Source organism: Arcobacter acticola (assembly GCF_013177675.1).
Classification (GTDB): domain Bacteria; phylum Campylobacterota; class Campylobacteria; order Campylobacterales; family Arcobacteraceae; genus Aliarcobacter; species Aliarcobacter acticola.
In genome coordinates, this window is sequence record NZ_CP042652.1 from 634012 (window position 1) to 749354 (window position 115343).

The following is a 115343-nucleotide window of genomic DNA, read 5'->3' on the forward strand; positions in this document are numbered from 1 at the left end:
GCTGGTTTTCTACCACGACCAATTTCATCAGATAAATTTTCTATTTGTTCTTCTTTGAATCTATCAAACCATCTATAAACTGTTCTTGTTGACTTATTGAATATTTTGCATATCTCTTTTACTGTTATACCTTCATTACTTAAAAGTATAGATTTAGCTCTTTGTCTTAATTGCAATGAACTACCATTTTTTACTATTTTTTCTAATTCTTTTACTGTTTTATTATTTAAATTACTTATATATCTCATATAGTATTATAGCTAAAACTAGCTTATAAAACAAGACATTAATTTTGATTAATTACTTACTTGAGATATCAATATTAAACTTGCAAATTGAACAAAGTGAATATAAGCTTCAAAATAAAGAAATAGAACTGATTATAAAAAAGATTCAATATGAAGCTGGTTCTTTAGATATTATTGATTTAAATAATGCAATTATTTCCAAAAATACTCAATTTAAAGAAAATATTTCTTTGAAAAATTCATTAAAAGATAAAGAATATGAATTATCAAAATATACAAATCTAAAATATCAAGAGATAGAAATAATAGATTTTAAAAATATTTCAAAAGAAGAATTTTTAGCAAACAACTTAGAATTGTCTCAAGAAAATTCAAAAATAAAAATGTTAGATACAAGTTATAAAAAACAAAAACTCAGTATTTACCAAAGCTTAGTTTATCTACTAGTTTAGGATATTCCCATAGCGATAATTTAGATGATAGCTCTGATTCTTATTCTGATACAAGCTCACTTGGTTTGACTTTATCTATGCCTTTATACGATTATAATAAATCAAATAAATTAGAAGAGTCTAAGCTTGAATATTTAAAACAAAAAATACAAGTGAATGATTTGAAACTCGAGTTATCTAATAGTTATGAACAAATATTAAATCAAATAGATACATATGAACAATATAACAAAACAATAAATGAAAACATAAAGATATATGATGATTTAATTTTAGTAAATAGTAGTTCAAATGAAGCGGGAATGACATCTGTGTATGATTTATATATTCTAAAAAATACAAAAATAATTAATGAATATGACTTAGTAATAAACAATATTAATATTAAATTACAATATTCACAACTATATTTTAAAATCAAAGGTTAGGGTTTATGGAAGATTCAAAATTAAAAGAAGAATTAGAAAGTTACAACAATAAAAGTTCTAAAAAGATTTATATTTGGGTAATTTTAATTTTATTGCTAGGAAGTTCTGCATATTATTTTTTTATTTTAAAAAATAGTACACAAACACAAACTTTTGAATATGTAACAAAGAAAATAACAAGGGGTGATTTATCAGTTGTTGTTAGTGCAACGGGAAATTTAAATCCTACAAATAGTGTAGATATTGGTATTGAAGTATCAGGAACAATAAAAGAAATTTATGTAGATTTTAATGATGAAGTTGAGATAGGTCAGGTTTTAGCAAAACTTGATACTACAAAATTACAATCAGAAGTTGATAGTTTAAGAGCATCTTTAACTATTGCAAAAGCAAATCAAAAAGAGAGTGAAGTAGGTCTTAGAAGTAAGAAATCAATTTATGATAGAACATTGAAAATGTATAAAAGTTCAAATGGTAAATATCCTTCAATTAATGAATTAGATGATACTAAATTTACATACGAAACAGCAATTTCCAATTTAGATGCAACAAAAGCAAAAGTTGAACAAGCTATTTATAACTTAAAAACTGCACAACAGAATCTAGATAAAGCAGTAGTTAAATCTTCAATAAAAGGAATAGTTTTAAATAAAGAAATCGAAGTTGGACAAACTGTAGCTGCAACAATGTCAACACCAACACTTTTCACTCTAGCAAAAGATTTAACATTAATGGATTTAATAGTTAGTATTGATGAAGCTGATGTTGCTGATATTAAAAAAGATTTGAATGTAACTTTTTCTGTAGATGCATATCCTAAAAAAGTTTTTAAAGGAAAAATAAAACAAGTAAGACTAAATCCTATTGCTGTAAATGGAGTAGTTACTTATGAAACAGTTGTTTTAGTAAATAATGAAGAATTACTTTTACGACCAGGAATGACAGCAAGTGCAAAAATAGTTACAAAAGAAAGTGTAGATAAATTAATTGTTCCAAATGGTGCTCTAAGATTTAAACCAAAAACTCAAAATAAAGAAAGAAAAAATACTATGAGTTTAGTAGAGCCTCCAAAACGTCCTCAAGGAGAAAATAAAGCTAAAGATTTATCAAAAAAAGATATGTCACCCATATTTATTTTAGAAAACAATGTAGTAAAAAGAGTTATGGTAAAAGTTTTAGATACGGATGGAAAATCAAGCACAGTTGAATCAAAAGATTTAAAAGTAGATGATGAAGTTATAATCTCACAAAAGAGTGATGATGCAAAATAGTAAAACTATTATTGAATTTAAAAATATAGTTAAAACTTATGGTGTAGGAGATGCAAAAACTTATGCCTTAGATAAAGTAAACTTTTCTATAAAGGAGGGTGAATTTGTGGCTATTATGGGTTCAAGTGGAAGTGGAAAATCTACTGCTATGAATATGATAGGATGCTTGGATAAACCCACTAGTGGTGAATATTTATTTAATGGAATTAACGTAGAAAAATTAAATAGAAACCAAATGGCACTTTTAAGAAGAAATTATTTAGGTTTTATTTTTCAAGGCTTTAATTTACTTGGAAGAACATCTGCCTTGGAAAATGTTGAACTACCTTTAGTATATAGAAAAATTCCTGCAAAAAAAAGAAAAGAACTAGCCTTAGAAGCTTTACTAACAGTTGGATTACAAAGTGTTTCTCATCATACTCCCTCTGAACTTTCAGGTGGACAGCAACAAAGAGTTGCAATAGCAAGAGCTATTGTGTCTAAGCCCTTGGTATTATTAGCAGATGAGCCAACTGGAAATCTTGATAGTATTAAAAGTTTGGAAATTATGAATTTATTAAAATCATTTAATAAAGAGTTAAATATCACTATTATTATGGTAACACATGAAGAAGAAATGGCAGCATTTGCCCATAGAATTATCTATTTTAGAGATGGACATATTGATGATAGTTTAAAAAAAGGATTTAAATAATGTTAACAAATGCTTTTTTAATTGCACTAAAAGAGATAAAAAGAAATATATTACGTTCAATCTTAACAATTTTAGGAATAGTAATAGGAGTAGCATCTGTAATTGCTATGGTAATGATTGGTGATGGAACTACTGCAAATGTAAAAGAAAATATTTCAAAATTAGGTACTAATATGTTAACTTTAAGAGTAGGACAGGAAAGACGTGGTCCTCCAAGAGAAGATAATAGTGCTAAAGCTTTTGAAGATGATGATATTGTTGCTATTAAAAATGAAATACAAAATGTAAAAGCAGTTGCCTCTGAAAATTCAAGTTCTATTAATATTGTATATGGAAATAAAAGTAATGCATCTTTTGTTATTGGTACAAATAATGACTATTTTATAATAAAAGATTGGGAGTTAAGTGATGGAAGAATATTTGATGAAAGTGAATTAAGTACTGGGAAATCATCTTGTATTTTAGGCTCAACAATTGTAAAACAACTTTTTGAAGATGAAAATCCAATTGGTGCTAATATCAGACTAAAAAGCTTTTCTTGTAATGTAATTGGTGTTTTAAAATCAAAAGGTGCATCAGCCTTTGGTAGAGATCAAGATGAGGTTGTAATTGTGCCATTAAAAATGTCACAAAGAAAGATTAAAGGAGATAAAGATATCTCTTCTATTTTAATATCAATTACCGAAGGTAAATATATAGAAAATGCAAAATCAGATATAACAGCACTTATGCAAGAAAGAAGAGCTATAAAAGTGGGGGAAAGTGATAATTTTTATATTCGAGATATGGAAGAAATATTATCAACAATGACATCAACCACAAAAATGTTAACTTATCTTTTAGGCTCAATTGCAGCAATTTCTTTACTTGTAGGAGGAATTGGTATTATGAATATAATGTTAGTTTCAGTAACTGAGAGAACTAGGGAAATAGGAACTAGACTTGCCATTGGAGCTATGGAAAATGAGGTATTATTACAGTTTTTAGTTGAAGCGATTGTTTTATCAACATTGGGTGGAATAATAGGTATCTTTTTAGGTTTAAGTATTGGTGTAGTTGTTGTAAATATGATGGATTTACCTTTTATCTTAAATGAACAGATTATATTAATTTCTTTTATATTTTCAACATTAATTGGAGTTTTCTTTGGATACTTTCCTGCTCAAAAAGCTGCAAAATTAAATCCTATTGATGCTCTAAGATATGAATAGTTTTATTTATGTATTAATAAGTTTAAATAAAAAAAGCCCAAGGATTAACCCTTGAGCTTTTAAAAATTGTTAGTATGTATATTTATAATAAAAAGGTTTAAAAAGATTAAGCCATAATCTCTTCGATAGTGATGTAATCCTACCCTTACCTGTTGTTTATTCTAATCTTATTTATCTTGAATTTCTAAATTTCTAAATTTTTCAATTAAAAATTTTATTTTTAAATCATGTGCCAGACTAAAGGCACTATTTCCTAAAAAATCTTCATGGTTTAGATTTGCACCATTTTCTATTAAATAATTGATACTGTTTAATTTATTATATAAAACTGCATATATCAAAGGAGTAGAGTTTATATCATCTATTTCATTTAAATTTAATCCACAATTTTTTAAACATTTTATTACTTTTACATTATCTTGATATACAGCATAATTCATGGCAGATAAATTAGGAGATACTTCTTTTGTATTTATATTAAGAGAAATTAGTTTTTTTATAATATCTGTTTTATTTTTATGTATAGCCCAAAATAAAGAGTTTCTACCTCTGTCATCTTTGATGTTAATATCTACAATACCAAGTGTGAAAATTTCAATTATAGTTTCCCATTGGTCTTTATGAATTAGTGTATTAAATATATTTTTAAAAAGATGCTGGTTTAGATTAGAGTTTATTAAATGATTATTTGACATTTTATTTCCTTGTATTGATAATCGTTATCATAATATAAGGAAACTTAATTATACTTGAATATTTAATTTTGATATAAATCATTGTTTATAAAAAAATTATCAAATATACTTCTTTTGAGTTTATATCAAAGGAAGTATATGTTTGGGTGGATTTTTAAAAATAAAGAAAAAAGCAAGGCTGTTCGACCTAGAACTTTTGTTTGTAAGCATTGTAAATATACTTGCGAAGGATGTGATACAAGATTTTGTTATTCTTGTTATTCAAATCCTGGAAATCCTTGTCCTAAGTGTGGAAAAACAAATCTACAAGAAAAAGAGTCTAAGCAGTAGATAAATGATAAATCTTATTTAAATACTTATTTGATAAGGTTTTGCTTGGAAGATTACTTTTCTTTTCAATTATATTTCTATTTTTACAAATATACTCTAATACTGAACACTCTTGTTTTTGAATCAAATTAAATAATACAAATTTCATTGAAGTAATTACTTCATTTTGTTGTTTTGCTGAGCTGTTCTCATTGTCAATATCAAATAACTTATCACTAGAACAATAAATATCTTCTGCAATTTTTTCAATATTTACACTTTGATTTTCTTTGTAATTTTTTTCTAATAAAAGCAATAAATTTTTTGCAATTTTATAGTTTGTAATGTGCTTACATTTTTTGTAAAACTTTATTGCATTATCTAATAAATGGCTTTCATTTCCTAGATTTTCTATTTTACTTATTTTGCCTGTTTTTAAAAACTCTTCTAACTCATTATTTGAAAAAGCATAATTTATTAAATCAAAGATTTTTCTTTTTTCATGTTTTGACCATTTATAATAAGTGGGAGAAGAGAAGCCAAAGAGTTCAATCATAAGTTTTTCACTAGTCATTACGCTTTCCTTCTAATTCCAATCTAAAAGTCTTTTTTGACCTTCTAGGGCTCTTATTTCAGTGACATCTTGAGACATTTCAATAACACCTTTGTAGTTTCTCTCGTCATCTCTTATTGCAAAATATCTTATATGAATAAATTTACCTTTAAATTCAATCCAAAACTCAGCAGTATCTTGACGTCCAGCTTTAAACTCTTCAAGAATTTTTAAAACTTGATCAACACTTTTTGGAGGATGACAAAATTTAACTTCACGTCCAATGATTCCTGCACTTCTTGGGAAAACTCTATCATCTCCACGATTATAAAAAACTACTTTGTCATTTTCATCAACATAAGTTATATCAACAGGAAGAAATTTAAATATAAAATTAACTTGTTCCATTGTTAAATAACCTTCATCAAAATGAGTTCTATCTTCTAGTGAAAAAGATAGTTTTCTTTTTTTAGTATCTAAACTTGGATGAACATATTCTTCTTGTGCTTTTGGTGGATATTGTGCCGGTGGTGTTGAAAACATCCATCCAATTTCACAATCACCCTCATACATCTCTTTCCAATCTTCTTCATTTAATAAATTCATTGCATTTGGCAAAAGTCTATTTTCTTCAACTAACATAAGTTGTGATAAGCTATTAAATACAACAATTAAATCATTTAAAATATTGTCTAAATCTTTTTCTTCAATTGCTTTTCTTACAACTTTTATTTCAGCTCTAATTTGATCATGAAAAGCCCACATTCCTTGACTAGGACTTGTCCAACCATATTTTTCTAAATATGGAAAAAGTTGATTTTCTTTTCTTGAAAAGTGTTTTTCAACTTGACTTATTTGATTAAAAAGATTAAAAAATAGTTGAAAATCTTCTTTAGCATCAACTTTAAATATCTCTTCAAAAAGTTGTTTTATTAATATGTTTTCTTCAATATAAACTCTTACTGGATGACCTTGAGGGAATCTTTCAATATTATTTATTAAGTTATCCATTTTGTATTTTCCTTTTTTGTTTGTAGGAAATATATCAAAATGGGAATTATTGACAATGATATTAATCAAGAATAAGCTATAAAATCATCAGTAATTCTTTACTTTTATTAAAAACTATAAATATATTGAGATAAAAATACTACTAAAACTAGTAATGAAAAGAATAAATAATGAAAAATTGTTTTAAATCTAGCATTTGCATCTAATTTTGTAAATAATAAAGGTACAAAATAAAAACCTATAACTAAAACAAGACCTAATAAAACTTTTATATGTAAAATTATTGAAGAATTATTAGCATATAGAAAGAACAATAGAAGCCCTGAGATAATCAAAATCAGATTATTGATTTTGATTATTCCTCTAGCTTTACTGCCCATTGCTTGCTGAATTTTATTTCCTTCTTCTTTTGGAAAAACAGATATGATTTTTAAAATCACAAATGTTCTAAAAAACACAGTTCCCATAAATAAAATAATGCAAACTATGTGTATTGCTTTTAAAAATTCATACATAAAATACCTCTATTTCTAAAAAGTGATTCTAAGACCAGTAAAATAATAACTCCCTACATTTGTACCAATTTCTTCATCAACCTCTTTATTAAAAATATTGTCAACACCTAAGTAATACTCGATATTTTTATTTATTTGATATTGAGCACCTAAATCAACCAATGTATAATCATTTGTTTGTTCAGTATTTGTTGAATTTGAGTATTGTTCTCCTATGTATCTAAGCATTAAATTTGTATTTAAATCATTAGTGATTTTATAATTTACACTAAATGAAGCAGAAATATCAGGTGTATAAGTTAACTCTTTTCCTGTACTTTCATCTTCAGTTTTTAAATATGTAGCATTTAATCCAAGGTCAATATCTTTATTTAAATCATAATCAAAAGATACTTCTGCTCCTTTTATATCAACTTGGTCAATATTTTCAGATGTATAATATTTTGTAGAAGAACTTGAATCATTGTATGAAACAAGATCAATTTTGTCTTTAACTTTATTGTTAAATATTGTAAATACAGATGAAAGATTTTCATATTTATTTGATAATGAAAGCTCAAATGTTTGAGATTGTTCAGGTTTTAAGTCATAAGATTCTGTTTTAATAGTATTAATAACCTCAGAACCATATCTTTTAGCTCCTTTATAATACATAGAAACAACATAAAGTTCAGCAATATCAGGAGTTCTATATCCTTGAGCATAATTTGCTCTAATACTTGTATCCTCTGCTATTTCTTTTACTAATCCTGCTTGAAGAGTAATTTTATTATCAGCATTTGAAATATTGTCATATCTTGTACCAACTATTGCATTTAGTGTATCAGAAATTTCTATTTCATCTTGTATAAATAAAGATTCATAATTTACAACTTTTGTAATAAATTCACTAGATGATGCATCTGGATTTATTGCTCCTGAATCTCTAGTCTCTTTTCTGTATTCAAGACCCGTTGTAATAATATTTGAATCATTTAAGATATAAGTTAAATCTGATTCTAAAGTATCAATAGTTACATTTGCACTAAATTTAGTATTTGTAGCACCATCAAAAGTTAAAGGATCAGTATAATTTCTTTTTTTGTAGTATGATCTATACACTTTTGTATTCATAGATAAATCATCATTTATAAGATATTTGAAATCACTTGAAATATCTATTCTTCTATTTTTATCTTCAGAATTTACAGGAGTATTTGTAATTAATCCTCCACTTGTTGCTGACGCATTTCCTAAGTATTGTCCTTCTCTATCTTCTGTAAAATAGCTTAAATCAAGACCTGCTGTAAAATTATCTGAAAAATCATATTCTAATCTTGTTCCTATAGTTTTAACAGTTGCTTCATCTTTATAAGTCACATCATAGTTTCCAGAAATATTATCTAAAGAATTTCCATTTAAATCTGCTCCAGAACTTGGATTAATAGCTTGTTGTGTATAAGATTTATTTACTTTATAAGGAGTTGTATCATCAATAGAAGTATTAATTTTATATCTAAGTTTATCAACGCTACCTCTATTTGTAAAGTTTACATTTTTATTTATAGCATCACCATCACCATTTGAGCCATATTTTAAATCTAATGTTGAAACATTTTTATCTATTTTTTTTGTGATAATATTAATTACACCACCAATAGCATCAGATCCATATAATGTCGACATTGAACCTTTAACTATTTCTATTCTTTCAATCATAGATGCTGTTATTCTAGTCATTTCGTATGGACTTTCAGTTTCACCTGATAATCTTTTACCATCAACTAAAATTAATGTACCATTTGCTCCCATACCTCTTAATGATATAGAAGCTTTTGAAGAAGCACTTGGATGTGGAAACCTCCCATATTGAGCATTTATCGAGGGTACTTTTTCTAAAATCTTATCTAAAGTTGAAGCACCTGTTTTTTGAATTTCTTCTTCTGTAATAACTATAACAGATGCACTAACTCCTTCTATATTTTTCTCAGTTTTTGTTGCAGTTGTTACCATTACTTCTTCTAAGTACCTACTTAAAATTAATGTCATAATTAGTTCCAAAGCCAGCTAATAAATTTTTAACATGTTTATGTAAATTATCAAATGATAAATAAGCTTCTAGTTTATGATAGTGATATTTCATATGTTTCCACAATATTTCTATTTTATTTAGTTCAGGTGAATATGGTGGTAAAAATAATAATTGTAGTCCAAGCTTCTCCCACTTTTCTATCTCTGCTTTAAAAAGCTTACTTGTGTGAATAGATGCATTATCAAGTATGACAACAGTAGTTTTTGTAATCTGATTTACAAAATCATTAAAGAAATCTATAACAACTTGTGTATCTACTTTTGTTATTGTAGTTTTCGAAAAGAGATGATTATTCTTTGTATTTAAAAACCCTAAAACATTTATTCTTTTTGCAAATCTATTTGATGGAATTTCTACTGGCTTACCTATTGGTGACCAATAATAAGGGATATTTGAATCAAGTGAAAAACCACTCTCATCAAAATAATATGTATCAATCCAATCTTTAGCAGACCAGCTTAAAACATTAAGTATTTGAGCTTTTTTGGAAGAATAATTCATCCACTTCTTCTCTTTAAATATAGTGTTTCTAGCTCTTTTAAAACTATATTGTATATTTTTTTAAATATCTTTTTAAGATTTGAGGTGATACTTTTTTAACTCTTTTTGACTCTTTATTAAGAGCTATACAAGTCTCTTTGATACTATTTGTTTCAATAAGTTTTTTTACTTTATCAATATCATTTTCATTTAGTGCTGGTTTTCTACCACGACCAATTTCATCAGATAAATTTTCTATTTGTTCTTCTTTGAATCTATCAAACCATCTATAAACTGTTCTTGTTGACTTATTGAATATTTTGCATATCTCTTTTACTGTTATACCTTCATTACTTAAAAGTATAGATTTAGCTCTTTGTCTTAATTGCAATGAATTACCATTTTTTACTATTTTTTCTAATTCTTTTACTGTTTTATTATTTAAATTACTTATATATCTCATATAGTATTATAGCTAAAACTAGCTTATAAAACAAGACATTAATTTTGATTAATTACTTAAAGAACTATTCGCAAAGCTATTTTGAACTAATGCTAGACTTGTAATCGCAGAAATTAAGACTAATTTTTTCATGTTTTGTTTTCCTTATTTGTAATATAAATTTGTATCGGGAATTTTCCCACCTATTGATTTTGGCTCACTATTTTTTAAAATATTAAAGAAAGATTCTAAATCATCTTTTGCTTCAATTGCATTTATGCTTTCAAATGAAATATGAGAAATAGAATCAGCTAAACCATTTTCTTCTAACATTGGAAGCTCTTTTACTATAAGTTTTGAAGCTTCAACAGGATTTTGTTTGTACCAATCAAGTGATTTTGAGTACTCTTGCAAAAATCTATTTATTAATATTTCTTTTCCTTTTGTATCTCCTATATAAGCTATTCCTGCTTGTGGTAATTTAGCTTTAGTTTGAAATAATTCTCCCCATTCTTTTTGTAAATCAACACTTCTATACAAATCAGGTGCAACTACACTTATTGGGAATGATTTAGTTTTTCTTAAAGCTATTGAAATAGCAGGTTCTGCTAAAAGTGCATGGTCAACTCTTCTTAAAATTAACATTTGCATAGCATCAATTGGACTTGATACATATCTAAAATTGAAATCTTTTTGAGGATCTAAACCATGCTTTTTTATTAGTTCTGTAAGTACAATATCAGGCATATCTGCTCTAAATGGAACAGCTATTTCTTTTCCTTTAAAATCTTTTAATGATTTTAAATTAGGGTCTCTACTTATCATTCCTAATATTCCCCAAATAGATACATTTAGAAGCTTAATATTTACACCTTTGTTATATAGATTTGCTGCAACATTTGTAGGAAGTGCTATAAAATTTATGTCTCCATTCAAAATCAAAGCTCTTAATTCATCTGGATTTTTCCAAAGAACAAACTCTATATTTATTCCCATATCTTTTAGGGATTTATTTTTTGCCATATGTATTATTGGATGTGATACACTTGCAAATGGCCCTGCTACTTTTATTGTCACTTGTTCTTTTACTTCACTTGAAAATAGTGAAATAGCCATAAATAAAACACTTAATATTTTTTTCATAAATATCCTTTCCTTTTTTTAATAATTTAGTTTTCTTAACCTGGTATTCCATCTGCTCTTTTATTAAGCAAATATGGGAAAAATATTTTCATATAAATAATAAATGGAATAGCCCATAAAATAGATGAACTAATATATGCCATCATTATAAACTCTTCATAATATGGAATAAAACTTCTAATAAAAGTTGATAAGATAATTAGAATAAATCCTATATTCAGCCAGATATTTGTAAAGAGTAGTCTTCCTGTATGAACAGTAGAAATTACAATCATAACCACATAAAAAACCATTCCAAAAACACCACTTGTTAGAAAATGTCTAAAATGATTTAAAGCAAAAATCTCATCATTTAAATAGTCAAATCCTAAAAAGCCATAACCTAAAGCCATTAAAATTAAAATACTCATTAAATAAATAATAAAAGGTTTAAATAAAATATTGTTATCTTTTAAAATAAAATCATTTAATATATTTAAAATAGAAGCAGCACTTGCAAGTGCAAGATAAGCTAAAATAGGGTTTTGAGGATAAAAAAATTCTGTTAATGTATAAAGAGTTACACAAAAAATAGCTAGATTATATCTAGGTGATCTTGCATAAAATGTTTCATCAATTCCTTCATGCTCTAACAACTCATTTATAGCTTCCATATTTACACGTCTAATTGCTAATAAAACAAGAACCATAAATAAACCAAGAGATAAAAGCATTGTAGAATGAGTATCAAATGAGATTAAATTACCAGCACTTGCAAAAAATAATACTTGAGCTAAAATTAAAGAAACAAGTGAAAATCCAAGTGATATATGTCTTTTTGTAACATCAGCAAAAAGAGGTTTTATAACAAGAGCTGTGATATAAACAAGTAGTGCAATATTTAAAAACCCAACTAAATAAATACCTAAGTAATCAATAAACCAAAATCCAACTCTTCCTGCAAGCCATAAAAGTGTAATAAATGCAAGTTTTTTCCCAACAACTGGAATAGTTCCTGGAAATAATTCAGGAGCTCCCGTTAGAAAAAAAGCCATAATTCCAGCACTTCCAATTCCAAATATCATTTCATACATATGCCAATTTAAAGTATCTTCCATAAAAGGAAGTGAAATATATCCAGCAAATGTAAGTGACCATAAAATAATAGAAATCACAATATACGGAGCTAAAAGTAAAAAGATAGGTCTAAATCCATATGCTAAATATGGAGGGAACTCTCCTTTTGGGTAATGGGTATAGTGATTTGTTGCGTATTGTTTTTTTATTTCTTCAATCATTTTAATTCCAATTCAAATGTATTTATAATCGTTTCATCACTTAAAAGTTTTGCAGTTTGCTCATAAACAAATTTATTATCTCTTTGTATTTTTGGTAAATCAAAACTAAATTTTTTGATGATATGTCCAACTGGTTCAGCTTTTAAAACAAGTATTTCATCACTTAATTTAATAGCTTCCATTAAATCGTGTGTAATAAAAAGTACACTTAATTGTTTTTCTTCTATTTGCTTTATAAGTAAAGTTTGTAACTCTTTTTTAAGTCCAATATCCAAAGCTGAAAAAGGTTCATCTAAAAATAGTAAAGAGGGATTTATTACAAGTGCTCTTGCAAAAGATACTCTTTGTTTCATTCCTCCACTTAAATCTTTTGGAAACTTATAGAAATCATCTTCTTCAAGACCAAATTTTAAAGCAATAGCTTTAGCTTCTTCTTCTCTTTTTTCTTTCTTTATACCTTTTGCTTTTAATCCTAAAGAAATATTATCAAGGACATTTTTCCATGGTAGTAGTCTTGCTTCTTGAAATGCAAAAGATGAGCTTGTAAAACTATTTTTTATTTTTCCAGTTTCAAGAGTCAAGAGTTTTGCACAAAGATGAAGTAATGTAGTTTTACCTCCACCACTTGGTCCCACTATTGAAGTAACTTTTCCTTTTTCTAGTGTAAAACTGATATCTTTTAAGATATCGCTAAAACCAAAAGAGTGTGAAACATTTTGTACTATTAATTGTTCTTTTTGACTTTTTATATTATTTATCTCCATGATTCAACCTCTCTTTTTATCGGTTCTAAGATAATATATTCAATTAAAAGTAGGATTGCTATCATGATTACCACAAGCGCAAGTGCGACTGGAGTATCAAGTTGACTTCGAGCAATTGCTAAAGCTGAACCAATTCCATCATTTGCTGATAATAACTCAGCCATTACTACAATTTTCCATGCCATTCCAAGAGCACCTATCCAAGCTGGAAAAATATAAGAAAAAATATGAGGAAAATATAAATCAAATAGTTTCATTTTAAAACTAAGATGAAAACTATCTGCCATCTCTTTTAAATCACCTTCAAGAGTTCTAGTTCCTTGTAAAGCTCCTATAAAAACAATTGGAAAAGATGCAACAATCACAGTAAAAATAACAGTCATATCTCCCATACCAAACCAAATCATGGCAAGAACTATCCAAGCAATTGGAGGCATACCCATAAGAATAGTAACAATTGGACGACTCATCATAGATGTTGTTACAAAAAGTCCAGAAAGTAAACCTAAGAAAGTTCCAAAAATCAAAGAAATAGAAAAACCAATTACAGCTCTTTTTGTAGTGATTAATATTTCATTTATCATTTTTTCATCTTTTAACATTTCAAAAAGAGTTAAGAAAGTCTCTTTAGGACTTGGTAATATAAGATTTCCATATATTTGATTTCCTAAATCCCAAAATGCAAGAAATAGAAGTATTGATGCAATAGCACCCCAACCACTCCATAAGTATGAAGGAAAGTCTTTAATGATTTTTATAAGAAAGTTCATTTTTATAATCCAAAATAATAAATTTTTGGAAGTATAATGAAAATGATAGTAATTATCATTGACTTAAGTCAACAATTCTTAAGAATGATTAAGATAATATTTTTTTATGTATAACCAGATATTAAAAAAAATAGAATTCTTTAGTTTATTAAATGCAGATGAAATAGAACAAATCAATAATTCTTGCCAAATAGTTACATTAAATAGAGATAACATACTCTTTTATGAGGGAGATTTAGCTAAATCATTTTATATTTTACTTGAAGGGAGCCTAAAATTATACAAAATAGGGAGTTCTGGAAATGAAATTATAATGCACCATTTTGTTCAACCCACATTACTTGCGGAAATGGCAACTTTTCAAAATGATTCTTTTCCTGCAACTGCTATAAGTACAAGTCAGGTAACAAAAATTGCCATTTTAGATAAAGAAATATTTATTTCACTATTACAAAGTAATGGAAATCTATCTTTTCATATTATAGGATCATTAATAAGTAAGATGAAATCATTAGAACAAACTATACATAAAAATTTGGTGTATGACGCTAGACAAAGAATTTGTGCATTACTAAAAGATAATCCAAAAATTTTAATAGACAAAAAACATTCTTTCGTTGCAAAGATATTAAATATGGCACCAGAAACACTTTCTCGTAATATAAGAAAACTAAGAGAAAAAGGCTATTTAGATAAAAATAACATAGTTATTAATGATTCTTTTGATGAATTATTGGAATAAAATTTGATTTCTTTGTATTAAAGACAAATAATAAATATTTGAAAAAAAGTGTACCTAAATAAATGTAAAACTATCCATTGTTACTTATGTAATGATAATAATTATCAATTTTATAAGAAATTAAGTTTTTCTTAGTTAATATCCCATTAATATTTTGTTAACAATGATTTACTTTGATTAACAAAATAAATAAAATTAGGTATTAAAGTGAAAGAGACAACAGAAACAAAAATTGAAAGTAAAGATATTTTTCTAAAAGAAAAAAGTATTGAAATCAAACATGATGGTCAATCTTATTTTCTAAAAATCACAAAAGCGAACAAATTAATACTTACAAAATAAACACAAAATTAACTAGCCAGCGATAGTAACGTTCTCCTACAAATAGCCAGCCAATATTTTTAAATTACAAGGAAACAAATTGAAATTAAAAATTGCAAAAACAGTTGCAGCATTAATGCTGGCTAATATATCAGTTCAGGCTGAAAATTCACAATCTACACACTTAGATGATGTAAATATTAAAACAACAACAGCATTTGATGCTCAAATAAAATCTATTTCTTCGCAAGAATTAGAAGATAAGCAAGCAAGTGATGTAAAAGATGTTTTAAAATCTATTCCAAGTGTAGATGTATCAGGTGATGCAAGATATGCACAAAAAATATATGTAAGAGGATTAGATGATAAATCTTCAAATATCACAGTTGATGGTGCTAAAGTAGGTGGTCAATTATTTCACCATTCAGGTGATCAAACTATTGATCCATCGTTATTGAAGATCACTTCTGTTGAACTAGGACCAAACTCTGCTTTAAGCGGTTCAGGAGTAATTAATGGTTCATTTGTTTATGAAACAAAAGATCCAAGTGATTTTTTAGAACCAAATGAAGTTTTTGGTGGAAAAGTTACTTTAGGTTATCAAAGTGGATATGAGAGAAAAACAGGTACAGTGGCTGTTTTTGGTAGAGTAAATGACAAAGTAGAGTTCGTAGGAATTGGTACAATTTCTGATGATGGAACATTACGAATAGGTGGTGGTGAAGAGTTTACTTCAAAAGAAAGTAGACTTGAAAGTGGTTTAGCAAAAATTGTTATAAAAGCAAATGATTACAATACAATCAAACTTTCATATAATAGATATGAAGATAGTGGAGATAGACAACTTTCAGGTGAAAAAGTAGGAACAGATAATGAAGAAGACTATAACTCAATAACAAGAGATACTTTTAATATAAATTATGAATATAAACCTGATAATGAACTTGTAAATGTAAAAGCAAATACTTATTACAATGAACAGTATTTAACAAGAGAAGCTACAAGTGAAGCAACTTATGAAGAACCTGAAAGAGAGTATAAAAATACAACACTAGGATATGACTTAAGAAATACATCTTTATTGGGAATACATAAAATCACTTATGGAACTGATTATACCCATGAAGAACAAGAAGTAAGTGCAGATGGGTACAGAGTTTATACAACAGGTGTAACAGAAGATTTAAATGTAAGTGGTGGTGAAATAGATAATAGAGGTTTATATATTGAAGATGAAATGCAATTAAATAAACTAACTTTAACTTTAGGTGCTAGATATGATTACCATGAATTAGGTGGAATCTATGATGGAACATTCAAAGAATTATCTCCTAAATTAAAAGCCAAATATCAACTTACAGATGAGTTAGCTTTAAAAACTGCATACGGTCATATCTTTAAAGGTCCAGCTTTAGGTGAAACCTTAATGTTAAGTAGTACAACAACTCAAGATGATGATGTGAGTGCTCAAATTGGAAATAACTTTGAGCTTGGATTTGATTATGATTTAACAAATACTTTAAATGCTGATTATTCAATTTTTGGATTTAATGTTTATAGATATGATGTTGACAATTATTCATATCCTACAAAAAACAATAGTCTATCAAGCGAAAGTGATGTTGTTATTTGGGGACTTGAAACAATGTTCTCTTATGAGAAAGATAAATTTGGTTTAAATGCAAGTCATAGTTATACTGATGGGAAAGAAAAAGATTTAGCATCAGGAACTACATATGATCCTAAAGCTGCACATATTCATTTATTTAAAATTGCTTTAAATTACCAATTATTAAATGAATTAAAAGGAAGTTATTCTACACAGTTCGTACCTGGGAATACATGGAATGAGTATTCATCAACATCAGGGGTAATAGAATATGAAAGAGGTGGATATGCTACTCATGATGTAGACTTTACATATAAACCAAATTCAATGAAAAATACAACATTTAACTTTGGTGTTGGAAATATTTTTGATAAAAAATATGTTAGTCATAATGGTTTCGGTGCACAAACTACAAGTACAAATAGAAACTATGATGTTGGAAGAAACGTAAAATTTCAACTATCTTATAGATTTTAAAAATAAAAAGAAGTGATATTAAATCACTTCTTTTTAATAATCACTATCGTTAATAAACCATTAAAATTCATTGGTTAAAATTTCAAAAATTAAAAAAGAGAGAAAATATGCATAAAAAGTTTTTGTTCAAAGTCCATCTTATTTTAGGATTAACAGCAGGATTTGTTTTGATGATAATTGGATTAACAGGTTCAATTTTATCTTTTGAAAAAGAGATAATACAATTTATAAATAAAGATAGTTACTTTGTAAAAAATGTAAATGAACCAAGGTTGTCAATAGAAGATATATTAAATGATTTTAATAAAAAAATCCCAGATGCTAAAATAAATGCTTTAACTTTTTCAAAAAATGAAAATTCTTCATTAGTTATAAACATTGCTTCAAAAGATAAAAAAGCTAGAAAAGGAATCAACTATTATATAAATCCTTATACAGCTGAGATTTTAGCAGATATAAAAGGTGAAGTTTTTTTTAAATTTATTGAAAATATTCATAGACGACTTGCCTTTGGTGATGTTGGTAAACAAATAGTAGGAGCAAGTGTTTTATCACTTTTATTACTTATGATTAGTGGAGTTTATATTTATTGGCCTAGAATAAAACATGCATTTTTCAAAAGTATTATTACTCCACCGATAAACTAAACTAATTATATGCTAAATTTAGCTATAATTTGAAATGGAAAAAATAAATAAATTAGAAAAAAATGATGCTAGAAAAGTAGATTCAAATACATTACAGTATCTCAGAGATAGAGCAATTAAATTAAGGGATAGTGGTATAAGTAATCTTGAAACAGCTGCAATATTAGGTTTGTCAAAAATTACAACATCAAGATGGTATAGCAAATATAAAAAAGATGGTCAAAAAGCACTTAAAGTTCAAAAAACTGGTCGTCCTAAAAAGTCTGGTAAGAGACTTAGCGATGAACAAGAGGAAAAAATCATCCGAATGCTTATAGATACAACCCCAGAACAATTAAAGTTTAAGTTTGCTTTGTGGACAAGAGAAGCTGTAAAACAGTTAATTCTAAGAGTAGTAGATATTGATATGCCAATATCAACAGTTGGAGATTATCTTGCAAAATGGCAATTTACTTCGAAAAAACCAATAAAAAGAGCTTATGAAAGAAAAGATAGTGCAACTAAAGCTTGGTTGGAAGAAACATATCCAAAAATCAAAAAAGAAGCAAAAATAAATAATGCTGATATTTGGTGGGCTGATGAGACTGCTTGTGTATCAATGCCATCAAATTTAAAAGGATATGCTCCAATAGGAAGTAAAATAAAACCTATTCTTACTCATACAGCTAAAAAGTTTAAAGTGAATATGATATCAGCCATTACAAATACAGGTAAATCAATGTTTGCATTGTATGATGATTCAATAGCTACAGATAATTTTATAGATTTTTTAGAAAAAGTAATAAAATCAAATGATAAAAAAGTATTTATGATAGTAGATAACCTAAGAGTACATCATGCTAAATTAGTAAAAGCTTGGGAAGAAAAGCATAAAGATAAAATCAAACTCTTTTATCTTCCACCATACTCCCCAGAATTTAATCCTGATGAATATTTGAATCAAGATTATAAGAGTAATGTACATAAAAATGGTCTGCCAAAAAATCAAAAAGAACTAAAAGAAAACACACAAAATTATATGGAGAATTTACAAAAAAATCCACAAAAAATAGCTAACTTTTTTCAACATCAAAGTGTTAAATATGCTAGCTAATGAAATTAGCTCTGTTTATTGGGGGAGTAATACTTTTAAATTTAAAAGTAAAGGAAGAGCTTTTTTATCTACAATGCACAGCACTATTGGTATATGGGTAATTCCTTTTTATTTAATCTCATGTTTAACAGGACTTTATTGGTCATATGATTGGTATAGCAATTCTTTACACTCTTTAACAGGTGTAGAAAAACAGAAAAAAATGCCACCTAAATTTGATGAAAATGCTGTTTTATCATATACAGATGTTCAAAAAGCTCTTGATTTATTTAATGAAAATGTAAAAGATTATGAGAAAATAAATATTAGGTTTACAGCAAAAAATGAAACTTATACTTTTTCATATTTGCCAACAAATCCAACTCATGATATGGCTATGAATAAAATAGAATTAGATATAAATACAAATGAAGTTATAAAACATGAAAAATTTGAAGATAAATCTATGGCAGAAAAACTTATGAAAAGTATTTTAGCTTTACATACAGGTGAGTATTTTGGTCTGTTTGGGAAAATCATAATGTTTACAACTTCTCTATTAATGTCACTATTTACAATAACAGGTCTTATGATGTATATAGGAAGAAAAAAGAAAAAACTTAAAGAAGCGGATAAAGCAGTAGTTTAAAACTACTCTTTATCTATATATCTTTTTTTAGCACTATCTTTGATTTTATCAACTTCAACTAAAATAAATCCATCAATACAATCACCAAAGTTTTTATCAATATTAAAAGATAAAAATTTAATACCACCATCTTCAGTGATTTCACTATATTGTTTATATAAAGTAGGAACTGTAACTCCGATATTTGATAGGGCAGATTTTAAAAACTTGAAATCTTTTTTCTTATCTTCTAAATCAAAAAGCTCTTTTATTTCACTTATATTATTTGAGTATTGATAAGGTGTTTTGCCCTCAACCAAATTTACTTCCTCTTTAAAATAATGACTATAATAAAATATCATCATATCTTTTGCAACCGTTGGAAACGAGGCACTCATAGAAACAGGTCCAAACATATATTTGATATTTGGATTACTTTTTAAATATGCACCAATACCAAACCATAAATAATCTAAAGCTCTAGTTCCCCAATATTTTGGTTGAACAAAACTTCTTCCAAGTTCTATAGAGCTTTTAAGATATGGAGTAAACTCTTCATTATATTTAAATAGATTATTTGAATAAAAACCTTTTACACCGATGTTTTTAAATATAAAATCAGAATTTCCAATTCTATAAGATCCAACAATTTCAAGGTCATTTTCATCCCATAAGATAATATGTTGGTAATAAATATCATATTTATCCGTATCTCTTTTTTTATTTACACCTTCACCAACTTTTCTAAAAGACAATTCTCTTAATCTTCCAAGCTCTTTTAAAACAATTGAATCTTCGACATAATCGTATAAATAAATTTTTTTACCATCTGAAGTTTGACCAATAAGTTTTGATTTTTTTAATTCATTTAATAAATCAATTCTGCTAACTGGATGAGCTATTGCACTTTGAGTTTCAAAGAATGATTTTTTGCCTTTTTTTAGACTATATAAATGTTTTTTATAAAGATTTAATAAAAACTTTTTATCAATTCCTTTTGGAGTTATATTTTCATTTGGAATAATTTGTCCAACTTTTATAGCAATTCTTTTTGATTTTTTATTAAACATTTCATGAGATAATAAAAGTGTTGAAAAGGTTTTATTAATTACTGAAATTGTATAAAAAGTTTTTGAGTTTTTTGCATCTAAAAAAATTGGCAAAATAGGAGCATTTGAATTTTGTGCAAAGTTTAAAAACCCTTTATTCCATGCAGGATCTTTGATACCTTTAGGAGTTGCACGACTTACTTCACCTGCTGGAAATAAAATAATAGCTTCTTCATTATTCAAAGCTTCATAGATTTTTTTTATATCATTTTTTGATTGTCTTAATTTATAATTATCAATTGGAATTAAAAGTGAGTTTAATGCTTCAAATCCTGCTAAAAAATCATTTGCTACAATTTTAACATCTTTTCGCACTTGAGAGATTAATCTTAATAAACAAAGTGCATCAAGTCCACCTAAAGGATGATTTGCAATGATTACCACTTTTCCACTCGTTGGGATATTTTGTAAATCACTACTTGAAACAGTATAATCAAAATCAAAATAATCTAATACAGCATCAACAAATTCAAAGCCTTTTAAATGTGCATTTTGTGTTAAAAATTGGTTTATTGAGTCTTCATGAACAATTTTTTTTGCAACTTTAAATAAAGATTTCTTTAAAAAGTTGTCTTTTTTATTTATATTTGGAAATTTCTTTTCTATCTCTTTTTGAATATCTATCATCTATACTCCTAATTTATAAAATTATATGAGCCTTTGATTACAGAATAGTGACAAAATATTTTTAAAAGCTATTTCAAAAACTTATGATAAAATCTATCTTATTTTAATAGGGGAGATTTTTTATGAATAAATCAGATATTACAAATTTAATCACCGTTTTAATCATGGCTTATGGTTATTCAAATGGAAATGAGACGGTTTTTATGGTTGGACTTTTTGCTCTTAGTGGTGCGGTTACAAATACACTTGCTATTCATATGCTTTTTGAAAAAGTGCCATTTCTTTATGGTTCAGGTGTAATTGAAAATAAATTTGATCAATTTAAACTTTCAATTCATAACTTACTAATGAATCAGTTTTTCACTCGTGAAAATCTAACAAGATTTTTCCAAGATGAGGTAAATAGTGCGAAAAAAACTATTGATTTTGAGAAAATTTTAAATAAAACAGATTTTTCACCTGCTTATGAATCTTTAAAAGAATCAGTAATGCAATCAAGCTTTGGTGGAATGTTAGGAATGTTTGGAGGAGAAGCAGCTTTAGAGCCTTTAAGAGAACCTTTTACAAAAAAACTTCAAGCTTCGATAATCTCAATTTCAAGTAGTGATGCATTTCAAGATGTTGTAAATGAAGCATTAAAATCAGAAGATTTAAGCGAAGATATTTACAATAAACTTAGCCTAATCGTAAATGCAAGACTAGAAGAATTAACACCTGCAATGGTTAAAGAAATAGTTCAAGATATGATAAAAGAACACTTAGGATGGCTTGTTATTTGGGGAGCTGTTTTTGGTGGACTAATTGGATTATTTAGTTCTTTAGTTATGAAATAAAAGAAAGATTTATTCTTTCTTTTATATTGGAATTATTTTAAAATAGTTTATGAATACTGTGGTATTTCATATGCATTTTGTTCTTTTCTAAAAGTTAATGCACTTTTCAAAGACTCAACTTCACTTTCTAAAAAAGTTTTTTCTTCTTGCAATTCTCTAATCATTTTTTTCAAAGTTTCAATTTCCATATGTAATATATCATTTCTTTTTGCTAAAAATAACTTCTCTCTTTTTAATTCTTCATTTTCTTCCATAGAGAGTTTATGTAGTAGTTCATAATTCATTTTTAATCCTTCTCAAGAAAAGTAATCTTTTATAAATCTGATTAATAATATATTGTATCATAATTTATAAAAGTTATTTTTTATTTGAAATCAATAACAAAACTTTTATATGTTAGAATACCGCAAAAAAGTTTTGAGGGTAAAATGGAAGGTATTGAAGTAGTAGTTTTATTAGATGTTGGTGGTTTAGAAGATAAAGAAAAGTTTGAAAAACATGTTAAAAAAGAAGGTTTTAAAGCTATTGAAGGTGAAGATTTTGTATATACAGCACACTCAACAACGACAACATTTTCTACTAAAGCTTATATTTTAGAAGTGTTTAGAAAAGGTCTTCAAAAAAATAGTTTTAATGATGCAAATTTAATTTTCTTATTAAATGAAACACCTTATCCTACTTATTATTATGATAAGAATACAAATGACTTTGAGCTAGTACAAGTAGAAAAATAGTGAAAAATATTTATGATTTTTTAAAGAATCTAAAAAATGAAAAAAGAGTAAAAGAGTGCCAACTTTTAATAGTAAATGATGATAGACAAGCTCAAATAGCTTCTGATATTGTGGCATATTTAGGTTTTAAATCTTTTGTTTTATCTGATTTTAGAGCAAATTTCGGAGATGATTTACTCTCTTTTTCTACAGAACTTCAAGATATTACAAAAGTTCTAAACTCTTATTATAACTACAAAAAACAAGACAAAATTTTGATTTCACCTATTAGAACTATTTCGTATGCACTTCCAAAAGAAAAGTGTTTTGATAGTTTTACTATAAATTTTGCTGATACTATTAAAATAGATGAATTTAAATCAAAACTTTACAACTGGGGATACTATTTTGTAGATATTGTTACAAGTGAAGGTGAAGTTTCTATTAGAGGAGATATTATAGATATCTGTCCTTTAGGAAGTGATTTAGGATTTAGGGTTTCACTTTTTGATGATGAAGTTGAGAGTATTAGAAAATTTGATATTGAAGATCAAAAATCACTAAAAGAAGAAATAGAAACTTTTTCTATTAACCCTGCATTTTTAGCACTTGATGAAGAATCAATGGGGGCTATTAATGAGCAAATAGAAACTGTTTCAAGTGATGCTTTTATCAAAGATATTCACTCTTTAGGTTTCTGGTATTTAAATGATTTAGGAGAATATTTACCTAATAATTTAAGTTCATTTATCACCCAAGAAGCTTTAGATGAAATCGAAGAAGTTTATGTTTTTGAAGAAAAAAGAATAAACAAAGATAAGTTTTTATTAACACCTCAAATATACAATAGTAAAACTTATCAAGAAATAGCACCTGCAAATGTAAAAGAGTTTATCTCTTTTCATAAAGAGAAAAAAATCACTATTATTTCAGGTACTGAAGCTAAGGTAAAAGCTTATGATTTAGATTTAAATGACAAAAATATTAAATATGTTTTTGATAACTATATTCTAAATTTACTTGGAAATGATGAAGTAATAATCTCTTTAAATAAAGAAGTTAAAAAAAGAAGAAAGAAAAAAGTAAAACTAGTTCTTGATGAACTTCAATTAAATGACTATGTAGTACACGAAAAACATGGAATTGGTCAATACAAAGGAATTGAACCTGTTACAGTTATGGGCGCAAAAAGAGACTTTGTAATAGTTATGTATGCAGGTGATGACAAGCTTTTAATTCCTGTTGAAAATATAGATTTAATTGATAGATACGTAGCTGATGGAAGTTCATATGCTGTTGTTGATAAGCTAGGTAAGGGAAGCTTTGCTAAGCTAAAAGAAAAAGTAAAAGATAGATTATTTGCCATTGCAAATGATATTATAAAATTAGCAGCAGCACGTGAACTTGTAAATGGTATCAAAATAAATACTGAGAAAAAACTACTTGAAGATTTTCCAAAAAGTGCTGGATTTGATTATACAAAAGATCAAAAAAGAAGTATTAAAGAGATTTTTGCAGATTTAAGTAGTGGAAGAGTAATGGACAGACTTCTTTCAGGAGATGTTGGATTTGGTAAAACTGAAGTTGCAATGAATGCAATGTTAGCAGTTGTTTTAGATGGTTTCCAAGCACTGTTTATTTGTCCAACTACACTTTTAGCTTCTCAACACTTCCATGGAATTCAAAAAAGATTCTCAGAATTTGGAATTAAAGTTGCTAAATTAGACGGAAAAACATCAGCTAAAGAAAAAACAAGTATTAAAAAAGCACTAGAAAATGGTGATATTCAAATAGTAATTGGAACTCACTCATTATTAAGTGTTAAAACAAAGGATTTGGCTTTAGTGATTATTGATGAAGAGCATAAATTCGGAGTTAAACAAAAAGAGAAATTAAAACAATTAAGAGAAGATGTTCATATTTTCTCAATGAGTGCTACACCAATTCCAAGAACTTTAAATCTAGCCTTATCAAAACTAAAAGGTATGAGTTCACTTCTTACCCCTCCAACAGAGAGATTAGGAGTTCGTACTTATGTAAAAGAGTTTAGTGATAAACTTATTAAAGAAGTTGTTTTAAGGGAAAAAAGAAGAGGTGGACAACTTTTCTATGTTCATAACAATATCGCTTCAATTGAAGCAAAAAAAGCAGATATAGAACAAATAGTTCCAGGAATAAAGATTCAAATAATTCACTCTCAAATAAAACCAGAATTAGCAGAAAAAATAATAGAAGATTTTGAAGAAAAAGAGTTTGATATATTACTTGCAACTTCAATAGTTGAATCAGGACTTCACCTACCAAATGCAAACTCAATTATTATTGATGGAGCAGATAGATTTGGAATTGCTGATTTACATCAACTTCGAGGGCGAGTAGGGCGAAGTAATAAAGAGGGATTCTGTTACTACGTGGTTGAAGATAAAAAACAAATTACAGATGATGCAGTAAAAAGACTTGTTGCTCTTGAATCTAATTCATATTTAGGAAGTGGAACAGCTTTAGCTCATCAAGATTTAGAAATCAGAGGTGGTGGAAATATCATCGGTGAAGCACAAAGTGGTCATATAAAACAAATAGGATATGGTTTATATCTTAAAATGCTAGAAGATGCACTTGCAAGTCTAAGTGGTGATGAAAAAGCACAGAAAAAAACAGTTGATATTAAACTAGCAATTTCAGCTTATATTTCAGATGATTATATCCATGAAGATAGAGTTAGACTTGAACTTTATAGAAGACTAAGTAAGGCTAGTGATATTCAAGAAGTATATAAAATAGAAGAAGAGATGGAAGATAGATTTGGTAAACCAGATATCTTTACAAAACAGTTTATCGAACTAATAATCATAAAAATACTTGCCCTTGATAAAGGTATTCAAACAATTAGTTCTTATGAAATGGCAATTACATTTACAAAAGCTGATGATACAAAAGAGACAATTAAATCTCCAAGCAAAGATGATGATGATATTATTGCTACGACTTTAAGGTATTTGAGGAAGTAAAATATAGGACAAAAAAAAAGAGAAAGCATATTGCAACTTTCTCTTTTTTAACTTAGGGTTACATGTCTAGAATAAATCATTAGGAGGGATATTTATTCTATGTTAAAATTCAAAAAAAGATTTCATAAAAAATAAACTTAGGAGATTTATTTTGAGAAATCTTTTAAAAAAGAGAATGAAAGCACACTTTCTCTTTTTCGTACTTAAGGAAGAGCATGAACGATTTAAAAATAATTGTTTGTATTTTGGGTTGCTCTATAATAAATTACTGCAAAATTTATTATGAAAGAATTATAATAAATCCAAGTGTGTAAAAAGGGGGTTTTTACATTAATATAAATTTTATTATCTAATTTTATTTTTTTATCTAAATTTAATCTCACAAACAACTTGAGCATGGTCACTATTTAGAAGTGAACCATTCTGATTTTTTTGTAAATGTTTATCCAACACTTCATAAGATGTTACTTCTGCTATATTATCTTTTGCTTTTTTATCAAATTTATTTGAAACAAAAATATAATCAAGTACATTTCCTTTTCCTGCAAAATAGCTTGTTGGTGTTCTTTTTACACCTTTAAATTCTGGATGAGGATTATAAACTTTTTTTTCATGAAGATGATAAGCATCTAAAAGTAAAAACCTATCATTTTTTCTTTTTTCTTCATGATATTTTCTATTTGTTAAAGCATCAATAGTTAAAGAAAATTCTTTATCATTTAAATCTGTTAATAAAACTGCTGGTCTTTTTGTTCTTTTAATATTTGAGTAGAGTGAACTAGCTTCGCAAAGCCTTTGTTTTAAAGAAACAGAATAATTCTCTTTTAAAGCTTTTGAAACTTTTTCTATCTTTTCATCCATTGAAGAATTTTCTGTGAAAATATATTCAAACTCATTATCTCTATTTGATTTTAAATGACAAACATAAACATCTAGTTCTTTTTCATCTTCTAAACAAATTGTAGCTTTAATAGGTTCCCTAGCAAATTTGAAAAAACCTTCATAATAGTGTTTTTTTAAAGCTAAAAAATCAATATCTACTTTTTTTAAGTTTTTAATAGGATATTTTGATGCAATTGCAACTGTTGTACTTATATAAATCTTATCATTATTTTTACTGATTCTTGCATTATCAACTGTTTTAAAATATTTAAACCCTAAGTCGCCTACTAACTCTTTTAATGCAAGTTTAGAAAAAACTTCTTGAAAACCAATAATATCGCAATTCATATTTGTGATTTGCTCTTTTATCCAAGTTGTTTTTTCTATCCATTGTAAAGGAGTAAATCTTTCTTTTTTTGTGTACCAAGAATAAGGAGGTTCAACAAATTGGTATAAATTAAAAGTGCCTATTCGTATTGTCATTTTCATTTTTGTATAAAAATACAATTCCTTCCATTATTTTTAGCTTCATATAGAGAATCATCTGCTTCTTTATATAAAGCATTAGTATCTAAAAGTTCAAACCCTATTCTTGATGCAATTCCTATTGAAATAGTTAAATGTTCTGAGACCTTACTTCTTTTGTGCTCAATATGAAGTGATTCTATTTCATTTTTTATATTATTTGCAAATTCAATGACTTTGTCTTTATCAAGTCTTGTAATAATACCAAACTCTTCACCACCTAGTCTAAATGCAAAATCACTACTTCTATTTGTATATTTTTTAAGAACATTTGCAACTTCTATGAGAGCTACATCTCCTGCTTGATGTCCATAATTATCATTATAGTCTTTGAAATAATCTACATCTATTATTAAAAAAGATAAATAGCTATTTTCTCTTTTTGCTCTGTTTATTTCTTTATCTATTTTTACATTAAAAAATCTTCTATTAAAAAGTTGTGTTAAATCATCTGTAATAGACAGATGTTCAATATGTTTTTTATCTGTAATATTTGTTCTAATTGCAGTAAATCCAACTATTTCATCATCTTTAATTACAGGCTTTATTATTGCAAGAACCCAATAGTCATTATTGTTTTTATCTTTGTTTTTAATTTCACCTTTCCATTCTTTTTTACTAAGTAATGTATCCCACATATCTTTATAAAATGAATCAAGAGTATCTGGATGTCTTATAAGACTATGGTTTTGTCCAATTAGTTCTTGTCTTGAATAAGCTGAAATTTTACAAAAAGCTTCACTTACATCTGTAATAATTCCTTCTTTATTTGTAGATGAAATTATAATATTTTCATTAACAATATCTACGTAGTCTTGTAATGTTCTTTTTGTAGCAATTTTATTCTCTAAAACACTATTTAAATTATTTGCAAGGGAAATAAATTCTTTAAAGGTTAAATTATCGGTATTAATTTTAATATCTTTTTTAGATGCTTTTTCAAAAGAAGAGGTCAAATTTTGAATATTTACTTTTATATATTTTGATAATTTTTTTGAAATTATATAAATAACAATTAAAATTAGAATAAAAATTGCCAATAAAGTTATAATTTCACTTTCTATACTTTTTTTAAAAATTGCTTCTTTTCTAGCTAATTCTATTTCAATTTCATCTAAATATGCACCTGTTCCTATAATCCAACCATATTTTTCATACTCTTTTACAAATGCTAGTTTGTCAAATTCTTTTATTGTATCTGGCTTTTTAAATTTGTAAAATAAAAAACCATCTGTTTTTAATGAATCAATTTGTTTTTGTAATAATTCTTTATCAGGATATTCTATTGCAGGTTCAAGTCTTTTTCTATCCCAAAGTAAAGCTTTTCCATCTAATGTATTTACAAAGATATAACCATCTTTACCTACAACATATGATGCAAGTAAATTTAATATGTTATTTCTATTTTCTTTTTCTATTTCTTTTATATCACTATTAGCTGGTAATTTTTTAGTTAGTTCTTCTAGCATATTATTATTTTGATCTACTAAATTATAAATAATTTGGATTTCTTTTATTAATTCATTTTTTTTGTATTGAATAAATTCTTTTTTTATATGTTGAATGTCTTTTTTATGGCTCATATATTGGAAAAAAATAGATACAAAGAACACTACTGTAGTACATATAAAAGCAATAGAAAAAATGAATTTATTAATAAATTTTGATAGTTTCATAGTTATTATTCTTAATATTATATTTTAAGTATATATTATATCAAAAGAAAAATAATTTCTTCTTTTTTACTTTGATTAAGTTTTCGTTAATATAAAATTTATAAATGGTTAAAATAATAATGTAACAATTTCAAATACCAAAATTAAAAAGGATTTAAAATGACAACAAGAAATAAAATGATATCAGGATTAGCGTTAAGTACACTTTTAGCAACAGGATTATTTGCAGGAAATGAGCAAATGAAAAGAGATGGAAATTCATCTTGTATGATGAAAAAAGGTTCTATGGATAAAGGTGGAAAGCATGGTGAAAGATCAGTAATAGGAATATTTAAAAGATTAAATTTAACTCCTGAACAAGATGCACAAATAGAAAAAATTGTACTTGAAAATAGAGCTAACATGGAAAGTTTTGATGATGCATTTACAAAAGATGGTTTTGATAAAGCTAAATATATTAAGATTATGAACGAAAAAAGAGATAATATGTTAAAATCTAATGCAGAAATATTAGAAAAATCTTATGCGATTTTAACACCAAAACAAAAAGAACAATTAAAAGTTTTAATGGATTTAAGAAAAGAAAAAATGGATAAAAAATTATAAGATTTTTTATAAATACCGTTAAAAGTAAATTGAAAATGATTAGGTTCCTTTCAAATAGGGACTATTTAAAAGGATAGATTTTGATAAAAATTGCAATGATAGAAGATGATTTAGAATTAGCAGATGTTCTAACACAATATTTAAAGCAGTTTAATATGGAAGTTACCAACTATGAAGAGCCATTTTTGGCTCTTTCATCTTTGAGAATAAATAAATACGATTTAATTATTTTAGATTTAACTCTTCCTGGAATGGATGGATTAGATGTTTGTAAAGCAATAGTAAAAGATTTTAATATTCCAATTATAATTTCAAGTGCGAGAAGTGACATAACAGATAAAGTAATAGCTTTGCAATTAGGAGCAGATGATTATTTACCAAAACCTTATGATCCAAGGGAATTAGAAATTAGAATTAAAACAATTTTACGAAGATTTAATCACTCAAATGTACAAGAAGAAACTAATAACAAAACTTTTATTTTAGATAGCGATAAAAGAGAAATTACAAAAAATGGAACTTATATTAAACTAACAGCAGGTGAATTTGAGGTATTATCTCTTTTTATTAAAAGAGAAGGTTTTATAATTTCAAGGGAAGATATATTTGAAAATTCAGATATATTAAATCAAGATTATGAAAGTACAGGTTCTTTAGCTGTTCTTATAAATAGAATAAGACATAAAATAGAAGATAACTCAAAAGAACCACAATATTTACATACAATAAGAGGGATGGGGTATAAATTTACACAATGAATAGACAATCAATATTTTTTACAATCACTGTAAGTTTTATAATATCAGTATTATTAGTAATAGCTAGTTTTGTAGTATTAGTTACACATGATTATAGAGCTAAAGAGGGACAACTTTTAGATAAATATATTCCTGTAATCAAAATGCTTGCAAGACAAGAAAGAGTTGGATTTGATGAAAACTTTTTAAAAAATCTTGAAGAAATAGAATATACACTTTTTTTGGATACTGGAAAAATAAATGCTATTACATATAATCCTAAAACGAAAGTATTAGTAGAAAAAAATCATCCCAAGTTTAATGATATTTTTAGAGTATTAAGTTTAGATAATACAAATTATATTTACATAAAAAAAAGAAATGACACCTTGTTAATTCGTGATAATAGTAGCTCAAATAGTAATTCTTTACTTTATATAACTTTAGTTTTTTCAATTTTATTAATTACAATTATTCTAGTTTATTTAATAACTCTTAGAAAACTAATACCTCTTAAAATACTAAAAGACAAAGTAAAAACCTTAGGTGATGAAAATTTTGATTTTGAGTGTTGTAATAGTAACTCAAAAGATGAAGTTTCTCTTCTAGGAATGGAGTTCAAAAAAACTGCTTTAAAATTAAAAAGCTTAAAAGAAGCTAGAAATATTTTTATAAGAAATATAATGCATGAACTTAAAACTCCTATTACAAAAGGTAAATTTTTAACGCAACTTGAACAAAATGAAGAAAATAATGAAAAATTAAAATCAGTTTTTTCAAGACTTGAATCTTTGATAAATGAATTTGCCTCAATAGAAGAATTGATTTCCTCTTCAAAAAATATAGAAAAAAAGATTTACTTCTTAGAAGATATTATTGATAATGCAAAAGATATTTTAATGATAGAAGATGAACATGTAATAGGAAAATTTGAAAATAAAAAACTTGAAATAAATTTCAAATTATTTTCAATTGCAATAAAAAATCTAATAGATAATGCTGTGAAATATTCGCCAAATAAAGAAGTAATCATAAAAAATGAAAATGAAAATATAATTTTTGAAAATCAAGGTGAAATTTTAGAAAATCCATTGGAAAGCTATTTTGAACCATTTTCTTCAAATGAAGATAAATCAAAAGATTCTTTTGGCTTAGGTTTATATATAGTTCATAATATTTTAAAAGCAAATGCTTATACTTTAGAATATGAACACATAGATGGTATAAATAGATTTATATGTAAAAAGGATGAAGTATCTACGATATAGCAATTATAGGAGCTGGAGCTAGTTCTTTAATGCTAGCTTCTAATCTTGATAAAAATAAATACAAAAATATTTGTCTTATTGATACAAATGCAAAATTAGCTCCTAAAATAAAAGTCTCAGGTGGAGCAAAATGTAATATTACAAATGAACTTGTAAGCTCTAAGAATTATTTAGGTGATAGGAATTTTGTAAAAGAGTTATTAGAAAAATTTTCAAAAGATGATTTATTAACCTTTTTAAATAAAAATGGCGTATTTCCTAAAATTAATCCAAAAATTGTAAAAGGAACATATTTTTGTAACTCTTCTCAAGATGTTATAGATATGTTTACAAAACTCACAACTCATATAAAAAAATATTTAAATACTACAGTTTTAGATGTGGAATTTAATAATCATTACAAAATAAAAACAGATACAAAACTAATAGAAGCAAAAAAACTTGTGGTGGCAAGTGGTGGATTATCATATGCAATGTTAGGAGCTTCATCAATTGCTTTTGATATTGCAAAAAAGTTTGGGCATACAATAGAAAAACTTGAACCTGCACTTGTAGGGTTTACAGTACAAAAAGAGCAGTTTTGGTTTAAAAACCTTTCAGGACTTTCAGCACCTGTTCATACTTTTGTAGAAGGAAAAACTTTCGAAGGCTCACTTTTATTTGCCCATAAAGGCTGTTCAGGTCCAGTTATTTTAACAACTTCTCTTTATTGGAAAAAAGGAAAAATTGCAATTGATTTTTTACCTAAGAAAAAATTAGAGAGTTTTTTAACAGGAAATAAAATTATTTCAACAGCGCTACCACTTCCAAAAAGATTTATGCAAGAATTTTTAGCTTCTGTTGAACTAGAAGATAAAAGTATCTCAAAATTAACAAATGAAGACAAAGAAAAATTAAAACGACTAAAATATTATGAATTTCCACCTGCTGGAAACTTTGGATATACAAAAGCAGAAGTTACCAAAGGTGGCGTAAATACAGATGAAATAGATCATAATAGTTTTGAAAGTTTAAAGCAAAAAGATTTATATTTTATTGGAGAATGTTTAGATATCACAGGTGAGTTAGGTGGGTTTAATTTTCAAATTGCCTTTAGTGAAGCCTTTGTTTGTGCTAAAGAGTTAAATAAATATAGACCTATCAAAGATGAATAAAAGTTTATTTTTATACAATTACAAAAAAATTAATAAAGAAGATTAATGAGAATTGCATTTATAGGTGATATTGTAGGTCGACCTGGACGAAAAATAATAAAAGAAAACTTAGTAAAAATAAAAAAAGAGTATGAAATAGATTATGTTATTGCAAATGGTGAAAATGCAAGTCATGGTTTTGGACTTACTACAACATCTTGCTCGGAGCTTTTAAAAGCTGGTATTGATATTATCACAGGTGGAAATCATAGTTTTGATAAGAAAAAAGATATGATGGTTTTACTTGAAACTGCAAATGTATTAAGACCTGATAATTATCCTGAAGGTTTAGTTGGATCTGGAATGAAAGTTTGTGATGTACAAACTGCTAATGGAATTGAAAAATTAGCTGTAATAAATCTTATGGGACAATTTGCAATGCCAACTGTTGAAAATCCTTTCAACTGGGCTAAAAAACTTGTATCAAAACTTCAAGAAGAAGAAATCAAAAATATTTTTATAGATTTTCATGGTGAAGCAACAAGTGAAAAAAGAATTATGTTAATGATGTTTAAAAATCAGGTAAGTGCCATTTGTGGAACACATACACATGTTGGAACTGATGATTTACAAATTTATGAAAATACAGCATATTTAACTGATATTGGACTTACAGGTTGTAGAGATAATGTAATAGGTATGGATAGTAAAATTCCAATTCAAAAAGCAACAACTGGAATTGGTGGACATTTTGAAGTTCCAAACTCTTGTAAATCAATCTTACAAATGATGGTAATAGATATAGAAGAAGGAAAAGCGCAAAGTGCATTTAAAATAAAAAAATATTGTAATAATCCAAAACTATTTATCTCAGAGGCTTTTGTTGAGTTAATATGAGTTTGATTTATATTAGTATATACAGTCATTCACAGTATATGGAATTAATAAAAATTACGATAAAATAATTGCACTATATGGTTATGAAATCTCTTTAAATAAAGTTTATTTATGATTTCATGGCAAAATTGTTGAATTTATGAAACGAAATCCAAAGGTCTAATTGATGATTATAATTCCACAAACAAAAGGTGGTGTAGGTAAATCTACAGTTGCGATGCAAGTTATAGCTCCATACTTATACAAAAAACATGGCAAAAAAATCACATATATCGAAATTGATGATGAAAATAATGATTCAAGATCATTTACAAGAACTGAAATAGTAAATAAAAGAATGCTAGGAACAAATAAATTATCAGAGCTTGATGAGTTAATTTTAATGGATGATAATCACGAAGTTATTGTTGATGTAGGTGGAAATAAAACTTCATCTTTAGTGCTTGAAGAGATAAAAAAAGTAGGTTCTTTTGGAAATATTAAGTGGATTATTCCCTTAGGTGATGGTGAACTTGATGGGAAAAATGCCATTAGTACTATGAAAAAGATTAGAAAAATCGAAAGAAATCCAGAAGAAAATATTATTTTTGCTTTAAATAGAGCAATTTCCATGGATGAAGATTATTATAATGAGCAGTTTATTAATTTTTTCGGACATAAGTATTTGGATTCCAATTCAGTTATTTGTGATTTTGCAAAAAATCCAAAATACTTCCCTGTAAAAAACGATAAAGTAATTACAATGAGTAGATATTTAGGCTCAACAGTTTGGGAAATGGCTTATAATAACACTGATTTTGGCGCAAAAGCTATTAAGGCAAAAGAGATGGGAGATATTGAAAGTGCAAGAAAATATCTCTTTTTTAGAAGAATACAAACAGAAGCAAAAGATTATGTATTAAATACATTAAATAAAATCTTTTGTGATTTAGATAGATGGATTGAAATTAAAAAATGAGTGATATGAGTTTTAAACAAGCTAAAGAGCTTGTTGAACGAATGGAATTTTCAGAAATTGCATTAAAAAGAGCTGTTGAAAATATAGAAAGCTCTACTCAAAATTTTGAAACAACACTAAAACATCAAGAGGATATTATAAATAAACTGCCATATGCAGATAAAAAACTTTCATATATGTCAATTGCAGTTGCTGTTAATATAGGTTTGATTGTAGGAATTTTAATAGGTAAATATCTTTTATAGAAATAAGAAAATAGGATTAATATAAAATGGGTAAACAAGAAAAAATTGTATCAATGTTTAATGATATTGCAGGGACTTATGATGTTGCAAATAGAGTTTTATCAATGGGAATTGATAAATCTTGGAGAAATAAAGCTTGTAATTTAGCTTTTAATTTTTATGGTAAAAAAGATATAGGAAAAATAGTAGATGTTGCTTGTGGAACGGGAGATATGATTCTGTTTTGGAAAAAAGTTGCAAATGAAAATAAAATCAATCTTCAAAACATAGTTGGAGTTGATCCAAGTGTTGGAATGATGGAAGTTGGTAAGAAAAAACTTCCAGAAGTAGAGTTCATTGAAGCAGGAGCTGCTGATATGCCTCTTGAAAGTGATAGTACTGATATTATTTCTATTTCATATGGTATTAGAAATGTAGTTCAAAGACAAGAAGCTTTTGATGAGTTTGCAAGAGTTCTAAAAAAAGATGGTTTAGTTGTAATCTCAGAGTTTACAAAAAATAAAAAAGAGAAATTATTAGATCATGTAACTGATTTTTATATGAATAAAGTTTTGCCAGTTTTAGGTGGAATGATTTCAAAAAATAAAGAAGCATATACTTATTTGCCAAACTCAATTGATGAATTTTTAACAACTGAAAATTTATGTAAAGAGCTTAAACTTGCAGGGCTTGAGCCAATTCATGTAAAAGCTTTTTCAATGAATATATCAACTTTAATCATAGCTAGAAAATTATAGTTTTTTAGCTCTTTTTTGAATCTTCTTCGTTGAAATGATATTTTTATTCAGTCACATACTTTAGTATGCTCTTTCATAAAAATATTATTTCGCCTTGAATCTTCTAAAAAATAGTCTAAAAACCTATCAATTTTCATTTTAAAGAAAGGCAAAAATGAATAATCCTATTTCGGTATCTACTTTAAATGTACAAATAAAATCACTTCTTGAAACAACGTTTATCCAAGTTTACGTGGAAGGTGAGATTTCTAATCTTACTTACCATAACTCAGGACATATATATTTTTCAATTAAAGATGAAAGCTCAACACTATCATGTGTTATGTTTAAAGGTAATACAAAATATCTAAAATTTCAGCTTGAAAATGGACAAAAAGTTGTAATCAATGGAAATATAACTGTATATGCTCCAAGGGGAAATTATCAACTTTTATGTAATAAAATTGAACCATCAGGGCAGGGTGCTTTAGCATTTGCTTTTGAACAATTAAAAAATAAACTTGAAGCAAAGGGTTATTTTGATGGTAATTACAAACAGCCACTTCCAAAATATCCTAAAAAAATAGTTCTTGTTACATCTGCAACAGGTGCTGCTATTGAAGATATGAAAAAAGTAGCAAATCATAGATGGCCTTTAGTTGAATTTATTTTAATTCCTACTTTAGTTCAAGGTGAGGGTGCTGCAAGTGATATTTCAAACTCTATTAAATTTGCTGATAGCTTAGCTTGTGATATTATGATTGTAGGTCGAGGTGGCGGAAGTATTGAGGATTTATGGGCATTTAATGAAGAAATTGTAGCAAATGCTATTTATGAAGCTAAAACACCTATTATTTCAGCTGTTGGACATGAAGTTGATTATTTGATTTCTGATTTTGTAGCTGATATTAGAGCTGCAACTCCTTCAAATGCAATTGAGATTGCTCTTCCTGATATAAATGAACATAGAATTTATTTAGATTCTTTAGTAAATGAATATAATAATAGATTAAAGAATATTTTATTTTCAAAAGAGCAAGAACTTTCAAATATGAAAAGATTGATGGAACAAAATTCTATTGATACTAAATTTAATTATATTCAAACAGAAATAAATCTTTTAAAATCATCATTTAAAACAGATTTATCACAAAAAATTTTATCTTCTTCAAATGAATTAAATTTATTACATAATACTTTTAAAAATTCTTATTCATCATTTTTAGTAAAAACTCAAAATCAAATAGATTTATTAAAAACAAATTTTGAATTAAATCATCCTGATAAAAAAGATAAAAAAGGTTTTGTTCAAATTTCTAAAGATAATAAAATAATTTCTTTAGAAGATTTAAACATTGGTGATGAAATTAAACTTCAAACGCCAAAGTACATTGGAACTTGTATTTTAAATAAAGTTGAAAAACAATCAGATTTAAGTTTACAGTAGGTAAAATAATAGCAAACAAGTTTAATCTCTTGTCTTAATAAAAAGGAATGTTTTATGGAAAATAATGATACTAAAGTAATAAATTATGCTAATACAAGTGAATTTATGACATTTGAATTGGGCGCTATGAAGTATGCAATTGAATTACCAAAAATTAGAGAAATATTAACATATCCAGATAATATAACTCCTTTACCAAATACAACAAAATGGGTTAAAGGTTTAATTAATCTTCGAGGTGAAGTTGTACCTATTTTAGATATTAGAATTAAGTTTAATACAGGTCCTGGAACTTATGATGAAAATACTTCTGTAATTGCAGTAATAACAGAAGATAAAAGAATGATAGGAATTATCGTTGATTTAGTTGATGATGTTCAAAGACTTGATACTACAATGTTAGCTCCAGTTTCTGAAATGGGATCTGCAATTCCAGCTAAATATTTAAAAGGCTATGTAAGACTTGATAATAATCAAATGCTAGTTGTTATGGATATTGAAAGAGTTGTTGCAAAAGAAGAATTAAGAGATTAAAAAAATTAAAATTAAGTGATTTTATGAGTATAGATAAAAATTTGTTAAAAAGATTAACCCTTTTATATGTTGAAGATGATGACATAATCAGAAATGAATTATCTCAACTATTAGCAAATTTTTTCTCCCAAGTTTTAGTTGCAAAAGATGGGAAAGAAGGTCTTCGAACCTTTTTAGAAAATCAAGATACAATAGATATAGTTTTGACAGATATAAATATGCCTTTATATAATGGTATAGAGATGGTTAAAAAAATAAGAAATATCGATAGTAAGATATCTGTTATATTTGCAACTGCTTATTCAGATAATGAATTTCTTCTAGATGCTATTAAACTTAGAGTTCAAGAATATATTATTAAACCAATTGATATTAGAAAATTATTATCTTTTTTAAATGATATTGCAAGTAATTTATATCAAGAATTTTTATTAAAACAACAACAATACGAATTAACTAAATATAAAGAGATTTTAGATTCAAATAATATTGTAATAAAAACTGACGCACGATTAAACATAACTTATGTAAATCAACTTTTTTGTGATATTTCAGGATATAGTGATAGTGAATTAATAGGTAAAGAATTCAAATCCTTAAAGTTTCCAGATGTTTCAAATGATATATATACAGATTTATATGCAAAAGTATTAAATAATAAACCTTGGCATGGAAATTTAAAAAATATTAAAAAAGATAAAACGCATTATACCTGTGATGCTCATGTTTTTCCTACATTAGGTGAAAATGGTGAAATGAATGGCGCTATTTCAATTCAAAAAGATATTACAAAAGAGTTAAATAAAAAAAGAGAAATTCAATTAGCTTTAATGCGAGATAAAAGTGATATATTTATTAGAAGTAAAGAGGGAAGCTTAGAACAAAATCAATTAATAAATGATTTGAGATTTAAATTACAAAATCTTCAAGTTGAATTAGAACAATCTGTAAGAAATGTAGATAAATATATGTATAGTAATGAGAAATACAGATTAGAAAACAAAAATCTAAAAACAGAAATAGGTTTATATAAAAAGAATAATAATTCTAGCACAGCACTTAAACTAAATAGAGAAAATAGTGATTTAAGAATAGAAAATAAAAAACTAAAAGAAAAATTATTACAAATAGAACTTGATGATGAAAAGAAATTATCTCAATTAAGAGTATATTCTGATGAAACAAGAAGTGAATTAGAAGATAAAATTAGTGAATTAACAGAGCAATTAGAATCATTACAAACAGATGATGTATTAAAACAAAAATTTGAATATTGGAAAGACAAAGCAAAAGCTGAAACGGCAAGAATTGAAAACCTTGAAAAACAAATAATTGCTTATGCTGATGGAGTTACTTTAAATAAAATTTTTGGATAATTTATAATTTTAAGCTCAAGGGTAAATCAAGAAAAACTTGATTTACTCTTTAATTGAAATAGAAATAATTTTAACATCTTCTAAAGGCTTATCACCTTGGTATTTATTTGTAGGAACACTCCTGACTTTCTCATTTTTATCAAAAATCAATTTTTCTAAAAGTGATATCCCTTATTAAAGGGCTTTATAGACTATAAAATTCATAAAAGTGTGTGTCCTATAGTCTAAAACCTGCTACAATTTTAGTATGAGTTTACATATTAGACAGAAGAAAAATAGTAGTGGAACAATCAGTATTCAGATTATCGATAGAGTTCATAGGAAATATAAGGTTATAGAAACTATTGCTTGTGTAAAAAATGATTTAGATTTACAAATTTATTTAGATGTTGCAAATAAACGTTTAGAAGAACTGCGTCAACAAATGTATCCTACTTTATTTGATGAAAATAAAAATGAAGAGTTAATATTCATAGAACTTGGAAATAATGATTTAATACCAATAGGTGATGAATTAATCTATGGAAAATTATTTGAACGATTGGGATGTTCTAGTGTAGATTTGGATTGTAAAAGACTTCAGATGTTTAAAAATCTTGTTGTATCAAGATTACTGTATCCTGGTAGTAAATTATATTTGATTGATTATCTTGAATATTTTAAAAAAGAGAGTGTAGATAAAAATGCTATCTATAGATTTTTAGATACACTTTATGAAGAGAATTTAAAACTACAAATTGAAAAATGTGTATTTGATCATACTTATGCAAAAATGAACCAAACTATTGCATTTACATTTTATGATGTTACAACCCTGTACTTTGAATCTGAGAGTGAAGACGATCTTAGACGTATTGGATTTAGTAAAGAGGGTAAATTAGCACGTCCTCAGATACAACTGGGATTGTTTACAACACTACAAGGATATCCATTAAGCTTTGAGGTTTATGAGGGTAATAAATATGAGGGACATACTTTAGTTGATGTACTTAAAAAGTTTCAAAATAAATTTCAATTAAAAAATAAACCTGTAGTTGTAGCTGATAGAGGAATGCTAAACAATAATAATCTAGTATATCTTGAAAATAATGGATATAAATATATCCTTGCAGCCAAAATAAAAAATATATCAAATGATTTAAAAGAGCAAATATCAAACTTGATATTTTTAAATGATGGAGTAACTCATACACTTAAATTTAATAAAGATATACCATATACTGATGAGAATGACAATAAACAATCCATAAATATCAATCAAAGGTTAGTTCTTTCATATTCAACGGCAAGAGCTAAGAAAGATAAACATAATAGAGATAAAGCACTTGAAAGATTAAAGAAAAAAATTGAATTCTCAAAATCTATCACAAAAAAAGATTTAAAACTATCATACTATGCTAAATATCTTAACATCGATGATCATAAATGTGATATCACTTTTAATATCAATAATCAAAAAGTTGATAATGATTCAAAATTAGATGGTATAAAAGGTTTTATTACAAATGATTTTACACTAACACCAAGTGAAATTATAGAACACTATAATAATCAATATGCAGTAGAACAAGCATTTAGAATATCAAAAACTGATCTTAAAATCAGACCCATATACCATAGGCTAGAAACCAGAATAAAGGCTCATATTCTTATTTCATTTGTATCATACTCAATTTATAAAGAGTTTGATTCAAAACTTAAAGAAAATAATATTAAATTTAAATTCTCACAAAAACTTTTAAGAGATATAATTAAACATATGTTTGCACTTAGAACAAATGGAAAATTAGTCTACTTGAAATTTGATGAAATTCAACAACAAGTTTATAATGCAATTAAAAATAGTTAAAAAGTGTGTGTCCATATGAGAAAGTCAGGAAATTAGTGAATTAACAGAGCAATTAGAATCATTACAAACAGATGATGTATTAAAACAAAAATTTGAATATTGGAAAGACAAAGCAAAAGCTGAAACGGCAAGAATTGAAAACCTTGAAAAACAAATAATTGCTTATGCTGATGGAGTTACTTTAAATAAAATTTTTGGATAATTTATAATTTTAAGCTCAAGGGTAAATCAAGAAAAACTTGATTTACTCTTTAATTGAAATAGAAATAATTTTAACATCTTCTAAAGGCTTATCACCTTGGTATTTATTTGTAGGAACACTTTCTATTTTCTTAACTACATCATATCCATCTTTTACATAACCAAAAATAGTATATCCACCATTTAAATGATAGGCAGGAACAGTTGTAATAAAAAATTGACTGCCATTAGTATTTGGACCTCTATTAGCCATTGCTAAGATACCTGCTTTGTCAAATACTGCATTTGGTGCAAATTCATCTTTGAATGGTTGACCCCAAATTGATTCTCCACCAGCTCCTGTTCCTGTTGGATCTCCAGCTTGAATCATAAAACTTCTAATAACTCTGTGAAAAGTAATGCCATTGTAATATCCATTTTTTGAATGAGTTACAAAGTTTTCAACAGCTTTTGGTGCTAAGTCAGTTCTTAATTCTAGAACAATATTTCCCTTTGTAGTTTCCATAGTAGCAATAGGATTAGATGCTTCTAAAAGTAACACAAATGAACAAAGGAAAAATAAAACTTTTTTCATATAAACCCTTTTTTTTGATAAATTTTTAAAATAGTATATTATATTAGCTTTAAAAAAAAATAAAAAGTAGATTTTTATTAGAATTTAAATATAAAGTGTTAAAATTCTGCAAAATTATTATAGAATGCACTATTTAAAAGAAGGAATAACATGGAAATGCCAAGTATCCCACAACCAACGTTTTATATATTCAAATGTGAGCAGGCTTCACCTCCTGGAATGCCAAAACCGTCATGTGTTAATGAAAATACAAGAGATTTATTTAATCATACAGCTCAAACTTTAATGAAGAGTGGTTTGATGGGTCCAGTTCAAGTTGTTAGGACTTCATGCCTTGGAAGATGTCAAATGGGTCCACTTATGCTAGTAGAGCCAGGACATTTTATGTATTCTCATTTATCTAAGGAAAAAATAGATAGAATTATAGAAGAACATATACTAGGTGGAAACCCAGTTGAGGAGTATTTAATACCTTCTCAATATTGGGGTGAAGCAGTTAATTTAGCGAAATAAAAGGGATTGAAATATGACATTTGATATGCTATATAGTAAAATTCATAGAGCAACTGTAACAGATGCGAATTTGAACTATGTTGGATCAATTACTATTGATGAAGATTTAATGAAAGCATCAACTTTAAGAGTTGGTCAAAAAGTTGATATCGTTAATATAAATAATGGAGAAAGATTTCAAACTTATGTAATTAAGGGAAAAGCTGGATCTAAAGAAATGTGCTTAAATGGAGCAGCCGCTAGAAAAGTTGCCATTGGTGATAAGATTATTGTTATTGCTTATGCTTCATATAGTGAAGCTGAACTTGAAAATTATAAACCAACTGTTGTTTTAGTTGATGAAAAGAATAATATTGATTTAATAACTCATGAACTTATAGGAAGTGATTATGTTTGATGGAATTGATTTAAAAAACTTAAATTTAAATGATATGATGAATCAGTTTCAAGATATGGCAAATAAATCAAAAGAAGACAATGCTTCAAGAATCTTCACTGCAAAAGCAGGTGGTGGAATGGTTGAAATATCAATAAATGGAAACTCAGAAGTTATTGATTTAAAACTTGATGATTCATTATTGGAAGATAAAGATTCATTACAAATTTTATTAATATCAGCAATGAATGATGTAATAAAACAAAGTGATGAAAATAAAAAAATGATGGCTATGAATATGATGAGTGGATTAGGTTCTTTTGGACAAAAATAACTCTATGCAAAATTTAGCAAAATCTTTTGAAGATTATTTATTTCATAATCTTCCTAAGTCTAAAACATTTCATCCTTATTTTGAGGATGCTTTAGCTCATATGTTAAAAGCAGGTGGAAAAAGATTTCGACCTATGCTTTTATTATCTGTAGTAAAATCAAATAAAAGCTTATTAATACCAAACACTTTATGTGTAGCTCTTGGTCTTGAATTCTTACATACTTACTCTTTAATCCATGATGATTTACCTGCTATGGATAATGCTGATTTAAGAAGAGGTTTTCAAACCTTACATAAAAAATATGATGAAGTAACAGCTATACTTGTAGGTGATGCTTTAAATACAGAAGCCTTCAATTTAGTAGCAAATGCTTCATTATCAAATGATATTAAAATTGATTTAATTAAATGTTTAAGTTCTAATGGTGGAATAGATGGCATGATAATTGGTCAAGCTATTGATTGTTTTTTTGAAAATCAAAAGTTAGAACTTAATCAATTAGAATTTTTACATATTCATAAAACAGCAAAATTAATTGCAGCTTCTTTAAAAATGGGAGCAATTATTTGTGAGTATGATTTACAAACACAAGAAAAACTATATAACTTTGGAATTGATTTAGGATTATTATTTCAAATTCAAGATGATATTATTGATGAAATTTGTAGTTCAGAAGAAGCTGGAAAAACAACTCAAAATGATGGAGCTAAAAATTCTTTTGTAAATTTATTGGGACTAGAAGGTGCTAAAAAAAGTGCAGATGAATTATCTTTAAAATGTATAAAAACACTTAATACCTTTGATTTTAATTTAAAAGAGTCTTTGGAAGAACTTTTATTAGAATATATCAATCGGCATAAATAGAAATATCAAACTCTTAGTCAAATTAACTCAAAGCTCTTGACAAATATTCAAAAATTTAATAAAATTTAGCACTTGGAAATTTAGAGTGCTAAATATCTAAGTTTTAATAGAAAATATTATAAATAATAAAAGGAAATACTATGAATTTTAGACCACTAGGTGAAAGAGTTCTTGTTAAAAGAACAGAAGTAGAAAATAAAACAGCAAGTGGAATTTATATTCCTGATAATGCAAAGGAAAAACCACATACAGCTGAAGTTGTAGCAATTGGAAATAAAGTAGAAGATATAAAAGTTGGTGATACAGTAGTATTTGAACAATTTAGAGGTACAGAATTTAAACTTGATGGTCAAGAATATCTGATTTTAAATATTGAAAACGTTATAGGAGTTATGTAATGGCAAAAGAAGTTTTATTTGGTGATAACGCAAGAAATAGATTATATGCAGGTGTTGAGAAGTTAGCAGATGCAGTAAAAGTTACAATGGGACCAAGAGGTAGAAACGTATTATTACAAAAATCTTTTGGAGCACCTACAATTACAAAAGATGGTGTTTCAGTTGCAAGAGAAATTGAATTAAAAGATACATTAGAAAATATGGGAGCACAACTTGTAAAAGAAGTAGCTTCAAGAACTGCTGATGAAGCAGGAGATGGAACAACGACTGCAACTATCTTAGCACACTCAATTTTCAAAGAGGGATTAAGAAACGTAACAGCAGGTGCAAATCCAATTATCTTAAAAAGAGGTATGGATAAAGCAACTGAAGCAATTTTAGCTGAACTTAAAAAAGCATCAAGAGTAGTTGCTAATAAAACTGAAATTGAGCAAGTAGCTACTATTTCTGCAAATTCAGATAAAGCAATTGGTTCTATGATTGCTGAAGCTATGGATAAAGTTGGAAAAGATGGTGTTATTACTGTTGAAGAAGCAAAAGGTATCTCTGATGAATTAGATGTTGTTGAAGGTATGCAGTTTGATAGAGGTTACTTATCTCCATATTTTGTAACAAATGCTGAAAAAATGATTGCAGAATTTAATAATCCATTCATTTTATTATATGACAAAAAAATCTCTTCTTTAAAAGAGATGTTACCAATTTTAGAATCAGTTAATCAAGCTGGAAGACCTTTAGTAATTATTGCTGAAGATGTTGATGGTGAAGCATTAGCTACTCTTGTAGTAAATAGATTAAGAGGTTCTTTAAATATTGCAGCTGTTAAAGCTCCAGGATTTGGTGATAGAAGAAAAGCTATGCTTGAAGATATCGCTGTATTAACAGGTGGAACAGTAATTTCAGAAGAAATGGGAATGAAACTTGAAACTGCTGAGTTCTCTTGTTTAGGAACTGCTACTAAATTAGTAATTGATAAAGATAATACTACTATTGTTGATGGAAATGGTGACAAAGAAAGAGTAAAAGCTAGAGTTGGTCAAATCAAAGCTGAAATTTCTAACACAACTTCTGAATATGATAAAGAAAAATTACAAGAAAGACTTGCAAAATTAAGTGGAGGAGTAGCTGTTATTAAAGTTGGAGCTGCATCTGAGACTGAAATGAAAGAGAAAAAAGACAGAGTTGATGATGCATTAAGTGCAACAAGAGCTGCTGTTGAAGAAGGTATTGTAATTGGTGGTGGAGCTGCATTAATTAGAGCTGCTGCTAAAGTTACATTAGTTCTTGAAGGTGATGAGGCAATTGGTGCTGCAATCATTTTTAGAGCAATTAAAGCACCTTTAAAACAAATTGCTACAAATGCTGGATATGATGCTGGTGTTGTTTCAAATGAAGTTGAAAAATCTGCTAATGAGAACTTAGGATTTAATGCTGCAACTGGTGAATATGTAGATATGTTTGAAGCTGGAATCGTAGATCCTGCAAAAGTTGAAAGAGTTGCAATGCAAAATGCTGTTTCAGTTGCATCTTTACTATTGACTACAGAAGCTACAGTAACTGATATAAAAGAAGACAAACCTTCAATGCCTGCAATGCCAGACATGGGTGGAATGGGCGGAATGCCAGGGATGATGTAATAAATAATCTTTGATTATTTTTAAAAGGTAAAGTTTTTAAACTTTACCTTTTTTTATGTCTAAATACTTTTGATACTATTATTAAATATTTTTATGTTAGAAGGCATAAAAAAAGGGTCTTTAGATTTCTCTAAAGACCCACTAAAATATTATTTTTCAAAACACTACTCGTGTTTATCTGAATTTACTCGAAAGTAAACTTACTTTTAAATTTAAATTGTAACAACCGTAAAAAGTGAAATCATCGTCATTCGTACCTCCACATTGTTTAGATAGTGTAATTATAACATCATTTTACATTAAAGTAAACTGAATTTTCTAAAAATTATTTTCTATTGGAAAAGATATAGTTAAAGTTGTTCCAATATTCTCTTTACTTTGAATATTTATTTTTCCTTTATGAATATCTACAATCTTCTTTAAAATGGACATTCCCAAACCCGTTCCGCCTGAATTTTTATTCCTACTTTTATCTGTTCTATAAAATTTTTCAAATATTTTAATTTGTTCATTTTTTTCTATTCCAATTCCAAAATCTTGAACAGAAATTTCAAAGAAATTACCTTTTTTATAACTTTTGACTATTATTTGAGAATTTTTATGACTAAATTGTATTGCATTTTTAAGTACATTTTTTAAAGCTATCTTTAAAAGGTTTGAATAACCTCTATATTCTATAGTATCTTCTAGTATAAAATTCATCTCTATCTGGTTTAATTTTGCAAAACTTTTTACTTCATTTATTGATTCATCAATAATTTCATCAAAATATATATCTTCTTGATTATCTATTAAAATATCTTTTTCATTTTTTGCTAAAAATAGTAAATCATTTATTGTTTTTTCAATTATGATTATTTCATTTAATGAACTACTCAGAACACTCTTATATTCTTCATTTGAACGCTCTCTTCTTAATGCAATCTCTATTTCACCTCTTATTATTGTCAAAGGAGTTTTTAGCTCATGAGATGCATCTGAGCTAAATTGGGAAATTTTCTCAAATGATAATTCTAATCTTTTTAATAAACTATTTACTTCTTCGACAAGTTGATTTATTTCATCTTTATTTTTATTGCTTTTTAGTCTTGCAGATAAGTCTTTTGCATTTATTTCTTTTAATTGTGATAATATATTTTCAATTGGTAAAAATGATTTATAGATTAAAAAATTACCACCAATTAAAGAAAAAATTAAAACAATTGGTAATATAAAACTAAGAATGTATAAAACATTTTCTAAAGTTGAAGTTAAAATATCTTTTGTTGTTACAATTTCTAGTATTACTACTTTTTCATTATGAAAATCTATTTTAATTCTACTTACTAAATAGTTGTTTTGTTCTTCAAAGGTAACTGTATTTTGTTCTAAGTTATTTAGATATTGATCACTATGTTCAATATTCTTTGGAAAGTTTGATGTTTGAATTAATTTTTCATGGGTATTGTTATCTAAGATTCTTATAAATAAAGGTTCAAATTTATACTCTTTTTCTGCATCTAAAATTATATCTGTTATAACTTTTTTTTCAAGTAAATCATCCGTTACATCAAGTATTATAACTTTCAAAGTTGCTTGAAGTTTATCTAATGTTGAAATTTCTAGGGCTTTATAAAGTGAGAAAGAAAAGATAGCTAGAATAATAATTTGAATTAAAAAGCTATAGATTAAGAGTTTCTTCTTTATTGATAATTTACTTGTCACTTATTTTAAATCCTATTCCTCTTATTGTTTTAATTAGTTTTTTATCAAATTTTTTATCAATTTTATTTCTTAATCTATAAATATATACATTTACAATATTACTAATATTTGAATCTTCAAATGATGATAATGCTGAATTAATCATGGTCTCACTCAGAACTCTATCTTTATTTTTAATCAAAAACTCAAGTAGGGTAAACTCTTTTGATGTAAGAACAATATTTTCATTAGCTCTTGAGGCTGTTTTATTTAATAAATCAAGTTCTAAGTCATCTATAGATAGTTTTAATAAAACAGAATTATTAGATCTTAATTGCACTCTAATACGAGCTAATAATTCAGCAAAAGAAAAAGGTTTTGCTAGATAATCATTTGCTCCAATATCTAAGCCTTTTATCTTATCTTCAATAGAATCTTTAGCAGTTAGCATAATAATAGGAGTTTGATTATTTGAATCTCTTAGGCTTTTACAAACTTCTATTCCATCCTTTACGGGAAGTTGAATATCTAATAAAATCAAATCATATTCATTTACACTTGCAAGATATAAACCCTCATCTCCATTTGTTGCACTATCAACAACATAACACTCTTCAACTAAGCCTTTTTTTAAAAAACTTACGATTTTTTCATCGTCTTCTATTATTAATATTTTCATAGAATTATTTTACACTTTTTGCTATTAATTTAAGTAAGCTTATTTCATTATCTGCTTTATATCTAAAATCCACACCCCAAGTTCCTAAACCTTTGTTTACATAGATTGCTGTTTGTCTTCTATAAAACAAACCTGCTAAAAATGGTTGTACAACTCTTACTAAATAGTGAAAAGGAAAAATTTGACCACCGTGTGTATGTCCGCATAAAAATAGATTTGCTTTCGAATTAAGAGCAATTTTGTAATCTTTTGGTTGATGGGAAATGAAAATAGAAGGAGAGTTTAAAAGATATTTTTCTATTTGTTTTTCTTCTCTTTTTATTTTAAAAAACTTTGAAAATCTATCACTAAGTCCTGCTAGATATATAATTTCATTTTTATAGATAAACTCTTTACAACTATTATCCATAAAAATAAAATTTGTTAACTCTTTTTTTAAATCCTCCAAACCATAAAACAGATCATGATTTCCACTTATATAATAAACTTCTTGTTTTAATCTATTTAATACTTGTAAATGCTCTTTTATAAACTTCACTTTTGTATCAATAATATCTCCTGTAATAACAGCAATATCAAACTCTAAATCATTACAAACATCTATTAACTCTTGCATTTGTACTAATGAGCTTTTTTTATGTATATGTAAATCACTTAAGTGAAGTATTTTAAGATTATGTAGTTTTTCATTTTCTACGAATATTTCTATTGATTTAGGTTTTGGAAGAGTCATTAGTGAAAAAACTTTTCTAATTCATTTTTTGATGAAATGTATTTAATATCATTTACCTGACCATTAAAAATAGAGTAAATTGTAGCTTTATTCTCTTTTTTTAAAAATTTAATACTATTATCATCATAAATTAAAAGAATAGTATATTTATAATCTCTTAAATGAGGAATTGTAAACATTCTTGTAATAATTGTTGAACTTGAAGTAATATTACTTATAAACACAGCATGTTTATCTTCTAAAAAATGTTCACTTTTTGACGATAAAAAATCATTTATCATCTCTAAAGTATCTTTTTGAAAAGTTACAATAATAGTGGAAATTCCACTATTAATTGTATGAATTTTGTCAAATTGATCTGTTAGTGAAAAATTGCTTATTTTATCGTTTATTTTTAAGTTACTAGCAAATATTATTGCTGGAAATAGTATTGATAATATAAGTTCTTTTATCATCTATTTTACTTATTTAATTGAATATTATAAGAGATGTCAATTTGATTTCTAACTGTTAAAAAGAACATTGTAGGTGGTTCTAAATTAAAATCTGTGAGATTAAAAGAGAATCCACCCTTTAGTAAAATAGCATCTTTATTATTTATTATTTCACCATTTGTTGTGATATTTTTAGTAATACCATTTAATGTTAAATCTCCATTTATATAATAGCCATTTTCATTTTTTACAATACTTGAGATATCAAAAGAGATATTTTTGTATTTTTGGAAATTCAATAATTCATACATATTTGAATCCCTATCTCTTTTTTGGCTAATTAGTGTGATAGTATCAAAATAAATTTTACCTCTTATTGATTCTACTTCTTTTTGTATTGTTAAAAAAGTATTTATCTCTTTTGTACTTGGGTTAATTTGGCTATCACCAAAAACCTCAGTATGAGCTATAATTTCACCTTTTTTAATATTAAGACTTGAAGCAATTGCTGCTAGGCTTAAACATAATATTATTAATATTTTAGACATATGTTATCTCCTTATTTTTTGGTAAATATTCCCTAGTCATTATTTTAATTAGTGCAATTAATAAAACAATAGGCACAAATAAAATTAGGTTTTCTAAAGCTACAAAAAGTCCAGCACCTGATGCTATCCATCCTATAAACACCATATAAAAGGTAATAGTTTTAAAATCCTTTTTACTAATTGTTTGCAATATCACTACATTGTAATATGAAATAACAAAAGGATAGATAAGAGATAAAATAAATCCCTCTCTTAAAAAATAAAATAGATATGAAAGAGCAAAAAGTGTGATTATAAATAATTCTTTTTGATTTCTTTCTATTTTAAAATATAAAGCACAAACAACACCAATGATATGAAATAGGGCGATTTCAAGTGTAAAACCATCTCTCCAAATTGAAACTGAAATATCTCTTGATAGTGATTCAAAAAGTGCTGAGTCTAAAAATACCCACAAAACCATCAAAAATAAAGAGTGTTTTGAATCAATTGACGTTTTACTCACAAAATTTTGTGGTAAAAATCTTGATGCTATTAATACTATAAGAGTTAAAGTAATAGCTATAAATCCTCTTTGAGATACATCATAGTTAAACAAAAATGTTCCAGTTACATAAGAGATACAAAGTGCAAATCCAAGCTCTACTAAAGATGTTTTTTTAATCTCATTTATAATAAGTGGAGCTAAACTTCCAACAGCAATTCCTAAAATAAATAAAGTTAAGAAGTTATAGTGTGGATATATAAAACTCATTAATAATTGAAGAGTTAAAAATATAGAAATTTTATTAGTATTCTCAATTTTTATATATGAAACCAATAAGGTACCAATAATTCCTCCAATAGGAAGTGGTGCAATTAAAAATATATTTGAAGAAAAATATTCAACAATTCCTGTTTGTGCAATTAGTAAATAAAAACATAATTCACAAGCTATAAAAAGTATTAAAATTAATCTTTGCATAAGATCTCCTTCTTAGATGGTTTTTGATAAAAAAAGATTAAATAAGCAAATACAAATGCTAAGTCAAATAGACAAATAGCAAGTGCTTCCATACCTAATTTTTCCGAAGCATAAAGGGCAAAAAACATAGAACTAGCAAAGACTCTTATTATAACTGTTAAATTTGTTAAAATGATTTGACTCGATGGATTCTTTAAAGCCATATAGTGAATAATCCCTGTCATACATACAAATGTAAAAACAATATATTCATAAACTCCACTAAATGTAAAGCCGACAATAGGATAAATAAAACTAGCAAGTAGTATTAAAAATATTCCTCCTAAGCCATCACTTAAAATTCCAGTAATATTATAAAGCTGCATTTTTGAGTAAGATTTTTTTATTTTTATAAAAGCAAATATAAAAACAAGAGCAAAACATCCAAAAACAGTTCTAAAAATCCACATAGTATGGCTTGGAATATTTATGATTCCTGCTTGTGTAAATCCTGAAATACTTAAAACTATGAATATTCCTAAAAGTGCAAATAGGTATGCATTTAAATAAATATCTTTTTGAAGCTCTTTTATACTATTTATAAACATAGCAATAACCATAAAAAATACAGCAATTCCCATAGCCACATGAGCATGAGCTACTATTAAATCATTTCTATGAAATATCCATCTAATTTGGGGAATGAAGATAATATTCCCTTCAATATCCACAAATAAAAAAGCAAGAATTGAAATTAATAAAGCCTTTTTTGCATGTGCTGAGATATTACTATCTTTGAACCATCTATAAAGTAATGGAATATATAAAAGCGATAGATATTGTAAAAACCATTCTTGATTGTAAGATAGTGGTCCAATAATAATTCTATGTAATACAGAGCCAAAATAAAAGATTGTAGGAATTATCCAAAAGATATTCCAAGAAGCTTTGAATTCACCAATATTCAGTAGTTTAATTATTAGATAATAAATTGGAATTAAAGCTAAACTCATTCCAAGAGTATTATCTCCATGGGGACCTGATACTGTACTTTCAACTTGTCCAATAATTGGATTCATTAAAATTAATAGTGCAACTGGAGCAATAACTACAACTCGTAAACAAACTTTTATCCATAAAGGAAGGATTTTATAAAGTCTAATAAACTTATATAAAGCAATAATATAAAAAATACCAGCAAAGGCTAATAAAAAATTTAATTCATAGGCAAAATCATAAAAAGCTAAACCTCTGCTTTTTCCAAGGAGTAAAGAAAGAACCATAAATACTAAAAAAATATACCAAAAAATAGTATACAAGTTTAAAAATCTAAGCCCTTCCTTATCAACTCCTACTTCTTTGTTTATTAGTAAAAATGGCAAATATGAAAGCATCAAAGGAATAAAACCATAAAGCATCAAACTTATATGAATAGATCTCATATTTATAGGATTTAAAGTTTGTGAATCTATACTAAAGCCTAAAAGATTTATAGAATATAGTATTCCAAAAAAAAGTCCTAATGTAAAAAATGCAATAGATATTTTAAAATGTCTATTTATAAAATTATCAAAGTTATATAAGTTTTCCATCTTTTACCTCATAAGTTATATCAGTTTTTAAAGCTAAGTTTTTATCATGTGTTGCTACTATTATTGTTGTTCCTTTTTTTGCTAAAGTAGAAAAAAGTTCAAATACATTCAAAGAGTTTTTAGAATCTAAATTTCCAGTTGGTTCATCTGCAAAGATTACTTTTGGATTGTTAATCATAGCCCTTGCAATTGCAACTCTTTGTCTTTGTCCTCCTGAAATTTCATTTGGATATTTATCTATTAAATTTTCAATTCCTAAAAGCCTTAATAATTCAAAAATTTCTTCTTTACTTGCTTTTTCATTTGCAAGATTTATGTTCTCTTTTACACTTAGATAATTTATTAGATAATGAAATTGGAAAATAAATCCAATATTTTCACGTCTAAAATTATCTATATTTTTTATGTTTTTATAATTAGTATCTTCATAAACTACCTCTCCACTACTAGGTTTAAGCAATGTTGATAAAACAGATAAAAGTGTAGATTTACCACTTCCACTCTCACCAATGATTGAAACAAATTGAGCTTTTTTTATCTCTAAATTAATATCTTTAAGAGCTAAATCTTTATTATAATAGTGACTTAGATTTGTTACTTTTATCATATTTTATTTCCTTGAATTAATTCAACTGGATCTGTTTTAGAAGCATTTAGTGCGGGAATTATTGAGCCTATTATTGCCATGAAAATTGATGCTACAAAAATATAAAATGCTAATTCATTTGAAATCTCACCATTTACATAACCTTGTAAAGATGAAGCATTTTTTATAAAATATAAAACTATATGTGAGATAATAAAAGCACTAATAAAACTAAAAACTCCTAATATAAAACTTTCAATCATAATTGAATATACGATTTTAGAAGTGCTAATTCCCAAAGCTCTTTTAATTCCAAATTCACTTTTTCTTTGGTTTATTGTAATACTCATTAAACTTGTAATGCCTAATAATCCCATACAAAAAGCAATCAGTGAAATAATATTTGATGAGGTTTTAATGATTTTAAATTGATTATAGTTATCTACGAAATTTTGAGTTGTTTTTGCATCAATTTGAGTATCTAGTTTTTTGATTTCTTTTATAACACTTTCAAGATTTGAATTTAAATTTGTATTTACCATAATCATTGAAGCTGATTTATTGAATATCTCTGCTGCATGTGTGATAGGCAAAACAACTCCACCATTTTCAAAACCAATTTCACTTTTGAAAACTCCTGATATTTTAAAACTTTTATTTGCTATTTGAATTTCATTTTTATTAGTTAGTTGCTCAAATATAGATTTCCCAACAATCACTTCATTTTGTTTAGGATAGTTTCCAAGTTCTAATTTGTAGTTTTTAAATCTATTTTGGCTTGCTCCATAAATTGCAACAATTGGAAGTTTTTCAACAGGACTTGCTCCCACAATTAAGGCTGATGATTCAATAACATCTGGGATTTTATTTATCTTTTGGATTAAATTTATATTTACATTTGAGAAAAAAGTATCTGATATATTTGATTGAGTGATAATAATATCTCCATCACTTTTTAGCATTGATGAGTACATACTAATTATTCCATTTGAAATAGAGCTAATTAAAAATATAGATATTATCGAAAAAATAAGGCTTAGATAAATAAGGATTGTTTTTAATTTATTGGCAAATAGTGCTTTTAGGGCAAATGGAATCAAAGATTATCCTTTATTTTTTGAAAGTTTAATCTTTGAATATGAATCTTTAATGAATTACATATGAACTTTTATTCATATTTACTTTAGATGTCTTTAAATTTTTCTCGTATAACTTTTATTTCTTCTATGTTTTCAAAAAATACATCAATAATTTTAGGGTCAAAATGCTCACCTTTTTCGCTATTAAATAGTTCAAATATCTTTTCATCTTCCCAAGCTTTTTTATAAACTCGATCACTTCCTAAAGCATCAAAAACATCTGCAACTGCAGTGATTCTGGCAAAATATGAATTTCTTCACCTCTTAAACCTTTTGGATATCCTTTTGCATTGTATTTTTCATGATGTTCTCTTGCAACAATTGCAGCTGCTTGTAAAATTGGTTTTGTTGAGTGTTTTAACATCTCATAACCTAGTTGTGCATGGGTCTTCATAATCTCAAATTCTTCAAAGGTATGTTTTCCTGGTTTATTTAAAATATTATCAGGAATACCAACTTTCCCAATATCATGCATCGGGCTTGCTAGTTTTAACATTTCAGCTGTTTGTTCATCTAATCCTAATTTTAAAGCAAGAAGTTTTGAATACTCAGCAACTCTTTTTACATGATTTCCTGTTTCTTTACTTCTTGTTTCTGCAATTTCACCCATGGTATAGATGATTTCTTTTTGGGTATTTATAATCTCATCGCTTAACGATTCAATTTTATTTATTCCATCTTTTATAGATCCAGACATATTTCTCATAGCATATGATATTTCACCAAGTTCATCAGCTCTATTGATTATAGATGTGTTTTCATACTCACCTTTTTTAATATTTCCGATATTATTTATAATAATTTTTGTATCTTCTTTTAATATTTTTCCAAACGTTATTGCTAAAATTACTGCTGAAATAATCATTAATAGACCTATATAAAATACTTCTAATGTAACTTGAATATCAATAACCTTATCATGGTTATATCTTCCAATAATTAGTAATATTGTTATAATTGGTGTGATTGTAAAAATTAAAAAAGTTTCTAAAATTCTTTGAGAAATTTTTTCATTAAAAATTGTAAAAACTTTATTTCTTGAAAGTTCTTTATATCTTTTTTCAAAAATTATATATTCAAGTTGAGCTAAGATTCCAGCTCCAAGTGTTAAATAACTTGAAAATATTCTAAAATGACTTGACATTGGAAAATCAGGATATAAAACAGAATGAAGAATAAAAGCTGAAATTCCAGCCATAATCCAAGAAATAATACTTAAAAAATAAGCTTGTCTGGGAATTGATAATTTTTTCTTTGACTCTTTAAAAAAGCTATATAAAAACTCTCTATATACTAGTTGTAAAAGAAAAACTATAAATAGATTTCTAAATAATTTATCATGCTGTAAACCATCAATAAAAGGACAAACATTAGTACAAAAAGTTTGTAAAAAAATAATAGAACAAAATGATAATAAATAAATCCAAATTCTTGTTTTAAAATCGAAGAGATCTTTAATATTTATATTGTTTTGCAAGGCTAAACTCCAAAGAAATAATTATATTTTATCTAGTTATTGTTCATTTTTTATTAATTAATTATTAAAAGTTTTAAAAATCTTAGATAGAATACTAAAAAATTAAAAAAAGTGAACATATGAAAAAAGAATTAATAAAAATAATAAAAGAAGCAGGTGAAATCTTAAAAGAGGGATATTACACAAAAAAAGATATAACTTTTAAAGCAAAAAAAGATTTAGTAACACAGTATGATGTAGCTGTTGAGAATTTTTTAAAAAAGAAATTTTCAAAAAAATTCAAAGATTTTAATCTAATAGCAGAAGAATCAGACAATGCAAATGTAGAGTTTAATAATTCAATAATAATAGATCCAATAGATGGAACAACAAACTTTGTAAATGGTGTTCCTCATACTGCTATTTCAGTTGGTGTTTATAAAAATAAAAAACCATATTTAGCAGTTGTTTATAATCCAATTTTAGATGAGTTATACACAGCAAAAATAGGTAAGGGTGCTTATTTAAATGGTAAAAAATTAAAAGTAAGTAATGAAAATGATTTTCAAAAATCACTTCTAGCTACTGGTTTTCCATATACTAGCAATACAAATGAAGATGATTTGAATGATGTTTTAAAAAAAATCAAGCTTATTTTACCTCTTTGTCAAGATTTAAGAAGATTAGGTGCGGCTTCACTTGACTTATGTTATATAGCAAAGGGAACTTTTGAAGGGTATTATGAAATGAATCTAAAAGCTTGGGATGTTAGTGCTGGAATTTTAATACTAACAGAAGCAGGTGGCGTGGTATCAAATATAAATGGAGATGAATATACACTATTTGAAGACAAGTATCTTGTAGCCTCAAATGGTAAAATTCATAAAAAGTTTATAAAAAATTTAAATAAATAAAATAACAAAAAATGTTAAAAGCAGTTATTTAGTAATTGTTAAATATAATATTTATACTTAAAAATTGAAAAAAAGGTATGTCATATGTGTGGAATTGTTGGTTATATTGGGAAAAATGATACTACGAAGATATTATTAGATGGATTAAAAGAGTTAGAGTACAGAGGTTATGATAGTGCTGGAATTGCTGTTTTAAAAAAAGATAAAATTGAAGTATTTAAAGCTTTAGGAAAATTAGTAAATCTTGAAGAAAAAGTAAATGAATTTGCATCTGGTGATTATGAATTAGGAATAGGTCATACAAGATGGGCAACTCATGGTAAACCAACAGAATTAAATGCACATCCACATTTAGGTGAGTATTCTTATGTTGTTCATAATGGAATTATTGAAAATTATAAAGAACTAAAAGAAGAATTAACTTTAAAAGGTCATAAATTTGTATCTCAAACAGATACGGAAGTTATTGTTCACCTATTTGAAAATTTTTATAATATTTCAAATGACACTACACAAGCTTTCAAAAGTACAATTTCAAGATTAGAAGGTGCCTTTTCAATTCTTTTAATCACAAAATCAGATCCTACAAAAGTATTTTTCTTTAAACATGGAAGCCCATTAATCGTTGCAAAGGGAAATGAAGAAAAAGAAGTTTTATTTGCTTCATCTGATGCCCCTTTAATTGGTTTAGCTTCTAGTGTTGTTTACTTAGAAGATGGAGTTGGTGGAATTGCTACTTCAGATAATATAGAGTTTTTTAATGATAATTATTCATGGTCAACACTTCCTTCTTCAAAACAATTTGCACAAAAAGATGGATTTAGATTCTTTATGGAAAAAGAAATTTATGAACAAAGTGTAGTTGTTAGTGATTGTATGCTTGGAAGAATAAAAGATAATGAAATCTTATTTGATGAGATTGATTCTTCAATTATGGATGGAATTAGAGAAATTAAAATATGTGCTTGTGGAACTTCATACCATGCAGGATTAACAGCTTCATATTTATTTGAAAGACTTTCAAAAGTTAAATGTAGTATTGAAGTTGCAAGTGAGTTTAGATATAAAGAACCTATTTTATCAAAAGACACTTTGTTTATCGTAATTTCTCAAAGTGGTGAAACAGCTGATACTTTAGAAGCATTAAAAATGGCAAAAGCAGCAGGTCTTAAAACTTTAGTGGTTTGTAATGTTGATAACTCTTCAATGACAAGAACAGCTGATTATACAATTTTAACACGTGCAGGAATTGAAAAAGGGGTTGCTTCTACAAAAGCATTTTCAACACAAACAGTAGTACTTTGGATGTTATCTTTATATTTTGCAAAAGTAAAAAATGTAATTTCATCTGAAGTTTTACAAAAAGAATTGCATACTTTAAGAGAAGTTCCAAAGTCACTTTGCATTAGCGATAAAATTCATGAAAAAACAAAAAGATTATCAAAAAGATATTTACATGGACATGGATTTTTCTTTATAGGAAGAGATGTATTTTTCCCACTTGCCCTTGAAGGTGCTTTAAAATTAAAAGAGATTTCATATTTACATGCAGAAGGTTATCCAGCAGGTGAAATGAAACATGGACCAATTGCTTTAGCAGATCCAGAATTATTTACAATTGCATTAATGCCACAAAATTTACTTTATGATAAAATTAAATCAAATGTAGAAGAGTTAAGTGCTCGAGATAGTACTATTTGTGCAATATCACCACTTGATTTTGATTTGGCAGATGATTTTATAAAAATAAATAAATGTGATCATTATATGTTAGAATTTTTTGAAATGCTAGTTGTTGTACAACTTTTCTCAATGGAAATTTCAGTAAGACTTGGAAATGATGTTGATATGCCAAGGAACCTTGCAAAATCAGTAACAGTTGAATAATGAAAAAATATCTTTCATATATATTATTAATATTATTAGGATATTTATTATATGTAAATGAAGATTCAAAATATATAGTTGCAGGTGTTGGAATCTTCATAATTGGCATGCATTTTATGGAAGACGGATTTAAGCTTTTTTCAGGAGGAATCCTAGAAAAGCTTATTTCTAAAAGTACCAATACTGTTTTTAAATCAGTTGGTCTAGGAATAACAGCCACTGCAATTCTTCAAAGTTCTTCTTTAATAGCTATCATCGTAATCTCTTTTTTATCAGCAAAAATCATCTCACTAGCAGGTGCTTTGGGTGTTGTTTTTGGATCAGCAGTTGGAACAACAGCAACTACTTGGATTGTTTCTACTTTAGGTGTTAAAATTAATATTGCTGCTTTTTCACTTCCTATGATTATATTTGGCGTAATTTTTAGGTTTTATAAACAAAAAAATCTTCAAGGAATTGGAAATATTTTATTAGGTTTAGGATTTGTTTTTCTTGGTATTGGATATATGAAAGATGGGTTTGAAGATCTAAAAAGTGGAATTGATTTAGCGCAATTTTCAGTAGATGGATATTTAGGAATTATTCTTTATGCTTTTATTGGAGCAATTGCTACTGTTATTATTCAATCAAGTAGTGCTACTTTAGCACTTACTATTACAGCACTTGCAACTGGACAAATTATATATTTAAATGCAATGGCAATAGCAGTTGGAGCAAATATAGGAACAGCAACAACAGCTGCTATGGGGGCGATGGTTTCAAATGCAAATAGTAAAAGAATGGCTGTTGGATTGTTTATATTCAAAGGTGTAACAGCTGTTATTACTTTGAGTTTTTTATATTTTATTGTTGATTTTGTTGATTATTTATCAGATGCATTTGGAATAGCACCTGATGATTGGGCTATGAAACTAGCAGTTTTTCATACATTTTTTAATCTAGCAGGTTTAATAATATTTTCATTTTTTATACCAAGATTAGTTATATTCCTGAAAAAGTTATTTGTTGAAGATGTTGAATCATATATTCAAAAACCAAAATATTTAGATTTAGCAGTTGCTGCTGTACCTTCAGTGGCTTTAGAAGCAACAAAAAAAGAAACTATTCACTTATATGATAATGCAAGTGAAGTTTTAAGTCATGCAATTATGCTTCATAGACATAGATATTTAGGTAAAAGTGATATTTCTTCAGTTGTAAAAGAATCAACAGATATTATTGAATTAAATATAGATGATTTTTATCAAACAAGAATCAAATCACTTTATAGTGATATTATTGATTATTCAACTATTTTTATTAATGGATTAGAAGCTGATAAAAAAAACTATTTATATGAATTAAGAACAGCTTGTAGAGATATTGCAGAAGCTGTAAAAAATACAAAAGAATTACAACAAAACATCTCAAGATATCTATTAAGTAATAATGATTACATTAAAAATGAATATAATTATATTAGAGAAGCTATTGCTAAAACCATTAATACAATTAATGAAATTAAAACCAGTAAAGATGAATTAGATGTTTTATCTAAAGCTGAGTTACTAAAAGAGTATTTAAAAAGTTTAGATGTTATAGCAACTGGTAGAATTGATATTTTGATTAGAGAAAAAAGAATAGATAAAAAAATGGCAACTACTTTATTAAATGATAGTTCACACGCTTACAATGTAATCAATAAGTTAATAAATGTAGCTAAAATATTGTGGATTGAAGATTTTACTATAAAAAAATTAGGAGAAGATTATGAAGCTGGAAAAAATCTATGAAAAAATTAAAAAATATTTAGAGTTAATTGAAGAAGAGGATATTGAAAAGAAAAAAGTTGATAAACTTAATGAAAAAATAGAAGACAAAATTTCTAAAATTAAAGAGAAAATAAAATCTTCTGATAATATTGAAGAAGAAAATAGATTAAGAGAAGAAATAGGAATTTTAAAAGAATTCAAAAAACAACTAAAAGAAAAAAAGTAGTAAAAAATTAAAATCTTATACTAGCTCTTAGATATTTTTTTCTTATTTTGCTGTTTTGTATTAATTGAATCTAATGAAAAAATTAATAATGCAATCCAAATAAGTGAAAATGTAATTAGTTTATCAAAATTTAACTCTTCATTGTAAATAAATATTGCTACAAAAAAAGAACAACTTGGACCTATATATTGGAAAAATCCTAAAGTTGATAATCTCATTCTAGTTGCTGCTCCATTAAATAAAAGTAAAGGGACAATTGTGATTAATCCTCCTAAACTTAACATTAAATCAATATTCATACTAGAATGTAAAAATGAAATTTTATTTGTAGAAATCAAATAATAAATTCCAATTAATGCAAAAGGCATTAAAATTAAAGTTTCAATAAATAAGCCAACAATAGAACCCACATTTATTTTTTTTCTAATCATTCCATAAAAAGCAAAACTTAAAGCAAGAGTTAGGGAAACCAAAGGAATAGTTCCCAATGTAAATATTTGATAAAGAACTGCAATAAAAGCAATAGAAATTGCAACATATTGATACTTTGTCATTCTCTCAGAAAAGAATAAATACCCTAAAAGCACACTTACTAATGGATTGATATAATATCCTAGTGAAGTTTCTATTATTTTATTATTTGCAACTGCCCAAATAAAAACTAACCAATTAATTGATATAAAAAAAGTAGAAATGGCTAAATATTTAATTTTTTTTGAATCTTTAATAATTGTTTTTAAAACATTAATTTGTTTTGTTATATATAATAGTGGAATAAGTAATAAAAATGACCAAAAAATTCTATGTATTAAAACCTCTATTGGCTCAACACTAGCCACTTGTTTAAAGTAAATAGGAGCAATTGCACCCCAAATAAAAAATGCTAATATTGCATAAATTTGTCCTAATTTTTCGTTATTCAATATAAAGTCCTATAATTTATAATATATTTAAAAAAAGATATTAGCTAAGAATTAAATTTAAATCTAGAATAAAATTGCCTATTATAAAAATTAATTATTTATTAAAAAAACAAGATAAAAAAAGTAAATAACAGCAATATTTAGTTAATATAACACACTTTTTGTCTTTAATGGCAAAATGAATTCTTTAAATTTTTATTTTAACTTTCTTAACAAACTATAGAAAACAAAAAAATGGAAAACAAAAGATGGAAAACAACTCAAGATTATTCTTGTGGAAAACAAAGGATGGAAAACAAAATGGAAAAACAAACACAATATTTATTTACAAGTGAAGTAGTAAGCCCAGGACACCCTGATAAGTGTGCTGATATTATTGCAGATTCAATAGTTGACAGATTAATTATTGCAGATAAAAACAGCAGAGTTGCATCTGAAGTTTTTGTAGCAGGGAAACATGTTGTAATTGGTGGAGAAGTTAAATCAACTTGTCAATTATCAAATGAAGACTATGAGAAAATAGTAAAAGATGCCTTATCAAAAATAGGTTATGATGGAAAATCAGCTTTTACAAAAGAACAATGCCTACACCCAGATGATATAAAAGTTCAAGTATTATTAAATCAACAATCTCCTGATATTTCTCAGGGAGTTGATCAATCAACTGGAGATATAGGTGCAGGTGATCAAGGAATTATGTTCGGTTTTGCTTCAAGCGAAACAGCAGATTTAATGCCAGCTGCTATTACTTATGCTAGAATGTTATGTGATAAAGTGTATAATTACGCATTGAATCATAACCAAAAACTAGGAGTTGATATTAAAACTCAAGTTACTGTTGATTATGGAACAAAAGAGAATTTTGAGAATTGTAAACCTCAAAAAATTCACACTATTGTAGTTAGTGCACCTTCTGTTGAAGGTATGGGAATAGGTGAAGTGCGAGAATTAATTCAAGGTTTAATTGATGATTCAGGACTACCAACTTCTATGTATGATAAAAAAAGTACAATTATTCATATTAACCCAACAGGAAGATATGTTTCTCACTCATCATTACATGATAGTGGATTAACAGGAAGAAAATTAATCGTTGATTCATTTGGTGGATATTCACCAATTGGTGGTGGAGCTCAAAGTTCTAAAGACTATACAAAAGTAGATAGATCTGGATTATATGCAGCTCGTTGGATTGCAAAACATATAGTAGCAGCTGGACTTGCTAAAAAAGCAACAGTTCAAATTTCTTATGCAATTGGTGTAGCAAGACCTACATCTGTATCTGTAGATACTATGGGAACTTATACAAAATTTGATGATGATAAATTATCTGATTTTGTAATGAACACTTTCCCATTAACTCCAAGATGGATTACAGAGAAATTTAAATTAGATAGTCCAAGCGAAAAAACATTTTTGTATGCAGATGTAGCAGCTAGAGGTCAAGTTGGTCAAAGTGACTATCCGTGGGAAAAACTTGACGAATTAGAAAAATTTGATAATATTTAAATATAGATTAAAGGATTAAAATGGATTTAAGAAACCTATTTAGCAAAATATCTTTTGATAGTAATTCAAAAGAACAACCAACAAAAAAAGATGCACCAAGTCACTGGGTAAAATGTCCAGAATGTAATGCATTAATGTTTTTTAAAGAGGTAGAAAATCAAGATAATATTTGTCCAAAATGTAATTTTCATATGAGAATTGGGGCAAAAAGAAGAATTGAAATTTTAACCGATAAAGATAGCTTTGTTGAATTTGATGTAGAGTTAAAACCAAATGACCCTTTAAAATTTGTTGATAAAACTTCTTATAAAAAAAGAGTAGAAGAAGCACTTAAAACAACAGGAAGAACATCTTCTGTTGTAAGTGGAGAAGCTACGATAAATCAAATTCCAGTTCAAATGGTAGTATTTGATTTCTCATTTATGGGAGGAAGTTTAGGTTCTGTTGAAGGTGAAAAAATTGTAAGAGCTGTAAATCGAGCTATTGAAAAGCATCAAGGTCTTATAATCGTTTCAGCTTCAGGAGGTGCAAGGATGCAAGAGTCTACATTTGCTTTAATGCAAATGGCTAAAACATCAGCTGCACTTAAAAGATTAGATCATGCAAAACTACCATATATTTCAATTTTAACAGATCCTACTATGGGAGGAGTTTCTGCTTCTTTTGCATTTTTAGGTGATATTATTATGGCAGAGCCAGGTGCATTAATTGGATTTGCAGGTCAAAGAGTTATTAAGCAAACTATTGGAGCTGATTTACCAGCAGGATTCCAAAGAGCTGAATTTCTACTTGAAAAAGGTTCTATTGATATGGTTGTTAATAGAGCTGCAATGAAACAAACATTAACAGATTTATTAAGTATGTTTCAAAAAGAAAAAATTTCTTAATATTGATGTTAAGTAATTTTGAAAAAGCTTTGGGTTTTAAACTCGAAGCTTTTAACTATCTATATGTTTTATGTGATTATGAAACACTTCTTAAAAAAAATATATCTTTAGAAAAATTTGTGAATTTATGTAAAAAAAATGATGTAAAAGTTATTCAATACAGGGATAAAGTTTCTTCTTTAGAAGAGCAAAAAATAAACTTATTATATTTAAAATCAGAATTAAATATTCCAATAATAATAAATGATAAAATAGAATTAATTGAATATGCAGATGGTTTACATTTAGGTCAAGAAGATTTTTTGAAAATTCATAAAGATAAAAAATTAGCAATAAAATTAATTAGATTAAAAATAAAAGATAAACTTCTTGGACTTTCAACACACAATGAATTGGAAATTTTAGAAGCTAATGAATTGGCTTTAGATATGATTGGCTTAGGTGCTTATAAAAATACAAGTACGAAAAATGTATCTACAATTTTAGGTTCTAAAATTTCATATTTAGCAAAAATCTCAAAACATCCAGTTTGCGCAATTGGTGGAGTTCAAATAAAAGATAATATTGAAAATATTAGATTTAATGTTGTAGGGAATGCTTTTTATAATGAGTAAAATAAATATCTATTCAATAATAAAACCATCAAAAGATGAATTTGATGTTTTAATAAAAGAGTTTATTAAAATGTCTTCGAAATATGCAAAAGTAGAAGTTTTTTATATTTTTAATAAAAATATAGCAAAAGCACAAACAATAGGTGAAAAAGAATCACAACAAGCATATAGTGATACTTATGAACCTTTATTAAAAGGTTATAATATTGCCCTTGATGTATTAGGAAAAAAGCTTGATACTTATGCTTTTTCATCATTGATTGATAATAAAAATGAAGTTAATTTCTTCATTGGTGGTGCATTTGGATTTCAAAGAGAGTTTTTAAATAAATGTGATAATGTTATATCACTTAGTGATTTAACAATGGCTCATAAAGTTGCTAATGTAGTTTTATGTGAACAAATATTTAGAGCACTTTGCATTCAAAATAATCATCCATATCATAAGTAATTTATTATATTTTTTGTATAATGAAAATATAAATAAAAGTTAGTTAAAAAAAAGGAAAGAAAATGGGTTTTAAGAAATATGTTATTTTCTCAATAATTTTAATTATTGTAGTGTTTGGCTATGTGCATAGTCTAGAATTAGGTGATTATAATATTACAATACTTACTTATTCTCTTAGTTTGCCTGTGGCTGTTTGGATAGCTCTACCTCTAGCATTACTAGCTCTTGCTACTTACGTACACCTATTATTTTATGGGACATGTAGTTTCTTTAATTCAAGAGGGATTAATAAAGATCATGAAACAATGATTAATTTTATTAAATCTAATTTATTAGAAAAACCAGCTACAAGTAAATTTAAAACAAAAGATTTTAAAAATTTATATTCAATTCTTTCTCAATTAAAATTCAATGTGACTGACGATAGATTTACATCATCAGATGAAGAATTAAATAAAATTGTTGGTAATATTCAAGATATTAGAGATGGAAAATTTGTAAATGACAAATCATTTAAAATAAATGAAACTACACCTTTAGCAAATTTAAATATGTTAAATAAAGTAAATGAGCAAATTGATTTTGCAGTTGATGTTCTAAAAAAACCTGAAAACTTCTCTTCAAATGTAGTAAGACAATCTTTTGAAAATGTATTAAAAGAAAAAAGTATGACTACTGTTAAAAAGCTTTATAAAAACATAAAATTAGATAAAGAATTAGCAACAAAACTTTTTGAAAAAGATGCTGCTAATAATGAATTTGGATTTACACCTGATGAAATAATAAAAATTGTAAAAGATTTAGATTATAAAAAAGATGATTATTTAGCACTTGCAAAAAATTATGAAACAATTTTACAACCAGACCAAATAATTTCATTATTTGAAAAATTATCAGCTGAGTTAGAAGAAGCAACAGCTGCTTATTTACATGTTTTATGTGAGTATGAAATGATTGATAAAGTAAGAGAAATAATTTCTGCAACACCTGATAATGAATATACAGCATTTAAAGCTCTTTTAGATTTAAAAGAAGCTGGTAAATATTATAACTTAGAAGCGATATCTTATAAATAATGAATAAAAAACTTGACTTTAGCCGACCCCTTATGGTGTTGGCTCCCCTTGCTGGATATACTGATTTACCTTTTAGATCAGTGGTTAAAAAATTTGGCGCAGATTTAACTATTTCTGAGATGATTTCATCAAATGCATTAGTTTACAAATCTGCTCGAACACTTAAAATGATAGAAAAATCTCCAAGCGAAGATCCATATTTTGTACAAATAGCTGGAAATAGTGTTGAGTTAGTTCGTGATGCTGTTTTACTTTTAAATGAAGTTGAAGGTATTGATGGAATTGATTTAAACTGTGGATGTCCTGCGCCTAAAGTATTTAATCATGGAAGTGGATCAAACCTTTTAGGTGATTTAAAAAAATTAGAAGAGATTCTTTCAACTGTAAAAAAATACTCTAAAAAACAATATACATCAGCAAAAGTTAGAATTGGTGTAAATGATAAAATTCCAGTTGATATTGGAAAAGCTGTTGAAGCTTGCGGTGTGGATTTTGTATCAGTTCATGGAAGAACACGAGCTGGAAAATATAAAGCTCCTGTTGACTATGATGCCATTAAAGCTATGAAAGAAGCTATTTCGATTCCTGTTATTGCAAATGGTGATATTAAAGATTATGATAAAGCTAAAGAAGTATTAAAATATACCAATGCAGATGGAGTTATGATAGGTCGTGGAGCTATTGGAAAACCATGGGTATTTTATCAATTAAAACACGGAGTTGATAATATTTCAGAGGAAATGAAAAAAGAGATAATTTTAGAACATTTTGACGCAATGTTGAAATTTCATGGTCCCCATGGTGCTATAATGTTTAGAAAATTATTACACTCTTACTCAAAAGGTTATACAGGAGCTAACGAATTTAGGGATATTGTAAACAAAATCTCTGATATTGATGTTATGCGAGATATAATAGACAACTTTTTTTAAGCTTTTTTAATATGATTCAAAAGTTATTTGGATAAAATATTACACTTTATAAAATAAAGAAATTATAAACGATTTTTTAATAAGGGAAATATTTGTCTAAATATTATTTTGAATTAACTCTCAAACCAGAAAATGACTATGAACTTTTTTTAGATTTAATTGATTCTTTAACTACGGATGCACTTGAAGAAGATAACGGTGCTATAATTATTCGAAGTGAAGATGAACTTGGTGATTTAAAATTTGGAATAGAAGAATTTGCTAAAACACTTTCTATTAACTGTAAAATTACTTATGAAAAAAAAGAAAATATTGATTGGATAAAACAGTATCAAGAATCTGTTAAATCTGTAGAAATTGGAAATTTTTTTATAAGACCATCTTGGGAAGAAAAAAAAGAAGGAAAAATTGATATTATAATTAATCCAGCTTTATCTTTTGGTTCAGGTCATCATGAAACTACATCATCTTGTGTTGAAGCTATTGATGAATATGTAAAAGAAAAGCAAACAGTTTTAGATGTGGGAACAGGAAGTGGAATTTTAGCAATTGCAGCTTCCAAAAAAGGTTGTGTTGTTGATATTTGTGATACAGATGAAGTTTGTGTTGTGGATACAAAATCAAATTTCCAATTAAATGGTGTGACATTTAACGACTCATGGATTGGTTCAACAAATAAAGTAACAAAAAAATATGATGTAGTAATTGCAAACATTGTTGCAGATGTTTTAGTTATGATTGCTAGTGATTTAAAAAAATGTATGAATGATAATGGATTATTAATAATCTCAGGAATTTTAGATAAACATATCAATAGAGTATTAAATAAATTTAAAGATTTAGAAGAGGTAAAACTTATTCATAAAAATGAATGGGTAACTGTGATATTTAAAAAAAATAAGGAGTCTTAGTTATGGCTAAAAAACAAAATAATAACAACTTTAACAAAAATAATAGCAATAACAACAGTAATGGGAATAACAATAACAATAATGGAAACAATAATTTTTTCAATAATAATCCATTAATGATTTTTGTAATTTTTTCAATTGTTACTATTTTTGCATTTAAAGCAATTTTTCCAGAAGATCAAATGGGAAGTGCAACAAATTCAAATATGCAAGCTTATGGGCAAACTCAAAACAAAACAATTGCATATTCAGATTTAAAAAAATTAATTAGTTCTGGAAAAATAGAATATGTAGGAATTGGAAATACTCAAATTAGAGCTGTTTCTAAAATGGGATCAGGTCAAGCAACAACATATACTGCAAGACGTGTAATTCCTGATGAAACATTAATAAGTGCTTTAGAAGAAAATGGTATCAATTATGGTGGAATTAATGAAGAAAATATCTTAGCTGATATTTTATTTGGTTGGGTTTTACCTATTTTTATTTTCTTTGCTATTTGGATGTTTATTGCAAAAAGAATGCAAAAATCTATGGGTGGAGGTTCAGGTGGAATCTTAGGAATTGGTTCATCTAAAAAGATGATAAATTCTGAGAAACCAAATGTAACTTTTGATGATATGGCTGGAAATAAAGAAGCTAAAGAAGAAGTTCAAGAAATAGTTGACTTCCTAAAATCACCTGATAGATATGTAAGACTTGGAGCTCAAATTCCAAAAGGTGTTCTTTTAGTAGGACCTCCAGGTACAGGTAAAACTTTACTTGCAAAAGCAGTTGCTGGTGAAGCAAATGTTGAGTTCTTATCTGTTTCAGGTTCTGCATTTATTGAAATGTTTGTTGGAGTTGGAGCTTCTAGGGTTAGAGATTTATTTGAACAAGCTAAAAAAGTTGCACCTGCTATTATCTTTATAGATGAAATTGATGCAATTGGTAAAAGTAGAGCAAGTGGTGGTCCAATGGGTGGAAATGATGAGAGAGAACAAACATTAAATCAGTTACTTGCAGAAATGGATGGATTTTCAACTGAACATGCACCTGTTATTGTACTAGCTGCAACTAATAGACCTGAAGTTCTAGATCCAGCACTTTTAAGACCAGGAAGATTTGATAGACAAGTTTTAGTTGATAAACCAGATTTCGAAGGTAGAGTTGAAATCTTAAATGTTCATATTAAAGAAGTAAAATTAGGCAAAAATGTTGATTTAAGAGAAATCGCAAAAATGACAGCAGGACTTGCTGGAGCTGATTTAGCAAATATCATTAATGAAGCGGCACTTCTTGCAGGGCGAGCTTCAAAAGATCAAGTAGATCCAAGTGATTTTAAAGAAGCTGTTGAAAGACAAATTGCTGGTTTAGAGAAAAAATCTAAAAGAATTTCTCCAAAAGAAAGAAAAATTGTAGCTTACCATGAATCTGGACATGCTTTAATTGCTGAAATCACAAAAGGTGCTAATAAAGTAAATAAAGTATCAATAGTTCCAAGAGGATTAGCAGCTTTAGGATATACATTAAATACTCCAGAAGAAAACAAATACTTAATGCAAAAACATGAGTTAATAGCTGAAGTTGATGTATTACTAGGTGGTCGTGCTGCTGAAGAAGTATTTATTGGTGAAATTAGTACAGGTGCTGGAAATGACCTTGAAAGAGCAACTGGAATTATCAAATCTATGGCTACTGTTTATGGTATGAGTGATATTGCTGGACTTATGGTTTTAGAAAAAAGATCTAATCAATTTCTTGGTGGTCAAACACAAAAAGACTTCTCAGATGCAATGGCTAAAGATTTAGATGATCATACTAAAAAACTTTTAAATGAAAGATATGAAATAGTTCTTCAAGAATTAAGAGATAATAGTGCTGCTATTGAGCAAATGACTGCTGAACTATTAGATATTGAAGTAATTTCAGGTGAAAGAGTTAGAGAAATTATCAAAGAAAATGGTGGAACTGTTTTTGAAGATGGTGACTTACATACTGATGCAATAGTGAGTGACGATAAAGTTAAAACAAAAACTGAAGAAACTCAAGAGCCAAAAATAGAAACACAAGAAGAAAAAAAAGACAATGAATAAGAGAAAATAGAAATATTTTCTCTTGGAAAAAAACAAAACTCTTGACAAATCCCCCTAAATTAATTATACTTGTGACAATTCAAAAATAACAAGGAGAGATATATGAAAATATTTAATATTTCAAATAACCATTTCATCAAAAGTGTTAACTCTCTTCTGCTTCTTTCTTTTTCTCTCTAATAATAAATTTCTTATTATTACAATTTATAATAAATAATCAAAATTCTGTTTTTCTTTTTTTCATATAAAAAAAGATATAATAATTAACATTTTAAAAGGTTTACACAATGGATAAAAATAAAATTATAGTATTTGATACAACATTAAGAGATGGTGAGCAAAGCCCTGGCTGTTCAATGAACACTGAAGAAAAAATAAAAATTGCATTACAATTAGAAAAATTAGGTGTTGATGTAATTGAAGCTGGATTTGCAGCAGCTAGTCCTGGTGATTTTGATGCGGTTAGCCGAATTGCTGAAATGGTTAAAAACTCAAGCATTTGTTCTTTAAGTAGAGCAATTGATAACGATATTAAACAATCAGGTTTAGCAGTATCAAAAGCACCCAAACACAGAATCCATACATTTATTGCAACATCGCCAATTCATATGAAATATAAATTAAAAATGTCGCCAGATGAAGTAATTAAAAGAGCAATTCATGCGGTTGAATATGCAAGAACATTTGTGGATGATGTTGAGTTTTCATTGGAAGATGCAGGAAGATCTGAAATTCCATTTATGAAAGAAGTTATGGATGCAGTTATAAATGCAGGTGCAAGAACTATTAACTTACCAGATACTGTAGGATATAGATTACCAAATGAATTAGGTGCAATGGTTAAAGAATTAAGTGCATATGCAGGAGATCGTGCAATTATTTCTGTTCATAATCATAATGATTTAGGATTAGCAACAGCTAATACTTTAGCTGCTGTTTTAAATGGCGCTAGACAAATTGAAGTTACAATCAATGGATTAGGGGAGAGAGCTGGAAATTCAGCTTTAGAAGAGGCTGTTATGGCTATTAAAACTCGAAAAGATGCATTTGGAGATTTATATACAACTATTAATACTCCTGAAATTTATGCAACTTCAAGATTAGTTGCAACTGTAACTGGTGTTGAACCACAACAAAATAAATCAATTGTTGGTAAAAATGCATTCTCTCACGAAAGTGGAATTCACCAAGATGGTGTTTTAAAACATCAAGAAACATATGAAATCATGAAACCTGAAGATGTAGGTGTATTTAAAGAATCAACTTTAATTTTAGGAAAACACTCAGGTCGTGCAGCATTTAGAGATAAAATTGTTCATATGGGATTTGATAAAGTTAGTGATGAAGAATTAAATGCTGCTTTTGAAAGATTTAAAGTTTTAGCTGATAAGAAAAAAGATGTAACTGATGATGATATCAGAATGTTAATAACTGATGAGTCATTAAATCAAGATAAAACTTATGAATTAGTTGGATTACAAATATCTGATTGTACAGCTGGAGTTCCAACAGCAGCAGTTGCTATTAAATTCAAAGATCAAATTATGAAAGATGCAGCTATTGGTGATGGAACGATGGATGCAATTTTTAAAACTATAGATAGATTAACGGGTTATAATGGAGAGTTAAAAGATTATAAAGTAACTTCTGTAACAGAAGGTAAAGATGCCTTAGCAAAAGTTACTACAAGAGTTTCTTTTGATGAAACAAGTCCAGCATTTGTAGGACATGGATTAAGTATCGATACAATGCTTGCAACTGCAAAAGCATATTTAGGTGCATTAAACTCATACCTTTCTCAAAAAGAAAGATTATCTAAAAATAGTGAACACCAAATTTAGTAGAAGTGTAAAGTAGTTTAACTACTTTGCATTTATTAACTATAGTTAAGTTTATTATATCACTCTCATAAAATTTGTATATTATCTCTAATATATAAAATATTTCGATACTACAATAATTTTTTCTATCTTAGTTTCAGTGAGAAATTTGAATAAAAATACTAAAATAATGTTTAAATCAGCTAAAAAATTAGTGAAGAATTTATATTTAACTTACATTTTAATAAACATAAAAAAAACATAGGAGAGACATTGCTTACAATTGGATATAAAGAAAATTTTGATAAATTTAACAGATATTTGAAAGGTGGTAGACTTAGATGATGCAGTTTAACTTTTTTTTAAAACTTTTAAGGGAATCATTTCGAGATTTATTACCAATTATCATTGTAATACTTTTTTTCCAATTAGCAATTATTCAAAGTGTACCAGAAGGTTGGGTTGGAACAGCTATTGGTTTAGGAATTGTAGGTGTTGGTTTAGCTATATTTTTACAAGGTCTTGAAATTGGTGTATTTCCTGTAGGTGAAGGATTAGCAAGAGATTTTGCAAAATCTGGTTGGACCTTATGGATTTTAGTATTTGGATTTTTAATAGGATTTGGTACAACTATTGCAGAACCTGCACTTGCAGTAATAGCTGATAAAGCAGCTTCTATTTCAAGTGGAAGAATTGATTCTACAATATTAAGATATGTGGTTGCAGGTTCTGTTGGATTTGCAATTTTTCTTGGTGTATTTAGAATCATAAAAGGTCATCCAATTCATTATTATATAATAGTTGGATATCTATTAGTGGTTTCGGTTACTTTTTTTGCACCACCTGAAATAATTGGTTTATCATATGACTTAGGAGGTGTTACAACTTCCACTGTTACTGTTCCTTTAGTTGCAGCTCTTGGAATTGGACTAGCTTCAAATATAAAAGGAAGAAATCCTGTAATTGATGGATTTGGACTTATTGCTTTTGCTTCATTAACTCCAATGATTTTTGTTCAAATTTATGGAATTGCAGTTTATAATTTAGTTGATGCGGTTAGCGTTGCTGATGTAATAGTTGATGCAACAGTTTCTGTTCCAACAGCTGTTTCTATTTCAAGTGTAATAAGTGGATTAACATCTGTAGTTAAAGATGTATTGCCAATTTTAGTAATTATTCTATTTTTTCAATATGCAGTTTTAAAAAAGCCTATTCAAAATATTAAAACAGTATTTTTAGGATTTATTTTAGTAATCATTGGATTGTATGCATTTATTTTAGGTCTTGAAATGGGATTGTTTTCACTTGGTGAAACAATGGCTTATCAACTTACTAAGTCTGACTCTGTATTAATGATTTATATCTTTGCTTTTGCAATTGGATTTTCAACTACTATGGCAGAACCTGCTCTTATGGCAATTGCTAAAAAAGCAAAAGAGATTAGTGATGGGAAAATAAATGACTTTGCTTTAAGACTTTTTGTTGCACTTGGTGTGGCTATTGGTATTGCATTAGGAGCTTTTAGAATAGTTGATGGTGGACATATTCATTATTATATAATTGTGGGATATTTAGTTGTAATAATTTTAACTTTTATAGCTCCTAAATATATTATTCCAATTGCTTATGATAGTGGAGGAGTTACTACTTCAACTGTTACTGTTCCTTTAGTTGCTGCATTGGGAATTGGTCTTGCTACAAATATTGAAGGAAGAGATCCTTTAATTGATGGATTTGGACTTATTGCTTTTGCTTCATTATTTCCCATGATTACTGTTATGCTTTATGGTATTTTAATTGAAAAATTTGAAGTTAAATCAAATACTCAAATTGAGGAAGAAGAATTATTACATGATAAATTAGTTGATGCTGATAATATGGACTTAGCAACAGTTAATATTGATGGTTCAAACGTAAGACACTCTTTATCTTTAGAATTTTCTGCTGTTGTTATTATTGTTCCAGCTGATAAAAAACTAGATGCTATTCAAGCAGCTCATAGAGCTGGCGCTTCAGGTGTAACTGTATTAAATGCAGATGGAATTGGACTTGAAGAAATGGCAAATTTCTATAGAACTTCTTTTGAAGCAAATGATGTAGTTTTATTATTTTTATTACCAAAATATTTGGTAAATGAGGTTTTAAAATCAGTTATTCATTCACTTCATATTACAACAACGGGAAAAGGTGTTGCTTTTGCTTTCCCTTTATCTCATATGAAAGGTATATCTTTAACAAAAGAAGATATATTTAAAGAAAGAGCTTATCAAGTTAATTTAAATAAAAATAATCCAATTGAATGTGTTGGTGATGAAATAGAGGATGATTTTGAAAACAGTTCACAATCTACAACAGATACAAAATAGTATTGATACAGGAGAGCCTGTATTAGTTTATTTTTCAGGAGAAAATTGTTCTGTTTGTAAGGTTTTAAAACCTAAAATAGAAGAAGTTAGTAAAAACTTTCCAAAATTTCAACTTTTTGAAGTAAAAACTGATTTAGATAAAGAAATAACAAGCAATTTTACTGTATTTTCTATTCCAACCACTTTGATTTTCTTTGATAAAAAAGAGTTCAAAAGATATGGAAGAAACATGAGTGTTGCTTTATTTATTGAAGAGTTAAAAAGACCATATAACTTGATGTGTGAGGAATAATGAAAAGAGCTTTATTTATTTTCTTAATAATCTTTATAGTGATGCAGTTTATTAGACCAGATAGAACTAATATAGCAGTTGAAAAAAGTATGGAAATTCAAACTCCAGTAGAAGTTAGACAAATTTTTCAATCTGCATGTTATGATTGCCATTCAAACGAAACAAGATGGCCTTGGTATTCAGAAATTTCTCCATTTGCATGGGTTATTTCAAACCATGTAACTCAAGGTCGAAAGGCTTTAAATTTTTCTATTTGGGAAAATTATAGTGAAGAAGAGAAAAAAGAGCATTTAAAAGATATTTACAGAACAGTTTATGCAGCAATGCCACTTCCAAGTTATATATTTGCCCATGAAGAAGCAAATTTAACAAAAGAGCAAAGAAGTACAGTTAGAGATTGGACGGGAGTTAGAGCTAAGTGAGAGAAGAAGTAGCAGAACTTTTAGCTAATAAGAAAGATTTATTAACAATTACATATTTTAAACTTCAAAAATTGTTTGAAAAAAAGTATGGCAAAAATACAGTAGTTCTTATGGAAATAGGAACTTTTTTTGAAGTTTATGAAGTAAATAATGATGAAGATAAAATCGGAAAAGCAAAAGAAATAGCAGAACTTTTAAATATTCAATTAACAAGAAAAAATAAATCAATTTTAGAAAATTCAAAAGAAAATCCTATTATGGCAGGTGTTCCTGCTATTTCACTTGAAAAACATCTTGCACGAATAATCTCAGAGCAAAAATATACAGTTGTTTTAATCAAACAAAAGGGAATTCCCCCAAATGTTACAAGATATTTAGACACAGTTGTAAGTCCTGGGACTAACTTTGATTTTGTACTTGACCAAGATGAAAATAATATAACTTCACTTTTAATTGATCAAATAAGAGGAATTTATTTAGTTGGTTATAGTGCTATTGATGTTACAACGGGAAAATGTTATTACAATGAAGTTCATGGAACCAGTGAAGATAAGTTTTTTGCACTTGATGAAGTATTTAATTATATGAATATGCACAAAACCAATGAAATAATTGTTAGTTTTGCAGATAAAAATATAAATCAAAAAGAGGTTCTTGATTATTTAGAACTCTCTTTAAAAACTTTTCATATAGGACATTTTAGACCAAAAATATCTTATCAAAATGAATTATTTAAAAATGTATTTAATATAGAATCTCTTTTAACTTCAATTGAACATCTTGATATGGAAAGGGTTCCTCTTAGTACTGAATCACTTGCAGTATTAATTGATTTTGTAATTGGTCATGATTCAAATATTATTCAAAAATTATCACATCCTCAAAAACTTGATGTTAGTAGATACATTTATCTTGGGAACAATGCATTAGAGCAATTAAATGTAATAGAAACAACCCATAATCCAAGTTTAATTAAACTAATAAACAACACTTCAACAGCAATGGGAAAAAGACTTTTAAAAGAGAGACTTTCTCATCCTGTAAAAGATAGTAAAGAGATTTTAAGACGACTTGCTCTTTCAAAAGAGTTATATGATTATCACGCTCCAATAGAAAATGAGTTGGCAAATATATATGATATTGAAAGATTAACAAGAAGAATAAAGCTAAATAGACTTCATCCTTTTGAGCTAAATTATTTATACGATTCATTACTTAGTATTAAAGAAGTTGTAACTTTTATGGAAAACTATAAGTTTATAACACCACCTTGTTCTAGTGCTGATTTAAGCTTATTTATACAATCTATTGATTCTACTTTTGATTTAAGTGTAAGTGGTAAATATATGCTAAAAGATGTTGAAGTAAATATGATAAGTGAAGGAATAAATACTCAAATTGATGAGTTAAATACTCAAAATGATATTTTATACTCAAAACTTGAACTTTTACGAAATCATATTTTATCTTATGTTAAATCTGATGATGTAAATTATGTTGGAATAAATAGACTTGATAAAGAAGGTTTTTTTCTAACTTTAACAAAAAATAGATTCAATCTTATTAAACAAGAGATCATGACCTCACATTTGATTGTAGATGATGAGTTATATTTATTTAAAGATTTTACAATTAAAATTCAAACAAACTCTGTTAAGATTTTTTGTAAATTAACAGAAGATATCTCAGATAAATATGTTCACAACTTGCGAAAAATAATAGAATTAAATAAACTAGTATTCAAAGAAAAAATTGCTGAATTTGAAAAGAAATTTGCTATTTTACTTGAAGAATTAGTTCAATTTATTGCAGAAGTGGATTTAACAGTTTCAAATATAAAAACAGCTAAAAAATACAATTATTCATGCCCAAAAATTGTAAAAACAAAAGAGAATGAAAACTTTATTGAATTAATAGATTTGAGACATCCTATTATTGAAGCAAATGAAGAGCAGGGTATTTATGTACCAAATGATATTATTTTGGGTGAATTATCATTGGCTTCTAAAGAATATAAAGATAATGTGATTATAAAAAATTCAAACCCTATAAATATGAATAATAACAAAATGCATGGTGTTTTGCTTTATGGTATTAACTCTTCAGGAAAATCATCACTTATGAAAGCTATTGGAATTGCAGTTATTATGGCACAAGCAGGATTTTATGTACCTTGCAAATCTATGAGATTTTCTATTTTTGATGCAGTTTATACTAGAATTTCAGGAGCTGATAATATAGCAAAAGGATTATCATCTTTTGCTGTTGAGATGTTAGAACTTAAAAATATATTTAATAGAGCTAGTAAAAATTCACTTATTTTAGGGGATGAAATCTCACATAGTACTGAAACTATGAGTGGTTTAAGTATAGTTGCAAGTTCTATTTTAAAGCTTTCAAAACTTGAAGCAATTTTTGTTTTTGCAACTCATCTTCATCAACTTCCAGAGATTGAAGAGATACAAAAACTAAAAAATATTATAGCACTTCATTTATCTGTTATGTACAAAGATGAAGAAGACAAACTTATTTTTGATAGAAAACTTGCCTTTGGAAGCGGCTCTTCTATGTATGGACTTGAATATGCAAAATCACTTCATATGGATAAAGAGTTTTTATCTGTTGCAAATGAAATTAGGAAAAAATTAACAGATGATTACTCTTCAATTGAAAGATTAACTCAAAGAAAAACTTCAAAATATAATAACAGCGTATTTGCTTCATCTTGTGTGATTTGTGGTAGAGCATGTGATGATGTTCATCATATAAAAGAACAGGCACGTGCTAATAAAGATGGCTTTATAGGTCATATAAATGCGAATCATAAATACAATTTAGTGCCACTTTGTAAAGAACATCATAAAATGGTTCATGATGGAAGCATAAATGTAAACGGGTTTATTTCAACTTCAAAAGGTTTGGAGTTACATTATACTATGGTTGAGAAGTAATTATAGTGAAGTCACATTAGGAAGTTTTGAAGCCATATAAACTCCAATACATCCTATAATTGCAAGTAATAAAATTATCCCATTAAGTCCTATTATTGAACTTAAAACTCCAATAAAACCTGTAAATAGTAAAACAAAGCCAATAATGCTATTTGAAACAGCTACATAATCTGTTCTTTTGTTTCCACCAGCTAAATCTATTAAATAAGTCTTTCTTCCTATTCTAATACCTTGATAACCAATTGTTAAAGCAAAATAGATTAGAGGCATTATCCAAATAGTAGAAAAAATATTTTCATAAAATGTATCTAAAAAATATACTAGAAATCCTAAAATAGATGTAATAGTAGCTCCTCTTATCATAGCTTTTTTACTTGATTTATCTGATAATTTTCCCCAAATAATTGATGAAAAGAAATCTGCACATCCACCTGCTAGTATAAAAAGACCAAGTAAGTAGTTACTTGAATTTGATTGTTGTTGAGCAAGAATTACAAAAAATGGAGCAGATAAAACTGAACATAAAAAAAGTGCTCTTGATATTACAAAGTTTCTGAAGTCTTTATCGGTTTTTAAAAGAGAGATTTTCTTAAGAGCAACACTAATAGCATTTCCTCCACCATCTGTTTCTCCTTCAAACTCTTTAATTCTTGAATAAACTAATCCTGCAATTATCCAGAAAATACCTGCTGTAAAAAGTATTACTCCAAAATTCTGAGGTGAAAAAGGTTTTTCTCCAACTAATAGAAAATAAATTCCAAGTCCAATAATTAAAAGACCTGCTAAGCTTCCAGAATAACCGCTTAATGTTCCACGTCTAGTCTTTGGAATTGTTTTACCAAGAACATCCTTTTCAGCAACAGAACTAAGCCCTCTTGCTAAAGAAAAAAGTATAATTAAAGTAATGATTGCAATTCCTGCATTTAATCCTTGCATATTCCAAGCAACTATTCCAATACCTATCATTGAAAAAGCTTGTAAAAAAGCACCAATACTCCATACATATTTTCTTATTGGCATTTTTCTAACATAAGCAGCAATTAAAAGTTGAGGTAATAAAGAGCCTGATTCTCTAATGGGAACTAAAAAACTTATTAAAAATAAAGGAACTGAAAGTGACTCCATAATCCAAGGTATAATTACTTTTGTATTAGCAACAGAGTCTGCAAGTTTATTAAAAAAATAGCTGATAATTGTTAAAAAAAAGTTCCCAGGAACTACTTTGCAGGCATTTTCATCTATTGCTTTACAAACCCTTGCATCTTCTTCATTCATTATCTTTGCATAAGCAGATTCTGTTTTTTGTTTAATTTTTTCTTTCATTATCTTTAATACTTTTTGTTTTAAGAATATTTCTAGCCATTAACAAAATAAAAAATAGGGCAATAGAAATATTTATATAAAAGCCTTGCATATTACCATCTTGAAAAAAGGTATATGCTAAGGCTGTAAAAATTATGGAGATAATAAGACACATTAAAGAGCCTTAAAGCCTTCTTCTAAGTCAAGTGTGCCTTCATAAAATGCTTTTCCTACGATAACACCTGCAATGTTTCCATTTGCTTTACAGTTAATGATGTCATTTATATCTTTTACGCCACCAGATGCAATTGTATCAATTCCTGAAGCTAGTGCTATTGATTCTGTGAATTCAACATTTACTCCGCAAAGCATTCCGTCTTTTGAGATATCTGTACAAATAATAGCTTGAACTCCTGCATTTGCAAACTCTTGTGCTAAATCAGTTGCTTTCATAGTTGAAACTTCAGCCCAACCTTCAACAGCAACCATTCCATTCATAGCATCAATTCCAACAGCGATTGGATACTTTGCAGCCATATCTTTTACGAATTGTGGGTTTTTCACAGCAATTGAACCAAGAATTAATCTGTCAACACCTAATTCAACATACATTTTGATAGTTTCTTCATCTCTAATTCCACCACCTAATTCTATTTTTAAATTACAGTTTTCTCTGATTTTCTTGATTTGTTCTAAGTTCGCAGGTTTACCTTCAAATGCTCCATTTAAATCAACAATATGTACCCATTTAGAACCTAACTCTTCAAATCTCTTAGCAACCATCCAAGGTTCATCTGAATAGATTTTTGCACTATCCATAAGTCCTTTACTAAGTCTTACTGCTTTCCCATCTTTTAAATCAATAGCTGGTAATATATCCATCGGTTATTTCTCTCCTTTAATTATTCAAACTAGACTTTTTAGAGTCTCTTCTATATTGTTATATTTAAATTTAAAACCTAAATCTTGAAGTCTTTTAGGTATTGCATCTTGTCCATCTGTTAAAACTTTTGCACCTTCACTAAATATAAGTTTAAGTACAAATTCTGGAACAGGAAAGATAGTTGGTCTTCTTAATGCTTTTCCTAAAGCTCTTGTAAAAAATAAATTTGTAGTTGGTTTTGGTGCGGTTAAATTAAATGTATCTTGAAGATTATTCTCAATAACATATTTATAAGCATTTAGTAAGTCTTCAATATGAATATATGAAAATGCTTGATTTCCACTACCAATTATTCCCCCAAGTCCAAATCTAAATGGTGTAATCATCTTTGAAAATGCTCCACCATCTTTCCCTAAAACTATTCCAAATCTAAAAATTGAAACTTTTACATTTTTAGATTTTGCTTTTAATGCCTCTTTTTCCCAATCTTGACAAAGGTTTGATAAGAAATCATTTGCGTAATTTCCTTTTTCATCGTAGGTTTCTCTGTTATCATAAATTCCAACAGCCGAAGTTGAGATTAAAAGTTTATTTTTGTCTTCTATTTTATTTAAAGCATCTACTATTTTTTTAGTAGTATCGATTCTACTTGTATACAATAATTCTTTATAAGCAGGTGTCCATCTATTTATTATGTTTGCACCAGCTAGATTTATAATAACATCACTTGAATTAATAATTTCATCTAATTTTTCTTGATTATTTAAAACTTCTCTTGCAATTGGAATTATTTTATATCCCAAGTTAGAGAAGTATTTATTTAATCTTGTCCCTACAAAACCACTAGCTCCTGTTATTGCAATAGTTCTCATAAGATATCCTTTATTATTTTAAATTTATAAAATTCTTTAAAATTCTAAGGCCATTATCATGAGATTTCTCAGGATGTGGTTGAAGCCCATAAATATTATCTTTGTTTACAGCGCTTACAAAATCATATCCATAAGTAGTCGTTCCTATGATATTTTTTTCACTTGTAACTGCGTGATAAGAATGCACAAAATATAAATAAGGATCTTTTAATCCCTCAAATAAAGGATTCTCTTTATTTTTTATTGTATTCCATCCCATGTGTGGAATTTTAAAGTCTTCATGCATTTTTGATTTATCAAATTTAATAACATGTCCATCAATTAATCCTAAGCCATCTGAATGACCAAACTCTTGAGAACTTTCGAATAATAGTTGCATTCCAAGACAAATACCAATCATTGGTTTACCTGTTTTTGCAAACTCATAAACAGCTTCATTCATACCTGTTTGAATTAGGTGCTCCATTGCATCTTTATATGCACCAACACCTGGTAATATTACTCTATTGAATTTTTTTAAATCTTCAGGATTTTTAACAATTGTTGCATCTGCGTCTATTAATTTACAAGCATTGTAAACACTTGCCAAGTTTCCCATATTGTAATCAATAATTCCAATCACGATGTTCCTTTAATTTGTTTTCCTAAGAGATGGAAAACCTTATAGTTCGCAATTGTACTAAAGTTTTGCATCAGCTAGGGTTAAAGAAAACAAAATCTGATTGTTTTTTTTCTCAAGAGCCTTTTTGGCTTCTTTAATTGTAGCACCTGTTGTGATTAAATCATCACATAGAATTGTCATTTGATTAGAAATATTTGTACATTTAAAGCGTCGAGGATTTTTTTGTCTAAATTCTAGGTCTTTTCCCGCATATTTTACAATATTACTAGCTTTTAAAGTGTTATATCTAGGTGTTATAAATTTTGATTCTAAATGCTTTGCTAAAATAGCAGTATGGGAAAAATCATGTCTTACATGATCATCAATTGGAACAGCTATTACTTGATTTGTAAAAGTAAATTTTTGTGCAAATTTTGCAAAAGATAGTTTTGCTAGAATATTAAAAACTTTATCTCCATGAAAATAGTATTTTGAAGAGATTAAATCTTCGAGTTCTGATAGGGAATAAAAAGAGTAGTTGAAAAATCCATCTTCTATTTCTCTTTTGTGAAAAGAGGGGATTAATAGATTATTTTGACAATCTTTGCAGATTATTTGGAATGATAGGTTTTTGCAGGTTATACATAACATATAAAATAATATCATAAATTATATATATTTCTTAGTAGTGATGCTTCTTTCTTTTCTTTTTAGTAAAGAAAAGAAACAAAAGATGTTAATCCTGCTTGCAGGTAAAAGCGTTCGCAAGGATTCAAAATAGCTAAAAAATGTATCTAAATTCTAAAATTTGAAAACTTGACTTCGTACCTCAGTCTTCAAACAGTTCAAATTTTTTTACGAATTTAGATAGATTTTTCTTTACGCTATTTTGAAAATGCTCACATTTTAAGAACACTAGTATAGTTTTGAAAATAGAGTTTTAGATTTTGAGTGAAGTTCAAGGAAAAGAAAGAATTTAAAGCGCAGCGTACTATAAGTACGTGAGCATTTAAATTATTGATTTGACGTAGAAATTCGCCAAAAGATGAAATTATATTTTTAAAACTGCCATAAATGCTTCTTGTGGTACATTCACCTTTCCTATGGCTTTCATTCTTTTTTTACCTGCTTTTTGTTTTTCTAGTAGTTTTCTTTTTCTTGTAATATCTCCACCATAACATTTTGCAGTTACATTTTTACCTGTTGATTTTACAGTTTCTCTAGCAATTACATTATTTCCAATACTTGCTTGAATTGCTACTTCAAAAAGTTGTCTTGGAATTAACTCTTTTAAAGCTTTGATAAATTCTCTTCCTTTTGAAAGAGCTTTATTTTCAGGAACAATAATAGAAAGAGCATCTACAACTTCTCCTGCAACTTTAATATCTAGTTTTTGTAAAACACCTGGTCTAAATCCAACTGGTTCATAATCAAATGATGCGTAACCTTTTGTTGTTGATTTTAATTTATCATAAAAGTCCATTACGATTTCATTCATAGGGATATCATAATCTAGTAAAACTCTTTTACCTATATAATCCATTTTATTTTGAATAGCTCTTTTATCATTAAGAAGTTTTATAACATTTCCTAAAAATTCATCAGGTACTAAAATAGTAGCTTTTACATAAGGTTCAAAAATTGTATCTATATAGTTTGGTGCTGGCATTTCACTTGGATTTTGAATCGAAATTTTTGTACCATCTGTTTTTAAGATTTCATAAATTACTGTTGGAGCAGTTGCAATCAAATCTAAATCAAATTCTCTTTCAAGTCTTTCTTTAATTACTTCCATATGAAGCATTCCTAAGAATCCTGTTCTAAATCCACTTCCTAAAGCTGCTGAACTTTCAGGTTCAAAAGATATTGAAGAATCATTTAATTGAAGCTTATTTAAAGCATCTCTTAAATCTTCAAATTTATCTGTTTCAATTGGATAGATTCCTGCAAATACAAATGGTTTTGCAGGTTCAAATCCATCAATTGCTTCGGGTGTTGGGTTTTTTGCATCAGTCATTGTATCACCAACTGCAATACTATTTGTTGTTTTAAGACCTAAAACAACAATTCCAATTTCACCTGTTTCTATAACATTTGTTTTTGTTGGTTTTCTTGGGTGTGGATACATTAAACTAAGAACCTGATGCTCTTCTTTTGTATTCATCATTCTTAGCATTTGACCTTTTTTAATACTTCCATCATAAACTCTAACAAGCGCTAGTGCACCCAAGTAGTTATCAAACCAAGAGTCATAAATTAAAGCTTTTGTAGGAGCATCAGTATCTCCAACAGGAGGTGGAACTCTATCCACAATTGCATCAATTAAATCTTTTACTCCAACACCTGTTTTTGCACTAATTAAATTGCTTTCAGTACAATCAATTCCAATAGCTTCTTCAACTTCTTCTAAAACTCTATCTGGATCAGCACTTGGAAGGTCAATTTTATTTACAACTGGAAGAATTTCTAAATCATTTTCCATAGCAATATATACATTTGCAATAGTTTGTGCTTCAACACCTTGTGTAGCATCAATAATTAAAAGTGCACCATCAGATGATGCAAGTGAACGGCTTACTTCATAAGAAAAATCAACGTGTCCTGGAGTGTCAATTAAATTTAATATATAATCTTGACCATCTTTTACATAGTTCAATCTTACACTTTGAGCTTTGATAGTAATACCACGCTCTTTTTCGATATCCATTGTATCCATCATTTGTGCACTTAAATCTCTATCAGCTACAGCTCCACACTCTTGAATAATTCTATCTGCTAATGTTGATTTTCCATGGTCAATATGGGCAATAATACTAAAATTTCTAATATTTTTTTGCAAGGTTTTTCCTATTGTTTTTTATTCTTATATTTATAATATCGCGAGTATATCTAAAGTTTAGTAAGTTTTTAGTTAAATTAGGTAAAAGTATTTTTAAGCAGAAAAAAAGATTTAGGACTAATCCTAAATCTTCTAAATATTATTTATTTACTAAAGCAGTAACTCTTCTATTAAGAGCTTTACCTTCTGCTGTATCATTAGAAGCGATAGGTTGAGATTCCCCATATCCTCTTGATGTTAATCTAGATGAATTCACATCTAGTTTTTTTAATTCATTTACAACAGCAATTGCTCTTCTGTCAGACAAAGTTTGATTATAAGCATCAGTTCCTTTAGAGTCTGTATGTGCTTCTATCACTGCAGTTAAAGATTTATTTTCTTTTAATATTTTTGCAAATGTTTCAATATTTTTCATATATTGGTCTTTTATTTGAACTGAATCATTATCAAAATTGATGTTCAAATTTACAACTTCAAAACAACCATCTTTGTTTACTTTTACACCAGTTGAAGTATTTGGACATTTATCAAATTCATTTAAAACACCATCTTTATCATCATCCATTGGTTCTGCTTTTATAGGTTCTGGCATCACTTCTTCTTGTACAACTGGCTCATTAACAACTGGAACAGTAGCTGCTATTGTTTCAGTATATTTCTTACCAAGAGGTAAAGCTAATCCAAAAGTATATATTAAGCTATTTTGATTGTTTTTCAATGCAAGTAAATGTCTAACATCTCCTTTTAAAGCTATACCGTAATAAGGAATATCATATCTTAAACCAACCCCATAATTAAGAAGAACAGAGTCTTCATGGTCTCCTAACTCTTGGCTAACATCTTGATACCCAGCTCCAGCTAGTCCATATGCTGATAATTTTTCAGTTAAAGCAAATTTTTTTACAGCATTTAAAAATGCTCTGTTTACATTTGTATTACCATCTGTAGCATCATATTCAAGACTATCGCTTCTCATATATGCTATTTCAACTTGATCGATGAAAGAATCATCAATATTTTTTCCTAATGCAATTCCTGCATTAAGATAGTTGTTATTGTCTAATCCAGCCTTACTATCTGTTAATATTCCAGATACAAAAGGTGTAACTTCATAACCATAAAGATTGCTAGGATTACTTGCAGAGAAAAGTGATACAGAACATAACAACGATGTAAGTAAAATTTTTTTCATTATATTTCCTTTTCTAATAATTTAAAACATTATAACTTATTTTTTTTTATTTGAGTTGAAAAGATATAATTTTTAGTAAAAAAAAAGGGTCAAGATACAATCTTGACCCTTTTAAGAAGAAAATTTAAGAAATTATTTTCTGTTTAATACAGCATTAACTCTTCTGTTTTCTGCTCTACCTTCAACTGTGTCATTAGAAGCAACAGGTTTAGTTTCACCATAACCAACTGCTTTAATTTTTGCTGGGTCTACTTTAAGTGCTTTTAAAGCTTCAATTGTAGAAGCAGCTCTTTTTTCTGATAATTTTTGGTTGTATGCATTTGAACCAACAGAATCTGTGTGTGCTTCAATAGTAGCACTTAATTTTGGATTTTGTCTTAACATACTTGCAAATTCAGCAATTTTTGGATTATAACCATTTTTAATAACTGCAGAGTTAGTATCAAAATTGATATCTAAGTTTACTAAAGTCATACATCCAACAGAGTCAACTTTTGCACCAGCCATTGTATTTGGACATTGGTCTAATTCATCAATAACACCATCTTTATCTGAATCTTTTGGAGCTGGTTTTGGTTTTGGAGCAACAGGAGCAACTACAGGAGCAACTACAGGAGCTGGTTTAGAAACTTCACCAAATGGAATAGCAAAACCTAAGTTATATAATAATGTACTATCACCATGGTCTGTTTCAATTAAATGTCTAACGTCTGCTTTTAAAGCAAATTGGTCAGCAATTTTATATTTAATTCCAGCACCATAATTTCCAAATGGACTATCTTCATTACCATTAGCTTCGTCATCAAAAACTTCAACACCAACCCCAGCTAATGCATATAAAGATATAGCAGAATTTAAATCATATTCTTTTACTAAGTTAGTGAAAACTCTAGTAATACCAGTATCATTTGCTGGTAAACCTGAGTATTCAACATCTTCTACTGATCTTAAGAAACCTAATTCTACTTGATCAATCATTGAATCTTGAAGATTGAAACCTAAAGCTAAACCAGCATTTACATAATTTCTATCTATACCATGATTACCTTCAGCTAAAGCTCCTCCAACTAATGGAGTAATTTCGTATTTGTAATCACTATTTGCAGCTAACATCATAGTTGCACAAGCTATTGTTGACAATAATATTTTTTTCATGTTTCTTCCTTTATTTAAATAATTCCGAGAATTATACCATATTTATTTTATTTTAACTTTAAGCTATGAAGATTGAGTTCACAGACTCATTATTATGAATTCTTCTTATTGCTTCACCAATCATAGTTGATGCAGTTAAAATAGTTATCTTTTTAGCACTTTTTTGTGTAGGAATTGTGTCTGAGATTACAAGCTCGTCTAATTCACCTTTTTCTATTCTTTCATAAGCAGGTCCTGAAAGTACTCCATGTGTACAACATGCCATTACAGAGTTTGCACCTTTTTTCTTTAAAACTTCAGCTGCTTTTACTATAGTTCCAGCAGTATCAATCATATCATCTACTAGAATTACATCTTTACCTTTTACATCACCAATAATATTCATAACTTCTGACATATTAGCTTTTTCTCTTTTTTTATCAACAATAATTAAATCATAACCTAACTTATCAGCATAAGATCTAGCTCGTGCTACTCCTCCAATATCTGGACTTGCAATAATAGGGTTTTTTAAATTTTTTGATTTTATATAGTTTGCAAATAAAATAGAACCGAATAAATTATCAGCAGGAATATTGAAAAAACCTTGAATTTGAGCAGCATGTAAATCTACTGTTACAACTCTTGAAATACCAGCTGTTTCTAAAATATCAGCAACTAGTTTTGCAGTTATGGGAACTCTAGGAGCTGCTTTTCTATCTTGTCTTGCATATCCATAGTATGGAATAACAGCTGAAATAGATTTGGCACTTGATCGTTTTAGTGCATCTACCATTATTAATAATTCCATTAAATTATCGTTTGTTGGCGCACATGTTGGTTGGATAATAAATACATCTAATCCTCTCACACTTTCTGTGATTTGAACAGAGATTTCTCCATCACTAAATTTATTAAGCGTTGCACCTGATACTCTCATACCTAAATATTCCGCTACTTTTGTTGCAAATTCAGGATTAGCTGAACCACTAAAAAGCTTAAATGTTGACATAAAAATTCCTTGGTTTTGATTATTGCTTGCATTTTATCTAAAGTGTACTTAATGAACATTAAGTTAATTGATTATTAAGTTAATATTTTATAATATAATAATGATTATCATAAATATTAAATAATATAAAAATAAATATTTTGTATATAATATATACAGATTGGTACTTTATTCTTATTTTTATAATTGTTATAATTTGGATGTTCTTCTAACTGAATAGATATCTAGTGCGAATTTATCTATTCATATAATTTTTATATTACAAGGAAAAAAAATGAAAAACCTTTTAAAAGGTAACAAAGTTAGCTTAGTAGCTTGCGGATTATTATTAACTTCTTCTTTTGCTTTTGGTGCAAATACTATTGATTCTGCATTTAAAGAAGGTAAAGTTTCAGGTTCTTTAACAGCTTATGGTATTTCACATGATGGAAAAGGTGGAGAAGTAGATACAAATTCAGGTTATGGTACAGTTAATTTATCTTATGAAACAGCTTCATTTATGGGTTTAAGCGCGAAAGCTGGATTTGAAGCTGGTCATGCTATGGCTGATGGAACATTAGATAATGATGCTCTAATGACTGAAGCTTATGTTAAATATGTAAATGATATGTTTTCTTTAACAGCTGGTAGACAAGCTATTGATTTAGAATGGTTAGGAGATTACAATGAAGCTGTTGTTGCAGCAATTACAGCTGTTCCTGATACTACAATTGTTTTAGGTTATACAAATCAACAAGCTGCAGCTGATGAAGATGAAATTGGTGATTTTACTGAACTTACTGAAGATGGTGCATATGTTTTAGATATTAAATATACAGGTTTTGAAGGTATTGAATTTAATCCTTATGCATATTCAGCTCCAGATGCAGTGGATTTCTATGGTTTAAAAACTACATTTACTGCTGATATGTTTGGAGCAGTTGCACATTATGCTACAAGTAGTGTAGATGAAGTTACAGGTGCTAAAGATGGTTCAATTGGTCATGTTGAATTAAACACTACAATTGCTGGTATTTCTGCTGCTGTTGGATATATCAAAACTGATAAAGATGGTGGGATAGGACTTATGGATACATATGGTGATAATATTACACCATTTGATAATGGTGAAGATAATTATGCAACTGATGCTAAAACTGTTTACGGTTCTTTAGGTTATACAGTTGCTGGAGTTGATTTAGGTGTATTATATGGTGAAACTGATTTTGATGTAAATTCTGAATCAAGTGAATTAAACTTAACAGCAGGATATTCAATAACTGATTCTTTATCTTTAGGATTATTATTTGTTAATTATGATTTAGATGCTTCTTCTGATTCAGATTATAAAGAGTATTCGGCTACCGTAGCTTACACATTCTAACAAAACTTATAATTTAGGAGATTAACTCCTAAATTATAAAACTAAATAAATTTATTTAGTACTTTCTATCCAAGCACTTCCAACCACTTTTTGACCATCATAAAATACAGCTAATTGACCAGCCGCAACTCCAAATGCAGGTTCTTTTAGAGTTATATAAGCTTTTTCATTTTCAATTTTTACATGACATGGTGTTGAAGTTGATCTATATCTTAGTTTTACAGTACAATTAAAATCAATATCATCAATAAACATATTTAAATTGATTCCAATTACTTCATTTACTTCTAATGCTTCTTTTTCCCCAACAACAATAGTATTGTCTTTTGGATTTAATTTTGTAACAAAGTGAGGCTCATGAGCTCCATGAACTGTAAATCCTCTTCTTTTTCCTATTGTATAGTGTGCATAACCTTTATGCTCTCCTACAATATTTCCTTCTTCATCAAGAACACGTCCTGGCATATCTATATTTGAATGTCTTTTTATAACATCAGTATAAACAGTTTCGACAAAACATATTTCTTGTGATTCATTTTTTTCTGTAATTCTTTTGTAAGCAGAATCAAGTTCAGCTCCAAGTCTAACAATATCCTCTTTTTTATAAGTACTAAGTGGAAACATCATAAAAGGAAGGGCTTCTTTATCAACTTGTGATAAGAAGTAGCTTTGATCTTTTGTTTTATCATCAGCTTCATAGAAAAATTTACCATCAGTTTTTGCATAGTGTCCTGTTGCTAAATAGTTACATCCATTATCTTGAGCAAATTTTAACATAGCTCCAAATTTTATTTGTTTGTTACATTTTACACATGGATTAGGAGTTGTGCCTTCTAAGTATGATTCAACAAAGTAGTCATAAATTTCTGCTGTAAATTTATCTGCTAAATCTAGAATGTGATATTTGATATTTAAGAATTTAGCTACATCTTCTATGTGACCTAAATTTTTTTCGTGATAACCATCTGTTCTATTATGAAGTTTTAGATAAACGCCTTCAACTTCATATCCTTCTTTTTGTAGCATATAAGCAGTTACTGATGAATCAATTCCACCGCTCATTCCTACCATTACTTTTTTATCCATTATTACATCCTTTTTAAAGGAATAATCACTGACTCTCTACTTGCCCAATTTTTATGTGGAATAATTAAATTTTCTGCATTTATTTTTTATTATCAAAAAATATTATATTTATATCCAAGGTTTTAGGCGCATCTTGAAAGGATCGCTTTCTTCCGTATCTAACTTCTAATCTCTTCATATTTTTTAAAACTTATTAGGAAGAGATTAGTATATAGCGTGATTATATCATTTAAAATACTTTTTCTTCTATAAGTAAGGCTTATTTTAAGTAAATTAAAATGGTATTTCTAATTATAATTACTTATAAATCCCCCACCTAGACAATAAACACCATCGTATAAAACAAGACTTTGTCCCAAAGTCACAGCTCTTTGAGGCTTGTCAAATTCAACTAAAACTCTATGCTCATTTGCTTCTATTATGGTGCAAGCTTGCTTTTGCTGTCGATAACGTACTTGGGCCATTAATTTGTCACCAACCTTAGGTGCTTCATCTAATACCCAGTGCATATGAGTAGCTTCAACCTTTTGACTCATAAGTAATGGGTGATTTGTATCTTGAACAACTGTTAATGTATTATCTTCCATATTTTTTTTTGCTGAAAACCATGGCTTATGAGTACGATTAGCTGATTCAGTCTCTTTTATTCCACCAAGACCAATACCTTTTCTTTGACCTAAGGTATAACAAATAAGACCTTTGTGTTTTCCTAATACTTTTCCATTTTCATCAATAATATCACCTGGAATTGCTTTTAAATGTTGTGTAATAAAATCATCAAATCTTTGGTTACCTATAAAACAAATTCCTGTACTATCTTTTTTATCACTAACTGGAAGATTGTGCTCTCTTGCTATTTCTCTAACTTCTTTTTTAGTTAAATCTCCAAGAGGAAACATAGCATGAGATAGTTGTTCACTTGATAGTGCGTGTAAAAAATAACTTTGATCTTTTGAATTGTCTTTTGGAGTGTCAAGTACATAATGATCTTTATAAAAAGCTATTTTGGCATAATGACCAGTTGCAATCATATCTGCACCCATTTTCTTTGCTTCATTCAAAAATACATTAAATTTGATTTCACGATTACATAAAATATCTGGATTTGGAGTAAGACCTTTTTTTAAACCTTCTAAAAATACATCAAATACTTTTGTTCTGTATTCTTCAACAAAGTCTTTACCAATTACCTCTATTCCTATAAGTTCACCAACTTTTTTAGCATCTTCAAACTCTATACGGTTAGGACATTGGCTACCTTTTATTCCATACTCCCAATTTCGCATGAATAAGCCTACTACATCATAGCCTTGTTGTTTTAATAAAAGTGCAGTAACAGATGAATCAACTCCACCTGACATTCCAACAACTACTTTTTTTTTCATTTATTTATCCTTTTCATCTCTATTAAAGGAATAATCACTGATTCTCTATTTGCCCAATCTTTATGAGGAACTATTAGGTCCTTCGTATTTATTTTTTTATTATTAAAAAATATGATATCTATATCTAGAGTTCTAGGCGCATCTTGAAAGGATCGCTTTCTTCCAAATCTTTTTTCTAACCTCTGCATATTTTTTAAAAATTCATTAGGGGCTAGATTAGTTTTAAGTGCGATTATACCATTTAAAAAATCACTTTGTTCTAAAAAACCAAAAGGGGGATTTTGTAATAATGGTGAAGTCATAAGTAAAGTAAATCTTGAATCTTTTTTTAAACATAAGATTAATTTATCAAATATTTTTTTTGTATTTCCAATATTTCCCCCAATTCCTATTGTTACAGAATATTTCTTATTTGAAGTGCTATTGAATTTTTTAGGATAATTAGAAGTATAAAAAAGTGTTAGATTTTGTGTTAATTTTTTTTTCAAATTTTTCTCTTTTTTAGTAAAAAATAAAACTTGATTTTTTACTCAAGTTCTATTTTTCTATATTTTTTCATTTAAAGTATTACAGCTTTTCCATCTTGCATAACAACTGTATCTTCAATTCTAACACCAAATTCATTTGGTAAATAAATACCTGGTTCTATTGTAAATACCATATTATCTTCAATAATTACATCAGATTTTGAATTGATATTTGGAAATTCATGAATATCAAGACCAACACCATGACCAGTGCTGTGAATAAAATATTTTCCAAAACCAGCTTTTTCTATAACATCTCTAGTTAATTTATCAATTTCAGAAGCTTTCATTCCAACTCTTGCTTTTTCAATAGCATTTAATTGAGCTTTTAAAACAATATCATAGATTTTTTGATGTTTATCATTTTTGAATTTTTGCTCTCTTTTAAAAGAGAATTTTTCAAAATCAACAGCACTTGTACAAGTTCTATCTGAACAATATCTTTTATATTTTATTCCAGCATCCACAAGTAATAAATCATTTAATTTTAATTTTTTAGATGTTGGAAGAGCATGAGGTTTAGCTGCATTTTCATTAATTGCAATAATAGGTTCAAAAGAGATATCTAATTTACCTGTATGAGTCATTTTTTCAAAAGCTTTAAAATATAAAAATTCTTCACTTTGATTAAATCCATTTTTTCTAATAAACTTTGCTAACTCTTTAAATCCTTCTCTACCTTTGATTGCTGCTTTTTTTAGTAGAACTATTTCTTTATCACTTTTGATAATTCTTTTTAATTTAGAAAAATTTGCTTTTGGAATAAATTGTGTTTTTAGATTTTCACTTATATTTGTATATGCAGCATATGTAAAATCATTTGGATCAAACATTAGTTTTTTTATTTTATTCTTTTTTAAAATCTCTTTTGCCGTATCTATTAGATTTGAAGATTCTATAATTTCGCATTTTTTTGCATACTCTTTTGCTTCAGTTGTATATCTAGCATCTGTTATAAAATATTTTTCATCACTTAAATTTAAATATATTACGTTATCACAAGAAAATTTGCACTCGTAATATATTGCATTTTCATCTCTAAGTATAAAGTTTTTCATTAAAAGCCTTCGATTTGGTATTGTTTAACATAAATTTAATTATAATCTTACCTAAAATTTATAAAAGGAATATAATATGAAAATTGCCGTAATTCAAGGGCCAAACTTAAATATGCTAGGAATAAGAGAACAACACATTTACGGTCCTATGAGTCTTGATCAAATTCACGAACAACTAAAAGGTGCAGCTTCACAAAATGGTGTAGAAGTAGAGTTTTTTCAATCAAATCTAGAAGGTGAAATTGTAGATAGAATTCAAGAATGTTTAGGAACTGTTGATGGAATTATGATTAATCCAGCTGCTTATTCACACACATCAATCGCAATTAAAGATGCATTAAGTGCAGTTGCAATGCCAGTTGTTGAAGTTCATATTTCAAATATTTATAAAAGAGAAGAATTTAGACAAAAATCAATTACTGCTGGGGCTTCAACAGGTGTGATTTCAGGATTTGGACCATTTGGTTATCATATGGGATTAATTGCATTAATGCAAATTGTTTCTGAAATTAAAGCTGTTACTAACGCTCAACAAACTGCAGAGTAATTAACTTACTTTATGAAAATAATAAGCGCAGATTGGCTTGTGATTTGTGATGAAAATAATAGTATCATTCAAAATGGTGCTGTTGTTTTTACTGATAAAATTCAAGAAGTAGATACACTTAATAATATAGAAAAAAAATATCCAAATATTGAAATAGAAAAACTAGCAAAAAATTCAGTTTTAATGCCAGGTCTAATAAACTCTCATATTCATTTAGAATTTTCTGGAAACACCACAACTTTAAAATATGGAAATTTTTATTCATGGCTAAATTCTGTTATAAAACATAGAGAAGATTTAATATCTAAAGCAAATACTAAATTAATATTATCAAAACTAAGTAAGATGAAAAGAACAGGAACTACAACTATTGGAGCTATTTCTTCTTATTCATTTGATTTAGATGCTTGTGTAAAATCTCCTTTAAATAAAGTATTTTTTTGTGAAGTTATTGGAACCAAAGGTGATATGATTGATACTTTATTTGCTGATTTCAAAGATAGATTAAATATTGCAAAAAAATATAAATCTGCAAATTTTATACCAGCTATTGCTATTCATTCACCATATTCAGTACATCCTTTTTTAGTAAGAGAAACTTTAAAATTAGCAAGGGAAGAAAACCTTCCTGTTACTTCACATTTTTTAGAATCACGTGAAGAGTTTGAATGGCTTCACAAAGATGAAGGAGCTTTTGTTGAATTTTTTAAGAATTTTTTAGGACAAGAACAATCAGTAACAAAACCTATGGAGTTTTTAAATCTTTTTTCAAATATTAAAAATTTATCATTTACTCATTGTGTTGAAGCTAGTTCTGATGATTTTGAGAAAATTAAATCATTGGGTGCTAGTGTTAATCACTGTGTTACTTCAAATAGACTTTTAAATAATACAAAATTAGATTTAGAAAAACTAAAAGATATTCCTTTTACTATAGGAACAGATGGCCTTAGTTCAAATAACTCTTTATCTATGTTTGATGAGTTAAGAAATGTTTTAATGACTCATTATGATAAAAATATTTTAGAGTTTTCAAATGTTTTATTAAAAGCAGCAACTATTAATGGAAGTAGGGCATTAGGATTAAATAAAGGCTCATTAGCTGAAGGATTAGATGCTGATATCATAGCACTTACTTTACCTGATGAGATAGAAGAGAAAGAAGATTTAGCAATGCAAATTATTTTGCATACTAAATTTGTAGATAAAACAATAATAGGAGGAGAGTTTGTTTAATTTTTTTAGAATACTATTTTCACCTGTAATAGCAATTTTAGATTTTATAACTAAATATTTTAAAACAATAGTTTTTTTAACAATTATGTATTTTATTTTGGTTGATACAAATGAAGGTTTAACAGATACAAATAGTTTTGCTAATTTACAAAAAATAGAGTTAAGTGGTCCAATAATGGATGTTAGTAAAACATTAGAAGATATTGAAAAAGCTAAACTTGATAAAAACATAAAAGGTATTATGCTAGTTGTAAATTCTCCAGGAGGTGCAGTTGCTCCTTCTGTTGAATTAGCATATGCTATTAAAGAACTAAAAGAAATTAAGCCAGTTGTTGTATATGCAAGTGGAGTGATTGCTAGTGGCTCTTATTATGCTTCTATTTGGGCAAATAAGATTATTGCAAACCCTGGAAGTATGGTGGGATCAATTGGTGTTATTATGCAAGGTGTTAATGCTGAAGAGTTAATGAGTAAAATAGGAGTATCAACACAAACTGTAAAAGCTGGAAAATTCAAAGAATCAGGAACACCAACTAGAAAATGGACTGATTTTGAAGAGAAGCAACTTCAAAGTGTAATTGATGATACATATAATATGTTTATTCAAGACGTTGCTTTTGCTAGAAACCTTGACATTAAAAATCATACACAATTTGCTGATGCAAAAATATTTACATCAAAACAAGCAAAAGAGGTTGGTTTAGTAGATGAGGTTGCAACAATATCTTTTGCACAAAATGAATTAGCTATTTTATCAAAAGTTGAGAATCCTATTTGGAAAAAAGAGGATAAGTTTGATAAATTTATGGATAGATTAGTTAGTGAAACAATTTCAAATGTTAGTATGAGTTTTGTTACTGGATTAAAAGCATATTAATATTAAATAAGAAATATAAGAATACAGTATATAAAAAAAGGGAGAAGATAAAATCTTCTCCCTTTTTTATTTGAAATAATTTTATGAAATTATTTCTCAAGTCCTGAAACGATTTTATAAGTATCATTAGCAATAACATACTCTTCATTTGTAGGAATAACAAAGATTCTAGCAGTTGAACTATTTGTAGCAATATCTCTTGGCTTACCTGATCTTTTGTTATTTTTAGTTGGATCTATATTTAATCCCATACCATCAAGACCAGCACAAACAATTTCTCTAATTAATGATGAATTCTCACCAATCCCACCTGTGAAACATAATGCATCAACGCCATCAAGTGCAGCAACATAAGCTCCAACATATTTTTTGATGTTATACGCAACCATTTCAACAGCTAGTCTACATCTGTCATCACCATCTTGCATTCCTTGTAAAACTTCTCTTAAATCAGATGATTTTCCAGAAATTCCTAAGATACCAGATTTTTTATTCATAACATCAAGAGTTTGATCAATAGTCATTCCTTCTTGAGTCATCATATAAGAAATAGCTCCCGCTCCAACATCTCCGGCTCTAGTCCCCATCATTAAACCTTGAACAGGAGTTAGTCCCATAGAGGTATCAATACATTTACCATTTAGAACAGCAGATACTGATGAACCATTTCCTAAGTGACAAACAATAATTCTAGTATTGTGTTTTTTATCTAACATTCCTCTTGCTTCATTTGAAACAAAGAAGTGTGAAGTTCCGTGGAATCCATATTTTCTAATACCATGTTTAGTATATTGATCATAAGGTAATGCATACATATAAGCATAATCAGGCATTGTTTGGTGGAATGCAGTATCAAATACAGCTACATTTGGTTTACCTGGCATTAAATCTTGACAAATTTCCATTCCCATAATATTTGCAGGGTTATGTAAAGGTGCTAATGGAATAAGTTTTTTCATAGTTTCAATAACTTTAGGAGTTACCATAACAGAAGATGCAAATTCTTCTCCACCATGAACAGCTCTATGTCCAACTGCATCAATATTATCAATAGAGTTGATTACTTTACCTTCTCCCTCAACTAATGTTTTTAATACTAATTCAATTGCTTCTTTATGCGTAGGCATCGAAACATCTAAAGTTAATTTCTTACCATCAGTAAATTCATGTTTTAAAACACCATCAATTCCGATTCTTTCACAAAGACCTGTAGCTAAAACCTCTTTTGAAACTGGGTTCATTAATTGATACTTTAAAGATGAGCTTCCTGCGTTTAAAATAAATACTAACATATATTACTTCCTTTTTTGAATTTAATTATTTGATTTGAGTTGCTGTAATTGCAACTAAGTTTGCGATATCTTCTACTGAACAACCTCTTGATAAGTCATTAACAGGTTGATTTAATCCTTGAACGATTGGTCCATGAGCTTCTGCTCCTGCGAATCTTTGAACTAATTTATATCCAATATTTCCAGATTGTAAATCAGGGAATACTAAAATATTCGCATGCCCCGCTACTTTTGAACCTGGTGCTTTTTTAGCTCCAATAGCTTCAACAATTGCAGCATCTGCTTGTAATTCTCCATCAAATGAGAAATCTACATTTCTTTCATCTAATATTTCACATGCATATTGAACTTTATCAACTAATGGATGTTTTGCACTTCCTTTTGTAGAAAATGATAACATTGCAACTCTTGGCTCAAGTCCAACTACACTTGCAGCAGTTGCAGCTGTTGCGCATGCAATATCTGCTAATTGCTCAGCATTTGGTTCAGGAATTACAGCACAATCTGCAAATAAAATTAATCCATTGTCTCCAAATTTACCATCAGCTGTTTCCATAATAAATGTAGAAGAAACAGTATTAATACCAGGAGCAGTTTTAATAACATGGATAGCAGCTTTTAAAACATCAGCTGTTGGTGAGTTAGAACCTGCAACTAAACCGTCTGCATCTCCTAGTCTTACCATCATACAACCAAAAAATCTAGGTTCAGTAGTCATAATTTCTGTAGCTTCTTCTCTTGATAGATTTTTAGTTTTTCTAAGTTCTACTAACTCATCAATGTATTTATCTATATTATCAAAATTCTTAGGATCAACAATTGTTGCTCCTTCGATATTTGCACCACACTTAGCAGCATCCGCTTTAATAGTTTCAACATTACCGATTAAAATAACTTTTGCAGTTTTTTCTTCTAATACTTGTTGTGTAGCTTTTAAAACTCTTTCATCTTCTGGCTCTGGAAGAACAATTGTTCTTAGTTGTAATTTGGCTTTTACTTTGATATTTTCAATTAAACCCATGTGAGTTATCCTTTCTACTTTTGAAGTTTTTGTAGAAATATTATAAAAGAGAAACATAGCAATAAAATAGCAATTTTTCAAAAATAGTACATTAAAAAAAGAAAAAAGAGTGAAATATTAAAATATAGTATAAAAGATGATAAGTCAACGTGGCTGTTTAGTTTTAAAGTAGTTCAATTGATAGATAATGTACAAAAATAGTACATCATCCACAATTTTTTAATTATTTTCTAATTTGTAACAAATTACTTGGTTTTTGTTAAAGCATAAGTATCTTTAGCAATAACTAATTCTTCATTTGTTGGAATAACATAGATTTTAGTTCTAGAAGATTTTTTACTTATTTCTCTATTACCTTTTTCTCTAATTTTATTTTTATCAGCATCTAATTCTATTCCCATGAATTCAAGTCCATTACAAACTTTTTCTCTAATTAAATCAGAATTTTCTCCAATTCCTGCTGTAAAACAAATAGCATCAACTCCACCCATTAATCCAGCATATGAACATAAATATTTTTTAATTCTATTGCATAACATTTCAATAGTTATTTTAGATCTAATATCTCCATCTTTTGAAGCTTTGATTACTTCTCTTAAATCAGAACTAATTCCAGAAACTCCTAAAATTCCAGATTTTTTATTTAAATAATCTAGAATTTGATTTGAAGTTAGATTTTTTTTCTCCATTAAATAAGGAATTACACCTGCATCTATATCTCCAGCTCTTGTTCCCATAATTAGGCCTTCAAGTGGAGTTAATCCCATTGAAGTACTTATTGATTTTCCATCTCGTACAGCACAAACTGATGATCCATTTCCTAAGTGACAAACAATAATTTTTGAATCTTTTTTATTTAAAATCTTAACCATTTCATTTGATACATAATAATGAGAAGTTCCATGGAATCCATATTTTCTTAAATGATGTTCTGTATAATCTGCATAAGGAACTGCATATAAGAAGTTTTCTTTTGGCATAGTTTGATGAAATGCCGTATCAAATACAGCTACATTTGGAATTTTTGGCATTAATTCTTGGCAGATTTTTATTCCCATGATATTAGCAGGATTATGTAATGGTGCAAGAGGAATTAATTGCTCAATTTTTTCAATAACATCAGGAGTAACTATTGTAGATTCTTTGAAAAATTCTCCACCATGAACAATTCTATGTCCAATTGCTTGAATTTCTTTTATTGAATCAATTACTTTTGTTTCATCATTTGTTAAAATTCTTAAAACTAGTTCAATAGCTTCTTTATGTGTTGGAATTGGAAGTTCAAAAGTTAATTTCTTATTTTCTCCAACTTCATGTTTTAATATACCATCAATTCCTATTCTTTCTACTAATCCACTAGCTTTTAGTTCAGCTGTTTTAGCATTGATAAGTTGATATTTTAGTGAAGATGAACCTGCATTTAATACAAATACTAACATTAATTTTCCTTTGTAATTGTTGATATAAATTTTAACTAATATTATAGTTAATCTTAAATCTAAATTTCCTTTGAAAATTGATAGATAAATTCAATTTTAAGTTCAATCTCTAATTTGTAACAGTTTCCTTTTTATTAGTAAAAAATCTTATGACTTCAGATGAAGCTTTATTTTAATTTATTTTCACTTTTGGTAAGTTTTTTAATTTCAAAAAAATCATAGAAGTCATAATTGCATCATTATAAGCATCATGTTTTCCTAAACTTGGTATTTTAAGTTCATTCATTATAGTGTTAAATCTTAGATCAATATTTCCTTGAGGGATTCTTTCAATTTTATAATCATAGTAAATAGCTGAAACTTCTAATGCTTTATTTGGAAGTTTTATTCCTAATATAGGTTTTAGATATTTATTTATCATTGCAATATCAAACTCTAAAAAATATCCAACAAGTGTTCTACTTCCAATAAATTCTAAGAATTCTTTTATAACTTTATTTATATCTTCCGCATCTTGTAAATCACATTCTCTGATATGATGCACTTTAATTGCTTCAACTTGTAATTTTGTTTTTGGTTTTATAAATTTAACAAATTTTTTACTAGCAACTATCGTATTATTTTTTATTATAACTGCACCAATTGAAATTATGTCATCTTTTTTTGGATCTAACCCTGTTGTTTCACAATCAAAACAAACATATTCTTCATTATTTGGTTCATCAAATAGATATAAATATTTTTTGTCTTTTAAATTTCTCTTATTAAAATAGTTTTTTATATTTCTAAACATAATTTAACTTAAAGTGGAATTCTAATTTCTTCTTTAATTTACTCACTATTTTAAAAGAATCTTTTAATAAATCTTTTTCCATTGTATTTAAATTATCAGGATTTATATAATTATCAATAGCGATTTTTTTATCAAGTTTATCTAGATTTGATTTTAATTTTAAATTTGTTAAAAAATTAAATGCCATCGTTAATTCTTTTGCAAGTTCTGGATCTAGTACATTTATTTCAGTTAACTTTGCTATTCTTTTTGCTGTACTTGTATTTAATAATTTATGCTCTAAACTTAATGATCTTATTCCTTGAACTATAATAAAAATACCACCTTTTTTAATATCTATTTCATTTTTCTTTTTTTCATCTTTACTATTAAAAATAAAACCATCAAAAAAACCTAAAGGGACATTAAAACTACTAATTACTTTTGCAAAATGAGCATTAAATGTTTGAGAATTTCCAGCAACTTTAAATAAATATTCTTTTAATTTTATAACTAAATCTATACTTCCCGAAACACAAACAGCATCATAAAAAATGGCGATATTCATAAAATTATCACCACTTGGTTCATTTACCCATTGATAAATCAGATTTTTAAAATCTGATTCTTTTCTACACCAATAAGGATTTGAAACCATAATATTACCTTCACATCTAGGAAAGCCAAAATCTACTAAGGTTTCTGTAAAGTCATGTGTGAACTTTTGTAAGTCTTCATTACTAATTGTGCAATCATCTTCTATTATCAAAGCATTGTCTTGATCAGTTTTTAGAATTTGTTCGCCTCTTCCCTCACTTCCCATTACAATTAAACATGATTTTGTATATAATTCTTCAGGTGCTAATAATTTATATAACTTATCTAAAAGTCTTTTATTTAATTGATTAACTAATCTAGCAATAAATTCTATTTTTACACCTTTTGCATTTAATGATCTAATAATTTTTATAAATGACAAGGATGCTTCTTTTAGTTCTTCAACAGTTTCTGCTTTTTGAATTTTATTTGAAACAGAAAAAGTATTAGTTGCGAAAAATGATGATAATGAGATTTGATCTAAAATACCAACAATAGTATCTTTATCATTTTTGACTACAACTCTTTTTAGACCATGTTTTGCCATGATTAATTGAGCATTAAATAAAAAATCATCTTCATTTACATAAATTAAGCCCTTTGTAGCAATTTTTATAACTTTATCATCAAAATCCATTCTATTTAAAATTACTTTTTGTCTAAAATCAGAATCTGTAATAATGAACATTTCATTATTGTTATCTTTTAAAAGAATTGTAGGAACTTTTTCTTTTTTTATAATAGTTGCAGCTTCATAAATTGATTTATTTTCATCTATGATTACAGCTTTATGAATAGTTGCATCTTTTACTTTGGCAATCATAATATTTGCCATTTCTTTATTCTTCTCATGGTGAATATTGTTATTTAATTTTTCAGATATAGACTGAAAGAAATAAGTTTCTAAGTCAATATTTTCATGTAATGTTTTTATAAAAATACTTCTTGGAAGACTGTAACAAATAGTTTCTTCTGTTGTAATAAATGTATTTTTAGAATAATTTTCTATTAAAGAAATAGAGTCAAAGATTTCATTTTTCGAATAAATTGATAAAACTTCTTCTTCTTGCTTTTCTTGAACAAGTCCTTTTAAAATAAAAAAAAGAGATTCTGGATTTTTTCCTTGTTTTTGGATTATTTCATTTTCTTTAAAATAAACTATATCCATATTCTCTGCAAAAGTATCAAGTTGAGTAGCACTTAAACTTTCAAAAGGATGAATAGATGACAAAAATGCTTTTTGTTCTAATAGACTCATAGTTACTCTTTATATTGGTATTCTAAATTATATTTAATATTAAGTTAATTAATTATTATTAAATATAATTTATATAATAAAAAAAGATATATTATAATTTATCAAAGGATGAAATCCTTTGATAAGTTTGACTAATGGTCAACAGCTCCTGCTGCACCAATACCAGTATTTGCTCTAATATTTTGAGCTCTAAATAATTGTCTTTCTTTTGCAGCTCTTTCTGAATTATCTAGTTTTGAGAAAAACCAAATTGAAACAAATGCAACAGTTACAGAGAATATAGCAGGGTGAGCATAAGGGAAAATTGCTTTTTCATTTCCTAAAATCTGAACCCATACATTTGGTCCTAAGATTACTAATGTAACAGCCGTAATTAATCCCATAAATCCACCAATAAATGCACCTTTTGTTGTTAATCCACTCCAGTAAATAGAAAGGAATAAAATAGGGAAGTTTGCACTTGCAGCAATACCAAATGCAAGCCCAACCATATATGCAATATTTTGTGATTCAAATGCAATTCCTAAAGTAACACCAATGATACCTACTAAAATAACAGTAATTTTTGAAATTTTAACAATTTTTTCATCACTTGCATCTGGATTAATAACATTTGCATAAATATCATGTGATATTGCAGATGCACCAGCTAGTGTTAATCCTGAAACAACTGCCAAAATAGTAGCAAAAGCAACTGCTGAAATAAATCCTAAGAATGCATTCCCACCTAACATATGTGATAAGTGAACAGAAGCCATGTTACTTCCTCCAAATAATGCACCACCATCCATATAAGCCTTAGCTTGATCAAAATATTGAGCACCTTCAGCAGAATTTAAAAATGCAATTGCACCAAATCCAACTACAGTAATAATTACCCAAAAATATGCAACAAATCCAGTTGCATAAACAACTGATTTTCTAGCTTCTTTCGCATTACCAACAGTAAAGAATCTCATTAAAACATGAGGAAGACCAGCAGTTCCAAGCATTAAAGCCATTCCTAAAGATATTGCTGAAATAGGGTCTGTAATAAATCCACCTGGACTTAAAATTGATTCTCCTGATTTATGATTTTCAACAGCTTTAGCAGCTAAAGACTCAAATGAGAAATCAAAATGATATAAAACCATAATAGCCATAAATGAAACACCTGAAAGTAATAAACAAGCTTTAATTATTTGTACCCAAGTAGTTGCAAGCATACCACCAAAAGTAACATAAATAATCATTAAGGCACCAACCATGAATACAGCATATTCATACTCCATACCAAATAAAACTTGAATTAATTTTCCAGCTCCAACCATTTGAGCAATTAGATATAAAATTACAACTGATATAGAACCAAATGCAGCTAAAGTTCTAATCTCTTTTTGTCCTAATCTATATGCAGCAATATCGGCAAATGTAAATTTACCCAAGTTTCTTAATTTTTCTGCCATAAAGAATAAAATAATTGGCCATCCTACTAAAAATGAAACGGCGTAGATAACTCCATCGTAACCTTTCATATAAATAAGACCAGAAACTCCTAAGAAAGCAGCAGCTGACATATAATCTCCAGCGATTGCTAAACCATTTTGAAAACCAGTTATTCCTCCACCTGCTGTATAAAAATCACTTGCAGATTTCGTTTTTTTAGCAGCCCAAAAAGTAATACCTAAAGTCCCAGCAATAAAAATGAAAAACATAATAATCGCAGGTATATTAAGATCTCTTTTTACAGCTTCAAATGTTGCATCACCAGCAGCATATGCGCTTAGCGCAAAAATTGTAATTAGTGCTAATATTTTTAACATTACATCATATCCTTTACATCTTTTTTAATTTCATTAGTTAAATTCTCAAATTCACCATTTGCTTTATTTACATAAATTAAAGTTGTAATAAAACTAATAACTAAAATTGCTAATGCAATAGGAAATGCAATTGTTGTTACGCCATCACCAATTTTTGCAGCCAATAATTCTTTGTTAAATGCAATAACTAAAATATACGCATAAAACATAACCAATACGAAAATACCTAGTTTAATTCCTAGACTATTTCTTTTTGAAACTAACTCTTTATACTTTGGATTAGATTCAATTTTTTCTACTAATTCTTCGTTCATTGTGCTTCCTTTTTTTAATTTGATATAAAAAATTTATAAGATTTTATATCATTTCTCATATAAGCTTTTCTAATACTAAAATGGTAGCATTTAAATAGCAAATGGAAAAAAGTAACTGATTATACATTCAATATTTAAGAAATGTGATTTTTTTTAAAGGTATTATGTATAATTTATGTAGATAATTGTAGATTTGTAACATAAAGTATAATTATAAATTATTAATTTTAATAAATAAAGTTAAGAAATATTTAAGAAATAATGTTTGATAGCTAAAAAGCCATCAAACATGTATAAAAAAGTAATGAATTATTATTCAGATGTTACTAAAGTGAAAGTTCACTTTAGTAAAATTCCTAGTGATCAACTGCTCCATCAGCACCGATACCAGTTTCAGCTCTAACATTTTGAGCTTCATAAGCTTCAATTTCATTTTGAGCTTGAGCTGATTTATCAGTAATTGAGAAGAACCAGATTCCAATAAATGCTGCAGATACAGAGAATAATGCAGGGTGTTTATATGGGAAAATAGCTTCTGCATTTCCTAAGATTTCTACCCAGATAGTAGGACTTAAAATTACAAGAACTACTGCAGTGATAAGACCAATAAATCCACCAATAAATGCACCTCTAGTTGTTAATTTTTTCCAGTAAATTGAAAGGAATAAAATTGGGAAGTTAGCAGATGCAGCAATAGCAAATGCAAGACCAACCATGAATGCAATATTTTGTTTTTCAAAAGCAATACCTAAAATAACTCCAACAACACCAATAATGATAACTGATCTTTTTGAAACTTTAATTTCATCTTCTTCACTAGCTTTACCTTTTCTCAACACGATTGCATAAATATCATGAGATATTGCAGAAGCACCTGCTAGTGTTAATCCAGAAACAACCGCTAAAATAGTAGCAAATGCAACAGCTGAAATAAATCCTAAGAAAATATCTCCACCAACAACATGTGATAAGTGAATCGCAGCCATGTTTCCACCACCGATTAATTTACCATCTGTATAGTATTGAGCACCTTCTGGTGAATTTAAGAATACAATAGCTCCTAAACCAATAACAGCAATAATTAAGTAGAAGTAACCAATAAATCCAGTTGCATAAACAACAGATTTTCTTGCTTCCTTAGCATTACCAACTGTAAAGAATCTCATTAAGATATGTGGTAAACCAGCAGTTCCTAACATTAAAGCCATACCTAATGAAATAGCAGAAATAGGATCTGTAATAAATCCACCTGGAGCCATAATAGCTTGACCTTTACTATGAGTTGCTACAGCTTGAGTTGCTAAATCTGTAAAAGAGAAGTTAAAGTGTGCTAAAACCATCATACCCATGAAAGTAACACCTGAAAGTAATAATACAGCTTTGATAATTTGTACCCAAGTAGTTGCAAGCATACCACCAAAAGTAACATAAATAACCATCATAGCTCCAACTAAGATAACAGCGTATTCATAATCCATACCAAATAAGATTTGAATTAATTTTCCAGCTCCAACCATTTGAGCAATTAAATATAATGTTACAACAGATAAAGAACCAAATGCAGCTAAAATCCTAATTTTAGTTTGATCTAATCTATATGCAGCAATATCTGTAAATGTAAATTTACCTAAGTTTCTTAATTTTTCAGCCATTAAGAATAAAATTACAGGCCAACCAACAAGGAATCCAACAGCATAAATTAAACCATCATATCCACTTAAATAAATCATTCCAGAAATACCTAAGAACGATGCTGCTGACATATAGTCTCCAGCAATAGCCATACCATTTTGGAATCCTGTGATTCCTCCACCTGCTGTATAAAAATCTGAAGCAGATTTTGTTTTACTTGCAGCCCATTTTGTAATACCTAAAGTTCCAGCAATAAAAATGAAAAACATTATAATTGCAGGAATATTTAAATCTCTTTTACCTGAGAATGTTGCATCTCCAGCAGCAAATAAACCAAGTGCAATTAAAGATAATATTGTAATTATTTTAAACATTATATAGCATCCTTTACATCTTCTTTAATTTGATTTGTTAAATCTTCAAATTCACTATTTGCTCTTCTTACATAAATTAATGTTGTAATAAAGCTAATAACAATAATCGCTGCTCCAATTGGGAATGCTACAGTCATTACCCCATCACCTAATTTTGTTGCCAAAAGATCTTTGTTAAATGCAATAACTAAAATGTATGCATAAAACATTGCTAAAACAAAAATTGATAGTTTTAAAGAAAATGAACTTCTTTTTGAAACCAATTCTTGATACTTTGGATTAGATTTAATTTTTTGTACTAAATCATTATTCATGTTTGCCTCCTAAAATAATTGTAATAAAAAATACATTGGAATGTTAAGCCACGAGAGTTGCAATAACATAGCATTTTTTAAACATCGGAAAGCATTGTAATAGAATTATACTTACGAGTGAATTTAGGAGGTTTAATTCATTATAAAAGAGAAAAAATTATTATTTTTTGTAACAATTTGAGTTTGATTAATTTGTATAAAATGTAGTTTTTGCAGGAGTTACATCTTTCAATTTTAAAAATATCATTGAAGTCATTATTGCATCATTTAGTGCATCATGCTTACCAAGTGCCGGTATATTGAGATTTTTTAGAATAGTATCAAATTTTAAATCTATAAATTCATAATCACTTGATCTTTTTCTAGTTTTATAATACATTGATGAAACTTCAATTGTTTCATTTGGTAACTTAATACCAATAAATTTTTTTGTATATTTTGAAATAATCGCTACATCGAATTTAATATAGTATCCAACGATAGGTCTTGAGCCAATAAAATCTAATAATTGATAAATAGCATCTTGTGGGTCCAATCCATTTTCCAAATCAATTGGTCTTATTTGATGAATTTTTATTGATTCTTCTGCAATATGTTTTGAAGGTTTTACAAATACATAAAAAGTTTTTCGCATTAAGATTTTATTACCTTTTATATGAACAGCACCTATTGATAAGATTTCATCTTTTCTTGGATTTAATCCACTTGTTTCACAATCTAAGCATATATATTCATCTACTGTTGGTTCATGAAATAAAAAATCATATTTTTTATCTTTTAATTTTTTTCTATTCCAGTTTTTAAAGAAAGTTTCAAACATTATGAAATCTTATCTATTCTAAATGTATAATTAATGAATTTTTTAAATTCAATAACAATTTTAAAAGAATCTTTTAATAAGTCTCTTTCTATCTTTCCTAAAGTGTGAGTATCTATCTCGTTATTTACTTCTTTATTATCTTGTATATCATCAAGTTGAGCTTTTAATCTAAGCGTATTTACTACATCAAAAGCTTCAAGCAATTCAGCAGCTTTACTTCTTTCTAAAATCTTTTTTTCTTCTAATATTTTTATTCTTTTTACTGTAGTTGTTTCTCTTATTTTTTCTCTTAGTGCTAAAGATCTAATTCCTTGAACTATAGGAAAAACAGCAGCTTTTTTTATATCTATATTATGAGATTTTGTCATAAAATTAGCAATAGTATTTGGTGTATCAAATGTTAATGTAGCTTTTGCAAAATATGCCATAAATACATCTTTATCATGAAGTTTATTAAATAAGTCATCTTTTAAATTTATTAATAAATCCTTATCTCCTGCAACTGCGAAAGAATCGAAGAATATTGCTAAATCCATATAGTTTTGCATATCAGGTGCTTCAATCCATCTTTTAGTTTCGTTTTTATATTCACTTACAGTTTTACACCAAAACGGATTTGAAACCATAATATTACCTTCACAAGGAGGATATCCAAAATCAATTAGATGTTTTGTAATCTCATTCATATAAGGTCTATATTGTTCTACATCTATTCCATCTTTTACTACAAGGGCGTTATCTTGGTCAGTTTTTATTATTTGCTCATTTCTACCTTCACTTCCCATTACTATTAAACAAGCGCCTTTTTGTAATTCTACTGGTAAAACTAAGTTATAAAGTTTTTGATAGACTTTTATATTTAATTGACCAATTAAGTTTGAAATATGATTTACTTTTACACCTTTTGCTTGAAGGCTTTTTATTATATTTAATAAATCTTTACTTGCAAATCTTAAATCAGCTATATTTTTAGCTTTTTTTATTTTTGAATCTACTACATATGTATGATTCGCAAAATGTGAAAGAATATTGATTTGTTCTAAGATACCAATCATTTCACCTCTTGAATTAGTTACTCCAATTCTTTTAATATTTTTTTTAATTAAAAGAGTTAATGCTTCAAACAAATAATCATCATTATGTACAGTAAGAAGTGGAAATATAGCAATATCTTTAACCGGAATGCTAAGATCTCTACCTTCTAAAAGTACTTTAATTTTTAGAAGTGAATCTGTAATAATTCCATATTGGCCATTTTCTTTTTTAACTATAATTGTAGAAGTTTTAAATTCCATTGATTGTTCAATTGCATCCAATAATTTAGTATTTTCATCAACTATACAAGCATCGTGAATTAAAGTATCATCCACTTTTGCTATCATATAAGATGATAGTTCAGAGGTATATTCCTTATCTTTTAATGTTTGAATTTTATTAACTAAGTCTTTTAAAAAATAGTCTTTAAATTGTTGGTTTTGTTCAATTAATTTTAAAAAAGTATCTTTTTCTAATTCATAACAAATTAACTCTTCATGTACTTTAAAAGTATTATTGCATTTTCCATATATTAAAGAATTTGAATCAAATGAGTCTTCATGATGATAATCCATAACTACCATATTATCAGCAGAATACTCATAAACAGCACCTTTTATAATTATAAAAAAATGATCTGAAATCTTTTCAGGACTGATTAAAATGGAGTTTTTAGGATAGTATGCTATATCCATATGTTTAATACATTTGTCCATTTGAGCTGGAGTTAAAACTTGAAAAGGATGGATATTTGAAAGAAAAGCAGCTTGATCTTGAAGACTCATTTATTTTCCTTAGCTTCTTTGATAGTATTTTTTTATATTAAAACTTTTAACATAAAAAAATACTAAAAAGTATACCCGAAGGTATACTTTGTTAGTTTGTTTTTTTAGTGATCTACTGCTTCACCAGCACCAGAAGGAATTCTAATGTTCTCAACTAACTCTTGAATATGTTCAGGAGGCGGAGGAGTCATTCTAGATACAACGAATGCAACTATTAGGTGTAATAATGTACCAATAGTTCCTATACCAGTTGGATCAATTCCAAATAAGTAATCTTCTTTGCTTCCACCTAAGAATACAAAGTATACAATGTATCCAAATGTAAAGAATAGACCAACAAGGATACCTGCAATTGCACCTTCTTTGTTCATTCTTTTATCAAATACCCCAAGGATAATTGTAGGGAAGAACGCTGCTGCTGCAAGACCGAATGCAAAAGCAACAACTTGTGCAACGAAACCTGGAGGGTTGATTCCTAAGTAACCAGCAATTGCAATAGCAACTACAGCTGATACTCTTGCCCACATTAACTCAGTTTTTTCGTTTAATGTAGATTTTCCAGTTTTTTTATCTTTAAATATAACTTGACCCATTAAATCGTGTGAAATAGCTGAAGCAATTACAAGTAATAATCCAGCTGCTGTTGATAATGCTGCTGCAAGACCACCGGCTGCAATAAATGCAATAACCCAGTTAGGTAAGTTAGCAATTTCAGGATTCGCAAGAACCATGATATCTACGTCAACATAAATTTCATTTTCAATTTTACCAGTGTTTTCAGCAGGTTTTGGATTAGTAGTTAATCTTTCACCATTTGTACCAACTTTAGTTCCATCAAATTCAGGTTTACCTTTAGCAGCTGTAAATGCATCACCTTTAGCATATTGAATTTTTCCATCGCCATTTCTATCAGTCCATGCTAATAATCCACCTTGTTCCCAAGTTTTGAACCATTTACCATTGTTAGCATCACCATTTGGATGTTTTAACTCATTATTAACAAATGCGCTATACTCAACATTTTGAACGTTTTTAATTAAGTTGATTCTTGAGAAAGAAGCAACAGAAGAAATAGTTGTATACATAATTGCAATAAATACTAATGCCCAACCAGCAGATACTCTTGCATCTTTAACAGTTGGTACTGTAAAGAATCTAACAATAACGTGTGGTAAACCAGCAGTTCCTAACATTAATGCAGTTGTTAACATAAACATGTTCCATAAGTTACCTGGCTTAGTATATTCTGCAAAACCTAAGTCAACTAAAGATTGATCAAGTGCATGTAAAAGATAAGTTCCTTCAGGAATAACTTGTACACCATTACTAAATGCAAATGTAGTTGTAGCAAAAATACCTAATTGTGGTAAGAATGTATCAGTTACTTGTAATGATAAGAAGATTGCAGGAATCATATATGCAAAAATCATAACAACATATTGAGCAACTTGTGTATATGTAATACCTTTCATACCACCAAGAACTGAGTAGAAGAATACAATAGCCATACCAATAAGTACACCTGTATTTACATCAACTTGTAAGAATCTTGAGAATACGATACCAACCCCTCTCATTTGTCCAGCAACATAAGTGAACGAAACGAAAATAACACCAATAACCGCAACTAATCTTGCCGTATCCGAATAATATCTATCTCCAACGAAGTCAGGAACAGTAAATTTACCAAATTTTCTTAAATATGGAGCTAATAACATAGCTAGTAGAACGTATCCACCAGTCCATCCCATTAAGTAAGCACCACCATCAGAACCTTTAAAAGAAATGATACCTGCTAATGAGATGAAAGAAGCTGCTGACATCCAGTCTGCCGCTGTTGCCATACCATTTGCAACAGGGTGAACTCCACCACCTGCAACATAGAAATCCTTAGTTGAACCAGCTTTTGCCCAAAGTGCAATACCAATATAAACTGCGAACGAAACACCTACGAATAGGTAAATTAATGATTGTAATTCCATATTTCCTACCCCTTATTCGTGAACGCCGTATTTTTCATCAATTCCTGTCATTACTTTTACGTAAACAAAAATTAAAATAACAAATACATAAATTGCACCTTGTTGTGCAAACCAATAACCTAGTTTAACTCCACTTATTTCAATAGCGTTAAGTTCGTTGATAAATAAAATTCCACAACCAAAAGAAACTACGAACCAAACTACAAGTAGTTTAATGATCATAGAAATATTTTCTTTCCAGTATGCTTGTGCTTTTTCTGGACTCATTTTGCTCTCCTTCAAAATTTTTCATATCAAACAAAATAAATTGTTTAATAAGTTAACATTGAAATTATAATAGTAGTGAATAGCAAAAAGATAGCAATTGAATTTTTTTTATGAATTTTATGATTATTTTTTATGAATTAATGTTTTTAGTGAAGATAAAGCCCTTTAAATAGGGCTTTAAACAGAGTAGTATCTGTCTATTTTATATCCAAGACCTCTTATGTTTTTTATGAAATCTTCTTTTAATGCTTTTTTTAACCTAGAAATTTCAGCTCTTATTGTTGGGTTGTCAATAATTTCTCCATCCCAGATATCCATTCTGAATCTTTCAAAGTCTACAATCATATTAATATTAAGAGCTAAAATATGTATGATTTCTAACTGTTTTTTAGTTAAATTTTGAGGTTCTCCATTAAAATATAGAGTTTGTTTATCTTTTGCATAAGAATAATTTTCTGAAAACTTAATATGTGAAGTATTATTTTGTTCTTTTTTTAATATTTGATTGATTTTAATGCCTAATTCACCAAGATGAAAAGGTTTTTTGATATATTCTCTACATCCAAGATTATATGCCTTACTAATATCTTCTATATCTATAAGAGCTGAAATAAATATAGTTGGAATATATATTTTTTGTCTATTTAATTCAGTTAATATTTCAAAACCATCTTTTGTTGGAACATTTATATCAAGAACCAATAAATCATAAGAGTTATTAATTGTATTCAATACTTCTTGTCCATCACAAAAACTTTCAACCATATGTCCTATATTTTTCAAATACTCGCTAATCGCATTATTAAGCATTAGCTCATCTTCAAGCAGTAGTATTTTCATTTATTCTAAACCTATAAGTAAATTTTGTCTTTTTTTCATTAGATTGAAGGTTAATTATAACTAAATTTTTATCACAAATATCTTTTACTATTTTTAGTCCTAATCCAAAACCACCTCGAGCTGAATTTTCTCTATAAAAATCATCAAAGATTTTTTCTACTGATTCTATTTCTTTAGAATGGGTTGTAACACTAAATTCAATTTCAGTATCATTTAAATACTCTAGTTTTACAAATATTGGCGATTTTGCATAGGAATATTTTATTGCATTGGATAAATTATTATCAATAATTCTTTGTAATTCAGTATTATTAAATTTAATATACATGTCTTCATCGATATTATTTATAAAATATAATGAATTAGATACGGCAATTTCTTCGAAATAACTTAATCTTTCAAATAATATTTTACTAAAATCTAAATATTCTTTTTCGTAGATTACTCTATCTCTTTTTATCAAATATGATAAGTCATCATAAATATATTGAATAATTTTAGAACCAGATTCTATATTTGTAATATATTTGTTATTTGGAATTTTCATTTTTAATAAATCTATATTTGTTTGTATTATTGCTAAAGGAGTATTTATTTCATGAACAGAATTTTTTATAAATGTTTTTTGAGATTCAATTAATTTTGTTAGCTCTTTAGTCTTTTCAGATACATTATACTCAAGATTTTTATTTAAGTCTTCTAACATATGAGTTTTTAATTTTATATTATTCATAGCATCAGTTGCATAGTTTGCAATTACTTTAAACTCTCCAAATATAATTCTATTTTGATTTATTGGATTATCATTCTTTTGTGATTCTTTAAAATATTTACCTATTTCTTTAACATCATTTACTATTAAAATAGTAGCATTTTTATAAATAAATATTGAGTATAAAACAAGCATAATTGTAAGAGATGTAATTTGAAGTGTATAATTTGAAATCTTTTGATTATATTCATCTTCTTTTTCTTTTACTAACTTATCAATCTCATCTAAATATACACCTCTCCCAATCGTCCAGTTCCATTCTTTATATGAATTTGCATAAGAAATTTTTTTTGCATCTTTAAAAATAGCTAATTTATACCAAAGGTATTCTATATATCCACCATTAGGTTTTTGTGATATATTAATTAACTCTTTTATTACTTCCCTTCCTTCTTTATCTTTTAATTCAAGATATCGATGACCTTCTTTATCTTTTGAAATTGGTGAGTATAAACTTACTCCATTAAAATCATATATGAAAAGATATTCGTTTATATTGTCAACTCTTAGCTCATGAAGCGCTTCTAAAACTTCTTTTTTTATTGTTTCTTGAGTTTTTGTTTTTTTATATTTGTTATCATAATATTTAATAAAACTAATTATTGAATTAACGTCATTTTTTAATAATTCTTTTTGACTGTTCGTATAATCTGTTTTAAGGTTTTCTGTTTTATCTTGAAGTTCATCATGGGCATTGTTAATAATTATAAAAGTAAAAAAAGATATTAGGACTACAATAAATAATATACTATAGACAATTAAATGATAGAGACTTTTTGCTTTTAACATGTGATAACCTTTTATTTTAAAGGTAAGATAATATCAGATTTTATATAAGGATTTTCTTTTGAAGAAATTAAATAAGTGGCGCGGTTGAAGGGACTCGAACCCTCGACCTCCTGCGTGACAGGCAGGCATTCTAACCAACTAAACTACAACCGCACTTAAAAAATACTGTTTATACTAAATAAACAGAAGTCACAAAAAATATTTTTAAAAATCTAATGCTACTGCATTTTATAACTTTTAAAAAAGTGGTGGTCGATATAAGACTCGAACTTATGACATCTACCTTGTAAGGGTAGCGCTCTACCAACTGAGCTAATCGACCAATTTGTTGCAAAAGGCTTGGTGACCCCTAGGGGATTTGAACCCCTGTGGCATGGATGAAAACCATGAATCCTAACCGTTAGATGAAGGGGCCAAGATTGCAACAATAAATAAATGGTGACCCGTGATGGATTCGAACCATCGGCCCCCTCATTAAAAGTGAGATGCTCTACCGGCTGAGCTAACGGGTCACATAAACAAAATAAAAAGTGGCGCGGTAGAAGGGACTCGAACCCTCGACCTCCTGCGTGACAGGCAGGCGTTCTAACCAACTAAACTACTACCGCGCTTAAAAATACTGTTTATACTAAATAAACAGAAGTCACAAAAAATATTTTTAAAAATCTAATGCTACTGCATTTTATAACTTTTAAAAAAGTGGTGGTCGATATAAGACTCGAACTTATGACATCTACCTTGTAAGGGTAGCGCTCTACCAACTGAGCTAATCGACCAATTTGTTGCAAAAGGCTTGGTGACCCCTAGGGGATTTGAACCCCTGTGGCATGGATGAAAACCATGAATCCTAACCGTTAGATGAAGGGGCCAAGATTGCAACAATAAATAAATGGTGACCCGTGATGGATTCGAACCATCGGCCCCCTCATTAAAAGTGAGATGCTCTACCGGCTGAGCTAACGGGTCACATTTGTTTGCCCTTTTTAAGTTGTTCTACTTAAATTGGACTGGAATTATAATAGCTTTTAATTTATTTGTCAAGAGTATTTTGAAGAAATTTTAAAATTTCTTTCAAGGAGTGTTTTGCTGCTTGTATTTGTACTTCCTCTCTTGAACCTTTAAAGTAGTGTATATTTACGTTTTTATGGTACTTTGAGTCACTAATACCAATTACTACAGTGCCCACAGGTTTGTTTTTTGTGTCACCTGTTGGACCGGCAATTCCTGATATCGCAATGGCATAATCAGCTTCAAATTTGCTAATTACACCCTCTAGCATTTCACTAACAACTTCACAACTTACTGCTCCAAAATTCTCTAAAGTTTCATTTTTCACTTTTAATTCTTGATTTTTTATTTTATTTGAGTAGGTAACTATACTTCCATTAAAAATATCAGAAGATCCTGCTATTTTTGTAATCATTGATGCTACTAATCCACCTGTACATGATTCAGCACTTGTTATTGTTTGTTTATTTGCTCTTAAAAGCTCTTGAAGTTTTATCATATCATTGTTATTGAAAATATCATTATACATGGTTTATAGCCTTTAAAATTAATTTATATGGCTATTTTAATTAATTATTATTAAGAAGAAGATAATTTAAGTAGATTTATTTATTGGAATAAGTATTAAATATAATAAGAGTTGAACTCT

The 115343-nt window shown here is 27.6% G+C and carries 110 protein-coding genes, 8 tRNA genes and 2 pseudogenes (1 of these 120 running past the window's edge); 54 read left to right on the top strand and 66 right to left on the bottom strand.

Translation table 11 applies throughout. The features are described from left to right. On the bottom strand, positions 1-248 hold the 5' portion of the coding sequence (locus AACT_RS03295; RefSeq protein WP_172126026.1) for a helix-turn-helix domain-containing protein. Its footprint begins 151 nt before the window's first position; only the first 248 of its 399 coding nucleotides appear in the window; it begins with the start codon at positions 246-248; its stop codon lies beyond the left edge, outside the window. Positions 249-292: 44 nt separating this feature from the next. Here AACT_RS03295 and AACT_RS15505 point away from each other — a divergent pair, with 44 nt between their 5' ends. The 5 genes and pseudogenes from AACT_RS15505 to AACT_RS03315 all read left to right on the top strand — a co-directional run bounded on the left by AACT_RS15505 (position 293) and on the right by AACT_RS03315 (position 4304). Beyond that, positions 293-700: a hypothetical protein gene (locus AACT_RS15505; protein ID WP_228720527.1), complete on the top strand. Its 408-nt coding sequence runs from the start codon at positions 293-295 to the stop codon at positions 698-700. Positions 701-720: 20 nt separating this feature from the next. Next, positions 721-1128, top strand: a pseudogene (locus tag AACT_RS15510) (TolC family protein); the annotation flags it as partial. A gap of 5 nt (positions 1129-1133) precedes the next feature. Then, positions 1134-2399: an efflux RND transporter periplasmic adaptor subunit gene (locus AACT_RS03305; protein ID WP_172124940.1), complete on the top strand. Its 1266-nt coding sequence runs from the start codon at positions 1134-1136 to the stop codon at positions 2397-2399. After that, the gene (locus AACT_RS03310) at positions 2386-3093 is read left to right on the top strand and encodes an ABC transporter ATP-binding protein (RefSeq protein ID WP_172124942.1); all 708 of its coding nucleotides are present in this window, start codon (positions 2386-2388) and stop codon (positions 3091-3093) included. Before AACT_RS03305 ends, AACT_RS03310 begins: the two co-directional genes overlap by 14 nt. Then, positions 3093-4304, top strand: a complete 1212-nt coding sequence (locus AACT_RS03315; protein WP_172124944.1) for an ABC transporter permease — start codon at positions 3093-3095, stop codon at positions 4302-4304. The genes AACT_RS03310 and AACT_RS03315 overlap by 1 nt, the downstream gene beginning before the upstream one ends. Before the next feature lie 167 nt (positions 4305-4471). Here the strand turns inward: AACT_RS03315 and AACT_RS03320 are convergent, their stop codons facing one another. Next, positions 4472-4999 carry an ankyrin repeat domain-containing protein gene (locus tag AACT_RS03320; RefSeq protein ID WP_172124946.1) on the bottom strand — a complete coding sequence of 176 codons (528 nt, stop codon included), beginning with the start codon at positions 4997-4999 and terminating at the stop codon, positions 4472-4474. 138 nt (positions 5000-5137) lie between these two features. Here AACT_RS03320 and AACT_RS03325 point away from each other — a divergent pair, with 138 nt between their 5' ends. Next, complete coding sequence (locus AACT_RS03325) at positions 5138-5329, top strand: hypothetical protein (RefSeq protein WP_172124948.1); 192 nt, start codon at positions 5138-5140, stop codon at positions 5327-5329. Here AACT_RS03325 and AACT_RS03330 read toward each other — a convergent pair. From AACT_RS03330 to AACT_RS03375, 10 genes are all read right to left on the bottom strand, one after another. Beyond that, positions 5319-5882 (bottom strand): hypothetical protein, encoded by a 564-nt coding sequence (locus AACT_RS03330; RefSeq protein ID WP_172124950.1) that lies wholly within the window; start codon positions 5880-5882, stop codon positions 5319-5321. The genes AACT_RS03325 and AACT_RS03330 overlap by 11 nt on opposite strands. A 12-nt stretch (positions 5883-5894) precedes the next feature. After that, positions 5895-6872 (bottom strand): DUF438 domain-containing protein, encoded by a 978-nt coding sequence (locus AACT_RS03335; protein ID WP_172124952.1) that lies wholly within the window; start codon positions 6870-6872, stop codon positions 5895-5897. A gap of 107 nt (positions 6873-6979) precedes the next feature. Beyond that, complete coding sequence (locus AACT_RS03340) at positions 6980-7387, bottom strand: hypothetical protein (protein ID WP_172124954.1); 408 nt, start codon at positions 7385-7387, stop codon at positions 6980-6982. A 15-nt stretch (positions 7388-7402) separates the two neighbouring features. Continuing rightward, positions 7403-9415: a TonB-dependent receptor plug domain-containing protein gene (locus tag AACT_RS03345; protein ID WP_172124956.1), complete on the bottom strand. Its 2013-nt coding sequence runs from the start codon at positions 9413-9415 to the stop codon at positions 7403-7405. Beyond that, entirely contained in the window at positions 9396-9959 is a 564-nt protein-coding gene (locus AACT_RS03350) for an IS630 family transposase (RefSeq protein WP_172124293.1), read from the bottom strand. The genes AACT_RS03345 and AACT_RS03350 overlap by 20 nt, the downstream gene beginning before the upstream one ends. A 43-nt stretch (positions 9960-10002) precedes the next feature. After that, positions 10003-10401: a helix-turn-helix domain-containing protein gene (locus tag AACT_RS03355; RefSeq protein WP_172124295.1), complete on the bottom strand. Its 399-nt coding sequence runs from the start codon at positions 10399-10401 to the stop codon at positions 10003-10005. A gap of 144 nt (positions 10402-10545) precedes the next feature. Next, positions 10546-11523, bottom strand: a complete 978-nt coding sequence (locus tag AACT_RS03360; RefSeq protein WP_172124958.1) for an ABC transporter substrate-binding protein — start codon at positions 11521-11523, stop codon at positions 10546-10548. A 35-nt stretch (positions 11524-11558) separates the two neighbouring features. Continuing rightward, positions 11559-12800, bottom strand: a complete 1242-nt coding sequence (locus tag AACT_RS03365; protein WP_228720528.1) for an NnrS family protein — start codon at positions 12798-12800, stop codon at positions 11559-11561. Continuing rightward, positions 12797-13564, bottom strand: coding sequence for an ABC transporter ATP-binding protein (locus AACT_RS03370; protein ID WP_172124960.1), 768 nt, complete (start codon positions 13562-13564; stop codon positions 12797-12799). Before AACT_RS03370 ends, AACT_RS03365 begins: the two co-directional genes overlap by 4 nt. Beyond that, positions 13555-14334 (bottom strand): ABC transporter permease, encoded by a 780-nt coding sequence (locus AACT_RS03375; RefSeq protein WP_172124962.1) that lies wholly within the window; start codon positions 14332-14334, stop codon positions 13555-13557. Before AACT_RS03375 ends, AACT_RS03370 begins: the two co-directional genes overlap by 10 nt. Before the next feature lie 106 nt (positions 14335-14440). On the opposite strand from AACT_RS03375, the gene AACT_RS03380 reads away from it, so the two are divergent. The 6 genes from AACT_RS03380 to AACT_RS03405 all read left to right on the top strand — a co-directional run bounded on the left by AACT_RS03380 (position 14441) and on the right by AACT_RS03405 (position 19851). After that, positions 14441-15076 carry a Crp/Fnr family transcriptional regulator gene (locus AACT_RS03380; protein WP_172124964.1) on the top strand — a complete coding sequence of 212 codons (636 nt, stop codon included), beginning with the start codon at positions 14441-14443 and terminating at the stop codon, positions 15074-15076. A gap of 207 nt (positions 15077-15283) precedes the next feature. Then, positions 15284-15418, top strand: a complete 135-nt coding sequence (gene hemP, locus AACT_RS03385; RefSeq protein ID WP_216658217.1) for a hemin uptake protein HemP — start codon at positions 15284-15286, stop codon at positions 15416-15418. 79 nt (positions 15419-15497) lie between these two features. Then, the gene (locus AACT_RS03390) at positions 15498-17483 is read left to right on the top strand and encodes a TonB-dependent receptor domain-containing protein (RefSeq protein WP_172124966.1); all 1986 of its coding nucleotides are present in this window, start codon (positions 15498-15500) and stop codon (positions 17481-17483) included. 107 nt (positions 17484-17590) lie between these two features. Continuing rightward, the gene (locus AACT_RS03395) at positions 17591-18130 is read left to right on the top strand and encodes a PepSY-associated TM helix domain-containing protein (RefSeq protein ID WP_172124968.1); all 540 of its coding nucleotides are present in this window, start codon (positions 17591-17593) and stop codon (positions 18128-18130) included. A 34-nt stretch (positions 18131-18164) separates the two neighbouring features. Beyond that, on the top strand, positions 18165-19223 hold the full coding sequence (locus AACT_RS03400) for an IS630 family transposase (RefSeq protein WP_172124971.1): 1059 nt from the start codon (positions 18165-18167) through the stop codon (positions 19221-19223). Next, positions 19213-19851, top strand: coding sequence for a PepSY-associated TM helix domain-containing protein (locus AACT_RS03405; protein ID WP_172124973.1), 639 nt, complete (start codon positions 19213-19215; stop codon positions 19849-19851). The genes AACT_RS03400 and AACT_RS03405 overlap by 11 nt, the downstream gene beginning before the upstream one ends. 2 nt (positions 19852-19853) lie before the next feature. Here AACT_RS03405 and olsF read toward each other — a convergent pair whose 3' ends face one another. Next, the gene (gene olsF / locus AACT_RS03410) at positions 19854-21566 is read right to left on the bottom strand and encodes a bifunctional ornithine lipid synthase OlsF (protein WP_172124975.1); all 1713 of its coding nucleotides are present in this window, start codon (positions 21564-21566) and stop codon (positions 19854-19856) included. A gap of 122 nt (positions 21567-21688) precedes the next feature. On the opposite strand from olsF, the gene AACT_RS03415 reads away from it, so the two are divergent. Beyond that, positions 21689-22399, top strand: a complete 711-nt coding sequence (locus AACT_RS03415; RefSeq protein WP_172124977.1) for a DUF445 domain-containing protein — start codon at positions 21689-21691, stop codon at positions 22397-22399. Between the two features lie 47 nt (positions 22400-22446). Here AACT_RS03415 and AACT_RS03420 read toward each other — a convergent pair whose 3' ends face one another. Continuing rightward, positions 22447-22683: a hypothetical protein gene (locus tag AACT_RS03420; RefSeq protein WP_172124979.1), complete on the bottom strand. Its 237-nt coding sequence runs from the start codon at positions 22681-22683 to the stop codon at positions 22447-22449. A gap of 84 nt (positions 22684-22767) precedes the next feature. Between AACT_RS03420 and AACT_RS03425 the strand changes: the two genes are divergently transcribed. Beyond that, complete coding sequence (locus AACT_RS03425; RefSeq protein WP_228720529.1) at positions 22768-23133, top strand: hypothetical protein; 366 nt, start codon at positions 22768-22770, stop codon at positions 23131-23133. Further along, positions 23133-26120, top strand: coding sequence for a transcription-repair coupling factor (gene mfd / locus AACT_RS03430; RefSeq protein WP_172124981.1), 2988 nt, complete (start codon positions 23133-23135; stop codon positions 26118-26120). The genes AACT_RS03425 and mfd overlap by 1 nt, the downstream gene beginning before the upstream one ends. A 363-nt stretch (positions 26121-26483) precedes the next feature. On the opposite strand, the gene AACT_RS03435 is transcribed toward mfd, so the two are convergent. Both AACT_RS03435 and AACT_RS03440 read right to left on the bottom strand, forming a co-directional pair. Beyond that, positions 26484-27509 carry an endonuclease/exonuclease/phosphatase family protein gene (locus AACT_RS03435; RefSeq protein ID WP_228720530.1) on the bottom strand — a complete coding sequence of 342 codons (1026 nt, stop codon included), beginning with the start codon at positions 27507-27509 and terminating at the stop codon, positions 26484-26486. After that, positions 27488-29203, bottom strand: a complete 1716-nt coding sequence (locus AACT_RS03440; protein WP_172124983.1) for a diguanylate cyclase — start codon at positions 29201-29203, stop codon at positions 27488-27490. Before AACT_RS03440 ends, AACT_RS03435 begins: the two co-directional genes overlap by 22 nt. Positions 29204-29362: 159 nt before the next feature. Between AACT_RS03440 and AACT_RS03445 the strand changes: the two genes are divergently transcribed. From AACT_RS03445 to AACT_RS03500, 12 genes are all read left to right on the top strand, one after another. After that, the gene (locus AACT_RS03445; protein WP_172124985.1) at positions 29363-29809 is read left to right on the top strand and encodes a Spy/CpxP family protein refolding chaperone; all 447 of its coding nucleotides are present in this window, start codon (positions 29363-29365) and stop codon (positions 29807-29809) included. 80 nt (positions 29810-29889) lie between these two features. Then, positions 29890-30567, top strand: a complete 678-nt coding sequence (locus AACT_RS03450) for a response regulator transcription factor (RefSeq protein ID WP_172124987.1) — start codon at positions 29890-29892, stop codon at positions 30565-30567. Then, complete coding sequence (locus AACT_RS03455; protein WP_172124989.1) at positions 30564-31814, top strand: ArsS family sensor histidine kinase; 1251 nt, start codon at positions 30564-30566, stop codon at positions 31812-31814. Before AACT_RS03450 ends, AACT_RS03455 begins: the two co-directional genes overlap by 4 nt. A 29-nt stretch (positions 31815-31843) precedes the next feature. After that, positions 31844-32968 (top strand): BaiN/RdsA family NAD(P)/FAD-dependent oxidoreductase, encoded by a 1125-nt coding sequence (locus tag AACT_RS03460; protein ID WP_216658218.1) that lies wholly within the window; start codon positions 31844-31846, stop codon positions 32966-32968. 45 nt (positions 32969-33013) lie between these two features. Then, on the top strand, positions 33014-33844 hold the full coding sequence (locus AACT_RS03465; RefSeq protein ID WP_172124991.1) for a TIGR00282 family metallophosphoesterase: 831 nt from the start codon (positions 33014-33016) through the stop codon (positions 33842-33844). A gap of 166 nt (positions 33845-34010) precedes the next feature. Continuing rightward, a complete protein-coding gene (locus tag AACT_RS03470) occupies positions 34011-34802 on the top strand; it encodes a P-loop NTPase family protein (RefSeq protein ID WP_172124993.1) in 792 nt (263 codons plus the stop codon). 5 nt (positions 34803-34807) lie between these two features. Beyond that, positions 34808-35047, top strand: coding sequence for a hypothetical protein (locus tag AACT_RS03475; RefSeq protein ID WP_228720531.1), 240 nt, complete (start codon positions 34808-34810; stop codon positions 35045-35047). Positions 35048-35073: 26 nt separating this feature from the next. After that, positions 35074-35784: a bifunctional demethylmenaquinone methyltransferase/2-methoxy-6-polyprenyl-1,4-benzoquinol methylase UbiE gene (gene ubiE, locus AACT_RS03480; RefSeq protein ID WP_172124997.1), complete on the top strand. Its 711-nt coding sequence runs from the start codon at positions 35074-35076 to the stop codon at positions 35782-35784. A 154-nt stretch (positions 35785-35938) separates the two neighbouring features. Further along, complete coding sequence (xseA, locus tag AACT_RS03485) at positions 35939-37210, top strand: exodeoxyribonuclease VII large subunit (RefSeq protein ID WP_172124999.1); 1272 nt, start codon at positions 35939-35941, stop codon at positions 37208-37210. Between the two features lie 54 nt (positions 37211-37264). After that, positions 37265-37744 carry a chemotaxis protein CheW gene (locus AACT_RS03490; RefSeq protein WP_172125001.1) on the top strand — a complete coding sequence of 160 codons (480 nt, stop codon included), beginning with the start codon at positions 37265-37267 and terminating at the stop codon, positions 37742-37744. A gap of 23 nt (positions 37745-37767) precedes the next feature. Further along, entirely contained in the window at positions 37768-39120 is a 1353-nt protein-coding gene (locus AACT_RS03495) for a response regulator (protein ID WP_172125003.1), read from the top strand. Between the two features lie 247 nt (positions 39121-39367). Next, the gene (locus AACT_RS03500) at positions 39368-40969 is read left to right on the top strand and encodes an IS1634 family transposase (protein ID WP_172124149.1); all 1602 of its coding nucleotides are present in this window, start codon (positions 39368-39370) and stop codon (positions 40967-40969) included. Between the two features lie 244 nt (positions 40970-41213). Here the strand turns inward: AACT_RS03500 and AACT_RS03505 are convergent, their stop codons facing one another. Next, positions 41214-41744, bottom strand: a complete 531-nt coding sequence (locus AACT_RS03505; protein WP_172125005.1) for a peptidylprolyl isomerase — start codon at positions 41742-41744, stop codon at positions 41214-41216. Positions 41745-41894: 150 nt separating this feature from the next. Here AACT_RS03505 and AACT_RS03510 point away from each other — a divergent pair, with 150 nt between their 5' ends. From AACT_RS03510 to groL, 6 genes are all read left to right on the top strand, one after another. After that, on the top strand, positions 41895-42257 hold the full coding sequence (locus AACT_RS03510; protein ID WP_172125007.1) for a (2Fe-2S) ferredoxin domain-containing protein: 363 nt from the start codon (positions 41895-41897) through the stop codon (positions 42255-42257). A gap of 13 nt (positions 42258-42270) precedes the next feature. Continuing rightward, entirely contained in the window at positions 42271-42654 is a 384-nt protein-coding gene (gene panD, locus AACT_RS03515; protein ID WP_172125009.1) for an aspartate 1-decarboxylase, read from the top strand. Then, positions 42647-42967, top strand: a complete 321-nt coding sequence (locus tag AACT_RS03520) for a YbaB/EbfC family nucleoid-associated protein (RefSeq protein WP_172125011.1) — start codon at positions 42647-42649, stop codon at positions 42965-42967. The genes panD and AACT_RS03520 overlap by 8 nt, the downstream gene beginning before the upstream one ends. A gap of 4 nt (positions 42968-42971) precedes the next feature. After that, entirely contained in the window at positions 42972-43832 is an 861-nt protein-coding gene (locus tag AACT_RS03525) for a polyprenyl synthetase family protein (RefSeq protein ID WP_172125013.1), read from the top strand. Between the two features lie 140 nt (positions 43833-43972). Then, positions 43973-44230, top strand: coding sequence for a co-chaperone GroES (gene groES, locus AACT_RS03530; RefSeq protein ID WP_172125015.1), 258 nt, complete (start codon positions 43973-43975; stop codon positions 44228-44230). Continuing rightward, a complete protein-coding gene (gene groL, locus AACT_RS03535) occupies positions 44230-45867 on the top strand; it encodes a chaperonin GroEL (protein WP_172125017.1) in 1638 nt (545 codons plus the stop codon). The genes groES and groL overlap by 1 nt, the downstream gene beginning before the upstream one ends. A gap of 318 nt (positions 45868-46185) precedes the next feature. Here groL and AACT_RS03540 read toward each other — a convergent pair whose 3' ends face one another. The 10 genes and pseudogenes from AACT_RS03540 to AACT_RS03585 form a co-directional block, all read right to left on the bottom strand. Beyond that, the gene (locus tag AACT_RS03540; RefSeq protein WP_172125019.1) at positions 46186-47571 is read right to left on the bottom strand and encodes a sensor histidine kinase; all 1386 of its coding nucleotides are present in this window, start codon (positions 47569-47571) and stop codon (positions 46186-46188) included. Next, positions 47561-48229, bottom strand: coding sequence for a response regulator (locus tag AACT_RS03545; RefSeq protein ID WP_172125021.1), 669 nt, complete (start codon positions 48227-48229; stop codon positions 47561-47563). Before AACT_RS03545 ends, AACT_RS03540 begins: the two co-directional genes overlap by 11 nt. A gap of 4 nt (positions 48230-48233) precedes the next feature. Continuing rightward, entirely contained in the window at positions 48234-48962 is a 729-nt protein-coding gene (locus tag AACT_RS03550; protein WP_172125023.1) for a metallophosphoesterase, read from the bottom strand. After that, positions 48962-49417 (bottom strand): hypothetical protein, encoded by a 456-nt coding sequence (locus tag AACT_RS03555; RefSeq protein ID WP_172125025.1) that lies wholly within the window; start codon positions 49415-49417, stop codon positions 48962-48964. The genes AACT_RS03550 and AACT_RS03555 overlap by 1 nt, the downstream gene beginning before the upstream one ends. 5 nt (positions 49418-49422) lie before the next feature. Next, the gene (locus AACT_RS03560) at positions 49423-49944 is read right to left on the bottom strand and encodes a YceI family protein (protein WP_172125027.1); all 522 of its coding nucleotides are present in this window, start codon (positions 49942-49944) and stop codon (positions 49423-49425) included. Beyond that, positions 49937-50908, bottom strand: a complete 972-nt coding sequence (locus AACT_RS03565; RefSeq protein WP_172125029.1) for a hypothetical protein — start codon at positions 50906-50908, stop codon at positions 49937-49939. Before AACT_RS03565 ends, AACT_RS03560 begins: the two co-directional genes overlap by 8 nt. Continuing rightward, positions 50896-52479, bottom strand: coding sequence for a hypothetical protein (locus AACT_RS03570; protein WP_172125031.1), 1584 nt, complete (start codon positions 52477-52479; stop codon positions 50896-50898). The genes AACT_RS03565 and AACT_RS03570 overlap by 13 nt, the downstream gene beginning before the upstream one ends. Beyond that, on the bottom strand, positions 52463-53086 hold the full coding sequence (locus AACT_RS03575) for an ABC transporter ATP-binding protein (RefSeq protein WP_172125033.1): 624 nt from the start codon (positions 53084-53086) through the stop codon (positions 52463-52465). Before AACT_RS03575 ends, AACT_RS03570 begins: the two co-directional genes overlap by 17 nt. Then, positions 53083-54165 carry an ABC transporter permease gene (locus tag AACT_RS03580; RefSeq protein WP_172125035.1) on the bottom strand — a complete coding sequence of 361 codons (1083 nt, stop codon included), beginning with the start codon at positions 54163-54165 and terminating at the stop codon, positions 53083-53085. The genes AACT_RS03575 and AACT_RS03580 overlap by 4 nt, the downstream gene beginning before the upstream one ends. 83 nt (positions 54166-54248) lie before the next feature. Beyond that, positions 54249-55681 (bottom strand): annotated as a pseudogene (locus AACT_RS03585) (HD-GYP domain-containing protein). A gap of 119 nt (positions 55682-55800) precedes the next feature. Here AACT_RS03585 and AACT_RS03590 point away from each other — a divergent pair. From AACT_RS03590 to AACT_RS03605, 4 genes are all read left to right on the top strand, one after another. After that, positions 55801-56574 carry an inositol monophosphatase family protein gene (locus tag AACT_RS03590; RefSeq protein ID WP_172125037.1) on the top strand — a complete coding sequence of 258 codons (774 nt, stop codon included), beginning with the start codon at positions 55801-55803 and terminating at the stop codon, positions 56572-56574. A gap of 84 nt (positions 56575-56658) precedes the next feature. Continuing rightward, positions 56659-58461, top strand: coding sequence for a glutamine--fructose-6-phosphate transaminase (isomerizing) (glmS, locus tag AACT_RS03595; RefSeq protein WP_172125039.1), 1803 nt, complete (start codon positions 56659-56661; stop codon positions 58459-58461). Next, the gene (locus tag AACT_RS03600; protein ID WP_172125041.1) at positions 58461-60233 is read left to right on the top strand and encodes a Na/Pi cotransporter family protein; all 1773 of its coding nucleotides are present in this window, start codon (positions 58461-58463) and stop codon (positions 60231-60233) included. Before glmS ends, AACT_RS03600 begins: the two co-directional genes overlap by 1 nt. Beyond that, positions 60211-60438 (top strand): hypothetical protein, encoded by a 228-nt coding sequence (locus AACT_RS03605; protein ID WP_172125043.1) that lies wholly within the window; start codon positions 60211-60213, stop codon positions 60436-60438. The genes AACT_RS03600 and AACT_RS03605 overlap by 23 nt, the downstream gene beginning before the upstream one ends. 20 nt (positions 60439-60458) lie before the next feature. Here the strand turns inward: AACT_RS03605 and rarD are convergent, their stop codons facing one another. Continuing rightward, the gene (rarD, locus tag AACT_RS03610; protein WP_172125045.1) at positions 60459-61361 is read right to left on the bottom strand and encodes an EamA family transporter RarD; all 903 of its coding nucleotides are present in this window, start codon (positions 61359-61361) and stop codon (positions 60459-60461) included. Positions 61362-61661: 300 nt separating this feature from the next. On the opposite strand from rarD, the gene metK reads away from it, so the two are divergent. From metK to AACT_RS03675, 13 genes are all read left to right on the top strand, one after another. After that, positions 61662-62870 (top strand): methionine adenosyltransferase, encoded by a 1209-nt coding sequence (metK, locus tag AACT_RS03615; RefSeq protein ID WP_172128521.1) that lies wholly within the window; start codon positions 61662-61664, stop codon positions 62868-62870. A 20-nt stretch (positions 62871-62890) separates the two neighbouring features. Continuing rightward, the gene (accD, locus tag AACT_RS03620) at positions 62891-63757 is read left to right on the top strand and encodes an acetyl-CoA carboxylase, carboxyltransferase subunit beta (RefSeq protein WP_172125047.1); all 867 of its coding nucleotides are present in this window, start codon (positions 62891-62893) and stop codon (positions 63755-63757) included. Between the two features lie 5 nt (positions 63758-63762). After that, positions 63763-64371, top strand: a complete 609-nt coding sequence (locus tag AACT_RS03625; protein WP_172128523.1) for a thiamine phosphate synthase — start codon at positions 63763-63765, stop codon at positions 64369-64371. Next, positions 64364-64822: a 23S rRNA (pseudouridine(1915)-N(3))-methyltransferase RlmH gene (locus tag AACT_RS03630; RefSeq protein WP_172125049.1), complete on the top strand. Its 459-nt coding sequence runs from the start codon at positions 64364-64366 to the stop codon at positions 64820-64822. The genes AACT_RS03625 and AACT_RS03630 overlap by 8 nt, the downstream gene beginning before the upstream one ends. A gap of 62 nt (positions 64823-64884) precedes the next feature. Beyond that, positions 64885-65898 (top strand): hypothetical protein, encoded by a 1014-nt coding sequence (locus AACT_RS03635; RefSeq protein ID WP_172125051.1) that lies wholly within the window; start codon positions 64885-64887, stop codon positions 65896-65898. Continuing rightward, on the top strand, positions 65898-66830 hold the full coding sequence (locus AACT_RS03640) for a tRNA dihydrouridine synthase (RefSeq protein ID WP_172125053.1): 933 nt from the start codon (positions 65898-65900) through the stop codon (positions 66828-66830). The genes AACT_RS03635 and AACT_RS03640 overlap by 1 nt, the downstream gene beginning before the upstream one ends. A gap of 92 nt (positions 66831-66922) precedes the next feature. After that, positions 66923-67741: a 50S ribosomal protein L11 methyltransferase gene (locus tag AACT_RS03645; protein ID WP_172125055.1), complete on the top strand. Its 819-nt coding sequence runs from the start codon at positions 66923-66925 to the stop codon at positions 67739-67741. A gap of 2 nt (positions 67742-67743) precedes the next feature. Then, positions 67744-69816, top strand: a complete 2073-nt coding sequence (gene ftsH / locus AACT_RS03650) for an ATP-dependent zinc metalloprotease FtsH (RefSeq protein WP_172125057.1) — start codon at positions 67744-67746, stop codon at positions 69814-69816. Positions 69817-70103: 287 nt separating this feature from the next. Further along, positions 70104-71657 carry a 2-isopropylmalate synthase gene (locus tag AACT_RS03655; RefSeq protein ID WP_172125059.1) on the top strand — a complete coding sequence of 518 codons (1554 nt, stop codon included), beginning with the start codon at positions 70104-70106 and terminating at the stop codon, positions 71655-71657. Between the two features lie 320 nt (positions 71658-71977). Beyond that, positions 71978-74002: a DUF1538 domain-containing protein gene (locus AACT_RS03660; protein WP_172125061.1), complete on the top strand. Its 2025-nt coding sequence runs from the start codon at positions 71978-71980 to the stop codon at positions 74000-74002. Continuing rightward, the gene (locus AACT_RS03665) at positions 73959-74294 is read left to right on the top strand and encodes a thioredoxin family protein (RefSeq protein ID WP_172125063.1); all 336 of its coding nucleotides are present in this window, start codon (positions 73959-73961) and stop codon (positions 74292-74294) included. Before AACT_RS03660 ends, AACT_RS03665 begins: the two co-directional genes overlap by 44 nt. Continuing rightward, positions 74294-74716, top strand: a complete 423-nt coding sequence (locus AACT_RS03670; protein WP_172125065.1) for a heme-binding domain-containing protein — start codon at positions 74294-74296, stop codon at positions 74714-74716. The genes AACT_RS03665 and AACT_RS03670 overlap by 1 nt, the downstream gene beginning before the upstream one ends. After that, positions 74713-77667, top strand: a complete 2955-nt coding sequence (locus AACT_RS03675; protein WP_172125067.1) for a MutS-related protein — start codon at positions 74713-74715, stop codon at positions 77665-77667. The genes AACT_RS03670 and AACT_RS03675 overlap by 4 nt, the downstream gene beginning before the upstream one ends. On the opposite strand, the gene AACT_RS03680 is transcribed toward AACT_RS03675, so the two are convergent. From AACT_RS03680 to AACT_RS03720, 10 genes are all read right to left on the bottom strand, one after another. Next, positions 77668-78990 carry an MFS transporter gene (locus tag AACT_RS03680; RefSeq protein WP_172125069.1) on the bottom strand — a complete coding sequence of 441 codons (1323 nt, stop codon included), beginning with the start codon at positions 78988-78990 and terminating at the stop codon, positions 77668-77670. Next, complete coding sequence (gene ypmT / locus AACT_RS15705) at positions 78974-79144, bottom strand: protein YpmT (protein ID WP_430385338.1); 171 nt, start codon at positions 79142-79144, stop codon at positions 78974-78976. Before ypmT ends, AACT_RS03680 begins: the two co-directional genes overlap by 17 nt. Continuing rightward, positions 79144-79851 (bottom strand): 1-(5-phosphoribosyl)-5-[(5-phosphoribosylamino)methylideneamino]imidazole-4-carboxamide isomerase, encoded by a 708-nt coding sequence (hisA, locus tag AACT_RS03685; RefSeq protein WP_172125071.1) that lies wholly within the window; start codon positions 79849-79851, stop codon positions 79144-79146. Before hisA ends, ypmT begins: the two co-directional genes overlap by 1 nt. A 24-nt stretch (positions 79852-79875) precedes the next feature. Then, on the bottom strand, positions 79876-80724 hold the full coding sequence (locus tag AACT_RS03690; protein ID WP_172125073.1) for a TIGR01777 family oxidoreductase: 849 nt from the start codon (positions 80722-80724) through the stop codon (positions 79876-79878). A gap of 13 nt (positions 80725-80737) precedes the next feature. Next, a complete protein-coding gene (hisH, locus tag AACT_RS03695) occupies positions 80738-81346 on the bottom strand; it encodes an imidazole glycerol phosphate synthase subunit HisH (protein ID WP_172125075.1) in 609 nt (202 codons plus the stop codon). Positions 81347-81403: 57 nt separating this feature from the next. After that, positions 81404-81991, bottom strand: a complete 588-nt coding sequence (locus tag AACT_RS03700; protein ID WP_228720533.1) for a ComF family protein — start codon at positions 81989-81991, stop codon at positions 81404-81406. A 385-nt stretch (positions 81992-82376) separates the two neighbouring features. After that, complete coding sequence (gene lepA / locus AACT_RS03705) at positions 82377-84164, bottom strand: translation elongation factor 4 (RefSeq protein ID WP_172125077.1); 1788 nt, start codon at positions 84162-84164, stop codon at positions 82377-82379. Positions 84165-84303: 139 nt separating this feature from the next. Then, positions 84304-85356: an OmpA family protein gene (locus AACT_RS03710; protein WP_172125079.1), complete on the bottom strand. Its 1053-nt coding sequence runs from the start codon at positions 85354-85356 to the stop codon at positions 84304-84306. 132 nt (positions 85357-85488) lie between these two features. Continuing rightward, a complete protein-coding gene (locus AACT_RS03715) occupies positions 85489-86511 on the bottom strand; it encodes an OmpA family protein (RefSeq protein WP_172125081.1) in 1023 nt (340 codons plus the stop codon). Positions 86512-86569: 58 nt separating this feature from the next. Further along, positions 86570-87502 (bottom strand): ribose-phosphate pyrophosphokinase, encoded by a 933-nt coding sequence (locus AACT_RS03720; RefSeq protein WP_172125083.1) that lies wholly within the window; start codon positions 87500-87502, stop codon positions 86570-86572. Positions 87503-87776: 274 nt separating this feature from the next. Here AACT_RS03720 and AACT_RS03725 point away from each other — a divergent pair, with 274 nt between their 5' ends. Further along, positions 87777-88865, top strand: a complete 1089-nt coding sequence (locus AACT_RS03725; RefSeq protein WP_172125085.1) for an Opr family porin — start codon at positions 87777-87779, stop codon at positions 88863-88865. Between the two features lie 51 nt (positions 88866-88916). Here AACT_RS03725 and mnmA (AACT_RS03730) read toward each other — a convergent pair whose 3' ends face one another. The 4 genes from mnmA (AACT_RS03730) to AACT_RS03745 all read right to left on the bottom strand — a co-directional run bounded on the left by mnmA (AACT_RS03730) (position 88917) and on the right by AACT_RS03745 (position 92921). Continuing rightward, positions 88917-89951: a tRNA 2-thiouridine(34) synthase MnmA gene (gene mnmA, locus AACT_RS03730; protein WP_172125087.1), complete on the bottom strand. Its 1035-nt coding sequence runs from the start codon at positions 89949-89951 to the stop codon at positions 88917-88919. Between the two features lie 287 nt (positions 89952-90238). Then, positions 90239-91336: a tRNA 2-thiouridine(34) synthase MnmA gene (gene mnmA, locus AACT_RS03735; RefSeq protein ID WP_172125089.1), complete on the bottom strand. Its 1098-nt coding sequence runs from the start codon at positions 91334-91336 to the stop codon at positions 90239-90241. Continuing rightward, entirely contained in the window at positions 91333-91824 is a 492-nt protein-coding gene (gene folK, locus AACT_RS03740) for a 2-amino-4-hydroxy-6-hydroxymethyldihydropteridine diphosphokinase (RefSeq protein WP_172125091.1), read from the bottom strand. The genes mnmA (AACT_RS03735) and folK overlap by 4 nt, the downstream gene beginning before the upstream one ends. Positions 91825-91895: 71 nt before the next feature. After that, entirely contained in the window at positions 91896-92921 is a 1026-nt protein-coding gene (locus tag AACT_RS03745; RefSeq protein ID WP_172125093.1) for a M24 family metallopeptidase, read from the bottom strand. 76 nt (positions 92922-92997) lie between these two features. On the opposite strand from AACT_RS03745, the gene aroQ reads away from it, so the two are divergent. From aroQ to sppA, 3 genes are read left to right on the top strand one after another with little or no spacing between them, the layout of a single operon-like run. Continuing rightward, positions 92998-93468, top strand: coding sequence for a type II 3-dehydroquinate dehydratase (gene aroQ / locus AACT_RS03750; RefSeq protein WP_172125095.1), 471 nt, complete (start codon positions 92998-93000; stop codon positions 93466-93468). 12 nt (positions 93469-93480) lie between these two features. Beyond that, positions 93481-94704 (top strand): aminofutalosine deaminase family hydrolase, encoded by a 1224-nt coding sequence (gene mqnF / locus AACT_RS03755; protein ID WP_172125097.1) that lies wholly within the window; start codon positions 93481-93483, stop codon positions 94702-94704. Then, positions 94697-95581 (top strand): signal peptide peptidase SppA, encoded by an 885-nt coding sequence (gene sppA / locus AACT_RS03760; RefSeq protein WP_172125099.1) that lies wholly within the window; start codon positions 94697-94699, stop codon positions 95579-95581. Before mqnF ends, sppA begins: the two co-directional genes overlap by 8 nt. An 89-nt stretch (positions 95582-95670) precedes the next feature. Here sppA and AACT_RS03765 read toward each other — a convergent pair whose 3' ends face one another. The 24 genes from AACT_RS03765 to AACT_RS03880 form a co-directional block, all read right to left on the bottom strand. Continuing rightward, on the bottom strand, positions 95671-96873 hold the full coding sequence (locus AACT_RS03765) for an acetate/propionate family kinase (RefSeq protein WP_172125101.1): 1203 nt from the start codon (positions 96871-96873) through the stop codon (positions 95671-95673). 25 nt (positions 96874-96898) lie between these two features. After that, positions 96899-97894, bottom strand: coding sequence for a phosphate acetyltransferase (gene pta, locus AACT_RS03770; RefSeq protein WP_172125103.1), 996 nt, complete (start codon positions 97892-97894; stop codon positions 96899-96901). 245 nt (positions 97895-98139) lie between these two features. Then, on the bottom strand, positions 98140-99333 hold the full coding sequence (locus tag AACT_RS03775; protein ID WP_172125105.1) for an acetate/propionate family kinase: 1194 nt from the start codon (positions 99331-99333) through the stop codon (positions 98140-98142). A gap of 172 nt (positions 99334-99505) precedes the next feature. Next, a complete protein-coding gene (locus AACT_RS03780; protein WP_172125107.1) occupies positions 99506-100126 on the bottom strand; it encodes a 3'-5' exonuclease in 621 nt (206 codons plus the stop codon). Next, entirely contained in the window at positions 100119-101960 is a 1842-nt protein-coding gene (locus AACT_RS03785; RefSeq protein WP_172125109.1) for a putative nucleotidyltransferase substrate binding domain-containing protein, read from the bottom strand. The genes AACT_RS03780 and AACT_RS03785 overlap by 8 nt, the downstream gene beginning before the upstream one ends. A gap of 131 nt (positions 101961-102091) precedes the next feature. Then, a complete protein-coding gene (locus AACT_RS03790; RefSeq protein WP_172125111.1) occupies positions 102092-103762 on the bottom strand; it encodes a cation acetate symporter in 1671 nt (556 codons plus the stop codon). Next, positions 103762-104076 (bottom strand): DUF485 domain-containing protein, encoded by a 315-nt coding sequence (locus AACT_RS03795; protein WP_172125113.1) that lies wholly within the window; start codon positions 104074-104076, stop codon positions 103762-103764. Before AACT_RS03795 ends, AACT_RS03790 begins: the two co-directional genes overlap by 1 nt. Positions 104077-104432: 356 nt before the next feature. Beyond that, positions 104433-106082 (bottom strand): cation acetate symporter, encoded by a 1650-nt coding sequence (locus tag AACT_RS03800; protein ID WP_172125115.1) that lies wholly within the window; start codon positions 106080-106082, stop codon positions 104433-104435. Then, a complete protein-coding gene (locus AACT_RS03805) occupies positions 106082-106396 on the bottom strand; it encodes a DUF485 domain-containing protein (protein WP_172125117.1) in 315 nt (104 codons plus the stop codon). Before AACT_RS03805 ends, AACT_RS03800 begins: the two co-directional genes overlap by 1 nt. A 187-nt stretch (positions 106397-106583) precedes the next feature. Next, positions 106584-107216 carry a 3'-5' exonuclease gene (locus AACT_RS03810; RefSeq protein ID WP_172125119.1) on the bottom strand — a complete coding sequence of 211 codons (633 nt, stop codon included), beginning with the start codon at positions 107214-107216 and terminating at the stop codon, positions 106584-106586. Further along, entirely contained in the window at positions 107216-109036 is a 1821-nt protein-coding gene (locus tag AACT_RS03815) for a DUF294 nucleotidyltransferase-like domain-containing protein (protein WP_172125121.1), read from the bottom strand. Before AACT_RS03815 ends, AACT_RS03810 begins: the two co-directional genes overlap by 1 nt. Positions 109037-109140: 104 nt before the next feature. Beyond that, positions 109141-111018, bottom strand: a complete 1878-nt coding sequence (locus AACT_RS03820) for a sodium:solute symporter family protein (RefSeq protein ID WP_172125123.1) — start codon at positions 111016-111018, stop codon at positions 109141-109143. A 12-nt stretch (positions 111019-111030) separates the two neighbouring features. Then, complete coding sequence (locus AACT_RS03825) at positions 111031-111285, bottom strand: DUF4212 domain-containing protein (RefSeq protein WP_172125125.1); 255 nt, start codon at positions 111283-111285, stop codon at positions 111031-111033. A 177-nt stretch (positions 111286-111462) separates the two neighbouring features. Next, the gene (locus tag AACT_RS03830) at positions 111463-112125 is read right to left on the bottom strand and encodes a response regulator transcription factor (protein ID WP_172125127.1); all 663 of its coding nucleotides are present in this window, start codon (positions 112123-112125) and stop codon (positions 111463-111465) included. Then, positions 112106-113686 carry a sensor histidine kinase gene (locus AACT_RS03835; RefSeq protein WP_172125129.1) on the bottom strand — a complete coding sequence of 527 codons (1581 nt, stop codon included), beginning with the start codon at positions 113684-113686 and terminating at the stop codon, positions 112106-112108. Before AACT_RS03835 ends, AACT_RS03830 begins: the two co-directional genes overlap by 20 nt. A gap of 76 nt (positions 113687-113762) precedes the next feature. Next, positions 113763-113839: transfer RNA gene (locus tag AACT_RS03840), tRNA-Asp, on the bottom strand. 93 nt (positions 113840-113932) lie between these two features. Next, positions 113933-114008, bottom strand: a tRNA-Val gene (locus tag AACT_RS03845). An 18-nt stretch (positions 114009-114026) separates the two neighbouring features. Next, positions 114027-114101, bottom strand: a tRNA-Glu gene (locus AACT_RS03850). A gap of 21 nt (positions 114102-114122) precedes the next feature. Further along, positions 114123-114198 (bottom strand) — tRNA-Lys (locus tag AACT_RS03855). A gap of 19 nt (positions 114199-114217) precedes the next feature. Further along, positions 114218-114294, bottom strand: a tRNA-Asp gene (locus AACT_RS03860). A gap of 92 nt (positions 114295-114386) precedes the next feature. Beyond that, positions 114387-114462, bottom strand: a tRNA-Val gene (locus AACT_RS03865). 18 nt (positions 114463-114480) lie between these two features. After that, a tRNA-Glu gene (locus AACT_RS03870) sits at positions 114481-114555 on the bottom strand. A 21-nt stretch (positions 114556-114576) separates the two neighbouring features. Then, a tRNA-Lys gene (locus AACT_RS03875) sits at positions 114577-114652 on the bottom strand. 64 nt (positions 114653-114716) lie between these two features. Then, positions 114717-115223 carry a CinA family protein gene (locus tag AACT_RS03880; protein WP_172125131.1) on the bottom strand — a complete coding sequence of 169 codons (507 nt, stop codon included), beginning with the start codon at positions 115221-115223 and terminating at the stop codon, positions 114717-114719. Positions 115224-115343 lie beyond the last annotated feature (120 nt).

Coding starts and splice junctions, on each gene's coding strand:
- AACT_RS03305 (WP_172124940.1), top strand. CDS start 1,134: ATGGAAGATTCAAAATTAAAAGAAGAATTAGAAAGTTACAACAATAAA.
- AACT_RS03310 (WP_172124942.1), top strand. CDS start 2,386: ATGATGCAAAATAGTAAAACTATTATTGAATTTAAAAATATAGTTAAA.
- AACT_RS03315 (WP_172124944.1), top strand. CDS start 3,093: ATGTTAACAAATGCTTTTTTAATTGCACTAAAAGAGATAAAAAGAAAT.
- AACT_RS03320 (WP_172124946.1), bottom strand. CDS start 4,999: ATGTCAAATAATCATTTAATAAACTCTAATCTAAACCAGCATCTTTTT.
- AACT_RS03325 (WP_172124948.1), top strand. CDS start 5,138: ATGTTTGGGTGGATTTTTAAAAATAAAGAAAAAAGCAAGGCTGTTCGA.
- AACT_RS03330 (WP_172124950.1), bottom strand. CDS start 5,882: ATGACTAGTGAAAAACTTATGATTGAACTCTTTGGCTTCTCTTCTCCC.
- AACT_RS03335 (WP_172124952.1), bottom strand. CDS start 6,872: ATGGATAACTTAATAAATAATATTGAAAGATTCCCTCAAGGTCATCCA.
- AACT_RS03340 (WP_172124954.1), bottom strand. CDS start 7,387: ATGTATGAATTTTTAAAAGCAATACACATAGTTTGCATTATTTTATTT.
- AACT_RS03345 (WP_172124956.1), bottom strand. CDS start 9,415: ATGACATTAATTTTAAGTAGGTACTTAGAAGAAGTAATGGTAACAACT.
- AACT_RS03350 (WP_172124293.1), bottom strand. CDS start 9,959: ATGAATTATTCTTCCAAAAAAGCTCAAATACTTAATGTTTTAAGCTGG.
- AACT_RS03355 (WP_172124295.1), bottom strand. CDS start 10,401: ATGAGATATATAAGTAATTTAAATAATAAAACAGTAAAAGAATTAGAA.
- AACT_RS03360 (WP_172124958.1), bottom strand. CDS start 11,523: ATGAAAAAAATATTAAGTGTTTTATTTATGGCTATTTCACTATTTTCA.
- AACT_RS03365 (WP_228720528.1), bottom strand. CDS start 12,800: ATGATTGAAGAAATAAAAAAACAATACGCAACAAATCACTATACCCAT.
- AACT_RS03370 (WP_172124960.1), bottom strand. CDS start 13,564: ATGGAGATAAATAATATAAAAAGTCAAAAAGAACAATTAATAGTACAA.
- AACT_RS03375 (WP_172124962.1), bottom strand. CDS start 14,334: ATGAACTTTCTTATAAAAATCATTAAAGACTTTCCTTCATACTTATGG.
- AACT_RS03380 (WP_172124964.1), top strand. CDS start 14,441: ATGTATAACCAGATATTAAAAAAAATAGAATTCTTTAGTTTATTAAAT.
- AACT_RS03395 (WP_172124968.1), top strand. CDS start 17,591: ATGCATAAAAAGTTTTTGTTCAAAGTCCATCTTATTTTAGGATTAACA.
- AACT_RS03400 (WP_172124971.1), top strand. CDS start 18,165: ATGGAAAAAATAAATAAATTAGAAAAAAATGATGCTAGAAAAGTAGAT.
- AACT_RS03405 (WP_172124973.1), top strand. CDS start 19,213: ATGCTAGCTAATGAAATTAGCTCTGTTTATTGGGGGAGTAATACTTTT.
- olsF (WP_172124975.1), bottom strand. CDS start 21,566: ATGATAGATATTCAAAAAGAGATAGAAAAGAAATTTCCAAATATAAAT.
- AACT_RS03415 (WP_172124977.1), top strand. CDS start 21,689: ATGAATAAATCAGATATTACAAATTTAATCACCGTTTTAATCATGGCT.
- AACT_RS03420 (WP_172124979.1), bottom strand. CDS start 22,683: ATGAATTATGAACTACTACATAAACTCTCTATGGAAGAAAATGAAGAA.
- AACT_RS03440 (WP_172124983.1), bottom strand. CDS start 29,203: ATGAAACTATCAAAATTTATTAATAAATTCATTTTTTCTATTGCTTTT.
- AACT_RS03445 (WP_172124985.1), top strand. CDS start 29,363: ATGACAACAAGAAATAAAATGATATCAGGATTAGCGTTAAGTACACTT.
- AACT_RS03455 (WP_172124989.1), top strand. CDS start 30,564: ATGAATAGACAATCAATATTTTTTACAATCACTGTAAGTTTTATAATA.
- AACT_RS03460 (WP_216658218.1), top strand. CDS start 31,844: ATGCTAGCTTCTAATCTTGATAAAAATAAATACAAAAATATTTGTCTT.
- AACT_RS03465 (WP_172124991.1), top strand. CDS start 33,014: ATGAGAATTGCATTTATAGGTGATATTGTAGGTCGACCTGGACGAAAA.
- AACT_RS03470 (WP_172124993.1), top strand. CDS start 34,011: ATGATTATAATTCCACAAACAAAAGGTGGTGTAGGTAAATCTACAGTT.
- AACT_RS03475 (WP_228720531.1), top strand. CDS start 34,808: ATGAGTTTTAAACAAGCTAAAGAGCTTGTTGAACGAATGGAATTTTCA.
- ubiE (WP_172124997.1), top strand. CDS start 35,074: ATGGGTAAACAAGAAAAAATTGTATCAATGTTTAATGATATTGCAGGG.
- xseA (WP_172124999.1), top strand. CDS start 35,939: ATGAATAATCCTATTTCGGTATCTACTTTAAATGTACAAATAAAATCA.
- AACT_RS03490 (WP_172125001.1), top strand. CDS start 37,265: ATGGAAAATAATGATACTAAAGTAATAAATTATGCTAATACAAGTGAA.
- AACT_RS03495 (WP_172125003.1), top strand. CDS start 37,768: ATGAGTATAGATAAAAATTTGTTAAAAAGATTAACCCTTTTATATGTT.
- AACT_RS03500 (WP_172124149.1), top strand. CDS start 39,368: ATGAGTTTACATATTAGACAGAAGAAAAATAGTAGTGGAACAATCAGT.
- AACT_RS03505 (WP_172125005.1), bottom strand. CDS start 41,744: ATGAAAAAAGTTTTATTTTTCCTTTGTTCATTTGTGTTACTTTTAGAA.
- AACT_RS03510 (WP_172125007.1), top strand. CDS start 41,895: ATGGAAATGCCAAGTATCCCACAACCAACGTTTTATATATTCAAATGT.
- panD (WP_172125009.1), top strand. CDS start 42,271: ATGACATTTGATATGCTATATAGTAAAATTCATAGAGCAACTGTAACA.
- AACT_RS03520 (WP_172125011.1), top strand. CDS start 42,647: ATGTTTGATGGAATTGATTTAAAAAACTTAAATTTAAATGATATGATG.
- AACT_RS03525 (WP_172125013.1), top strand. CDS start 42,972: ATGCAAAATTTAGCAAAATCTTTTGAAGATTATTTATTTCATAATCTT.
- groES (WP_172125015.1), top strand. CDS start 43,973: ATGAATTTTAGACCACTAGGTGAAAGAGTTCTTGTTAAAAGAACAGAA.
- groL (WP_172125017.1), top strand. CDS start 44,230: ATGGCAAAAGAAGTTTTATTTGGTGATAACGCAAGAAATAGATTATAT.
- AACT_RS03545 (WP_172125021.1), bottom strand. CDS start 48,229: ATGAAAATATTAATAATAGAAGACGATGAAAAAATCGTAAGTTTTTTA.
- AACT_RS03550 (WP_172125023.1), bottom strand. CDS start 48,962: ATGACTCTTCCAAAACCTAAATCAATAGAAATATTCGTAGAAAATGAA.
- AACT_RS03555 (WP_172125025.1), bottom strand. CDS start 49,417: ATGATAAAAGAACTTATATTATCAATACTATTTCCAGCAATAATATTT.
- AACT_RS03560 (WP_172125027.1), bottom strand. CDS start 49,944: ATGTCTAAAATATTAATAATATTATGTTTAAGCCTAGCAGCAATTGCT.
- AACT_RS03565 (WP_172125029.1), bottom strand. CDS start 50,908: ATGCAAAGATTAATTTTAATACTTTTTATAGCTTGTGAATTATGTTTT.
- AACT_RS03570 (WP_172125031.1), bottom strand. CDS start 52,479: ATGGAAAACTTATATAACTTTGATAATTTTATAAATAGACATTTTAAA.
- AACT_RS03575 (WP_172125033.1), bottom strand. CDS start 53,086: ATGATAAAAGTAACAAATCTAAGTCACTATTATAATAAAGATTTAGCT.
- AACT_RS03590 (WP_172125037.1), top strand. CDS start 55,801: ATGAAAAAAGAATTAATAAAAATAATAAAAGAAGCAGGTGAAATCTTA.
- glmS (WP_172125039.1), top strand. CDS start 56,659: ATGTGTGGAATTGTTGGTTATATTGGGAAAAATGATACTACGAAGATA.
- AACT_RS03600 (WP_172125041.1), top strand. CDS start 58,461: ATGAAAAAATATCTTTCATATATATTATTAATATTATTAGGATATTTA.
- AACT_RS03605 (WP_172125043.1), top strand. CDS start 60,211: ATGAAGCTGGAAAAAATCTATGAAAAAATTAAAAAATATTTAGAGTTA.
- metK (WP_172128521.1), top strand. CDS start 61,662: ATGGAAAAACAAACACAATATTTATTTACAAGTGAAGTAGTAAGCCCA.
- accD (WP_172125047.1), top strand. CDS start 62,891: ATGGATTTAAGAAACCTATTTAGCAAAATATCTTTTGATAGTAATTCA.
- AACT_RS03625 (WP_172128523.1), top strand. CDS start 63,763: ATGTTAAGTAATTTTGAAAAAGCTTTGGGTTTTAAACTCGAAGCTTTT.
- AACT_RS03630 (WP_172125049.1), top strand. CDS start 64,364: ATGAGTAAAATAAATATCTATTCAATAATAAAACCATCAAAAGATGAA.
- AACT_RS03635 (WP_172125051.1), top strand. CDS start 64,885: ATGGGTTTTAAGAAATATGTTATTTTCTCAATAATTTTAATTATTGTA.
- AACT_RS03640 (WP_172125053.1), top strand. CDS start 65,898: ATGAATAAAAAACTTGACTTTAGCCGACCCCTTATGGTGTTGGCTCCC.
- ftsH (WP_172125057.1), top strand. CDS start 67,744: ATGGCTAAAAAACAAAATAATAACAACTTTAACAAAAATAATAGCAAT.
- AACT_RS03655 (WP_172125059.1), top strand. CDS start 70,104: ATGGATAAAAATAAAATTATAGTATTTGATACAACATTAAGAGATGGT.
- AACT_RS03660 (WP_172125061.1), top strand. CDS start 71,978: ATGATGCAGTTTAACTTTTTTTTAAAACTTTTAAGGGAATCATTTCGA.
- AACT_RS03665 (WP_172125063.1), top strand. CDS start 73,959: ATGATTTTGAAAACAGTTCACAATCTACAACAGATACAAAATAGTATT.
- AACT_RS03670 (WP_172125065.1), top strand. CDS start 74,294: ATGAAAAGAGCTTTATTTATTTTCTTAATAATCTTTATAGTGATGCAG.
- AACT_RS03680 (WP_172125069.1), bottom strand. CDS start 78,990: ATGAAAGAAAAAATTAAACAAAAAACAGAATCTGCTTATGCAAAGATA.
- ypmT (WP_430385338.1), bottom strand. CDS start 79,144: ATGTGTCTTATTATCTCCATAATTTTTACAGCCTTAGCATATACCTTT.
- hisA (WP_172125071.1), bottom strand. CDS start 79,851: ATGGATATATTACCAGCTATTGATTTAAAAGATGGGAAAGCAGTAAGA.
- AACT_RS03690 (WP_172125073.1), bottom strand. CDS start 80,724: ATGAGAACTATTGCAATAACAGGAGCTAGTGGTTTTGTAGGGACAAGA.
- AACT_RS03700 (WP_228720533.1), bottom strand. CDS start 81,991: ATGATATTATTTTATATGTTATGTATAACCTGCAAAAACCTATCATTC.
- AACT_RS03710 (WP_172125079.1), bottom strand. CDS start 85,356: ATGAAAAAAATTTTACTTACATCGTTGTTATGTTCTGTATCACTTTTC.
- AACT_RS03715 (WP_172125081.1), bottom strand. CDS start 86,511: ATGAAAAAAATATTATTGTCAACAATAGCTTGTGCAACTATGATGTTA.
- AACT_RS03720 (WP_172125083.1), bottom strand. CDS start 87,502: ATGTCAACATTTAAGCTTTTTAGTGGTTCAGCTAATCCTGAATTTGCA.
- AACT_RS03725 (WP_172125085.1), top strand. CDS start 87,777: ATGAAAAACCTTTTAAAAGGTAACAAAGTTAGCTTAGTAGCTTGCGGA.
- mnmA (WP_172125087.1), bottom strand. CDS start 89,951: ATGGATAAAAAAGTAATGGTAGGAATGAGCGGTGGAATTGATTCATCA.
- mnmA (WP_172125089.1), bottom strand. CDS start 91,336: ATGAAAAAAAAAGTAGTTGTTGGAATGTCAGGTGGAGTTGATTCATCT.
- AACT_RS03745 (WP_172125093.1), bottom strand. CDS start 92,921: ATGAAAAACTTTATACTTAGAGATGAAAATGCAATATATTACGAGTGC.
- aroQ (WP_172125095.1), top strand. CDS start 92,998: ATGAAAATTGCCGTAATTCAAGGGCCAAACTTAAATATGCTAGGAATA.
- mqnF (WP_172125097.1), top strand. CDS start 93,481: ATGAAAATAATAAGCGCAGATTGGCTTGTGATTTGTGATGAAAATAAT.
- AACT_RS03765 (WP_172125101.1), bottom strand. CDS start 96,873: ATGTTAGTATTTATTTTAAACGCAGGAAGCTCATCTTTAAAGTATCAA.
- pta (WP_172125103.1), bottom strand. CDS start 97,894: ATGGGTTTAATTGAAAATATCAAAGTAAAAGCCAAATTACAACTAAGA.
- AACT_RS03775 (WP_172125105.1), bottom strand. CDS start 99,333: ATGTTAGTATTTGTATTAAATGCAGGTTCATCTTCACTAAAATATCAA.
- AACT_RS03780 (WP_172125107.1), bottom strand. CDS start 100,126: ATGTTTAGAAATATAAAAAACTATTTTAATAAGAGAAATTTAAAAGAC.
- AACT_RS03785 (WP_172125109.1), bottom strand. CDS start 101,960: ATGAGTCTATTAGAACAAAAAGCATTTTTGTCATCTATTCATCCTTTT.
- AACT_RS03790 (WP_172125111.1), bottom strand. CDS start 103,762: ATGTTAAAAATATTAGCACTAATTACAATTTTTGCGCTAAGCGCATAT.
- AACT_RS03795 (WP_172125113.1), bottom strand. CDS start 104,076: ATGAACGAAGAATTAGTAGAAAAAATTGAATCTAATCCAAAGTATAAA.
- AACT_RS03800 (WP_172125115.1), bottom strand. CDS start 106,082: ATGTTTAAAATAATTACAATATTATCTTTAATTGCACTTGGTTTATTT.
- AACT_RS03805 (WP_172125117.1), bottom strand. CDS start 106,396: ATGAATAATGATTTAGTACAAAAAATTAAATCTAATCCAAAGTATCAA.
- AACT_RS03810 (WP_172125119.1), bottom strand. CDS start 107,216: ATGTTTGAAACTTTCTTTAAAAACTGGAATAGAAAAAAATTAAAAGAT.
- AACT_RS03815 (WP_172125121.1), bottom strand. CDS start 109,036: ATGAGTCTTCAAGATCAAGCTGCTTTTCTTTCAAATATCCATCCTTTT.
- AACT_RS03820 (WP_172125123.1), bottom strand. CDS start 111,018: ATGGAATTACAATCATTAATTTACCTATTCGTAGGTGTTTCGTTCGCA.
- AACT_RS03825 (WP_172125125.1), bottom strand. CDS start 111,285: ATGAGTCCAGAAAAAGCACAAGCATACTGGAAAGAAAATATTTCTATG.
- AACT_RS03830 (WP_172125127.1), bottom strand. CDS start 112,125: ATGAAAATACTACTGCTTGAAGATGAGCTAATGCTTAATAATGCGATT.
- AACT_RS03835 (WP_172125129.1), bottom strand. CDS start 113,686: ATGTTAAAAGCAAAAAGTCTCTATCATTTAATTGTCTATAGTATATTA.
- AACT_RS03880 (WP_172125131.1), bottom strand. CDS start 115,223: ATGTATAATGATATTTTCAATAACAATGATATGATAAAACTTCAAGAG.